Raw genomic sequence first — 112,974 nt, 5'->3', positions numbered from 1 at the left:
CGCGGCCGACAGCGCGCTCTCGGCCTCGAGGCGACGTGCGGCGAACCGCGGACGATTGGCCTGCACCTGTACCGACACGTTGCCCACCCGCCACCCCGCCTCGCCGAGGATCGCGGCGGTCCTGGTGAGGAAGGCGTCGGCATGCGCACCGGCGTACTCGGGGTGATCCGTTCCGAAGTGGGTGCCGATGTCGCCGAGTCCGGCCGCAGCCAGCAGCGCGTCGACGATCGCGTGCGCGACGGCGTCGCCGTCGGAATGGCCCGAGAGAGGCACCTCGCCCGGCCACTCCAGGCCAGCGAGCCAGAGCGTCCCGTCGCCGCCGAACGCGTGCACGTCGGTGCCGACGCCCACCCGCGGCGCGACCGCAGCAGGCGCGAGATACGATGCGTCGGGCGATTGCGGCGCCGCGACGAGGTGGCGGGCGCGTTCCAGGTCCGCGGGCGTGGTGATCTTGAAGGCGAGCGGATGCCCCGGCACGGCCACGACGGGATGACCGGCCGCCGCGACGAGGGCGGCGTCGTCGGTGAACTCCACGGCGGCGCCGGCATATGCCGCGTCCAGCACCTCCCGCCGGAAGCCCTGCGGCGTCTGGGCCGCCGCGAGTTCTGCACGGTCCACGGCTGCCACGATCTCGTCGCCGGACACGCGCTTGATGGTGTCGATGACCGGGAGCACCGGGATCGCACCGTCGGCTCCGGCGACGACGGCGCCGACGACGCGGGCGAACACCTCGGCGGGGGTCAGCGCGCGGGCCGCGTCGTGGACGAGCACGACCTCGACGTCCTCCCGCAGTGCCCGCAGGCCGGCAGCGACGGACCCCTGGCGGGTGCCGGCGCCCGTGACGACGGAGACGAGGTCGCGTTGACCGGCCGCGGCGACCAGGGCCTCGTCGAGCGCATCCTCCTCGCGGCCCTCCGGCGCCACGATGACGACCTGTGCGGGCGCCGCGGCGAGCACGCCGAGCAGGGCGTGCCGGAGGATGCTCCGGCCGTCGATCCGGGCGAACGCCTTCGGCGTCGATGCACCCAGGCGGGTTCCGGAGCCGGCGGCCACGACGATGACGCCGACGTGCGGCACGGGGGTGATGCTCACCCGTTCACGCTATCGCGACCGGGGATCGCATTCTCCCGGGGCAGACAGCGGAACGGCGCCCCGTGGGGCGCCGTTCCGGTGTCTGTCTCAGCTTGCGAGGACCTCGTCGAGGAGGACGCTGGCCTGCTCCTCGTCGGTCTTCTCGGCGAGAGCGAGCTCGGAGATGAGGATCTGCTTCGCCTTGGCGAGCATGCGCTTCTCACCCGCGGACAGGCCGCGGTCCTGATCGCGGCGCCACAGGTCGCGGACGACCTCGCTGACCTTGATCACATCGCCGGAGGCGAGCTTCTCGAGGTTCGCCTTGTAGCGGCGGGACCAGTTCGTGGGCTCTTCCGTGAACGGCGCGCGCAGCACCTCGAAGACCTTGTCGAGGCCCTCCTTGCCGATGACATCGCGGACGCCGACCAGGTCGACGTTCTCTGCGGGTACTTCGATGATGAGATCACCCTGCGTGACGTTGAGCTTCAGGTACTTCTTCGTCTCGCCCTTGATGATCCGGTCTTTGACCTCGATGATCGTTGCCGCCCCGTGGTGGGGGTAGACGACCGTCTCGCCAACCTCAAAAAGCATGGAGTTATGTCCTTTCGGCAACCTCCAGGATACCACAGGAGAAATACGCTAAGGTTCTCCGCCCCACCCCTCCCCGGCCGCGCCTCGCACGTGCGGCGTGGACCGTTCCGGCGGTGCCGAACCCCCTAGAATGCTGGAGAACCGTCATCCGTCTTGGGAGGATCCGTGATCTCGATACACCGCCGCAACGGTTTTGCGAACGGCCGATTCGCGGCGGCACCGGGTTCGAGGGGTCGACGGCTCGTCGCGTCGCTCGCCATGGGCGGCGCCCTCGCCCTGACCGCGACCGGCTGCGCGATGATCTCGCCGCAGGCGACCACGATCTCGTACTCGGCTGCGGAGGGCACCAACGTCGTCGGCGCCGGCCCCGTGCAGGTGCGCAACGCCCAGATCGTCGCGAACGAGGACGGCTCCGAGGGCAACTTCGTGGCGGCGCTGGTGAACGACACCGACGAGACCCAGACCCTCAACATCGACTTCGGGGGCGAGGATTCCGACATCTCGCTGACGGTCCGGGTTCCCGCTGACACCGTGCTCAGCCTGGGCGCCGAGGACGGCGAGGAGCCGATCCTCATCGAGGACCTCGACACCATGCCGGGCGCGTACATCGACGCGTACTTCCAGTCCGGCGACGCCGAGGGCGAGCTCGTCTCGGTCCCCGTGCTCGACGGCACCCTGGACTATCTCACGGCGCTCGCGCCGTGACCTGACCGACTCCGCGAACGCGAAGAGGGCGCCCCGGTGGGGCGCCCTCTTCGCGTATGCCGTGGGTGCTCAGCCTTCGAAGCGGTAGCCGAGGCCCCGCACCGTGACCAGCATCTCGGGGGCACCGGGGTTCTTCTCGATGCGCGAGCGGATGCGCTTGATGTGCACGTCGAGCGTCTTGGTGTCGCCGAAGTAGTCGCTCCCCCACACGCGGTCGATGAGCTGACCGCGGGTGAGCACCCGGCCGGCGTTGCGCATCAGAACCTCCAGCAGCTCGAATTCCTTCAACGGCATGTTGATCTCGCCGCCGTCGACGGCCACGGTGTGCCGATCGATGTCGAGCACCACCCGGCCGCCCTCCAGGACGCGGTCCTCGAGGTCCGCGTCGAGCTGCGAGAAGCGTCGCAGCACCGCCCGCATGCGGGCGAGGAGCTCGCGCGCCGAGTAGGGCTTGGTGACGTAGTCGTCGGCGCCCAGTTCGAGTCCCACCACGATGTCGACCTCCGAGTCCTTCGCGGTGAGCATGATGATCGGCACCGACGATGTCGTGCGGATCTGCCGGCACACCTCGGTTCCGGGCATCCCGGGCAGCATCAGGTCGAGCAGCACGATGTCGGCGCCGCGCTCGCGGAACGCCGTCAGCGCGGCCGGGCCGTCCTCGGCGATCTCGACGTCGTACCCTTCGCGACGGAGGAGGTAGGCGAGCGGGTCGGCGAGGTCGGGCTCGTCCTCGACGATCAGGACGCGGGTCATGCGGGATCTCCATTTCCGGCGGAAGCATGTTCGGCACGAGAGGCGGACGGGGCTTTGCGGGGACGCCTGGGCTTCGCAGGGACGTCGCGCGCCGCTGCGGGCGCAGCCACGGGCGCCGCAGGCGCCGGGGCGGGAGCGGGCGCAGCGGGGGCGGCGGAACCGGCGGGCGCGGGAGCGGCGGAGCCGGCGGGGGCCTTCTGCACAGCGCTCGCGTCGGCCGAGGACGCCCGCCGCTTCTTGCGTCCCCGCTTCGGCGCGGGGTCGACCTCAGGGGCGTCCGCCTGCGGCAGGCGGATGGTGAAGGTGGAGCCACGGCCGGGCCGCGACCACAGCCGCACCTCGCCGCCGTGACGCTGGACGGCGTGCTTCACGATCGAGAGGCCGAGGCCGCTCCCGCCCGTGCGGCGGGCCCGTGCCGGGTCGGCGCGATAGAAGCGCTCGAACACGCGGTCCTGCTCACCTTCGGCGATGCCGATGCCGCGGTCGGTCACCGCGATCTCGACGACGCGGTCGGCGGCCTTGATGCCGATGCCCACGCTCGATCCCCGCGGCGAATACGCGATCGCGTTCGCGATCAGGTTGCCGACGGCCTCGCTCAGCACCTGCGCGTCCCCGAGCACGTACAGGCCGCGCGCGCCGCCGCGCACCACCTCGACGCCGGCGGAGTCCGCCTGGATCGCGTGGGCGTCCAGGGCGCCGGCGACGACCTCGTCGATCGAGACGATCCGGGCCGGCAGCTCATCGGCCGCCTGCAGCCGCGAGAGGTTCATGATGCGCGAGGTCAGCAGGGCGAGCCGTGCGGCCTCGGCCTGCAGGCGCGTCGCGAAGATGCGCACCTGGGGCGGGTCGTCGGCGGCGGACTCGATGGCCTCGGCGAGCAGGCTCACCGCGCCCACGGGCGTCTTCAGCTCATGGCTCGTGTTGGCGACGAAGTCGCGGCGCATCTCCTCGACGCGCTCGCGCTCGGTGATGTCGCGCAGCACGAGGAGGGTGAGCCGCGGCGAGATGCGCGACGCGCGCACCGAGACCAGCCGGGGTTCGGCCGGCGGCGCCCCGCGACGCAGCCGCATCGTCTGGGTCGCCGTCGTCTCGGTCGCGATCGCGTCGCTGGTGCGCACGCGACGGGCGAGGGCCCGCAGCTCGTCGGTCGGAAGCGAGCCGCCCTCCGCGAGCTCGAACGCGGCGGCCGCCGACGAGGCGGCCAGGACGGTGAACGAGGCGTCCACGACGATCGCGGCGTCGTCCATGCCGTGGAGCACGCCGCGAACTCCGTCAGGGACCTCCACCGAGCTCTCGATGAGAGCGCGATCGCGCGCCCGCATCGCCGCGACGACGAGGGCGGAGACCGAGCCTCCGACGACGATGCCCGCGAGGAGGGCGAGCAGCGCGAGCTGCGTCGTGTCCATGCCACCAGCGTACGGGCACGCCCACGGCGCCGTCGGACGGCGGCGGTGACGACGGCGCACGCGCCCGCCAGTGTTCACCGATGCGGCACCATCCGTTAACCTTCCCTGACGAGAATCGCCGGGGCGCTGGCTTGTGCCTTCCCCGGAACCACGAAAGGTGCATCGGAATGCGCGAAGTCTTCCACCAGTCTCTCGAGGACGTGCAGGGGCGTCTCGTCGAGATCGCCGAGCTCGTCACGATCGCCATCGACAAGGCGACGCGTGCGTTCGGCACGAGCGACGTGTCGCTCGCGGAGGAGGTCATCGAGGCCGACGCCGTCATCGACGAGAAGGCGATCGCGCTCGACGAGCTCGCGATCGAGATCCTGGCCCGTCAGCAGCCGGTGGCGCGGGATCTGCGCATCGTGGTGAGCGCGCTGCGCATGAGCGCGTCGCTCGAGCGCATGGGCGACATCGCCGAGCACATCGCTCAGCTCACCCGCATGCGCTTCCCCGAGCGGGCCATCCCCAAGGGCCTGAAGTCGACCTTCCTGCGGATGGGCGAGCTCGACGTCGAGGCGGCGCGCCAGCTGACCGAGCTGCTGCGCACCCAGGACGGCGACCTCATCGACGAGATCCGCAACGCTGACGACAAGCTCGACGAGCTGCACGTCTCGGTGTTCGAGAAGGTGCTGAGCGACAGCTGGCAGGGCGATCCGTCGGCGACCGTCGACGCGACCCTCGCCAGCCGTTACCACGAGCGCTTCGGCGACCATGCCGTCTCGGTGGCGAAGAAGGTCGCCTACCTGTCGACGGGCGACTGGACCAGCAGCACCGACACCATCGACGTCATCCACGGCTGAGCCCACGGACGGAAGAAGGGACCGGATGCCTCAGCCGAGGCATCCGGTCCCTTCTGCTCGCCGGTGCTACTTCTTGCCCTGGTTGGCGACCGCGGCGGCGCCCGCGGCGGCGGCCTCGGGGTCGAGGTACTCGCCCGGGCTGAGCGGCTCGAGGTTCTCGTCGAGGCGGTAGACCAGCGGGATGCCGGTCGGGATGTTCAGCTCGGCGATGTCGGCGTCGCTGATGCCGTCGAGGTGCTTCACCAGGCCGCGCAGCGAGTTGCCGTGCGCCGTCACGAGAACGGTCTTGCCCGCCTTCAGGTCGGGCACGATGTCGCTGTGCCAGTACGGCAGCATGCGGTCGATGACGATCTTGAGCGACTCGGTGTCGGGCACCTCGCCGTCGATGTCGGCGTAGCGCGGGTCGCCGACCTGGCTGTACTGGTCGTCGGCCGGCAGCGGCGGCGGCGGCACGTCGAACGAGCGGCGCCACAGCATGAACTGGTCCTGGCCGAACTCCTCGAGCGTCTGGGCCTTGTCCTTGCCCTGCAGCGCGCCGTAGTGACGCTCGTTCAGGCGCCACGAGCGCTTGACCGGGATCCACAGGCGGTCGGCGGCGTCCAGCGCGATGTCGGCGGTCTGGATGGCGCGGCTGAGCACGGAGGTGTGGAGGACGTCGGGAAGGATGCCGGACTCGGCGAGCAGCTCGCCGCCGCGCTGGGCCTCGGCCTTGCCCTGCTCTGTGAGTCGGACGTCGACCCAGCCGGTGAACTGGTTGGTCTTGTTCCACTCGCTCTGGCCGTGTCGAAGGAGGATCAGCGTGTAGGGCGCGGTCATGCGCCCCATGATATCGGCGCGGGGCGGCCCTCCCCCGTCCTGTGTCCCCGGCATGGCACTCCCCGCTGGCATCATGGGGGGATGGCGCGGGGACCGGTCGGGCAGATCACGCGCGGCACCACCGGGACGAACCGGCTGCGGCGGGTGGACCGCTGGATCGCCCGGCACCCCGCCCTGCGCCGCTCGACCGATCCGCTCGTGATCGACCTCGGGTACGGCGCAAGCGGTGTCACCGCACTCGAGCTGTACGCCCGCCTCGTCCGCGCGCGCCCCGACGTCGAAGTCCTGGGCCTCGAGATCGATCCCGGCCGCGTCGCCCGCGCCCGAACCCAGCTCGCGGCGGTGCGCGCGGGCGAGACGACGTTCCCGGCCGATGCGCGGGTGTCGTTCGCCCGCGGCGGGTTCGAGGTGCCGGTGCCGGACGGGCGGCGTCCGGCGGTGATCCGGGCCTTCAACGTGCTGCGGCAGTACGACGAGCCGGAGGTGGCGGGCGCGTGGACGGCGATGGCGTCGCGCCTCGCGCCGGGCGGACTGCTCGTGGAGGGCACCTGCGACGAGATCGGCCGCATCGCGACGTGGGTCGCCCTGGGGACCGACGCCGCGCCGCGCACCCTCACCGTGTCGCTGCGGCTGGCCGGGCTGCAGCATCCGTCCGTCGCCGCGGAGCGGCTTCCGAAGGCGCTCATCCACCGCAACGTGCCGGGGCAGCGCGTGCACGCGTTCCTGTCGGCGCTCGACGCGGAATGGGACCGCGCCGCCGCAGTCGCCCCGTTCGGTCCCGTGCACCGGTGGCGCACGGCGCTGGCGGCGCTCGTCGACGGCGGGTGGCCGGTTCTCGAGCGCTCCCGCTGGCGGCTCGGCGAGGCGACGGTGCCGTGGGAGGCCGTGGCCCCGGGGTGACGCGAGGCTAGACGCGCGGCAGCACGGCGCGCGCGTCGGCCGAGGTCATGCCCGTCGCGGTCAGCAGGTCGACGGCGAGCGGGCGGAGCGCCGTGATGAGGTTCAGCTCGGTCTGCGTGCCGTCCGGGAGGATCCGCGCGGGATCCAGCCGCGCCGCCACGGCGGCGACGGCCTCCCGCGCCGGCGGCTGCAGCGAGATGTCATCGAGGCTCTCCCCCACCAGCTCCGCCGCGCGCATGAGCTCGGCCAGCACGTCGGCCGGCACAGGGCGGCGCTGCCCGTCCTCGCACAGGTAGACCGCGCGCCGCGCGACGACCCGCAGGTTGCGCGTCGCGAAGTCCATCGCCTGCAGCACGCCGTGGTGCCGCCGCAGCTCGGCACGCTGGGGGCGGAGCCACGGTGAGAAGCCGGCGACCGCCAGACTCGAGTCCAGCGACGCCCGCCAGTCGTCGACGCGCGGCGCGATCGCGCGCGCCTTCTCCAGGCCCCTGGCCGCCCGGATCGGGTCGCCTCGACGCAGCGCCTGCACGATGGTGCGCGCCGCCGAGTCCGCCGCGGCGAACACCGCATGGCCGTCTCGCGCCTCTTCGCGGCGGGGGTTGCGCGGGATGAGCGCGGTCACGAGCAGCGCCGCGACCCCGCCGACGACGCCGTCGACGACGCGCGCGAACGGCTGGCTCGCCGGCAGCGACATCACGATCGACGCCTGGATGCCGGCCATGATCGCGAAGGGCGGGAAGGGCGAGAGGAAGCGGGCGACCACCAGCGTCACCCCGAGGGCCAGCGCCAGCTGCCACCACCCCGGCCCCACCACCACGACGAAGGCCTCCGCGACGAGGATCCCGACGATCATGCCCACCACGGTCTCGAGCACCCGCTTCGGGCGGGCATCGCGGACGAGCCCGAGGCTGGAGATGGTGACGGTCGCGGCCAGCAGCGGCGCGGGATGGCCGACCACGTAGTGCGCGAAGGCCCATGCCGCGGTCGCCGCCACCGTGATCTGCACGATGGCCAGCGCCGAGCCGCGGACGCGGATGAGCGGCGGCCGGAGGTCGAAGCGGGCGCGCCATCCGGTCGGAACGGCCTGCGTGATCGCGGCGGTGTCGCCGTCTCCGCTCACCGTCGGACCCTCGCCTACTGCGCCGCGCTGCGGCGCGAGAGCCGGGTGATCCTGGGCACGTTCGCCGTGGCGCCGGCGTCGGGCGGCACGATGACCTCCTGCGCCGCGGCGACGGGACCATCTTCGGTGTCGACGGTGAGGGCGGCGTCGACGGGGGTCGTGCGCCGCACCACGGCCAGGGCGATCGGCCCCTCCTCGTGGTGCAGGGCGGCGGAGGTCACGATGCCCACCTCGGCGTCGCCGAGCCGCACCGCGGCGCCGTGCGCGGGCAGCACGCTGCCGGAGCCGTCCAGCTGCAGCGCGACCATCCGCCGCGGCGGGTGGCCGAGGTTGTGCACCTTGGCGACGGTCTCCTGACCGCGGTAGCAGCCCTTCTCGAGATGCACGGCCGTGCGCAGCCAGTCCAGCTCGTGCGGCAGCGCCCGCTCGTCGACGTCGGTCGTCCACCGCGGGCGCCATGCCGCGACGCGCAGCGCGTCGACCGCGGCGAGGCCGGCGAGCTCGAGCTCGCCGCGGGCTGCGGCATCCGCGATCCGTCGCTCCTCGTCGCGCGTGACGATCGCCTCGGCCCAGTCGCGGTCGGCGCCGGGGTGGGGGTCGACCGGCGCGTAGGCATGGCCGCCGGGCATGACATCGGGCCACGGATCGTGCCAGACCAGCGGCACTCCGGACGGCGCGGCCGGCGTGATGCGCGCGAGCGCCGACGCCGTGCCCCCGACCACCGCGAACTCGTCGGCAATCTGCGGGTCCACGCGGAGCCGGAAGCGCATCCTGCGCAGCCAGCCGTGCAGGCCTTCGACATCGCCGCGGTCGGCGATGAGCCAGGTCGTCTCGCCGTCGTCGACGACGGATGCCGCGTGCTCGACGTGCCCCTGGGGGTCGAGGATCAGCAGCTCGGTGCCGACGCCGGGCTGCAGCCGGGCGAGGGCCTGCGACGAGAGCGAGTCGAGCCAGGTGAGCCGGTCCTCGCCGGGGACGGCGATGACGGCACGGTCCCCGAGCGGCGCCACGGCCGCCCCCGCGGCGAGGCGCCGCTGCTCGACGAGCGGATTGCCCACGTGCTGGAGACCCGCGTCGTCGACGACGGCCCCGGGGAGGGCGGCGAACAGGTCGGTCATCGGTGCTCCCCGCTCAGTCGGCCCGGGCGAGCCGCGCGGACGCGTGCGCGGCGAGCTCGTAGCCGAGCGCGGCGATGTCCCACGCCCACAGCAGGTGCCCGTCGACGAGTCCGTACATGCGGGTGGCCGCCGCGTAGTTCTTCGCGCCCGCCGGCCGCACGACGGCATCGGTGGCGATGTCGATCCGCGGGCCCTTGATCTGGCCGAGGTACAGCTCGCTCACGCCGTCGGCATGCACGATCGCCGCCTCGATGTCGAAGCCGCCGTCGGCGTTGCGCAGCCGTTCGATGTCTTCGGCGCCGCGCGCGACCGGTGCGGCCGTCGGCGGAAGGAGACCGGGGCCGGCATCGGCGTCCGTGGCCGGACGGGACAGGCGCCAGTAGCCGAGCTCGGCGACCAGGCGCGTGCGCGACCCCGGGTCGTCGGCGTCGTGCAGCCACGCCTCGGCCGAGTAGTTGAGGTAGTCGCCGCCGTCATGGCTGAAGCTGACCCGGTGGGTGAACTCACCGGTCAGCGAGTGCTCCCCGTAATCGATGACGCCGGTGCCCTCCCAGACCCCGATGAGCCAGGACAGCGGGACGAGTTCGGCGGGGAGGTCGGTCGGGATGTCGATCACGACGGACCCGTCAGCGCTGGCCGCGGTACAGGTTCTTGAGGACGACCGCGGAGACGAAGGCGATCGCGAGCGAAGCCAGACCGAGCAGGCCCACGTAGAAGAGTTCGAGCGCGACGAGATCCATGGCAAGGAGTCTAGCCGGGAACGAGGGCGGCGAGTCCGAAGCCCAGGCTGATGACGCCCATCACGAGGGCGGCGCCGAGCATGCTGGCCGCGACCCGCTCGGTGAAGCCCTGCGAGCGGCCCGGCCAGAGCTGGATCGCGAACGCCGCGATGAGGCATCCGCCCAGTCCCACCGCCAGCCATGCCCCGCGCCAATCGGGGGTGGCCAGGACGCCGATCACGATCGCGATCACGGCCGCGAGCACCCACACGGCGATGATCCCGCCGAGCGTGCGCCGGGGTGCGAGGTCGGGGATGGCCACGGCTCCATCATCCCGCATGACGGCGCGTGGCGCACGCTTCGGCGGCGGCGGCGGGCTCCCGCGATCGGAGCGCACGGCCGCCACGCCCTACACTGGGGTTCGCGGCGCGCCCCCACGCGCCGGGAAGGCGATCCATTGGCACAGCTCCTGGTTCTCAGTTCCACGCACGGAGGCGGTCCCGTCCTGCCCTCGCTCGAACTGCTGAGTCACCGCGTGCGCCAGATCCCGGCCGAGCCGGCGCAGCTCGTCAACGCGCCGAGCGCCGACGTCATCTTCGTCGACGCGCGCGTGGACCTCGTCGGCGCCAAGTCGCTGTGCAAGATCCTCAACACGACGGGCCTGGACGCCCCGCTCCTGCTGATCGTCACCGAGGGCGGGCTCACCGCGGTGTCGCCCGACTGGGGCGTCGACGACGTCATCCTCTTCACCGCCGGACCCGCCGAGGTCGACGCCCGGATCCGCCTGGCCGTCGGCCGCCAGTCGGCCGAGCAGGTCTCGACGCGCATCCAGACCTCGGGCATCACGATCGACGAGTCCTCGTACTCGGCCAAGGTGCACGGCCGCGCGCTGGACCTCACGTACAAGGAGTTCCAGCTCCTCCACTTCTTCGCCACGCACCCCTCCCGGGTGTTCACGCGCGAGCAGCTGTTGAGCGAGGTGTGGGGGTACGACTACTTCGGCGGCACCCGCACCGTCGACGTGCACGTCCGGCGTCTGCGCGCCAAGCTCGGCGACATGGAGCAGCTCATCGGCACCGTGCGCAACGTGGGCTACCGCTTCAACGTCTACGAGGACGAGCCGGAGCCTGCTCCGGTGCCGCGCGAGCGCAGCGACGCCTGAGACGGATGCCGCGGCCCGCCGCGGCATCCGCTCATCCGCTGCTGCGGGCGTCGCCGGCGGCCCCGACTCGTTCACACTCTCGACACGCGACCCTGCAATGATGAGGGGATGATCGAACCCGAGGTGCTCGACGCCGGCCTGGGCGACGCGGACGACGACGACTTCGACCTCGAGGAGGTCTTCGACTCCCAGCTGCCCGATCACCGGTACCTGGATCGCGAGGTCAGCTGGCTCTCGTTCAACCAGCGGGTGCTCGAGCTCGCGGAGGATCACCGTCTGCCGGTGCTCGAGCGGGCGAACTTCCTCGCGATCTTCGCGAGCAACCTGGACGAGTTCTTCATGGTGCGCGTGGCGGGCCTCAAGCGCCGCATCGTCACCGGCCTCGCCGTTCCCACGAACGTCGGCCGCTCCCCCGCGGACGTCCTCGCCGACATCTCGGCCGACGCCCACCGCCTGCAGCTGCGCCACGCCGAGACGTGGAAGAGCCACGTCAAGCCCGCCATGGCCGAGGCGGGCATCGAGGTCGTCTCGTACGAGACGCTCCAGGCGGACGAGCGCGCCCAGCTCTACGAGTACTTCCAGGCGCAGGTCTTCCCGGTCCTCATGCCGCTCGCGGTCGACCCCGCCCACCCGTTCCCCTACATCTCGGGCCTGTCGCTCAACCTCGCGATCCGCATCCGCAGCGCGCGCACCGGGCGCCAGGAGTTCGCCCGCCTCAAGGTGCCGCCCATGCTCCCCCGGTTCGTCGAGCTTCCCCCGGCCGACGGCGCGGTGCGCTACCTGCCGCTGGAGGACCTGATCTCCAACCACCTCGACGACCTCTTCCCGGGGATGGAGGTGCTCGACCACCACGCCTTCCGTCTCACCCGCAACGAAGACGTCGTGATCGAGGAGGACGAGACGGAGAACCTCATCCAGGCGCTCGAGGCGGAGCTGCTGCGGCGGCGCTTCGGCCCGCCGATCCGCCTGGAGATCACCGATGACATGGACGACGTGACGCTCGATCTCCTCATCAAGGAGCTCGACATCACCGAGCAGGAGGTCTACCGCCTCCCCGGCCCGCTCGATCTGCGCGGGCTGTTCGACCTGTCTCGCATCAACCGGCCCGACCTGCACTACAAGCCGCACGTGCCCACGACCGCCCTCGCGTTCCAGCCCGGCGACAACAACGAGCGCCCCGACATCTTCTCGTCGATCCGCAAGGGCGACGTGCTCGTGCAGCACCCGTACGAGTCGTTCGCGACCAGCGTGCAGGCGTTCCTGGAGCAGGCGGCCAAGGACCCGCACGTCCTGGCCATCAAGCAGACGCTGTACCGCACCTCCGGTGACAGCCCGATCGTGGAGGCGCTGATCGACGCCGCCGAGGCCGGGAAGCAGGTGCTCGCCCTCGTCGAGATCAAGGCCCGCTTCGACGAGGCGAACAACATCGTGTGGGCGCGCAAGCTCGAGAAGGCCGGCGTGCACGTCGTCTACGGGCTCGTGGGCCTGAAGACCCACTGCAAGCTCGCCCTGGTGATCCGCGAGGAGAACGGCGTGCTGCGCAGCTACAGCCACGTCGGCACCGGCAACTACAACCCCAAGACGAGCCGCATCTACGAGGACTACGGCCTGTTCACGGCCGACGACCAGGTCGGTCGCGACCTGACGCGCCTGTTCAACGAGCTCAGCGGCTACGCCATCGAGAAGAAGTTCAAGCGCCTCCTGGTGGCGCCGCTGCACCTGCGCAAGGGGCTGCTCCGCCTGATCGACAAGGAGCGGCGCAATGCGCAGGCCGGCAAGCCCGCGAGCGTGCGCATCAAGGTGAACTCGATCGTCGACGAGCAGATCATCGACGCGCTGTACCGCGCCAGCCAGGCGGGAGTGAAGGTGGAGGTGTGGGTGCGCGGCATCTGCGCGCTCAAGCCCGGCGTCGAAGGGGTCAGCGACAACATCACGGTGCGCTCCATCCTCGGCCGGTACCTCGAGCATTCGCGGATCTTCGCGTTCCACAACGACGGCGACCCGATCGTGTACATCGGCAGCGCCGACATGATGCACCGCAACCTCGACCGCCGGGTCGAGGCCCTGGTGCGGGTGTCGTCCCCCGCCCACGTGAAAGAGATGAACGACCTCTTCACGCTCGCGATGAGCGACACGACCAGTTCGTGGCACCTCGGCCCGGACGGCGAGTGGGTCAGGCACCACACCGACGCCGACGGCAAGCCGCTGCTGGACATCCAGGACCGCCGGATGACCAACGTCCAGCGCCGCCGGCGCGCGCGGGCGGTGCGATGACCGAGACCGCGATCTACGCGGCCGGCGGGGTGGTCTGGCGCATCGTCGACGAGAAGGTGCTCATCCTCCTCATCCACCGCACCAAGTACCGCGACGTCACGCTGCCCAAGGGCAAGGTCGACCCGGGCGAGATGCTCGCCGAGACGGCGGTCCGCGAGATCCACGAGGAGACCGGCATCCGCGTCGCCCTCGGGGTGGCAGTCGGCGTCTCGCGCTACCGGCTCCCCAGCAAGCGCACCAAGATCGTGCACTACTGGGCCGCCGAGGCGACCGACGCCGCGATCCGCGCGTCGGCGTTCGTGCCGAACAAGGAGATCGCCGCGCTCGAGTGGGTCTCGCCCAAGAAGGCCCTCAAGCGGCTCAGCTATCCCGTCGACCGCGAGATCGTCGAGCACTTCCTCCGGCTCATGGACGAAGGCGTCCTGCGCACTTTCCCCATCATCGCGCTGCGCCACGCCAAGGCCCTCGCGCGCGAGGAGTGGAAGGGGAAGGATGCCGCGCGCCCGCTGTCGCCCCGCGGCCGCAAGCAGGCGAGCGCCATCGTCGGTCCGCTCCAGGCGTTCGGCGTGAGACGCATCATCTCGAGCCCGGCGACGCGCTGCGCCGACACCGTGAAGCCGCTGGCCGCCGCGCTCGGTCGGCGGATCGAGCTCACCAAGCTCATCAGCCAGGACGCGTGGGAGGACGGCAAGTCCGACGCCCGCACGATCATCGGCGAGCGCGTGCGTGCGCGCAAGCCCGCCGTCCTGTGCAGCCACGGACCGGTGCTCCCCGACATCCTGAGCGAGCTCGCCCTGGCCACCGGCACGCTGCGCGGCTCGTACCTCGGCAGCGCGTCCGCCCTGGAGACGGGAGCGTTCTCTGTGGCCCACCTCTCGGTCGACAATCCCGGTTCCGGCATCGTCGCGATCGAGACCCACGAGCCGAAGGTCTGACCGGGGGCGCCCCCCGCGCACCCCTGCCCGTTCACCTCCCGTTCACCTGCGCAGCGCACTCTCTTAAGAGTCCGAGCCTACGTTTCAGAGCGAACCCCGCACCGGGTTCCCACCCGAAGGTCCTGCACGGACCTGATTCCCTGACACGTGAAGGATTCACACAGTGAAGATCTCCCGCATCGCCCAGGTGGGCGCTGTCGCCGCTGTCGCGGCCCTCGCCCTTGCCGGCTGCGCCGCCAACGAGACCGCTCCCGGCGACACCACCGGCGGCACCACCTCCGAGCTCTCCGGCGAGATCGCCGGCGGCGGATCGTCGGCGCAGGAGGTGGCGGTGCAGGCCTGGACCGCCGGTTTCCAGACCGCGAACCCCGACGTCACCATCACCTACGACCCGTCCGGCTCCGGCGCGGGCCGCGAGTCGTTCCAGGCCGGCGCCTTCCCGTTCGCGGGCTCGGACCGCGCCTTCACCATCGAGGAGATCGAGGCCGGCCCGTTCGACGCGTGCGTGGACGGCTCGGGCATCATCGAGCTCCCGACCTACATCTCGCCGATCGCGGTCATCTTCAACATCGAGGGCGTGGACGCGCTGAACCTCGACGCCGCCGCGATCGCGGGCCTCATGGCCGGCACGATCACCAACTGGAACGACCCGGCGATCGCCGCGCTCAACGAGGGCGTGACGCTTCCCGATCTGGCCGTGACGCCGGTGCACCGCGCCGACGACTCGGGCACCACCGAGAACTTCACCGACTACCTGTTCCAGGCCGCCGGTGACGTCTGGACGAGCGAGCCCGACGGTGTCTGGCCGCTCTCGTCCGGCGAGGCTGCGCAGGGCACCTCGGGTGTCGTCTCGGCCGTCGCAGGCGGTAACGGCACCATCGGCTACGCCGACGCCTCCCGCGCTGCCGAGGAGGGCCTCTCGACCGCCGCCGTCAAGGTCGGCGACGAGTTCGTCGAGTACTCGCCCGAGGCCGCTGCGGCGATCGTCGACGCGTCGCCGCTCGAGGAGGGCCGCGGTGAGGGCGACCTCGCCATCGAGCTCCAGCGCACCTCGGACGAGGCAGGCGTCTACCCCATCGTCCTCGTCAGCTACATGATCGCGTGCCAGGAGTACGCCGACGCGGCGGTCGCACCGATCGTCAAGGGCTACCTGCAGCACGTCGCCAGCGCCGAGGGCCAGGACGCCGCGGCCGAGGCCGCCGGCAGCGCCCCGATCTCGGACACCCTGCGCGAGCAGGTCAACGCGGCGATCGACCTGATCGTCACGGACTGAGAACATCGATGCCCGGCCCGGTCGTCCACGACCGGGCCGGGCATCACCCCTGAGAAGACCCGAACCCGAAGGACACCATGACGACGACCACCGCCCCCGCGGCCAAGGTCAAGCAGAGACCAGGAGACCGCTGGTTCTCGGGGACCGCACTCTCGGCCGGCCTGATGATCCTCGTCACGCTGGCCGCCGTCGCGCTGTTCCTCATCATCCAGTCCATCCCGGGCCTCACCGCCACGAGCGAGACCGCGAGCATCCTCACCGGGAACTTCTGGGAGTATGTGTGGCCCCTCGTGTTCGGCACGGTGTGGGCGTCGTTCCTGGCGCTGCTCATGGCTGTCCCGCTCGCGGTCGCCGTCGCGCTCTTCATCTCGCACTACGCACCGCGTCGCCTGGCGCAGGGTCTCGGCTACGTCGTCGACCTGCTGGCCGCGGTGCCCTCCGTCGTCTTCGGCCTCTGGGGCATCCTCGTGCTCGCCCCCGCCGTCCAGCCGGTCTATGCCTGGCTCAACGCCAACATGGGGTGGTTCCCCCTCTTCGGCGGCACGGTGTCCAGCACCGGCCGGACGATCTTCACCGCTGCGATCGTGCTGGCCGTCATGGTCGTCCCCATCATCACCGCCATCTGCCGCGAGATCTTCCTGCAGACTCCCGTCCTCCACGAGGAGGCCGCGCTCGCGCTGGGCGCCACCCGCTGGGAGATGATCCGCATGGCCGTGTTCCCCTTCGGGCGCAGCGGCATCGTCTCGGCCTCGATGCTCGGCCTGGGCCGCGCCCTGGGCGAGACGATGGCCGTCGCCATGGTGCTCTCGGCGACCGGCGTCGTGACCTTCCAGCTCTTCACGTCGGAGAACCCCAGCACGATCCCCGCGAACATCGCGCTCACCTTCCCCGAGGCGTACGGCACCAACATCAACGTGCTGATCGCCACGGGCCTCATCCTCTTCATCGTCACCTTCGCGGTCAACGCCATCGCCCGATGGATCGTCAGCCGTCGCAAGGAATTCTCGGGGGCGAACTGACATGACCGTGACGACCGCTCCTCCCGAGGCGCCGCAGCAGGCGCCGGTCCGCGAGACACCGCGCCTGACCAGCGGGCACCTGCCCGCATGGGGGCCGTGGGCCATCCTCGCCGGCAGCCTCGCCATCAGCGCGATCCTGTTCGGCGTCCTCTCGATCGGCTCCGGCGAGGGCTTCAACCTCGCCGGGTGGGGCGTCGTGGCCGCCCTGCTCTACCTCGCGCTCATCACGACCACCTCCTCACTCGTCGAGGGACGGCGCAAGGGCGTCGACCGGCTCGTGACGGGCGTCGTCACGATCGCCTTCCTCGTGGCCATGGTGCCGCTCGTCTCGCTCGCGATCACCGTGCTGGTCAACGGCGTCGCGGGCCTGTCCGCCGAATTCTTCACCTCGTCGATGCGCAACGTCGTGGGCGAGGGCGGCGGCGCGCTGCACGCGATCGTCGGCACCCTGCTCATCACGCTGGCGGCGGCGGTCATCTCGATCCCGATCGGCATCTTCGCCGCGATCTACCTCGTGGAGTACGGCGCGGGGAACCGGGTCGCACGCGGCATCACCTTCCTCGTCGACGTGATGACCGGCATCCCGTCGATCGTGGCCGGCCTCTTCGCGTACGCCGTCTTCGCGCTGTTCTTCGGTCCCGGCATCCGCATGGGCATCATGGGCTCGATCGCGCTGGCGGTGCTGATGATCCCCGTCGTCGTGCGATCCACCGAGGAGATGCTCCGCCTCGTGCCCAACGAGCTGCGCGAGGCGTCGTACGCGCTCGGCGTGCCGAAGTGGCGCACCATCGCCAAGGTCGTCCTCCCGACGTCGGTCGCCGGAATCACCACCGGCGTCATGCTGTCGATCTCGCGCGTCATCGGCGAGACGGCGCCGCTGCTGCTCACTGCCGGCGTCGCCACCTCGATGAACTACAACCTCTTCGACGGGCGCATGATGACGCTCCCGGTGTTCGTCTACACGCAGTACATGAACGCGGGCATCCCCGTCGAGGCGTACCACAACCGCGCCTGGGCCGCCGCGCTCGTCCTCATCGTCATCGTGATGCTCCTCAACCTCATCGCGCGCATCGTCGCGAGGGTCTTCTCGCCGAAGCTCGGCCGCTGAGCATCCCCAACCCGAAAGCACCGACGGAAATCATGTCCAAGAGCATCGAAGTCAACGACCTCAACGTCTACTACGGCGACTTCCTGGCCGTCGAGGGCGTCTCCCTCGACATCGAACCGCGCAGCGTCACCGCCTTCATCGGCCCCTCCGGCTGCGGCAAGTCGACCTTCCTGCGCACCCTGAACCGCATGCACGAGGTGATCCCCGGCGCCCGCGTCGAGGGCGAGGTGCTGCTCGACGGCGACAACCTGTACGCGCCCAACGTCGACCCGGTGCTCGTGCGCCGCCAGGTCGGCATGGTGTTCCAGCGCCCCAACCCGTTCCCGACGATGTCGATCAAGGAGAACGTGCTGGCGGGCGTGAAGCTCAACAACAAGAAGATGTCGAAGTCGGACGCCGACGCCCTCGTCGAGAAGTCGCTGCGCGGCGCGAACCTCTGGAACGAGGTCAAGGACCGCCTCGACAAGCCCGGCTCGGGCCTTTCGGGCGGTCAGCAGCAGCGTCTGTGCATCGCGCGCGCCATCGCGGTCTCGCCCGAGGTGATCCTGATGGACGAGCCCTGCTCGGCGCTCGACCCGATCTCCACGTACGCCATCGAGGAGCTGATCGGCGAGCTCAAGAACGACTACACCGTCGTCATCGTGACCCACAACATGCAGCAGGCGTCGCGCGTGAGCGACAAGACCGCGTTCTTCAACATCGCGGGCACCGGCAAGCCCGGCAAGCTCATCGAGTACGACGAGACCAGGACCATCTTCACCACGCCGTCCGTGCAGGCGACCGAGGACTACGTCTCGGGTCGATTCGGCTGATCGGCGGTCAGTCGCGCGGGGTGAGCAGGTAGCGGTTGAAGGACGCCGTCAGTTCACCGTCGACGGGCACGTCCCTGCCGTCGATCGCGCGGATGGGCGCGGCCAGGCGGACGCTCGACACCAGCCACGCGGCATCCGCCCGGGCCAGCGCCGAGACGGGGATCGTCTCGTACGCGGTCTCGGCGCCCTGCTCCTCCAGGTGCGCGAACAGACTGAGCTGCGTCGTGCCGTGCAGGATCCCGCCGTTGGGCGCGGGCGTGAGGAACCGGCCGTCGACGCGGAGGATGAGCGAGGCCGTTGGCGCCTCCAGGACGAAGCCGTCGGAGGTGACGAAGATCGCGTCGTCGGCGCCCCTGCGCTTCGCTTCGCGGATCGCCGCCATGTTGACGGCGTACGACAGCGTCTTCGCCCCGAGGAGCAGCCACGGCGCCCTCCGCGGCGTGTCGATCCCGTAGCCGCGGTCCAGCGTGACGACGCGGATGCCGCGTTCGCGCACCGCGGCGTTGTCGGGGGCCTCCGCGGCCGTCACCCACGCCGTCGGCGTCGGCCCGTGCTCCACGCCACGGCTCAGGATGAGCTTGATGACCGCCTCGGCGTCGGGCGGGCAGTGCTGGGCGGCCACGGCGATCGCCTGCCGCCACTGCTCCCGGTGCGGAGCGGGAAGGTCGCACAGGGCCGCCGAATGCGCGAGGCGATCGAGGTGGGGACCGACCTCCTGCGCGTGGCCGTCGACCACCCCGATGGATTCGAAGATCCCGTCGCCGCGCTGCGTGCTCATCTCCCCGACGCTCAGCGCCGGTGCGGTCACATCGATCGGTGTGAATGTGCCGGAGAAGTCCGAGCGCGGGTCGTCGGATGCCACGGGGTCGATCACGAGGGCGAAGCGCCAAGCCATGTCAAGAGCTTAGGCCGGGGAATACGGTCCCCTGGGCCTCGGTTAGACTGTATCGGCCGGGCCGCAGTAACCCCGGGCTCCATCTTCTGCCGCTGCGAGCGGCCTCGCGCCGAGAGGCGTTCTGCGGCCCGGCACTCACATTCCCGGTCACGGCCGCCCGCCGGATGGCTCAGCTCAGCGCGTCGCGCCGCCACAGGGCGGCGCAGGCCGACAGATCGGCGGCGAAGTCCGAGAGCCGCAGCGCCCGCGTGGTGAACGCGGAGGCGCGGTCGGGCTCGGTGACCTCGTAGTCGTCGGCGAGATGCGTGGCGCCCGACGCCTGCACGCGGCAGAACGCCGCCGCCCTGTCCAGCGCCACGGCGAAGTCGCCCTCGAACAGGCCGCGGAGGATGGTGTCCACCAGCGCGACCAGCTCGTCGGGTCCGGCGGGCGACGGCGCTCCGGCCACCACGTCGTCCGCGGAGGAGAGCTCGGCACGGCCGCGCTCGTAGAGCAGCGCAGAGGTGCGGGGGTCGTCGTGGATCATCAGCTGCACGAGGTACAGCCGCCACAGCGCACCCGGGAGGGTCTTCGCCGGCGACCGCGACCACAGCTCGGCGATGTCGTCGATGCCGTGCTCGTCGGTGAACGCCACGAGGCGGTCGACGATCGCGCCGTCCGGGTCGGCACGGACGCGTGCCAGCAGCGCGTGCGCGGTGGAGTGGGCGACGCGGGACACCTCGGCCGGATCCTCGGCCGAGAACCGCCGGTCGAAGAGTTCGGCCGGCCGCCGGACGGGCTTGTGGAAATCCCGGGACGCGTCGCTCATTCCGTCCAGGCTACTCGCCGCCACGAGCACCGGCTCGCGCAGCTCCTGGTCCCGCTTCAGCGCGGCGGCCCACGGCAGGCACACGGGGCAGCACCGCCTCAGACCTGGTTGATGCGGATGTGGTTGCCCGCGGGATCGCGGAACGCGGCATCCCGCGGTCCCCATCCCTGCTCCTTCGGCTCCTGCAGGACCTCGGCGCCGAACGCCCGCAGCTTCTCGAACGTCCCGTCCAGGTCGGTCGTCGTGAAGACGTACGGGCCGGGGCCGGATCCCTTCGCGATGAGCCGCTCGAGCGCTTCGCCGTCGTCGGGCGAGCGTCCGGCCGTCGGGTCGGACACGACGAGCGAGAGGCCGGGCTGCCCCGGGAATCCGAAGCTCACCCAGCGGTGGCCGTCGTACGACACGTCGTTGACGACCTCGAGGCCGAGTCCGTCGCGGTAGAAGGGGATGGCGGCGTCGACGTCGTCGACCGTGATGGGGCTGTACGCGAGTGCGATGTTCGTCATGACAGCCACGCTAGGGGGCGACGGGAAAGCGCGCTTCTCCGATCCTGCTCGGTCTGGCCCGCGGCGCGGGCCCTCGCGCTACGCGTATCGCGTCGGCCGCGTGAGGATCTTCGCCACGCACAGCGGCATGGCCTCCGCGGCGTCGTGCGGCCGGGCGCGGTACGAGCTGGGGGTCTCCCCGACGATCTCCGTGAACGTCGAGCTGAACGAGCCCAGCGACGTCGCACCCACGGCGGTGCAGGCATCCGTCACCGACATCCCCTCGCGCAGCAGCGCCATCGCGCGCTCGATGCGGCGGGTCATCAGGTACGCGTACGGCGTCTCGCCGTACGCGGCCTTGAACTCGCGCGAGAAGTGCGCGGGCGACATGAGCGCCTGCGCCGCCATCGTGGGCACGTCGAGGGGCTGGGCGTAGTCGCGGTCCATCAGGTCGCGGGCGCGGCGCAGGTGCGCGAGCGTCTGGATCGTCTGCCGGGCGGATGCCACGCCCTCACGCTACCCGCATCCCCCGTCGGCGGCTCACGCCGTGGGGATCTGCACGATCGGCTGGGACGACGGCTCGCCGGTCGGCGAGCCGCCCTGCGGCTCGACGGTGATCGCGATCACATCACCCGACTCGACGGCGCCGTCCAGCAGCGCGGTCGTGGTCAGGCCCTCGGGGTCGAAGGTGCCGGCCGACTCGGCCGCCCCGTCGCGGACGAACCACATCTCGTAGGTCTCGTCGTCGGCGATCTGCGGCAGCCCCTGCGAGACCAGCACCGCCTTGCCGACCGACTCGGACCAGTGGGCCGTCGCGGAGCCGCCCTCGACGACGTCGACGGTGGCCGACTGGGCGTCGGGCGCCCCTTCGATCTCCTGCAGCGCGACCACCGCGGGCGGCCGGTTGAGATAGTCGTTGACCATCGCGGCGCCGAGCCCGAGCGCCACGAGCAGCACCATCGAGGCGGCGAGCGCGACGATGCCCCGCGTCCAGTTGCGGCGGGAGACCGCCTGGATCGTCGCAGTGGTGGGCGGAGGCTCCGTCGCCCGGCCGGAGGCGGGGGCATCCGCGGGCTGCGCAGGCGCGCGGGCGCCGGCGGGTGCGTCGTCGTCGGGGCCGGGCGCCTCGGCCGACGCAGGTTCTTCCGCGCCGGCCCGGGGCCACGCGCCCACCGGCGCGGCGGCCGCGGCGACCGACGCGTCGATCGACGGAAGCTGCGGGGTCGTCGCGATGCGCGCGAGCAGCGTGGAACGCAGCGTGAGCGGAGGAAGGGCGTCCGGTACGTCGTCGGCGAGCGAGGCGACGGTGGCGGCATCCGCCCGGACCCAGTGCTCCCACTCCGGGTGCTCGCGACGCGCCACGTCGAATGCCGCGCGATCGGCCGGCGACAGCGCGTTCAGCGCAGCTCCTGCTGCCAGCTCGGCGAACTCCTGCTCGTCCATCACGCGGTCACCCCCATCTCGACCCTCAGGCGGGACAGTCCGTCCCGCATCCTCGTCTTCACCGTCCCCAGCGGCGCGCCCACCAGGGCCGCGATCTCGCTCTGACTGTAACCCCCGTAATACGCGAGGGTCAGCGCCTCCCGCTGCGCCTCGGGGAGGGCGGAGAGCGCGCTGGCGACCCTCTCCCCCTCGATGCGCAGCTCGACCTGCTCGGAGACCCCGTCATGGGCCACATCCAGGTCCCGGAAGCCCGCACGCACATCACGGTCCGTGCTCGCCTGCGATGAACGCACGCGATCGACGGCCCGGCGATGCGCGATCGTGAGCACCCACGACCTCCCTTGCCCTCTGTTCGGAGCGAACCGGGAGGCGGATTGCCAGACCTCGAGGAAGACCTCCTGCAGGACCTCCTCGCTCTGGGAGCGATCCACGAGGACGCGGAGGATGAGGCCGAAGACCCGCGGCGACAGCAGGTCGTACACGCGCGCGAACGCCGTCTGGTCGCCGGCTGCCACCTGCTGGAGAAGGGCGCCGATGCGGTCGACGGGCTCGGTGCCGTCCTCCGGCACGTCGATTCCGTCGATCACCACGTCCACCAGCATGCCAAACTCCTCCCCCTTTGTCGGTGCGCGCGACGGCCCGATCGTGAATGAGTACACTTCCGCCCCCGCTGACACGGCGGTGGCGGCATCCGATTCCGTCCAATCCGATCCGGGAAGCCTTCCGAACAGTCCGTGCAGCCGCTTCTGCGGCCCGCCCCCACCGGGGTCCACCAGATCGCGGCCCGACGGCCGCACGCAGGAGGAAGACATGTCTCGCATCACCAGGAAGCGCCTCTCAGCAGGGCTCACCCTCGCGGTCGCCGCGACGTTCGCACTGTCGGCGTGCTCGATGGGCGCTGCGACGGAGGCCGAGCCCTCCGCCGAGCCCTCGGCGCCCGCTATGGAGGAGACCGAGGAGCCGATGACGGCCGACCCCGCCGGGAATCTGGTCGGGCCCGGCTGCGCCGACTACGCCGAGGCTGTTCCCGACGGCGCCGGCTCGATCGAGGGCATGTCGGCCGACCCCGTCGCGGTCGCGGCATCCAACAACCCGCTGCTGACGACGCTCGTCTCGGCGGTCAGCGGTCAGCTCAACCCCGAGGTCGACCTCGTCGACACGCTCAACGGCGACGAGTTCACGGTGTTCGCGCCCGTCGACGACGCGTTCGCCGCGATCGACCCCGCCACGATCGAGTCGCTCAAGACGGACACCGCGACGCTGACGTCGATCCTCACCTACCACGTGGTGCCCGGACAGATCGAGCCGGCCGACATCGCCGGGACCCACACGACCGTGCAGGGCGCGGACCTCGAGGTGACCGGCGACGGCGAGATGTGGATGGTCAACGACGCCAACGTCATCTGCGGCGGCGTCCAGACCGCCAACGCCGTGGTCTACCTCATCGACTCGGTCCTGATGCCGCCGGCTCAGTGACCGACCGCCGGCCTCGGCCGGCATGCAGGGGGGTGCGAGGCCGCCGACGTTCTGTCGGCGGCCTCGTGGCGCGCTGCTTGCATGCCCGCGCCCATCCGTCAAGTCCTTATCGGCTTCTCCGCGGTGCGCCTACCGTGAGAGCAGTCCGAAGTCGCGCCGGAGGGGTCCGGACGCCGGACGGGAGGGGCATGTGACAGACCTGCGCGAGTCGGGCGAAGTCTCGACAGGCGAACTGCTGGACAATCGCTACGTCCTGCAGGAGCGGATCGGCGAGGGCGGAATGGCGCGCGTGTACCGCGCCGACGACACGCACCTCCAGCGTTCCGTCGCGGTCAAGGTCTTCCGCGAGCCCACCGACGGCATCGACTCCGTCCAGCGGGCGCTGTCGGAGACGACGCTCCTCGCCTCCCTCAGCCATCACTCGCTCGTCACGGTCTTCGATGCGCGCATCGGCACGGACGACGCCAGCTATCTGGTCATGGAGCACGTCGACGGCATCACACTGCGCGACCTGATCGCCCGTGGACCCGTCGACCCGAGGATCGTCGCGTCGGTCGCGATCGACGTCGCGGAGGGCCTGCACGTCGCGCACGAGCACGGGGTCGTCCACCGCGACATCAAGCCCTCGAACGTCCTGCTCTGGGAGTCGCCGAGGCCCGGGTGGGAGTGGCGAGCCAAGCTGGCCGATTTCGGCATCGCGTACCTCACGGACTCCGCCCGCGTGACGACGCCCGGCGTCATCGTCGGCACCATGGCCTACGTCGCCCCCGAGCAGGCGCAGGGCGCGGTCCCCGCCGCGCCGGCCGACATCTACGCGTTCGGCCTCCTGCTGATCGAGGCGCTGACCGGCGAGCGGCCGTTCGGCGATGCGGAGGGCATCGGCACCGTCGTCGCCCGGCTGTCTGCGGCTCCCAGCATCCCGGAGACCCTGCACCCGGCATGGCAGGGGCTGCTGCGCGGCATGACCGCCATCCGCCCGGACGATCGGCCCACGGCGCTCGAGGTCGTATCGGCCGCATCCCGACTGGCCGCGATGGAGAACACCATCGCCCGCGAGAAGGCGGACCCGTCCACCGCGCCGGTCGCGACGCCTGTCGCCGCGACTCCTGTTGCCGCCTCCGTCGGGACGTCCGCCGCAGCGCCCGTCGCCGCGAATCCCACCACCGGCCCCACGCAGGCCTTCGTCCAACCCACGCCCGCGGCGGCAGCGGCCACGCCCGCCGAACGAGGAGCTCTCCGCCGCGATGCCCGCATCGCCGCCGTCGCCGCAGCGGCGGCGGCGTCACCGCAGACGGATGCCGCGGCATCCGTCCTGCCAACCGTCCCGTACGAGGATCGCCGGCCCTCTCGCCGTGCCGTGGTGATCGGAGCGATCGTCGCGGCCCTGCTCGTGCTCGGGCTCGTCCTCGGGGTGCTCTGGCTGTCCTCCGCATGGTCGGCCCTGCCGGAGCCTGCGCCGACGGCACCCGCCGAGGAGCAGCCCGCGCCGGCGCCGACGGAGGATACGCCCGCCGAGGAAGCACCGGCCGAAGAGGAGCCGGCCGCTCCCGTTGAGCAGGCGCCGGTGGAGCAGGCGCCCGCCGAGGACGTGCAGCCGGTCGAGACCGGCGGAGGCGGGACGGACAACAGCGGACCCGGCAACAACAACGGCAACGGCAACGGCCCGGGCAGCAACAGCGGCAACGGCAAGGGCAACCGCTGACGGCGGTTACCCGTTTTTCGCTCGACGCATCGCCTCAGAACGCCAGTTGGCCCCGCCGCGCTCCAGGGTCACGATCGCGTGACAGTTGCGGCACCGCACATCGCACTTGGCGATCTCCTCCTCGATCTTGGCGATGCTGAAGCCCTCGCGCACCATCGCCATCACATCCTTCCGCTTCGCCGTGCCGGGTCGGTGATCGAAGTCGAGGACCCGGAGATCGGTGTTGCCGCAATCGACGCAGGCATGCTCCGCGAGGTAGTCGGCGAGGAAGACCTTGGATTCCATGCGACGCCTCGCCGTGCGCGCGACGATGACCTGTACGTGCCGCTCACGGTTGCGCGCATAGTATGCGCGGGAGGATTCGCGATTGCAGTCTCGGCAAACCTCCTGGAGGCCGTCGGGACGAGCGGACTTACGGTTGAAATCGGCCAGCGGCTTGACCTGATGGCAGGTTCCGCAGCGCTTGAGCACCTCGCCACCCTCCTCGCCTGCCTCCGTCCGGAGCACACCGCCGATGGTAGAGCGGGCCACCGACGTGCCCGGTACCAAGAGGCATTGCTAGGGTGGGAACGCCCCTATAGCTCAGTTGGTTAGAGCAACGGACTTCAACAACAAATGGAGCGCCGGCGCAGAAATGCGTCGGATGACCGCCGCTATATGCTGGAACACCCTGATAGCCCGAGGTACTCGCCACGTGTCTGAACGACACCTGGCAGTGAAAATCCGAGGGATTGGGCAATCAGCAGGTAACCGCAAGGGAACCTCAGAGACTACACGCGGCGCACCTGACCGGCCCGGCCGAAGGTGAAGATATAGTCCAGACTGCAAGCCGGAGACGGTGGCTGGGGAAACTCAGTGCAGCAGGTTAATCCGTGGGTCCAGGGTTCGAGCCCCTGTGGGGGCACCACGCCGTCTCGGCTCCTTGCGCCACGCGCCTCATGCCACGCGCCTGGCCCGCCCTCTCTGGCGCGTTCGGCAGGCCATTCGCTATGGTCCGTGGCATGACGCCCCAGATCGGTGTGGACGGGCCGGCTTCCGATGCGCTGCTGGCGGCAGGGCGCTTCTTCACCAGATGGGACCAGACCGCCGATCATCGCGCGGCGTTCCTGGAGGGCGGGCGCGAGGGCGACGCGTTCTACCGCGACCGATGGAGTCACGACAAGGTCGTCCGCTCGACGCACGGCGTGAACTGCACGGGCTCGTGTTCGTGGAAGGTGTACGTCAAGGACGGCATCATCACGTGGGAGGCCCAGGAGACCGACTACCCGAGCGTCGGGCCCGACCGTCCCGAGTACGAGCCCCGCGGCTGCCCCCGCGGGGCTGCGTTCTCGTGGTACACCTACTCGCCGACCCGCGTCCGCTACCCATACGTCCGCGGCGTGCTGCTCGAGGAGTACCGGGCCGCCAAGGCGCGCGGCAACGACCCCGTCGAAGCGTTCGGCGAGATCACGAAGGACCCCGAGAGGCGCCGCCGCTATCAGCGGGCCCGCGGCAAGGGCGGGCTCGTGCGCGCGTCGTGGCACGAGGCGGTCGAGCTCGTCGCGGCCGGCTACGTCCACACCATCAAGGAGTACGGACCCGACCGCGTCGCCGGCTTCTCACCCATCCCGGCGATGTCGATGGTCTCGCACTGCATCGGCACGCGCTTCACCCAGCTAGTCGGCGGGGTGATGACGTCGTTCTACGACTGGTATGCCGACCTGCCGGTGGCAAGCCCCCAGGTGTTCGGCGACCAGACCGACGTGCCCGAGTCGGGCGACTGGTGGGACGCCACGTACCTCATGATGTGGGGCTCGAACGTGCCCGTCACCCGCACGCCCGACGCGCACTGGATGGCGGAGGTGCGCTACCGCGGCACGAAGGTCGTGACGGTGAGCCCCGACTACGCCGACAACACGAAGTTCGCCGACGAGTGGCTGCCCTGCCAGGCGGGCACCGACGCGGCGCTGGCGATGGCGATGGGGCACGTCGTGCTGAAGGAGAACTACGTCGACCGCCGTGTGCCGTTCTTCGCCGACTTCGCCCGGCAGTACACCGACCTCCCCCACCTCGTCCGTCTCGTCGAGCGAGACGGCGCCTTCGTACCGGGGAGGTTCCTCACCTCGAAGGACCTCGGCGGCGACACCCCCGAGGACGCGTGGAAGACGGTGGTGCTGGATGCCGCGACCGGCGGACCGCGCGTCCCCAACGGATCGATGGGCTTCCGGTACGCCGCGTCGGGCGAGGGCCGCTGGAACCTCGATCTCGAGGGCGTCGAGCCGGCGCTGTCGATCGCCGACCTCGGCACGCCGGGCGAGCCGGTCGAGGTGCTGCTCCCCCGCTTCGACTCGGCGGACGGGTCGGGCGGGGTGCTGCGCCGCGGGGTTCCCGCGACCCGCGTCGACGGCATCCTCGTCACGACCGTGCTCGACCTCATGCTCGCCCAGTACGGCGTTGCGCGCGACGGGCTGCCCGGCGAATGGCCGTCGGGGTTCGACGACGCCGAGACGCCGTACACGCCCGCCTGGCAGGAGGAGATCACCGGCGTGCCGGCGCAGGCGTGCACGCGCATCGCGCGGGAGTTCGCAGCCAACGCCGTCGAGTCCGGCGGCCGCTCGATGATCATCATGGGCGCCGGGATCTGCCAGTGGTTCCACGGGGATGCCACGTACCGGGCGATCCTCGCGCTGCTGATCCTGACGGGGTCGATGGGCCGCAACGGCGGCGGCTGGGCGCACTACGTCGGGCAGGAGAAGTGCCGCCCGATCACGGGCTGGCTCTCGCTCGCGAACGCTCTGGACTGGTCCAGGCCGCCCCGCACGATGATCGGCACGGCCTACTGGTACATGCACACCGACCAGTGGCGCTTCGACGGGTACTCCGCCGACGCCCTCGCCTCACCCCTGGCCGAGGGCAACCTCGCCGGCATGCACACCGCCGACACGATCGCCCAGTCCGCGCGCCTGGGCTGGATGCCGTTCTACCCGCAGTTCGACGTGAACCCGCTCGACCTCGCCGATCGGGCCGATGCGGCGGTGGCGAACGGGGAGGCGGCGGATGCGGCATCCTTCGTCGCCTCGCAGCTCCAGTCCGGCGACCTGCAGCCGGCGATCTCCGACGTCGACGCCCCGCAGAACTGGCCGCGTCTGCTCACGCTGTGGCGGTCCAACCTCATGGGCTCCAGCGCGAAGGGCAACGAGTACTTCCTGAAGTACCTGCTCGGCACGCACAGCAACGTCATGGCCACCGACGAGGCGAGTGTGCGGCCGAACGACGTCGCCTGGCGCGACGAGATCCCCGAGGGCAAGCTCGACCTGCTGGTGTCGGCCGACTTCCGCATGACCTCGACGACCCTGCTGTCGGACGTCGTCTTCCCCGCGGCCACCTGGTACGAGAAGCACGACCTGTCGTCGACCGACATGCACCCGTTCGTGCACGCGTTCACCCCGGCGATCGACCCGCCCTGGGAGGCGAAGAGCGACTTCGACCTGTTCCACGCGATCGCCGAGGAGTTCTCGGCGCAGGCGCGCACCCACCTCGGCACCCGCCGCGACCTGGTGTCGGTGCCGATGCAGCACGACACGCCCGGTGAGACGTCGCAGCCGGGCGGGGAGGTGCGCGACTGGGCGCGCGGGGACGGCGCCGGCGTCCCGGGCAGGACCATGCCGCAGTTCACGGTGGTCGAACGGGACTACACCGCGATCGCCGACAAGCTCGCCGCCGTCGGGCCGCTGGCCGACACGCTCGGGTTCACGATCAAGAACGTGACCTACGACGTCGCGCACGAGGCCGTGCGACTGGCGCAGAAGAACGGGGTGATGCTCGGCGGCGCGGCCGACGGCCGCCCCGCGATGGACACCGACGTCAAGATGGCCGAGGCGATCCTCGCCTTCTCGGGCACGACCAACGGCGAGCTGGCCGCCCAGGGGTTCCGCACGCTGGAGAAGCGCGTCGGCAAACCCCTCGCCGACCTCGCCGAGGGCTCCGAGGAGAAGCGGATCACGTTCGCGATGACGCAGGCGGCGCCCGTGCCGGTGATCACGTCACCGGAGTGGTCGGGCTCCGAGACCGGCGGGCGGCGGTATGCGCCGTTCACGGTGAACATCGAGCGCCTGAAGCCGTTCCACACCCTCACCGGCCGCATGCACTTCTACCTCGACCACGCGTGGATGCGCGATCTCGGCGAGGCGCTGCCGATCTACCGCCCGCCCCTGGACATGCACCGGCTGTTCGGCGAGCCCAGGCTCGGTCCGGACGGTGCGCAGCAGGTGGTGGTGCGCTACCTCACTCCGCACTCCAAGTGGTCGATCCACTCGGAGTACCAGGACAACCTCTTCATGCTGTCGCTGTCGCGCGGCGGCCCGACGGTGTGGATGAGCCCCGCGGATGCTGCGGCCATCGGCGCCGCCGACAACGACTGGGTCGAGTGCGTCAACTCGAACGGCGTGCTCGTGGCGCGGGCGGTCGTGTCGCACCGCATGCCCACGGGCGTGGTCTACGTGCACCACGCGCAGGAGCGCACGATCGACGTGCCCAAGTCCGAGGCGACCGGCCGGCGCGGCGGCATCCACAATTCCGTCACGAGGCTGCTGGTCAAGCCCACGCACCTCATCGGCGGGTACGCGCAGCTGTCGTACGCGTTCAACTATCTGGGACCCACGGGGAACCAGCGCGACATGGTGGCGACGGTGCGCCGCCGCTCGCAGGAGGTGGTGTTCTGATGCGCGTGATGGCCCAGATGGGCATGGTGATGAACCTGGACAAGTGCATCGGATGCCACACCTGCTCGGTCACGTGCAAGCAGGCGTGGACGAACCGGGCAGGCACCGAGTACGTGTGGTTCAACAACGTCGAGACGCGCCCCGGCCAGGGCTATCCCCGCCGCTACGAGGACCAGGAGCAGTGGCGCGGCGGCTGGACGCTCAACAAGCGCGGCCGGCTGTCGCTGCGCACCGGCAGCCGCCTGAAGCGCCTGCTCACGATCTTCTCCTCGCCCGTGCAGCCGAAGCTCGAGGACTACTACGAGCCCTGGACCTACGACTACGAGACGCTCATCGACGCGCCCCTGGGCGACGACTTCCCGGTCGCCCGGCCGAAGTCCCTCATCACCGGCGAGGACACGAAGATCACGTGGTCGGCGAACTGGGACGACGACCTCGGCGGCGCCTCGGAGATGGGACACCTCGATCCCATCGTCCAGCGCGTGCGGCGCGAGTCGGAAGACAAGATCAAGCTGCAGTTCGAGAAGACGTTCATGTTCTACCTGCCCCGGATCTGCGAGCACTGTCTCAATCCGTCGTGCATGGCTTCGTGCCCGTCGGGCGCGATCTACAAGCGCGCCGAGGACGGCATCGTGCTCGTCGATCAGGACCGCTGCCGCGGCTGGCGCCAGTGCATCACCGGCTGCCCGTACAAGAAGATCTACTTCAACCACAAGACCGGCAAGGCCGAGAAGTGCACGCTGTGCTACCCGCGCCTCGAGGTCGGCATCCCGACGGTCTGCTCCGAGACGTGCGTCGGACGACTGCGCTACCTCGGCCTGTTCCTCTACGACGCCGACCGCGTCACCGAGGCTGCCTCCACGCCCGATCCGAAGGATCTCTACGAGGCGCAGCTCGACCTCATGCTGGACCCGAACGACCCCGAGGTGATCGCGGCGGCCCGCGCGCAGGGCGACATCCCCGAGGACTGGATGGATGCCGCCCGCCGCTCCCCCGTCTACGCCCTGGCGAAGACCTACAAGGTGGCGCTGCCGCTGCACCCCGAGTACCGCACGATGCCGATGGTCTGGTACATCCCGCCGCTGTCGCCGATCGTCGACCTGCTGCGCGACCAGGGCCACGACTCGGAGGCCGCCGGCACGCTGTTCGGAGCCATCGAGGCGCTGCGCATCCCGGTCGAGTACCTCGCCGAGCTCTTCACCGCCGGCGACACCGACGTCATCACCGGCGTCCTGTGGCGCCTGGCGGCCATGCGCTCGTACCTGCGCGACATCACGCTCGACCGCGAGCGCGACGAGTCCATCCCCGCGGCGGTCGGCATGACCGGCGAGTCGATCTACGCGATGTACCGGCTCCTCGCGATCGCGAAGTACGAGGACCGCTACGTGATCCCGACCGCCCACTACGAGCGGGCGCACGAGCTCGAGGAGCTCGGGTGCTCGCTCGACTTCGACGGCGGGCCGTACGGCAACGAGCCGGGCATGTTCGGCGAGGCCAGCGGCCGGCCGGTGCCGGTGGCGGTCGAGACCTTCCATGCCCTCAAGGAGCGACAGACCTCCGACGCCGCGGCGAGCGACGAGTCGCTGCGAGGCCGTGTCAATCTCCTGAACTGGGACGGCAACGGCGCGCCGCCCGGCCTGTTCCCCCCTCGGGACCAGGGGACGGATGCCGCTGCCGGAGGCGCTCCGTGAACGTCCGGGTGGTCTACCAGGCGGCGTCGCTGTGCCTGAGCTACCCCGACGACGGCGTGCTGGGGTCGTCGGCGCTGATCGGCCGGGCCTTGAGCGAAGCGGCGCCGCAGGCCGCGGCATCCTTCGCCCCTGTGCTCGAATGGTGGGCGAACACCCCGGCCGCCGACGTGCAGGCCGCGTACGTCGACACGTTCGACATGTCGCGTCGCCACGCGCTGTATCTCAGCTACTGGACCGACGGCGACACCCGCCGGCGCGGTGCCGTGCTGGCCGATCTGAAGCGCCGCTACCGCGAAGCGGGGCTGGCGATCGACGGCACGGGCGAGCTGCCCGACTTCCTGCCGCTCGTGCTCGAGTTCGCCCGGCATGCGCCCGGCGAGGGGGCCGCCCTGCTGCAGGAGTATCGCCCGAGCCTGGAGCTCATCCGGCTGGCGCTCGGCGAGCGCGGATCGCCGCACGCCGGCGTGGTGGCCGCGGTGTGCGACACCCTCCCCGGCCGCTCCCCCGCGGACCGCCAGCAGGCGATGGCGATGGCCGCCGCCGGACCGCCGCGCGAGTCGGTCGGGCTCGACGCGCATGACCCGCGGCTCCTGCCGCTCGAGCCGGTCGGGAGGCGCTGATGGAGCTCTTCCTGTGGGGCATCCTGCCGTACCTCATGGTCGCGGTGCTCATCGGCGGCACGGTCTGGCGCTACCGCTACGACCAGTTCGGCTGGACGACGCGCTCCTCGCAGCTGTACGAGTCGCGGCTGCTGCGCATCGGCTCGCCGCTGTTCCACTTCGGGATCCTCGTCGTGATCATCGGGCACGTCGTGGGGCTCGTCGTCCCGAAGGCGTGGACCGACGCGCTCGGGGTCTCGGAGGACATGTACCACCTCGCCGCGCTCGGCCTGGGGACGGTGGCCGGCTTCGCCACGCTCGTCGGGGTCGGCATCCTGATCTACCGCCGCCGCACCACCGGACCGGTGTTCATGGCGACGACGAAGAACGACAAGACCATGTACGTCGTGCTGGTCGCGGCGATCGTCGCGGGGCTGACCACGACGGTGCTGAGCGTCATCGGCCCGCCGCACGAGACGACGTACCGCGAGACGGTGGCCCCGTGGTTCCGGTCGCTGTTCGTGTTCCAGCCGGACATCGCGGCGATGAGCCATGCGACGCTCGACTTCCAGATCCACACCGTCATCGGCATGGTGCTCTTCATGATCTGGCCGTTCACGCGGCTCGTGCACGCATTCACGGCGCCGGTGCACTACCTGTTCCGCCCGTACATCGTCTACCGCTCGCGGGACGGGCGACCGACGACGGCGCGCGGCATCCGCCGCGGCTGGGCGCCCGTGGGCACCACCGACCGCACTCCCGACCGCAAGGCCTCGACCACGGGCAAGACCGGAGGACGACGATGACCACGGATGCTGCCGCCACCGCCGCGACGGGCACTCGGGAGCTTCCGGGCCGCACGAAGAACCTCCTCCTCGCCCTGCTGGCGTTCACCATCACGTTCTGGGCGTGGAACATGGTCGCGCCGCTCGCGGTGCAGTACACCGCCGAGATGGGACTGACGTCGACGGAGGCCTCGCTCCTCATCGCGACACCGGTGCTGGTCGGTTCGCTCGGCCGCATCCTCACCGGCGCGTTCACCGATCGGTTCGGCGGCCGACTCATGTTCACGATCCTGACCGCGGCGTCGGCCGTGCCCGTCGTGCTCGTGGCACTGGCGGGCGTGTGGGGGTCCTACGCGCTCATGATCGCCTTCGGCTTTCTGCTCGGTATCGCCGGCACGACCTTCGCGATCGGCATCCCCTTCGTCAACGCCTGGTACGAGCCCGCCAAACGCGGCTTCGCCACGGGCCTCTTCGGCGCCGGTATGGGCGGCACCGCGCTGTCGTCGTTCTTCACCCCGCGCATGGTCGCGTGGTTCGGCTACGTCGCGACGCACATCATCATCGCTGTCGCCCTGCTGGTGGTCGCGGTCATCGTGTGGCTGTTCATGCGTGACTCGCCGCTGTGGAAGCCGAACACCGCGCCGGTCATGCCGAAGCTCAAGGCCGCGTCGAAGCTCGCCGTCACGTGGCATATGGCGTTCCTCTACGCGGTGACGTTCGGCGGCTTCGTGGCCTTCTCGACCTACCTGCCGACCTACCTCAAAGAGGTCTACGGGTACGACCTCGCCGACGCCGGCGCGCGCACCGCGGGCTTCGCGATCGCGGCGGTGATCGCCCGGCCCGTCGGCGGCTGGCTGTCGGACCGCATCGGACCGGCGACCGTGCTCAGCATCTCGCTCGGCGGCGCCGCGGTGATGGCCGTCGTGATCGCCCTCCAGCCGCCTCCCGAGCTGGCGGCGGGAGCATCGTTCGTGCTGATGGCCCTTTTCCTCGGCCTCGGCACCGGCGCGGTGTTCACGTGGGTCGCGCAGCGCGCCCCCTCCGAACGGGTCGGCACGGTCACCGGCATCGTCGGCGCCGCCGGCGGACTCGGCGGCTACTTCCCGCCGCTCGTCATGGGCGCGACGTACAACGCGGAGGCCCACAGCTACACGATCGGGCTCAGCCTGCTGTGCCTCACCGCCCTCGTGGCGCTGGGCTTCGTGATCTTCCTGGCACGGCGGGATCGCCGGGCCGCAGCCTAGCCGGGGCACAGCATCGGAGGTCGCGGGCGCCACGCCGGGTCGGCGGCCGGGCGCTCGGCGTGTCGGCGGAAACCTCCGACGCTGTGCACGCCGCCCGCCCGACGCCGGGTCACCTACCGCCCGGTGAGGCCGGATTCCGCCAGCTCGGCTCCCGCGTGCGCCAACTCGGCCAGGGCCGCGTCGCTGGATTCGGCGGCGACGCCGGCGACGAGGTCGGTGAGGATGCGCACGTGCCGTCCGTGCTCGATGGCGTCGAGAGCCGACGCGCGCACGCAGTAGTCGGTCGCGATGCCGGCGATGTCGACGTCCACCACGCCGTTCTCCTCGAGCAGGTGCGCGACCGTCTCGCCGTCGTCGGTCGTGCCTTCGAACAGCGAGTACGCCGGCACGCCCTGCCCCTTCTTGACGTGGTGCGTCACCGCCGACGTGTCGAACCCCGGGTCGTACTCCGCCCCCTCGGTGCCGCCCACGCAGTGCACCGGCCACGTGTCGACGAAGTCGGGCTCCGGGTGGAAGTGCCCGCCGTTGTCGCCCTCGGCGTGGTGCCAATCACGCGAAGCGACGATCACGGCGTAGTCCTCGGCGTGGGTGACGAGGAACTCGGTGATGCGCTGCGCGACGGCGTCACCGCCGTGAACTCCGAGCGCACCCCCCTCGGTGAAGTCGTTCTGGACGTCGACGATGAACAGCGCCTTGCTCATGGTTCGAGCGTACGCCGGTCCTCCGGACCGCGCCGCCAGAGCTTCGAGGGCCACCAGATCGCCCTGCCGATGTCGTACGAGAGCGCCGGCACCAGCAGCGAGCGCACGATGAAGGTGTCCAGCAGCACGCCGAAGGCGACGATGAAGGCGATCTGCGCGAGGAACAGGATCGGGATGACGCCGAGCGCCGCGAACGTCGCCGTGAGCACCAGTCCCGCCGACGTGATGACGCCGCCTGTCGCCACGAGGCCACGCAGGATGCCCGGCCGCGTGCCGTGGACCAGCGACTCCTCGCGTACGCGCGACATCAGGAAGATGTTGTAGTCCACGCCGAGCGCCACCAGGAACACGAAGCCGAAGAGCGGCACCGCCGGGTCGGCTCCGGGGAATCCGAAGACGTTGTTGAAGACGAGGGCGCTCACCCCCAGCGCCGTCGCGAACGACAGGATGACGGTGGCGATGAGCAGCACGGGGGCCAGCACCGAGCGCAGCAGCAGCATCAGGATCAGGAGGATCACGACGAGCACGACCGGGATGATGACGCTGCGATCGCGGGTGGACGTGTCGTTGGTGTCGATGTCGGTGGCGGTCTCGCCTCCGACGATCGCCGTCCCGGCGCCGAGCGTCTCGTCGAGGTCGGCGCGGAGTCCGCGAACCTGGTCCTCGGCGGCGACGGAGTCCGCGGCATCCGTCAGCGTCCCGATCACGAGCACGTCGCCGTCCGCGACGGTCGCCTCCGGCGCCGGCGTTCCGGGCGGACCGACCGCGGTGAGCACCGCCTCGCCGTCCTCGACGGTCACCGCGGCCTGACCGGTGGGCGATTCCTCCGAGGCGACGGCGACCGAGTCTATGCCGTCGGCATCCTCCAGCACCTCCGCGGTGTCGGCCAGTTCGCCCTCGGGAACGATGACGTACACCGGCGATCCCGACCCCGCCGGGAAGTGCTCGGCGAGCACCTCCTGCCCGTCGCGGGCCTCCGAGGCTCCCAGCACGAGCTCGCTCGTGGAGACGCCGTCGGCCTTGAGCTGCGCGATGCCGAAGGCGCCGGCCAGCAGCACGATCGTGCAGGCGATCCACACCGTCCGCGCGTTGCGGGCGACGAAGCGCGCCTGCCGCGGCCACAGACCCTTCACCGGCTGGGTGAGGTCCTCGGGAATGGTCGCGAGCGGTTCCTTGGGGATGAACGGCCAGAACGCCGCGCGTCCGCACAGCGCCAGCAGTGCGGGCAGGAACGTCAGCGCCGACAGCACCGAGAAGGCGATGCCGATCGATGCGATCGGGCCCAGCGCCCGGTTGGTGGCGAGGTCCGACAGCAGGAGGCACAGCAGACCCGCGATCACGGTGCCGCCCGAGGCGAGGATGGGCTCGAACGATCCACGCCACGCCGCCAGCGTGGCATCCCACTTCCCCATCCCGGCGGCGATCGCCTCGCGGAACCGGGCGACGTACAGCAATGCGTAGTCGGTCGCCGCGCCGATCACGAGGATGAAGAGGATGCCCTGCACCTGCCCGTTGAGCACGACGATGCCCGCGTAGGCGAGCCACCACACCGTCAGCAGGGCCGCACAGAGCGCGAAGACGGAGGTCGACAGCACGAGGACGGGCAGCAGCGGCGAGCGGTACACCACCACCAGGATCAGGAAGACGGCGATGAGCGCGACGGCCAGCAGCAGCCCGTCGATGCCGAGGAAGCCCTCCGCGAGGTCGGCGGTGAAGCCCGCGGGACCGGTGACCCAGCCCTCGAGGCCCTCGGGCAGGTTCTCGGAGAGCAGCGTGCGCATCTCGTCGACGGTCTCCCCGACCTCGGCCGAGGAGTCGATGGGCACGAAGATCTGCACGGCCTCGCCGTCGTCCGAGGGGACGGGCGGTGAGACGTCACCGGCGACGGCGTCGAGGGCGGCGATGTCGTCGACGACGGACTGCACCTGCGCGATCTCGTCCTCGGTCAGCTCGCCTTCTCCGGTGACGACGATCACCGCAGGGATGCTCTCCTCGCCCAGGAAGTCGGCGAGCCGCTCGTTGACCTTGGTGGCGTCGGCGCTCTCGGGCAGGAACGTCGAACGGTCATTGGAGGACACCTCGTCGACCTTGCCGAAGTAGGGCCCGCCGATCGAACCGGCCGCCAGCCAGATGAGGGTGAGGAGCACCGGGATGCCGATGCGCAGCCAGCGGGATGGACCGCGGCGAGCTTCCTTCTGCACGTGCATATCGCTAGCCTAGCTAGCGAAATAAGTTTGCTGCGACCCGTACGAGTCCACGCTTCTAAGCTGATTCACGATGCTGCCCGCCGCCGTCGCCCTCCTCGGCGCGCTGACCTACGGCGCGATGCGGCGGCCAATGCGCTCATCCTGCTCGCGCTGAGAACGGGCGACCTCGCCGTCGTGTCGGCGCTCACCGCCCTGTATCCGGCCGGCACCATCATCCTGGCCTCCGTCGTGCTGCGCGAGCGCGTCGCCGCGGTTCAGTGGGTGGGGCTGGGACTCGCATTGACCGCCGGCGGTCTGCTCGCGATCGCGTGACGCCCGCAGGTCGGGCGCACCCGGGCTCAGCCGCGGACGAACAGCATGATCAGCGACGTGGCCAGCGCGACCACGCCGAGGCCGAGCAGGCCCATCGCCAGCCGCGCCACCGCCCGCACGGCAGGCGAACCCTGGGTCAGCCGCATCCGGTCGAGGGACCCCCGTCGCACGAACACGTCCGCCGTGTCGGCGTCGCCGATCTCGTGCTCCTGCTCGTGGGTGAGGTGGGCCTCGCCCACTCCGCCTTCGTCGTCGAACCAGCGGGCGACGCGTCCGTGCGGCGACTCCTCGACGACGGCGCGCGCCGGGACCCACGTGCCGTCGAAGAGGTACATGATGAGCGCCACGCCCGCGAGCAGGGCGCCCAGGCCGAAGCCGATCCACGAGAAGATCTCGGCGAGGGCGTCGATCGCCTGGGGCACCGCACCACCGTCCTTCGGATACGGAAAACGGCCGCCGCGGCGGCCGCTTCCGGTTCTGAGCCACCTAAGGGAATCGAACCCTTGACCTATTCATTACGAGTGAATCGCTCTGCCGACTGAGCTAAGGTGGCGCGCCCCGCTTGCGCGATGCACAAGCAACGATCTTACAGCCTCCGGCGGGTGCTCGCGAACCACGGCCCTCGTCTCACTCGCACCGCAGACCGTCCTCGGGAGGCGTGCCCTCGAGGAGATAGGTCTCGACCGCGGCGTCGACGCAGCTGTTGCCCTTGTTGTAGCCGGTGTGCCCCTCGCCCACGCGCGTCACGAGCACACCCGACGAGAGCTGATCGGCAAGCGATACCGACCACTCGTACGGTGTCGCCGGATCGTTGGTGGTGCCGACCACGACGATGGGCGCGGCGCCCTCGGCGGCGATGGGCTCGCGGACGCCGGTGGCCGGGTACGGCCAGACCTCGCACGGATCGGGGCCCTCCCAGTACGGCGCGATCGTCGGCGCCTCGGCGGCGAGCAGGGCCTCCGCCGCGGCCTCGGCCTCCGGTGTCGCGTCCACCGGGTAGTCCATGCAGTTGTACGCCCGGAAGGCCTCGGTCTGATTGTTGAGGTATGCGCCGTCCTCGCGGTCGTAGTAGATGTCGGCGAGCTGGAAGGCCGCGGCGGGATCGCCGGCAAGCGTCTCAGCCAGCGCGAACGTCAGGAAGCTCCAGCTGTCGGGCGAGTACAGCGCTGCGACGATCGCGGTCATGAGCGTGTCGGCGCCCAGCAGGCGGCCGTCGGCGCCCGGCAGCGGATCGCGGTCGACCGCGGCCAGGAGCGTGCCGAGGTCGGCCATCGCCTCGTCCACCGTCCCTCGGAAGGGACACTCGTCGTCCAGGAGGCAGTCGGCCATGTACGCCCGCAGCGCCGACTCGAAGCCGAGACCCTGGGTGAGGCCCACGTCGATCCCGGGGATCGACGGATCGATGGCGCCGTCGAGCACGAGGCGCCCCACCTTGTCGGGGAACAGCTTGGCGTAGGTCGCTCCCAGGAAGGTGCCATAGGAGTAGCCGAGGTAATTCAGCTCGGTGTCGCCGAGCACCGCGCGGATCAGATCCATGTCGCGGGCGGCGTTCTCGGTGGTGATGTACGGCAGGATGCCGTCGCTGTTCGCCTCGCACGCCTCGGCGAAGTCCGTGTGGGCGGCAAGAAGCTCATCCGTCCAGGCCTCGGAGCCGCGCTCGCCTTCCGGGATGTCGAACAGGTAGGCGTCCATGTCGGTGTCGTCGTAGCAGGTCACCGCCGTCGACTCCCCGACCCCGCGGGGGTCGAACCCGATCGTGTGGAACTCCTGGCGCACGGGGTCGCTCACCGCGAAGGCCACCGAGTCCCGCACCAGCGAGACGCCGCTCGCCCCGGGTCCGCCCGGGTTCGTCAGCAGCGAGCCGATCGGCTCACCCGCGCCCTCGGCGCGGCTGCGGATGAGGGCCAGCTCGATCTCGCCCTTCGTGGGGTCCGCCCAGTCCAGCGGCGCCGTCACCGTGGTGCAGTCGAAGTCGTCGCACGCGGTCCAGTCGAGCGTCTGCGAGTAGAAGGGAAGCAGCTCGGGCGCCACCCCGGCGACATCGGGCGACTCGCTGGTCGCCGGCCGCGGCGTCGCATCGGGGATGGTCGCGTAGAGGCAGCCGCTCAGCGCGAGGGCGGCCGCGACGAGGCCGGCGAGGACCGTGGCGCCCTTCGACAGGCTCCGGGACCGAGGGCGGGGGCGGGTGCGGGTCACGGGGTCCTTCCGCTGGCGACGGTGATGAGCATGCTCTCGAGGGCGAGCACGGGGGCGGCGTTGAGTTCGAGGTTCTCCCGCGTCGCCGCGATCCGGTCGACGACGGCGAGCGTGCGCTCCGGCGTCCATGCGGCCGCCAGCGCGCGGAGCTCGGATTCGAGCTCGCGGTTGATGAGGTCGCCCTCGCGGCCGAACTGCAGCATGAGGGTGTCGCGGAACATCGATTCGAGGTCGGTGAGGACGCGGTCGATCCCGTCGCGCAGACTGCGTGTCGCGCGGCGCTTCTGCTCGTCCTCGAGGGCCGACAGCTGCGACCGCACCGCAGGCGGCACGGCCGCGCCCTCGGCGATGCCGAGCGTGCGCAGGAGCGTCGCGCGCTCGGCCTCGTCGCGCTCGGCGGTGAGCGCTTTGGCGTCGTCGGCCGCCGCGGCGACAATGGCGCCCGCCACCTCGACGGCGTCGCCCACACCCCGTACGCCCAGCACACCGCGCAGGGTCGCGTCGCGGCGGGCGCGGGCCGCGGCATCCGTCGCCAGACGCTGCGCCATGCCGATGTGCCGCTGCGCATGCCGGGCGGACTGCTCGGCGATCGCGGGATCGGCGCCACTGCGCCGGACGATGAGCTCTGCGACGTCGTCGACGTCGGGTTCGCGCAGGCGCAGCGTGCGCACGCGCGAGCGGATCGTGGGCAGGAGGTCGGCGTCGCTCGGCGCGCACAGCACCCACACCGTGCGCTCGGGCGGCTCTTCGAGGGCCTTCAGCAGCACGTTGGAGGTGCGCTCCGCCATGCGATCGGCGTCTTCCATGACGATGACGCGATAGCGGCCGAGCGAGGGGGCGAAGTACGACCGCTCCACGAGCGCGCGCGCGTCCTTGATCGAGATGATGACGCCCTCGGTGCGCAGTGCGGTGAGGTCGGGGTGCGTGCCCGCGAGGACCTGCTGCATCGCGCGCTCGTCGCCGGGCTCGGCGATGAGGGCGGCGGCGAACGCGTGCGCGAGGATCGAGCGGCCCGAGCCGGGCGGGCCGGTGATGAGCCACGCGTGGGTCATCGATGCGGGGTCGGATGCCGCCTCCCGCAGCGTCGCCACCGCGGCGTCCTGCCCCCACACCTCGCGCCACGGCACGCCCAGGTCCGCGGCGTCGCGCGCATCGGGAGCGCCCGGGGCGGCGGGCTGGGTCGCGGCATCCATCCCGCCCAGCCTAACCGCCGCCTCCGACGCGAAGCCCCGGTCGCCGCGTCCGACGCGGACCTCCGGCACCGAGCCGATGGTCAGTGGAGCAGCGTCTCGACGCGGGCGCGCACGGCGGCGGCCAGGTCGGCCGCGGGCAGCGCGGCGTCGAGCACCAGGAAGCGCGTCGGCTCGGCTGCCGCGAGGGCCAGGAACTCCTCGCGCACGCGGGCGTGGAAGTGCTCCTCCTCGGCCTCCAGGCGGTCGAAGGGCTTGTCGTCGGCGTCCAGGCGCGACCGCGCGGCGGACGGGTCGAGGTCGAGGAGGACCGTCACGTCGGGGAGGAGCCCTTCGGTGGCCCACAGCGACAGCCGGCGGACCTCATCGCGCCCGAGCACACGGCCGGCGCCCTGATACGCCACGGACGAGTCGAGGTAGCGGTCCTGGATGACGACCTCGCCGCGCGCCAGCGCCGGACGGACCAGCGTCTGGACGTGATGGGCGCGGTCCGCCGCGTACAGCAGGGCCTCCGCGCGGGCGGACACCTCGCCGCGATGGTGCAGCACGATGTCGCGGATGAGCACGCCCACCTCGGTGCCCCCCGGCTCGCGGGTGCGCACGACGGTGCGGCCCGCCTGGGTCAGCCACTCCTCCAGGAGCGCCGCCTGCGTGGTCTTGCCGACGCCGTCCCCGCCTTCGAAGGTGACGAACAGCCCCTTCTCCGGTCGGCGACCGGCGACGGGCGCAGGCGGCGTGTCCGCGTGCTCCGCCGTCACTTCTTGGCCGCGGTCTTGCGCGTGGTCGTGCGTCGCGCGGGACGCTTCGCGGGGCCCTTCGCCCGCTTGTCGGCGAGAAGCTGCACCGCGCGCTCGAACGTGACCTCCATCGCGTCCTCGCCGCGCGGGATCGTCGCGTTCGTCTCACCGTCGGTGACGTACGGCCCGAAGCGGCCGTCCTTCAGCTTGATCGGCTTGCCGCTGGTCGGGTCGTTCTCGAACTCCTTGAGGGCCGAGCTCGCACCGCGGGCGCCGTACTTCGGCTGCGCGTAGACGGCGAGCGCCTCCTCGAGCGTGATGTCGAAGATCTGCTGCTCGCTCTGCAGCGTCCGCGAGTCCGTGCCCTTCTTCAGGTAGGGGCCGTAGCGCCCGTTCTGCGCGGTGATCTCGGCGCCGCTCTCGGGGTCGACTCCCACGACGCGGGGCAGGTCGAGCAGCTGGAGGGCCGCGTCGAGGTCGATGGTGTCGACCGACATCGACTTGAACAGCGATGCCGTGCGGGGCTTCGGCGCCGCCTCCTTCTTCGCGCCGCGCTTCTTGGGCGCGGGCTCCGGCTCGACGGCGACCACCTCTCCGGTCTCCTCGTCGACCTCTTCGTTCGTGGGCGGATCGGTCTCCTGGACGTAGGGGCCGAAGCGCCCGTCCTTCACCACCACGAGCTTGCCGTTGGCCGGGTTCTCCCCCAGCACGCGGTCGCCGGCGACGGGGGCGTCGATGAGCTCCTGCGCCTTGGCGGGGGTCAGCTCGTCGGGTGCGAGGTCTTCGGGGATGTTGACACGGCGGGGCTCGGCATCCGGATTCTCCTTGTCGGGCACCTCCAGGTACGGGCCGTACTTGCCGAACCGCAGCGTGGCGACCTCGCCGATGGGCGTGGAGTTGAGCGCGCGGGCGTCGATCTCGCCGAGGTTGTCGACGATGTTGCGCAGACCCACGTGGTCGGTGGAGCCGAAGTAGAACTCCTTGAGCCAGTCCTCGCGCTTCTGCTCTCCGCGGGCGATCGCGTCGAGGTCGTCCTCGAGGGCCGCGGTGAAGTCGTAGTCGACGAGGTCGGCGAAGTGCTGCTCCAGCAGCCGGACGACGCTGAACGCCAGCCAGCTCGGGATGAGCGCCTGCCCGCGCTTGGTGACGTACCCGCGATTGAGGATCACGTCGATGATGCTCGCGAACGTCGAGGGCCGCCCGATGCCCTTCTCCTCGAGCGCCTTGACGAGGCTCGCCTCGGTGTAGCGCGGCTTGGGGCTGGTCGCGTGGCCCTTGGGCTCCACGTCGCGCAGCCGCAGCACGTCGCCCACAGACATCGCCGGAAGCGACTGGTCGTCGGACTTGTCGGCGTCGCCGCGCTTCTCGTCGCGGCCCTCCTCGTACGCCTCGAGGAAGCCCTTGAAGGTGTACACGGTTCCAGATGCCGTGAACTCCGCGCGCCGGGCGCCCGCGGCGACGTCGAGGGTCACCGTCGTCGTCTCGTACTTCGCGTCCGACATCTGGCTGGCCATCGTGCGCTTCCAGATGAGGTCGTACAGCCGCAGCTCGTCGCGGTCGAGCTGACCGGACACCTCGGAGGGCGTGCGGAACGTCTCGCCCGACGGACGGATCGCCTCGTGCGCCTCCTGGGCGTTCTTGCTGTTGTTGCGGTACGTGCGGGGGTTGAGCGGCACGGACGCGGCACCGTACATCGCGACCGCCTGCTCACGCGCGGCCTGGATGGCCTGCGTCGACAGCGCGGTGGAGTCGGTGCGCATATAGGTGATGTACCCCTTCTCGTAGAGCCGCTGCGCGACGCCCATGGCGTGCTTGGCGCTCATCGAGAGCTTGCGGCCGGCCTCCTGCTGGAGCGTGGACGTCGTGAAGGGGGGCTTGGGGCTGCGGGTTCCCGGCTTGGACTCGAGGGCGGTGACGGATGCCTCGCCCGCCGCTTCGATCGCGGCGGCGAGCTCGCGCACCTGCGTCTCGTCGAGGACGACGACGGCCTTCTTCAGCTGGCCCTTGTCGTCGAAGTCGGTGCCGCGGGCGAGCACCGCTCCGTCCACGCGCGTCAGGCGGGTCGAGAAGGCCTCATCGATGCCCTGGGGGCGGTTGGGCGCGGCGAGCGCCTCGATGTCCCAGTACGACGCCGACACGAACGCCATGCGCTCGCGTTCGCGGTCGACGACCAGGCGCGTGGCCGCGGACTGGACGCGTCCGGCCGAGGTGCCCTGCTGCACCTTGAACCAGAGCACCGGGCTGACGTCCCAGCCGTAGAGACGGTCGAGGATGCGGCGGGTCTCCTGCGCGTCGACGAGCGCGAGGTCGAGTTCCCGGGTGTTGCCGACGGCGGCCTGGATCGCGTCCTTGGTGATCTCGTGGAACACCATCCGCTTGACCGGCACCTTGGGCTTGAGGGTCTGCAGGAGGTGCCACGCGATGGCCTCGCCTTCGCGATCCTCATCGGTGGCGAGCAGGAGCTCGTCCGCCCCCTTCAGCGCTCGCTTGAGCTCGGCGACGGTCTTCTTGCCGCGCTCGCTCTCGACGTAATAGGGGTCGAAGCCGTTGTCGATGTCGATCGAGTACTTCCCGTACGCCTGCTTCTTCTCAGCGGGGATGTCTCTCTTGTCCGCGAGATCGCGGATGTGGCCGACCGAGCTGAGCACCTCGTAGCCATCGCCGAGGTAGCCCTGGATCGACCTCATCTTCGTCGGTGACTCGACGATGACGAGCTTCTTGCCTTCTGCCAACGGGGGCGTCCTTTCTTCGACGCAAACCATACACGCCGCTTCTCGGTGCGAGCGCTGTGAGTCCGGATCACGGCGGCGGCCCGGCCCGGGCGATCGCGTGCGCGGTGAGGGGGCCGATGCGCAGCGAGACCGCCACCGTCGCGACGAGTTCGTCCAGGTCGCAGGTCTCGACGACCGCGCCGAACGTGGCGACGACCTCTGCCGCCCGATCGCACGGCGCACCCGGCACGGCGCCGGAGGCCGAGTCCGCCGCGGCGAGCGCGCCCGCGTCCGCCGCGGCGGCGATCCGCTGGCCGGCCACCGCTGCCGCGCCGACCGCCGCCAGGCCGCCGGTGAGCACGACCGCGCCGGCGACCACGGCGGCCGCCGCGAGCGCGCCGGGCATCAGCCGCCTCCGTGGGACGCTGGTCCCCGCGCCGCGGCGAGCGCGCCGGTCACAGCCCACCCGCCAGCGCGCATCCCTCGGCGCTCACGCGCAGTCCCAGCAGGGCGGGCGCGGATGCCGCCACGCACACCAGGTCGCCGCGCGGTGAGATGTCGACGGACGCACCCGCGACGACGGCCGCCACGGCGTCCTGCGCGCGCGAGGCCGGCTCGCCGCGCGCGCTCAGGCGCGCGGCATCCGCCACCGCATCCTGCAGCCGCACCTGCCTCGAGGCCGCCGCCAGCGTGCCGACGCCCACGAGGAGCACGACCAGCACAGCGGGGAGTGCGACCGCGAACTCGGCGACGACCGACCCGCGGTCGTCGCCCGACCGCGATCTCATCAGGCCACCGTGAGGGCTCGGCGCACGAGGTCCGTCAGAATGCCGCGCACTTCGTCGGAGCGCATGATGACGACGAGCAGGCCGGCGAACGCCACCGCTGCCATCGTCGCGATGGCGTACTCGGCCGTGGCCGCGCCGGTGTCGTCCACCTCCCGAGGCAGGAACAGTCGCTCGGCTCGACGCCGCGTGAGGCGCGGCACGGTCGGCGTGGTGCGGAAGAGGGACATGGGGTCTCCGTTCGTTGTCGGTTGTGCGGGCACGGTCGGGGTGTCGAGGCCGTCCGGGCTGGGGCGGCAGCGGTCTCACAGCGTCAGCGACATCGTCGACATGACGCTCAGGAGCATCGGCGCGACGCCGAGAAGGAGGAACGCCGGCAGGATGCACACGCCCAGCGGGATCAGCAGCCTCGACGACAGCCGCGCGGCCCGAAGGCGCCCGTCGACGCGTGCCCGATGGCGGGCGTGGGCGGCCGAGGCCCGCAGCAGCTCGACGGCGGGCACGCCCGCCGACCGCGCGAGCGCCAGCACGCGGGCCACGTCCGCCGTCATTCCCGCAGCGGCGCGGTCGCCGGGGTCCTCGGCCCCGGCCGCTTCGACGCGGCTCTCGGACACGGCCGCGCCGACGGGGCGTGACCGGCCGACGGCCCGCGCATCCCGCACGACGGCGTGGGCGCGATCGATCGACACCCCGCCGCTCAGGGCGATGGCCACGAGCTCGGCGTCGAGTCCCGGAATGCCGCCTTCGGCGCGAGCGCGTGCGATCAGGCGGCCCGTCCACCGGCGCGCGAGCCCGAGGAGGAGGCCGCCCCCGACGAGGCTCGCGATGCCGAGCGGGTTCGTGATGAGCGTTCCGAGCATGTCGAACCCGAGCAGAGCGCCGAGTCCGAGGGCCACGAGCGGCAGCCAGCCCATGAGCCGTGCCGTCCCGGCGGGTTCGGCGAGCGCGACGCGGACGTCGTCGGCCGCCTCGTGGGCGTCGCGCAGCGCGACGGCGAGCCCCCGCAGCGAGTCCGCGAGCGGGGCACCGACGACCGAGGCGACCTTGTAGGCCGCTGCGATCTCGCGCCACACCGGCGTGCCGATCCCCGCGATGGCCTCCGGCAACGGCGAACCGTCGCGGTGCGCCGCCACGACGTGTGAGGCTGCGGCGTCGCCCGCCTGAGCGAGGTGCGTCCACGCGCGGGCGGGAGCCAGGCCCGCCTGCAGCAGCACCGCCAGCTGGAGCACCGACTCGGCGGCCGCGTCCGCCTCGGTGCCGGGTGGTCCGTCGCTGCGGCGGCGCCTCCCGCCCGCTGCCGCTGTCCGCTCGCGGCGGTGCGGCAGGGCGAGGCGGGGTGCCGCCGTCACTCCGCGTCCCATGGCCGCTCCTCGATGGCCAGCCGCCCCGACGGATCCACGATCGGGCGCCCGGTGCCGGCGACGCGGCGCACGCCGTCGGGTCCGCGCTCGACGTGGATGATGAGCCCGATCGCACTGGCGGTCTGCCTCGCCAGTGCGAGGTCGTCGAGCCCGGCCAGGGCGCCCAGCGCCTCCAGTCGCGCCGGGACGTCATGCAGGCTGTTGGCGTGCACGGTGCCGGCGCCGCCGTCGTGACCGGTGTTCAGCGCCGACAGCAGCTCGCGCACCTCCTCGCCGCGGCACTCCCCCACGACCAGGCGGTCGGGCCGCATGCGCAGCGCCTCGCGCACGAGTCTCGCGAGGCCGATGGCGCCGCTTCCCTCGATGTTGGGCTGCCGGGCCTCGAGCCGGACGTGGTGGGGGTGCGCGATGCGCAGCTCGGCGACGTCCTCGATCGTGACGATGCGCTCGTGGTCGGGCGTCTCGCCCAGAAGCGCCGCGAGGAGCGTCGTCTTCCCGGCGCCGGCCGCGCCGGTGACCAGCAGGTTGGTCCTGGCGGCGATCGCGCCCGCGAGGTGCCGCCGCACCTCGTCGCCGAACATCCCGGTGCGTTCCAGGGCATCGAGCGTCGGCAGGCCGACCCGCGGCACCCGTATCGAGATCATCGTCCCGTCAGGGGCGACGGGCGCCAGCACGGCATGCACGCGGATGCCGCCGTCCAGGCGGACGTCGACACACGGTGCAGCGTCGTCGAGGTGACGGCCACCGGCGCCGATGAGGTCGACGGCGAGATCGCGCACCTCTTCTTCTGTGGCGTGCCAGCCGGGCACCGCGACGACGCCGGCGCCGCGGTCGACGAAGAGGCCCGCGGTGCCGTTGACGAAGACGTCGGTGACTTCGGGATCGGCGAGGTGGGTCGCGAACGGCAGGAGGGCCGGGTCCCACGCCTCCCTCGGCGGCATGCTCGCCGGACGCCCGCGCTCCGGCGGTGTCGTCACGGGCCCCGGGCGCTCGGCGGCGTCGCGAGAGTCTCGCCGCTGGGGCACCCACGGCCCGCCCGACGAGCCGGGGGCAGCATCGGCGTCCTGCGCGGTCTCGCCGACGCGGAACGAGGCCACGGCGGGCACCCGCCCGGCGGGGGCGGCCGGCGCGGAGCGGGTCGCGGCATCCGTCATCCGCCCCGATGGCTCCCGCGAGGCGGAGCGGGGGCGGACGACGAAAGGAGCCGGCATGCCGTCGACGGTAGGGAACGCGGCGGCGCGCGCACCCGGCGATCACCGCATCGGTGGACGGCGATGCTGCGTGAACGGATGTGGAGGAGACTCCGGCCCGGCGGGGGAGGCGCCTTCCGACCAGAAAATGAAGGCGGCATCCCATGGGGGGAATGGGATGCCGCCGTGCGCGGGCCCGAATTCGGGGGGTGACGTCGGGCGCCGCAATGCCAGAATCGAATGTTCGGCCACCGGTCAGCATAGGCGAGGCGAGGGGGGCCACCAAACGAAAAGGAGAGGATTCTCACCGATATATCGGTGCGAGTCCGATATCCGCAGCCACCTACTATCGGGGGTAGCCGCCCCCGAGCGGCCTGGGTACATTTCCTGGCAGACTCACCGGCACCCCGCCGGCCTCCCTCAAGCCCGCAAAGGAGCGCGCTCCCATGAGCGAACAGATTCCGGTCACGCACCCCGCCAGCAGCCAGATCGACCACCTGCTGAACGAGGATCGGCGCTTCGCCCCCAGCGCGGAGTTCGCCGGCAACGCCGTCGCGACGGCCGCCCTCTACGAGCGGGCGAAAGCGGACCGGCTGGGCTTCTGGGCCGAGCAAGCCCGCGACCTGCACTGGCACAAGCCGTTCACCCAGGTGCTCGACTGGTCGAACCCCCCGTTCGCCAAGTGGTTCGACGACGGCGAGCTGAACGTGGCCTACAACTGCCTCGACCGTCACGTCGAGGCGGGCAACGGCGACCGTGTCGCGCTGCTGTGGGAGGGCGAGCCCGGCGACGCGCGCCGGGTGACCTACGCCGAGCTGACCGGCGAGGTCAAGCGGCTCGCCAACGTGCTGGAGGGCCTCGGCGTCGGCGCCGGCGACCGTGTCGCCATCTACATGCCCATGATCCCCGAGGCGATCGCCTCGATGCTCGCGGTCGCGCGCATCGGCGCCATCCACTCCGTCGTCTTCGGCGGGTTCTCCGCCGACAGCCTGCGCGCCCGCATCGACGACGCCGGCGCGAAGCTCGTCATCACCGCCGACGGAGGCTACCGCAAGGGCAAGGTCTCGCCGCTGAAGCCCGCCGTCGACCTCGCGCTCGGCGACCGCGGCGCGGGTGCGCAGGAGACGGTCGAGCACGTGCTCGTCGTCAAGCGCGGCCAGAACGAGGTGGACTGGACCGAGGGCCGCGACCTGTGGTGGCACGACGTCGTGCCGCAGGCGTCGGGCGACCACGAGGCCCAGGCGTTCCCGTCCGAGAATCCGCTGTTCATCCTCTACACCTCGGGGACGACAGGAAAGCCGAAGGGCATCCTCCACACCTCGGGCGGGTACCTGACGCAGTCCGCGTTCACCAACAAGGTCGTGCACGACATCCACCCCGAGTCCGACGTCTTCTGGTGCACCGCCGACATCGGCTGGGTCACCGGGCACAGCTACGTCACGTACGGCCCGCTGGCCAACGGCGCGACGCAGGTGCTGTACGAGGGCACGCCCGACACGCCGCACCCGGGGCGCTGGTGGGAGATCGTGCAGAAGTACGGCGTCACCGTCCTCTACACGGCGCCGACCGCGATCCGCTCCTTCATGAAGCTGGGCCGCGCCATCCCCAAGCAGTACGACCTTTCGTCGCTGCGCCTGCTCGGATCCGTGGGCGAGCCCATCAACCCCGAGGCGTGGATGTGGTACCGCAAGATCATCGGCGGCAAGACGGCGCCGATCGTCGACACGTGGTGGCAGACCGAGACGGGCTCGATCATGATCTCCGCCCTCCCCGGCGTGACCGAGACGAAGCCGGGCTCCGCGCAGGTGCCGCTGCCCGGCATCTCGATCGACGTGGTCGACGAGGACGGCTCGCACGTCGGCAACGGCAACGGCGGGCTGCTGGTCGTCACCGAGCCGTGGCCGTCGATGCTGCGCGGCATCTGGGGTGACCCCGAGCGCTTCGTCGAGACGTACTGGGAGAAGTTCCGCACGCAGGGCTACTACTTCGCCGGCGACGGCGCCCGGCTCGACGACGACGGCGACGTGTGGCTGCTGGGTCGCGTCGACGACGTCATGAACGTGTCGGGCCACCGCCTGTCGACGACCGAGATCGAGTCGGCCCTCGTCGGCAACGAAGCCGTGGCCGAGGCGGCCGTCGTGGGCGCCTCCGACGAGACGACCGGGCAGGCCGTCGTCGCCTTCGTGATCATCAAGCAGTCGTACCTCGCGGAGCACGCGCCGGACGGCCTCGCCCAGAACCTGCGCGTCTGGGTCGGCGAGCAGATCGGCCCGATCGCCCGGCCGCGAGACGTCTACATCGTCGGAGAGCTGCCCAAGACACGCTCCGGCAAGATCATGCGGCGCCTCCTCCGCGACGTCGCGGAGGGCCGCGAGGTCGGCGACACCACGACGCTCGCCGACACGATGGTCATGTCGGTCATCTCGGCGCAGGTCCGGTAGGGGAACGAGAAGAGCGGATGCCGCAGCCCTGGGCTGCGGCATCCGCTCCGTCGTCTCAGGCGTACGAGAAGACGACCTCGACCTCGACAGGGGCATCCAGCGGCAGCACCGGAACGCCGACCGCGGAGCGGGCGTGCTTGCCTGCCTCGCCGAAGATGTCGCCGAGCACCTCGCTGGCGCCGTTGATGACGCCGGGCTGGCCGGTGAACTCGGGGACGGATGCCACGAACCCGGTGACCTTCACCACGCCGGTGAGCCGGTCGACGCCGCCGACCGCCGCGGCGGCCGCGGCGATCGCGTTCAGGGCGCTCTGCCGTGCATAGTCCTTGGCGTCGATCGCCGGCACGAGGCCGTGGCCTTCACCGACCTTCCCGGTCGCCGGCAGCGCGCCCGAGATCATCGGCAGCTGGCCGGCGGTGTAGACGAGGTCGCCGTATGCCTTCGCCGGCACGTAGGCCGCGACGGGCGGCACGACGTCGGGAAGGTCGATGCCCAGCTCGGCGAGGCGGTCGCTCACGCTCATGCTCACGACCCCTCGAACTGCCGGGCGGCCTGGGCCGCGGCATCCAGTCCGGCATTCTGCTGGCCGCCGCCCGAGGGCCGCTTGAAGTAAGCGACGAGGCCTCCCTCGGGGCCGGGCACGACCTGGACGAGCTCCCAGCCCTGCTTGCCCCAGTTGTTGAGGATCGCGGCGGTGTTGTGGATCAGAAGGGGCGTGGTGAGGTATTCCCACGTCGTCATCGCGACTCCTCGGTCAGGGAAAGTGACGGCTGGTGAAGGCTGGGAAACATCTTCGCGGGCGCACGTCCGTCAGGGAATCGCCCAGGTATGTCCCCTACGATCAAGCCTATGCCTGATACCAAACGCACGGCCACCGGTGTGCTCGGCGGACTCGCCGGACTCGTCGGTCTCAGTGCCGCAGCCGGTGTCCTCATCGCCGCCACGGTCACCCCCGCGGTCGCCATCACGAGCACCGCGGCCGAGCGCGCGATCACGATGTTCGACAATCTCCCGAGCGTCCTCGAGCTCGACAAGCTCATGCTCCCGAGCAACTTCTACTACACCGACCCCAACACGGGCGAGCCGGTGCTGATGACGCAGTTCCTCGAGCAGGACCGCACCCCCGTCGCGTTCGATCAGATCTCCCCGGTGATGTACGACGCGCTCCTCTCCAGTGAGGACCCCCGCTACTACCAGCACGGCGGCATCGACCTCATCGGCACGACGCGCGCCCTGCTCTCCAACGCGCAGGGCGGCGGCGAGACCCAGGGCGGGTCGTCGATCAGCCAGCAGTACGTCAAGAACGTGCTCATCCAGAAGTGCGAGCAGAACGCCGAGACGGAGTACGAGACCGACGAGGCCGGCGAGATCATCGTCGACGAGAACGGCGCGCCGAAGGTCAAGACGAGCCGTGACGACGCGCTGCGCAACTGCTGGGTCGAGGCCACGACCGCCGAAGGCACCGAGGGGTACACCCGCAAGCTGCAGGAGATGCGCTACGCCATCGCGCTGGAGCAGAAGTACTCGAAGAACGACATCCTGCTCGGCTACATGAACATCGCCAACTTCGGCGGCATCACGTACGGCATCGAGGCCGCCGCCCGCTACTACTTCAGCACGAACGCCGCGAGCCTGACGGTCGCACAGGCGGCGACCCTCGCCGGCATGGTGCAGAACCCCAACAACTACCGCATCGACCGTCCCGGCGGCTCCATCTTCGGCTCGGACGGCGCGACCTTCAACAAGGCGCCCGACGGCGTCATCGACGAGGGCGCTAACCTCTCCGCGCTCGACGGTCTGGTCGCCTCGGGCGACATCACCGAGGAGCAGAAGCTGGCGGCCGCTGACGGCTACACCTCCACCAAGGTGCGCCAGCTGTACGTGCTCGACCGCATGCTCGAGGACGGCAAGATCACCCGCGAGCAGTTCGTCGAGGCTGCGGTGTGGCCGATCACCCCGACCATCAACCCGCCGAAGACCGGCTGCGCCGCCGCCGGCCGCGCCGCCTACTTCTGCCAGTACGTCAAGTACGTGATCCTCAACGACCCCGCCTTCGGCGAGACGACCGAGGATCGTCAGGAGACCCTGCAGCGCGGTGGGCTGAACGTCTACACGACGCTCGACCCGCGCATCCAGACGCCGGCCGAGGATGCCATCGCGACGTACGCTCCGACCTCCATCGAAATGCCGATCTCGCCCGACATCGGGGTCCCGGGCCGGTTCGGCTCGACCACGGTGAGCGTGGAGGCCACGACCGGGCGCATCCTCGCCATGGCGCAGAACACGTCCTTCAGCGAGGACGCGGCCGTCTCGGCCGACCCGAACTTCTCGTCGCTGGTCTTCGCCGGCGACAAGCAGTTCGGCAACTCGACCGGGTTCAACGCCGGATCGACGTTCAAGCTGTTCACGCTTCTCGACTGGCTCGAGAAGGGCAAGTCTGTCAACGAGCGCCTCAACGGCACGCTGCACGTCTTCAAGAAGATGACGAACTCGTGCGACGGCGACTGGTACAACGAGGGCAACACGCTGGTGAACAACTTCGGCAAGAACCGGGGGTACTACGGGACCCCGATGCGGTTCACCGCGGATTCGCTCAACACCGGCTACTTCGCCATGGCCGAGAAGCTCGACCTCTGCGACATCGAGAAGGTCGCCACCAAGATGGGCGTCACCCAGGCGAACGGCACGGAGGTGCAGATGACCAACCTGTCGTCTGTCATCGGCACGGCCGCGGTCTCGCCGCTGGCGATGGCCGAGGCGTACGCCACGGTCGCCAACAACGGCGTCTACTGCCAGCCCCAGGTGATCGACCGCGTGACGGACTCGGACGGCAACGAGCTGCCCAAGCCCGAGCGCGCGTGCAGCCAGGTGCTCGATCCCCGGGTCGCCGCGACCGCCGCGTACGCGCTGCAGGGCGTCATGAACGGTGGTACGGGTGCGCAGGGCAACCCGCGCGACGGCGTGCCGCTCATCGGCAAGACCGGTACCCACGAGTCCATCCAGTCGTGGCTCATCACCTCCAGCACCAAGGTCGCGACCGCCACGTGGGCGGGCAACATCGAGGGCGGCGGCGACATCTTCAAGACCTGGTACAACGACCGGCGGCTGTCCGACATCCGCTACTCGATCGCCCGCTGGGTGCAGGGCGCCGCCAACGCCGCGTACGGCGGTGACCGGTTCGCGAGCCCCGATGCCGAGCTCACGAAGCAGGTGCTGACGGACCTGCCCGACGTGGTCGGCAGGTCGATCGACGAGGCGACCGCGATCCTGGAGAACGCCGGCTTCGGTGTGGTCGTCGGCGATCCGGTGGATTCCGACCAGCCCGAAGGCGTCGTGGCCGGGCAGAACCCCGGTGCCGGCCGAGTGGCGGCAGGCACGGTGGTCACGATCAGCCCGAGCAACGGGCAGGGCATCGCGGTGCCCGATGTGTCGGGTCGCACGCTGGAGGACGCCAAGCGCGCGCTGCGCAGCGCCGGATTCGGCAACGTCAGCGACGGCACCTGCACGCAGGACGCCTCCCTGGGCAATCAGTCGCGCACCGGCGGGACCAACCCCGCCGCGGGCACCGTCGTCAACCGCAATGCCGGCATCACGGTCGATTACAGCGCGGCCGACTGCGGCGGCGGCGGCGGAGGCCGCGGCAACAACGGCAACGGCGACGACTAGTGCCGTCGGCTCCGGCTCGCACCGCCCTCACCGTGCTCGGCACGGCGGGGGCGGTCGCCGCGGGTGCCGCGGTGTGGGGCATCGGCATCGAACGCCACCTGTTCACCGTGCGGTTCCATGAGCTCGCCGTGCTTCCGGCCGGCGCCCGCCCGATGCGGGTGCTCCACGTCTCGGACGCGCACATGGCTCCGTGGCAGCGACGCAAGCAGCGGTGGATGGCTGCGCTCGCCGAGCTGCAGCCGGACCTCGTCGTCAACACCGGCGACAACATGGGCCACCCCGACGGGCTGCGGGGGCTGCGCACCGCGTTCGACCCCCTGCGCGGCATCCCGGGCGTCTTCGTCCACGGATCCAACGACCACGCGGCGCCCTCTCCACGCAACCCGCTCCGGTACTTCACCGGGCCCTCGAAGGTCACCCACACGGCCGAGCCGCTCGACACCGACGCGCTGGACGGCTACCTCGCCGACGAGCTGGGCTGGCTGAATCTCAACAACGCCGGCGGGACGCTGAATGCCGGAGACCTGCGCATCGCCGCGTTCGGCGTCAGCGACGCCCACCGCGGGTGGGACGATCTCGAGGTGCTCCCCGGCCTGGTCTCGCAGCTGCGCGCGGACGGCTCCGCGGATCTCACCATCGGCGTGACGCATGCACCCTATCGGCGCGTGCTCGACGACTTCGTCGACCTCGGAGCGGACGCGATCTTCGCAGGGCACACCCACGGCGGACAGGTCCGGGTGCCGGGCTTCGGGGCGCTCGTGGCCAACTGCGACATCCCGCTCCGGCAGGCCCGCGGCCTGAGCGAGTGGACCCATGCCGGCCGGACGGCGCCGCTGAACGTCAGCGCCGGCATCGGACACTCGATCTACGCCCCCGTGCGCTTCGCGTGCCGCCCGGAGGCGTCCCTGCTGACCCTCCTCCCCCGCCCCTGACGGCGGCCGGCCGGCGCTCGACGGCGCTCGCCGTCCCGCGGCACGCGCCTCCTCCCCAGGCCGCACCTGACGCCCCGCTGTCCACCGGTGCTGCCGTTCGCGATCCCGCGCGGCCGCGCGGGCGCCAGGCTCGGGATGTGCTGACGAGAACCGCCCCACGCCGCCCACCGCTTTACGATCCGCGTCCGCCCCGGCCGCCCTTGATCGTGAGGCTGCTGCGTGCGCGCCGTCGCGGCCTTCCGCCCGCCGTCTCGGCGCTCGCCCTGACCATCGCGATCGTGGTCCATCTGCTGGTGGCCCTGCTGGCCCCCCAGCCTGCGCACGCCGCATCGCAGGGCAGCGGCTTCGGCAGCTGGGCGCCGATCTCGCGTTACGGCTGGCACGGCTCGATGCTCGTCGACGGTGTGCACACCTACTGCATCACGCCCGGCGCTCCGGCCCCGACCGGGTCCACCACGGACCTCGGGCTCAGCACGACAGCCGCCGGACTCACGCCCCAGCAGCTCGCCGGCATCAACTTCCTCGTCACCACGTACGGTCAGACCGACGACCCCGTCACCGCGGCCGCCGTCGGCTGGGCGGTCAAGGCGATCGCCGACTGGGACGAGACGCTCCACGCCTTCGGCTATCCCGGCGATTCGCTGGCCGGTGCGATCCATTGGACGCTCTCGGCGCTCGCTCCGCAGCACAGCGCGGCGGTGCAGGCGCTCGCCGTGGCCTACTACGACGAGGCCCGCGCCGTGGCCGCGCCGACGACCGCGACCGGGACGATGATCTTCACCACCGATCCGGGCGATGCCCTGGCCGGCAGCGTGCGCGTCGACGCGACGGTCGCGTCCGCCACCGGCTCGCTGTCGCTCGTGAACGCGGTGTTCGCAGACACCGGCGCCGCGACCCGCGACGGGGCCGTCCCCGGCGTCGACTACGCGATCGCGGCCGCCCCTCCCGCGGAGGGTCGCCCCTTCAGCGTCAGCGGCACGGGCCGGTTCACCGCGGGGCTCGTCGCCGCCGTGCGGCATTTCACGACGCCGGGCGGCCAGGACACCGCGGGGCCGGCAGGCGACGTGTCTTTCGAGGTGAGCGGTGCGGATGCCGCACCGCGCGCTCTCCCCTTCGCGCCCACCATCACGACCCAGGTGGTCAGCCGCTACGTACCGGGCGGGCGGTTCGTAGACGACGTGACGTTCCGCGCCGAGGAGGGAACATGGCCCCGCGGCGAGGACGGCTCGTACCTGCCCGTGACCGCCGAGGCCGCGGTGTACCGCACCGACACGGAGCCGGTGACGGGGGACGCCCCGCCGGATGCGGAGCCGGTGGCCACGCTCGCGCTGACCAGCGACCCCGCGACAGGACCCACCGCGGCGTACCGGGTGACCTCGGACGAAGAGATGACGGAGGCAGGCTTCTACACCGCTGTCTGGAGCATCTCCGGCGCGCAGCAGACGGAGGAGGTCGCCGAGCGCACCGGCGTGGGCTACCGCTGGAGCGAGGAATTCGGCGAGCGCAGCCAGGTCACCATGGTCCCGGCGATCACGACCACCGCGCTGCCGCTCGCTGCGCCGGGCGATCGTCTCAGCGACACCGTGCACGTCGGGCATCCTCTACCTGCCGACGGGCTGCGCATCACGTCCGCGGTCTACCGCGCGGTCGAGGGCACTCCGGCCGCGGAGACGTGCACCGAGGAGAACCTGGTCTGGCGCAGCGACGAGATCCTGGTGACGGCGACGGGCGACCACACGGTGACCTCGCCGCCCGTGGATGAGGCCGGAACGTACTACTGGCAGGAGCAGGCGCTCGACGCGGCCGGGCAGATCGTCCACCTCGGGGTGTGCGGCGTCGAGAACGAGACGACGCGCGTCGTCGCGCCATCGCCGACGCCGACGCGGACGGCGACGCCCGCGGCGAACGCCCCGCAGCTTCCGGCGACGGGTGCCGACCCCGACACGCTCCGCGTGCCGACCGCGATCGCGGTGATGCTCCTGTCGGCGGGCGCCGCCGTCGTGGCATCCCGCCGCCCCCGCCGCCCCTGGTTCGGAGCACGGCTCGATATCGGTTAGACTCGGAGGGTTGCAAAACGGGGTGTGGCGCAGCTTGGTAGCGCGCTTCGTTCGGGACGAAGAGGCCGCAGGTTCAAATCCTGTCACCCCGACCACTGAGAGGCTCCGCCGGAAGGCGGGGCCTCTCGCGCGAAAGGACGGACTCGTGACAGACAGCGCCTCGCCCCGCCTCGTCGCCTTCGATCTGGACGACACCCTCGCACCGAGCAAGAGCCGCATCGACCCGCGCATCGGCGACCTGCTCGTGGCGCTCGCCGAGCGCGTCGACGTCGCGATCATCTCCGGCGGTCAGCTCGCGCAGTTCACCAGCCAGGTGGTCGACAGGCTCCCCGACGCGACCGCCGACGCGCGGGGCCGCATGCACCTGCTGCCGACGTGCGGTACCCAGTACTACCGGCTGTCCGACGACGGCGTCGTGACCGTGTACAAGCGCTCGCTGACGGACGACCAGAAGGCTCGCGCCCTCGCCGCCGTGGAGAGCGAGGCCCGCCGCCTGGGCCTCTGGGAGTCCGACACCTGGGGCGACATCCTCGAGGACCGCGGTTCGCAGATCACCTTCTCCGCCCTCGGACAGCAGGCTCCTGTCGCCGAGAAGATGGCGTGGGACCCGACCGGTGAGAAGAAGAACGCGCTGCGCGCGGCCGTCGCGGCGCTCCTCCCCGACCTCGAGGTGCGCTCCGGCGGCTCCACCTCGGTCGACATCACGGAGCGGGGCATCGACAAGGCCTACGGCATGCGCCGACTGTCGGAGCAGACCGGCATCGCGCTCGACGACATGCTCTTCGTCGGCGACCGCCTCGATCCCGACGGCAACGACTACCCGGTGCTGGCGATGGGGGTCCGGTGCCATGCCGTGGACGGCTGGGAGGACACGGCCGACTACCTCGAAGAGCTCATCCCCACGCTTCCGGTGCGCGTCTGAGGCGCCACCGCACACGACGAGAAGGGGTGCCCGCCGTTCCCGGCGGGCACCCCTTCGTCTCGTGACGTCAGGCCTTGGGGCGTGACGCCGAGGCCTTCGCGGGACGGGATGCCGCGGCATCCGCCTTGCCGTTGACCGTGCTCTTCGGAGCGCGTGCGGACGCGCCCGACGCGACGCGCACGCGAGGCGCCCCGCCGCCCACGGCCTCGGCCGGGGCGCCGGCGAGGGGCATGAGGCGCGTGAGCTGGGTCACGTGCCGCGGCTCGAGCTCCGCGAGCGTCGACACGCCCAGCAGCTTCATGGTGCGCTCGATCTCGCTGCGCAGGATCGCGATGGTCCGGTCCACGCCCTCGCGTCCGCCGGCCATCAGCCCGTAGAGGTACGCGCGGCCGATGAGGGTGAACTTGGCGCCGAGCGCGACCGACGCGACGATGTCGGCGCCGTTCATGATGCCGGTGTCGATCATGACCGTGGCGTCCTTGCCCACTTCGCGCACCACCTCGGGCAGCAGGCGGAAGGGGATCGGCGCGCGGTCGAGCTGGCGGCCGCCGTGGTTGGACAGGATGATGCCGTCCACCCCGGCGTCGATGAGGCGCTTGGAGTCGTCCACGTTCTGGACACCCTTGACCACGATCTTGCCGGGCCAGATGTCGCGGATGACAGCGAGATCGTCGTAGCTGATCGTCGGGTCCATCGCCGAGTTGAGCAGCTCGCCGACAGTCCCTCCGGTGGTCGACAGCGACGCGAACTCGAGCTTCGGCGTGGTGAGGAAGTCGTACCACCACCACGGCCGCGGGATCGCGTTGATGATCGTGCCCAGCGTGAGCTGGGGCGGGATCGAGAAGCCGTTGCGCTTGTCGCGCAGGCGGGCGCCGGCGACGGGCGTGTCGACCGTGAACTGCAGCGTGTCGAAGCCCGCCGCGGCCGCGCGGCGCGCGAGCCCGTACGAGATCTCCCGATCGCGCATGACGTAGAGCTGGAACCAGTTGCGTCCGTTCGGGTTCGCCTTCTTGACGTCCTCGATCGAGGTCGTGCCGAGCGTCGAGAGCGTGAACGGGATGCCGGCGGCGCCGGCCGCACTCGCTCCCGCGGTCTCGCCCTCGGTCTGCATGAGGCGCGTGAAGCCCGTAGGCGCGATGCCGAAGGGAAGGGCGGACGGGCCGCCGAGGATCTCCGTCGACATGTCGACGTTCTCGGCGGGGCGGAGGATGTCGGGGTGGAACTCGACGTCCTGGAACGCCTGCCGCGCGCGGGTGAGGGAGAGCTCGCCCTCCGCCGCACCGTCGGTGTAGTCGAACGCGGCCTTGGGCGTGCGACGCTTGGCGATCGTGCGCAGGTCGTCGATCGTGAGCGCGGCGTCCAGCCGGCGCTTCTTGGCGTTGAGCTCGGGCTTCTTGAACTGCATGAGCTCGAGCAGCTCGGCGGGGCGCGGAAGCTGACGGGTGACCATGGGGGTCCCTTTCGGTTTCTCTGTGGGGCTCAGTCGTTGGCGCGGGCGAGGCCCGCCTGTGCGTAGTAGCCGGTGATGTGGTCGTGGACGAGGGCGCGGGCGCGGGCACCGTCGCCCGCATCGACGGCCTCGAGGATCGCCCGATGCTCGGCGCGCAGACGGGCGACGGCGGCATCCCAGTCGGGGATCCTCGCCGCCCCGGCCTGCACGTAGGACTCGATCGCCGTGCGCAGACCCGCCATCATCGCGACGATGACGACGTTGCCCGACGCCTCGGCCAGCGCCAGGTGCAGCTGCGCGTCGAGGGCGAGGAACTCGGGGGGCGTGAGGTCGGCGGCCTCCATCGCATCGACGATCGTGCGGCCCTGGGCCGTTGAACGCTCCGGGTCGGCCGCGAGCGTCTCGACGACCGCCGACTCCAGGGCGAGGCGGGTGGCGACGACGTCGTCCAGCGGAAAGCCCTGAGCGGCGACCTGCAGGCGCAGCAGCGCCGACATCCCGCCCTGCGGTGTCGCGATGATGATGGCACCGGATGTCGGGCCGGAGCCGGTGCCGGTGCGGATGAGGCCCATGACCTCCAGCACCCGCAGCGCCTCGCGCACGCTCGATCGGCCGACGCCGAGGGTCGTGGCGAGCTCCCGCTCTGGAGGGAGGCGATCCCCCGGCCGCAGGGCGCCGTCGAGCAGGTCCGCCTCGATCTTCTCGAGCACCACGCGCCAGGCGCGCGCGGGGGCGATCGCAGCCTGCGGTGTGGGAGTGCCTGCCACGGGTCTCCTCGTCGATGTCGGCCCTCCCCGTTGAAGGGCGCGGTGTGGTCAGACCACGATAACTTGTGGTCGGACCACAGACAACCCGTGTGCCGGCGGATGTCGCGCCCGGAGGCGCCGTGGGCGCTACCCTGACGACATGGATCCCCTCGTCCTGGTCCTCATCGTCGCGGGCATCGCCGCCGCGTTCTGCTGGATCACCTCGCTCATCACCCACGAGACGTCGTGGATCGACCGACTGTGGTCCATCGTCCCGGTCGTCTACGTGTGGATCTTCGCCGGCGCCGCGCTGACGTCCGGCGTCGACGCCACACGCCTCATCGTCATGGCCGTGCTCGTGACGGCCTGGGGCGTGCGTCTCACCTTCAACTTCGCCCGCAAGGGCGGCTACACCGGCATGGAGGACTATCGCTGGGCCGTCCTGCGCAGCCGCATGACATCCTGGCAGTTCCAGCTGTTCAACCTCCTCTTCATCGTGCTCGCGCAGAGCGCCCTGCTGGTGCTCATCACGCTTCCCGCGTACGTCGCGTGGCAGCATCCCGTCCCCCTCACGGGATGGGACGCGGCGTTCGCGGTCCTGTTCGCCGGCTTCCTCGCGGGCGAGACGGTGGCCGACCAGCAGCAGTGGGAGTTCCACCGCGCGAAGAGGCAGGCGGGCGGCACACTCGAGCCTGGCTTCCTGTCGACCGGACTCTTCGCCTACAGCCGCCATCCGAACTTCTTCTTCGAGCAGGCGCAGTGGTGGGTGTTCTACGCGCTCGGAGCTACCGCCCTCGTGGCCGACGGCGGCAGCTGGCTGAACGGCACGATCGCCGGCGTCGTGGGCCTCACCATCCTGTTCATCGGCTCCACGATCTTCACCGAGTCGATCTCCGCCTCGAAGTATCCGGCGTACCGCGACTACCAGCGCAGCACGTCGATGCTCGTCCCGCTCCCCCGCCGGCGGCGCCGCGCGGCCGAGCCCGCGTGAGCGGCCCTTCGCCTACTGCAGGCGGCCGCCCGACGCGCGCAGGTAGTCCTCGGCGCACAGCGACTCGTACGTGACGCGCTCGGCGGTGAGCTCGTCGATCGCGACCTGGTCGCCGTCGAAGACGAATCGTCCGCCGACGAGCCGGGCGTTGAAGAGCGCCTTGCGGCCGCATCGGCAGATCGTCTTGAGCTCTTCGAGACTGTGGGCGAGCTCCAGCAGGCGGGCCGAGCCGGGGAACGCCTGCGTCTGGAAGTCGGTGCGGATCCCGTAGGCGAGCACGGGCACGCCGTCCATCACCACGATCCGCAGCAGATCGTCCACCTGCGTCCTGGTGAGGAACTGCGCCTCATCGATGAGGAGGCACGCGACGTCGACCTCGTGCTCGTCCGACTCCGGCACGAGGGCGGATGCGGCATCCCGCTTCACCCGCGCGCGGTGCTCGGCGAACAGCGTGCGCAGATCGGCGTCGGGGGCGATCAGGAAGTCCACCGTGCGCTTGACGCCGAGCCGGCTGTCGATCTGGTCGGCGCCCTTCGTGTCGATCGCCGGCTTCGCCAGCAGCACGTGCTGTCCCCGCTCCTCGTAGTTGTACGCGGCCTGCAGAAGGGACGTCGACTTGCCGGAGTTCATCGCCCCGTAGCGGAAGTACAGCTTTGCCACGGATCGAGCGTAGTCGGTGTCGTCACCGCGCTCCGGGCTCAGCGGCCGCCGAAGCCTCCGCCGCCGCCCCCGCCGCCGGAGAAGCCGCCGCCCGACGAGCCGCCGGATGACGACCAGCTCGAGCCCGACGAGGAGCTCGAGGAGGACCCCGGTCGTGAGACCGGGGTCGCAGCCAGGCGGCCGATCGACGAGGACGCGTCAGCGAGCGAGCGGGAGGTCACCGCGTCGAAGAGCGCCAGGTCCGTCGCCGTCTCGGTCCCCGCCGCCGCGCGGATCACCCGCACCCACTCCCGCTCCATGCCGAACAGCACCGCGTAGGGCAGCAGCCGCTCGTACAGGTTGACCACGTCGGCCCCGCGCCCACCGGGCGCTTCCCCGTACGGGCGGCGCCCGGACGATACGAGGTCCGCCGTCCGCGGCGACTGCGCGGCGCGCAGGCGGTCCTCCTCGGCGAGGGCGAGGTACTCGCGGATGCCGTCGAGGTAGGTCCGGTGCATCCCGCCGGCGACGGTCAGGGTCGACGTCGGCAGCGACACGAAGGGGAGGCCGATGAACGCGAAGAAGGCGCTCCCGAGGGCCGCGAAGTAGAGCACGTCACCGAGCGTCCCGAGGGGGCCGAGCACCACGAAGGCGCCGTCCGCGAAGAAGATCAGAAGGAGCGCGAGAGGCATCCCCGTCGTCTGGATGAAGCCGCGCGTCCGTCCGATCCAGGCCGGCAGCCTGCTGCGGTAGCCCCGTTGGACGGTGAACTCGTCGATCCGCCGCACGTACGTGACCGCGCGCGGCGGCGGCTTGGCGGCGAACGCTCCGAGGTCGACGTCGGCGCCGGATTCGGCCTTGCGCCCGAACAGGGTGTCGACGATCCTCCGCTCGTCCGCGTCCAGGCCGGCGGTCTCGCGCAGCACCACCTCGAAGTCGTCGGCGTCCTGCCGGTCGCCGCTCGCGCGCAGCTCGACGGCATCCTTGACGGCGAGGTCGACCACGTGCGCGGCCAGCGCACGCTCGGGCACATCCAGCACGCCCGCCGACAGCGTGAGCGACTCGTCGGCAGGCGGCGCATACTGCACGATCACCGGCGACCGGTCGGGGTTGCGGCGCGCCGCCGCCTTGACCACGAGCAGGAAGACGAGGCCGCCGACACCCGAGAGCAGGGCGAGCAGCGGGAGGATCCACAGCCACCACGGGTACGGCGGAGGTGGCGGAGGGCTGGGCGCGGCGAACGTGCCGCGCTCGAAGCCGATCGCCACGGTGACGTTCTCGTCGGGTCCGAGCCCCTCGTCGGCGGCGCGGAACGCGACGGCGCTGGTAGCCGACGAGCCCGACGCCATGGCCCACCACGAGACCTCCTCCGGCAGCGCCTCCGGGGCGTCCGCCCGCTCGATGTCGCACTGCTCGCTGGAGCCCGCCGGCCCGGTGTAGCAGAACACGCGCCCGTCGATGACGGCGGTCGCGGCATCCGTCGCCACATGCACGTCGGCGTGGACGACATCGAACGGCTGGGCGTGGTCGGTGCCCACGGTGTCCCAATAGAACTCGTCGGCCGCGGTGTCCTCGTACCGCAGCACGACGTCGCTCATCTCGTAGGTGATGACGTACGTCTGCGCGCCGTGCACGTACGAGTCGTCGCCGGTGAGGACGTAGATCCAATCGCCGTCCCGCTCGGTCCACCACGGGATCGCGACGCCGTCCTCGCCCGTGACGCCGAGCACGACGGTGCCCAGCGGAATGCCGCTGTCGACGACCGGCAGCGCGCGCACCATGCCCTTGTTCTGGTCGAACTCGGGGAACCGGGCGACGATCGTCTCGGTCGTGAGCAGCCGGCTGCGATCTCCGGTGCCCCGGACGAGCCAGTAGTCCGCGTCGAACGAGTCGAACGAGAAGTCGTCGACGGATGCCGCCGCCAGCGCGCCGATCACCGGCGGTCGCTCGGGGCCGCGCGCGGAGAAGGCGGCGGGCGCGCGCTCACCCGTCGCGAGCGCCACAGCCCCCGCCACGAGCACCGCGACGATGGACGCCGCGGCGATCCCCCAGCCGCGCCGTGCGCGTCCTGACACCGGCATGCCCCCACCCTAGGGGTCGAGCACCCCGCGCTCACAGGATCGCAGGGACCACCGCCTCATCGGCGGATCACGCGGTGAGGGCCAGCGTCTCCGCCGTCTCGCCGAGGAGCTCACGCGCGGTCTCAGGGCGCGCGTTGAGGGTCTCGCCATAGCTCGGGATGAGCTCGCGCAGACGCGGCTCCCACGCCTGGATGCGGTCGGGGAAGCACGTCTTCATCAGGCCCAGCATGATCGACACCGCGGTCGAGGCTCCCGGCGAGGCGCCGAGCAGGCCCGCGATGGTGCCGTCGGCGCCGGTGACGACCTCGGTGCCGAACTGCAGGATGCCGCCCTTCTCGGGGTCCTTCTTCATGACCTGCGCGCGCTGCCCGGCCTGCAGCAGCTCCCAGTCCTCATCCTTCGCCGTCGGCATGAAGACACGCAGGCTGTCGACCTTCTTCTTGTGGTTCTTCAGCAGCTCGCCGACGAGATACGAGATGAGGCTGGGGTTGTCCCACGCGACTTTGAGCATCGGTCCCAGGTTGCCCGGACGCACTTGGCCGACGATGTCGAACCAGGAGCCGTTCTTGAGGAACTTGGGGCTGAACGTCGCGAACGGCCCGAACAGCAGGGATGCCTCACCGTCGACGACCCGCGTGTCGAGGTGCGGCACCGACATGGGCGGCGCGCCGACCGACGCCTGCGAGTACACCTTCGCCTTGTGCTGCGACACGATGGCGGGGTTGGTGGTCTTCAGCCACTGACCGCCGATGGGGAACACGCCGTACCCCGAGATCTCGGGGATGCCGGAGCGCTGCAGCAGCTTGAGGGCCCAGCCGCCGGCGCCGACGAAGACGAACTTCGCGCGGATCTCACCGGGCGTGCGTCCGATCGTGCGCCGGTACTTCACGCGCCAGGTGCCGTCGGGAAGACGCTTGAGGCTGCGCACCTCGGTGTTGGTGCGGACGTCGGCGCCGTTCTCGGCGAGGCGGTCGACGAGCTGGCGGGTGAGGGCGCCGAAGTCGACGTCGGTGCCGGCGGGCACGCGGGTCGCGGCGAAGGGCTCGCCCTTCCGGCGCTTCTGCATGAGCAGCGGCGCCCACGTGTTGATGACGCGGGAGTCCTCGCTGTACTCGATGCCGGCGAAGAGCGGCTCATCCTTCAGCGCCTCGTAGCGCTTCTTTAGGTACGCGACATCCTTCTCGCCGCGCACGAACGTCATGTGCGGCGTGGAGTTGATGAACGTCGACGGCGCATCGAGCACGCCCTCGTCGACGAGCGAAGACCAGAGCTGGCGGCTCTGCTGGAACTGCTCGTTGATCGAGATGGCCTTCGCCGGGTCGACCGAGCCGTCCTTGCCCTCGGGCATGTAGTTGAGCTCGCAGAGTGCGGCGTGACCCGTGCCGGCGTTGTTCCACGCGTTCGAGCTCTCCATGGCGACGTCGCTGAGCCGCTCGAACAGGGCGATCTTGAGGTCGGGCTGGACCTCCTGCAGCAGGGTGCCGAGCGTCGCGCTCATGATCCCGCCGCCGATCAACAGGACATCGACCGTGCCGGTGGGGAGGTCGCTGTCGTCGGGGCTGGGCAGGGCGTCGGAGGGCGTTTCGGTCACCAGACGATTCTAGTTCGCCCCGAAAGCGGCCCTGACCGGGGACGGCGGCGCGACCGGAAAATCCGCGCGTTCTTGCCCCGGCGGCAAGCGCGGAGGGTGCCGGCGCTCGGCGTCAGACGCTCGCGCCGAGGTTCGCGGCGACGAGCTCGGCGATCTGCACCGCGTTGAGTGCCGCGCCCTTGCGCAGGTTGTCGTTGGAGATGAAGAGGACGAGCCCCTTGCCCTCCGGCGCGGACTGGTCGGCGCGGATGCGGCCGACGTAGCTGGGGTCGGTACCGGCGGCCTGCAGCGGCGTGGGGACCTCCTCGAGCTTCACGCCGGGTGCGCTCGCGAGCAGCTCGCGCGCACGCTCGGGGGTGATCTCGCGGGCGAACTCGACGTTGATGCTGAGCGAGTGGCCGGTGAAGACCGGGACGCGCACGCACGTTCCGGCGACCCGCAGGTCGGGCAGCTCGAGGATCTTGCGACTCTCGTTGCGCAGCTTCTTCTCTTCGTCGGTCTCGTTGAGGCCGTCCTCGACGAGGCTGCCGGCGAACGGGATGACGTCGAAGGCGATCGGGGCGATGTACTTCTCCGGCTGGGGGAAGTCCAGCGCGGACCCGTCGCGCGCCAGCCGCTCGACGCCGCCCTGCGCCAGCACGCCCTCGACCTGGCCGAGCAGCTCCTGCACGCCCGCGACGCCGGAGCCGCTCACGGCCTGGTAGGTGCTGACGATCAGCCGCTCGAGTCCCGCCTCGGCGTCGAGCACCTTCAGCACCGGCATCGCGGCCATGGTGGTGCAGTTGGGGTTGGCGATGATGCCCTTGCGCGCCTCGGCGATCGCGTGCGGGTTGACCTCGCTCACGACGAGCGGCACGTCGGGGTCCATGCGCCAGGCGCTGGAGTTGTCGATGACGACGGCGCCCGCCTCGGCGAAGCGGGGCGCGTGCGCGCGGCTGCCGGTCGCTCCGGCCGAGAAGAGGGCGATGTCGATGCCGCTGAGCTCGGCCGTGGCGACATCCTCGACGGTCACGGCCTGGCCGCGGAACACCACGTCCGATCCGGCCGAGCGGGCCGTCGCGAACGCCCGGAGCTCGCGCACCGCGAACCCTCGCTCCTCGAGAATGTCGATCATCGCGCCGCCGACCTGGCCGGTGGCGCCGACGACGGCGACGGAGAGTCCTGAATCGGAGATGCGGGTCATGGGTGGTTCCTCAGCGTGGGCACAAGCGTGGAGCGGACGCGCGGACACCGTCGGACGCGCGGGATTCGCCCGATTATACCTTTCGCAGCCCTGAGCCCGGGCCGCGGTTACGCGCGGCGGTACTCGTTCATCACGACGCCGGACGCGAAGCTGCGCGAGCGCTCCAGCACGAACGACGACGGCGCATACCCGCCGGCGAACAGCGGAAGGCCGTCGCCGAAGACGATGGGGTTCACTTTGAGGACGAGACGGTCGATGTGCTCCCGCAGCTCCGTGGCGAGCACTCCCCCGCCGCACAGCCAGATGTCAGCGGCCTCCTGCGCCTTCAGCTCGGCGACGACGGCACGCGGGTCCTCGGCGGTGATCCGCACTCCGGCGCCGACGTCCGCCGAGGTGCGTGTTCGCGAGAACACGATCTGCTCGAGGTGGGGGTACGGGCTGTCGGTGAACTCCAGCCCTGCGGCGAACGTGTTCCAGCCCATCAGCACGGTCGAGAATCGCCCGCGCGGGGCGCTCATGCCCCGCGCGTCGTACATCGCACCGGGGACGGTGTCAGCCCACTCTGCGTTGATGACGTCGATGTGGTCGCCCTCGACGGGAAAGGCGTCGAAAGCCCCGCGCGGCGACGCGATCCGTCCATCGAGGCTGACGGCGGCGTAGTAGACGAGATCGCGCATGTGGATCCTTTCACGACATGTGTAGTGAATGCCAGACTACGACATCTGTCGTGGATTCGCTACGCTGATCCCGTGGCACGTAACGAGGAGCGACGGCGCCTGCTGGCGGATGCCGGAATCTCCGTGCTGGCGGCGGAAGGCATGCGAGGGCTCACCCATCGGGCGGTCGACGCCCGGGCCGGCGTGCCGACGGGAACGGCGTCGAACTACTTCCGCAGCCGGAACCTGCTGATCTCAGCGCTCGTGGAGCGGATCGGCGAGCGGTTGGCGCCCGACCCGGCCGTACACGCCAGATGGCAGGACCGACCCGCCGACCGCGCGCTGTTCGCCGACTACACACGCGACATCGTGCGCCGGCTGACGTCGGAGCGGGAGGTGACGCTCGCACTCTTCACCCTCCGCCTGGAGGCTGCGCGTTCGCAGGAGATCGCCGACGCGCTGGGGGCGTGGATGCGCGCCGGCTTCGCCGCCGACGTCGCGTTCAACGAGTCCGCAGGGCTGCCCGGCGGCGCGTTCGAGATCGCCCTCTTCCACTACGCGATCGAGGGACTGATCCTCGATCGGCTCACCGTGTCCATCGACGCGGACACTCCGACCGACGACATCGTCGAAGCGCTCGTCGAGGGTCTGCTCACCGACGGTCGCGACGTCTCGGCGGGCTGACGCCGGAGCGGGGGATGCCGCGGATCGCGGCATCCGTCATCCTCTGCCGCTCGCGTCAGCGACCGGTGCCGGCGTAGACCGTCGCCTCGACGTCGCCGTCCAGGTCGTACGCGGTGTGCACGACCCGCGCCGCTTCGGCGAGGTCGTCGCCTCGGACCACGACCGAGATGCGGATCTCGGAGGTCGAGATCATCTCGATGTTGATGCCGGCGACGCTCAGGGCCTCGAAGAGGGTCGCCGAGACGCCGGAGTGCGTGCGCATGCCGGCGCCGACGACCGACAGCTTGCCGATCTGGTCGTCGTGCACGAGGTTCTCGAAGCCGATCTCGGCCTGGTCGCCGGCGAGCGCCTTGAGCGCGATGGCGGCGTCGGTCTTGGGGAGCGTGAACGAGATGTCGGTGCGCCCGGTGGCGGCCGCCGACACGTTCTGCACGATCATGTCGACGTTGGCGCCGGACTTCGCGACGACCTTGAAGATCTCGGCCGCCTTGCCGGGAACGTCGGGGACGCCGATGATCGTGATCTTGGCCTGGCCGAGGTCGGTGGCGACTCCGGCGACGATGGGCTCTTCCATCTCTTCTCCCTCTCCGGCGTCGGGGATGCTCATCCCCGGGCCGAGCACGTAGGTCCCCACGCCCGAGCTGAACGTGGAGCGGGCGTGGATCAGCACGCCGTGGCGGCGGGCGTACTCGACAGCGCGGATGTACAGCACCTTCGCGCCGTTCGCGGCGAGCTCGAGCATCTCCTCGGCGGAGACCGCGCCGAGCTTGCGGGCCTTCGGCACGACGCGGGGGTCTGCGGTGAAGATGCCGTCCACATCGCTGTAGATCTCGCACACGTCGGCCTCGAGCGCCGCGGCGAGCGCGACGGCGGTGGTGTCGGAGCCGCCGCGACCGAGGGTCGTGATGTCGCGGGTGTCGCGGTTGAAGCCCTGGAATCCCGCGACGATGACGATGGCGCCCTCTTCGAGCGCCTCGCGCAGGCGGATCGGGGTGACGTCGACGATCCGCGCGGATCCGTGGTCGGCCGTCGTGATCATGCCGGCCTGGCTGCCGGTGAACGAGCGGGCCTCGAAGCCCATCGAGTGGATGGCCATCGCCAGCAGCGCCATCGAGATGCGCTCGCCGCTGGACAGCAGCATGTCCAACTCGCGGGGCGCCGGGATCGGCGCGACCTGGCCGGCGAGGTCGAGGAGCTCGTCGGTCGTGTCGCCCATGGCGCTGACGGCGACGACGACGTCATGACCGGCGCGGCGGGTGTCGACGATGCGCTTCGCGACGCGCTTGATGCTCTCGGCGTCGGCGACCGACGATCCGCCGTACTTCTGGACGATGAGCGCCACGATGAGTCTCCACGCGTGTCTCGAGGGGCGGGCGGGAACGGATGCCGCACCCGACGTTCCATCTTACGGACGCGCCCATGCGCGCCCGGTCATGTGACGGGCCCGCGGCGTCCGCCAGCTCACCGCAGTACAGGATCGGAGATCTGCGGCAACACGCGGCGCGGGGCGCGCGCGGATCGGCGTGTCGCTGAAAGGTTCCGATTCTTTGCGCCGCGTGGCGGCGCCGCCGCGCGCTAGCATCCGTGCCATGGAGCAGATCGAGGCCTGGTCGGAGTTCAACGTCGCCATGGTGGGCGCGACGGCCGCCCTCGCGGGCCTGGTGATCGTGGCGGCGAGCGTGAACATCGCCGAGATCATCAAGGAGGCCTCGCTCACCGCCCGCCTCGCCGCCGGGATCGCGGGGCTCGTCCTGGCGCTGGCCGGCTCGGCCATCGGGCTCATCCCGGGCATCGGCCCGCAGGGCTACGGCGTCGCGATGTGCCTGCTGGCGGTCGGCGCGGCCGCGTTCGCCGTGCAGGCTGCGCGACGGATCTTCGAGAACCGGCATCCGCGGAACCGGCTCCGGGCGGGCAAGGCAGCGGTGGGCTTCATCGCACCGCTGGCGTATCTCGTGGGCGGCGCGCTGCTCGCGGCCGGCCAGGGTCACGGGCTGCTGTGGTTCGCCGTCGGCTCGATCGTCGGCGTCATGGCCGCGCTGATGGTGTCGTGGATCGTGCTTGTGGAAGTCCTGCGCTGAGCCCGAATGACCCGATCGCCCGTCACGGCGACGGGATGGGCGGGAACTCCGCCTCGGCCCGCGGCGCTCGCAGCCGCCCTCCCGTGGCGGCGAGCCAGCAGCCCACGATGACGAGGGGGAAGCCGACGAGCAGCCCGGCGGTGAGCGGCTCGCTCAGGACGATGGTGCCGAGCACGATCGCGACGACCGGGTTCACGTACGTGAACAGCGGCGCCCGCACCGGGCCGACGCGCGCGATCAGCGCGAAGAAGGCGATGAAGGCCACGGCTGTGCAGAGCACCGCGAGCAGGACGAGCGACACCGTGCTCTCGACCGTCGGGACCTGATGCTGCGTGAGGAACGCGATGGGGGTGTAGAAGATGCCCACCGCGAGCAGCGCGAGCGTGATCGTGCCGAGCGCAGGCACATCGCGGAGCTTCGTGGCGATGACGAACGGCGCGATGGCGTAGAGCAGAGCCACGAGCAGCACCTCGCCGACGGCGAGGAGTCCGCCTCCGCCCTCGACGGCCAGGCCGGGCCCCGCGACGATGACGAACACGCCGACGAACCCGACGACGAGACCGATCGCCCGGGCGGGGCTCAGCACCGAGCGGTCGCCGCCGCCGAAGGCGATGAGCGCGGCGAACAGCGGCACGGTGGCGACGAGGAGGCCGGTGAGCCCGGAGGGAAGGGTCTGCTCGGCGTGGCCGAGGAGCAGGAACGGGCCCGCCATCTCGATGGCGCCGAACACGAGCACCCAGCCGATCTTCGAGAACGCCGGGCGCAGCGCCTTCTGCTTCAGCGCGAACGGCAGCAGCAGCAGCGCACCGAGCAGCGTGCGGCCCGCCACGACCGCCGCCGGCGAGTACGACTCGACCGCGATGCTGATGAACAGGTACGGGATGCCCCACAGCACCGCCATCGCGGCGAAGAGCAGCCACGCACGCATGTCGAAGCGCTGCGAGGAGTACATGGGGTCCTTCCGTCTCAGATGCCGGCACCCGCGCGGCATCGGACCGTCGTCGACCAAGACTGGACCGACACCGCCGCGCCCGCGAGGCGGACGACCGCCAATATACGGCGGACTTCCGACATCGCGGCTAGACCGAGCGGCGCCCTTCGAACGCCCGCCCGAGGGTGACCTCGTCGGCGTACTCGAGGTCGCCGCCGACGGGGAGCCCGGAGGCGAGACGGGTGACGGCGATCTCGAGGGTGTGCAGCAGACGGCTCAGGTATGTGGCGGTCGCCTCGCCCTCGAGGTTGGGGTTGGTGGCGAGGATGACCTCCTGCACGGTGCCGTCGGCGAGGCGCTGCATGAGCTGCGTGATGCGCAGATCGTCCGGGCCGATGCCGGCGATCGGGCTGATGGCCCCGCCGAGCACGTGGTACAGGCCGCGGAACTCCCTCGTGCGCTCGATGGCGGCGACGTCCTTCGCGTCCTCCACGACGCAGATCAGGGTGTGATTGCGCCGTGGGTCGCGACAGATCGAGCAGCGCTCCTGCTCCGTGACGTTGCCGCACACCTCGCAGAAGCGCACCTTCTCGCGGACTTCGCTGAGCAGCTCGGCGAGGTGGGAGACGTCGAAGTTCGGGGTCTGCAGGATGTGGAAGGCGATGCGCTGCGCGGACTTCGGGCCGATGCCGGGAAGGCGGCCGAACTCGTCGATCAGATCCTGGACGATGCCGTCGTACATGGCCTAGCTGAACCTCGTGGGCGGCTCGTAGGGCTCTTCGCGCACGAATCGGGCGCCGAGCACCTGACGGACGACGGCCTCGCCGTACCGCTGCACGCCGCCGTTGCGCGTCCTCACAGAGGGCACCAGCGGCGGCGCCACCGTGGGGGGCACGGGGACGTCGGCGATCGCAGCGCTCTCATCATCGACATCGTCATCGTCGTCGTCGCGCTCGATCGACGGTGCGACCTCGGAGGGCGGCAGGACCTCGCCCTCGCGCGCGGGCGCGAGCGTCGCGACGCGGACGGGCGCCGCGCCGGCGTCCTCCGGCTCGTCGTCGACGGCGAACTGGCTGGGCATGGCGGCGGGACCGGGGTCGGGCGGGGGCGCGTCGTCGTCGGACGGGATCGGCGCGACGGCCCACTCGGTGACCGGGGCGGCAGCCGCAGGGGCGCCATAGGAGCCGGTGCCCGTCGCCGAGCGCGGCGCGGCGGGCGCGGACGCCCTGGGTGCGGGGCCTGCGGCGTCGCGGGAAGGTCCGCTCGCCTGGGACCGCGGAGCGGGAGCCGCCGACGCGGAAGGTGCCGGGCCGTGGTGGCGGGCCGCCGCGGGTGCCGTCTGCGGCGATGCGCCGGTCGGCCGTGCCGGTCGGTCGGGCGCGGGCGCTCGACCCTCGCCTGACGCTCCTGCCGGGTCCGGTGCGGCCGGGCCGCCGGGACCACCGGGGGCCGCCGGCCCGCCGGAGCCACCGCCGGAGTCGTGCCGCGCGATGTACTTCACCCGGATGCCGAGCTCGGCGAGGATCGCCTGGCGGAGGTCCTCGCTCGGGCCCTTGCCGGCGGCGAGGTGCTTGAACTTCACGACGTCGGTCTGGCTCCCGAAGCCGAGCGTGAGGACGTCATCGTCCAGCCCGAGGAGCCGTGCGCCGGAGGCGAGCATCCACGAGGACCTGCTGACGTCCTCCAGGCGACCGAGCACCTGCGGCCAGGCGTCCTTCATGCGCTCCAGGGTCACCGGTCCGGCCGGGACCGGCGCCGGCGCGGCGGCGGGGACCGGCGCCGGCGCGGCGGCGGGGACCGGCGCCGGCGCGGCGGCGGGCGTCGGCGCGGCCGCGGGCGTCGTCGGCGCGTCCGCCGGCGCCGTCGGGTGCTGCTCGGCCGGGGCGGCCGAGGGAGCCGCCGGGGCAGCGGGAGCGGGAGCGACGGCCGGGACGGGAGCGGCGCGGGCCGGGAGCTCGGCGGGCGCGGCATCCGCCCCTCTGGCGAGCACGCGGGCGACCATGAGCTCGAGCTGCAGGCGCGGCGAGGTGGCGCCGGTCATGTCGTCGAGCGTGCCCACGACGAGGTCGGCGATGCGCGACAGCCGCGACGAGCCGAAGGCGTCGGCCTGTCGTCGCATGCGGGTGAGGTCGTCGGCCGAGACGCCCCGCAGGACGGCGGCGGCGTCCTGGCCGGTCGCGGCGACGACGATCAGGTCGCGCAGGCGTTCCAGCAGGTCGTCGACGAAGCGGCGGGGGTCCTGACCCGTCTGCACGACCCGGTCGACGGCGGCGAACGCCGCCGAGGCGTCGGATGCGGCGAAGGCGTCGACGACCTCGTCGAGCAGCTCGGCGTGAGTGTACCCGAGCAGGGCGACGGCCCGTGCGTACCGCACGGTCATCGCCTCGGACCCGGTGCCGGGGTCGGAACCGGCGATGAGCTGATCCAGGAGCGACAGCGTGTCTCGCGGGGAGCCGCCGCCCGCGCGGACCACGAGCGGCAGAACGCCCTGCTCGACCTCGACGCCCTCCTGCGCGCACAGCTGCTCGACGTACTCGAGCATCGCCGCGGGAGGCACGAGCCGGAACGGGTAGTGGTGCGTGCGCGAGCGGATCGTGCCGATGACCTTCTCGGGCTCGGTCGTGGCGAAGATGAACTTGACGTGATCGGGCGGCTCTTCGACGAGCTTGAGCAGGGCGTTGAAGCCCTGCGGCGTCACCATGTGCGCCTCGTCGAGGATGAAGATCTTGAACCGGTCGCGGGCGGGCGCGAACACGGCACGCTCGCGCAGATCGCGCGCGTCGTCCACGCCGTTGTGACTCGCCGCGTCGATCTCGACCACGTCGAGCGATCCGCCGCCGCCGCGCCCCAGCTCGACGCAGCTGTCGCACGTGCCGCACGGGGTGTCGGTCGGCCCCTGAGCGCAGTTGAGGCAGCGGGCGAGGATGCGGGCCGACGTCGTCTTGCCGCAGCCGCGCGGGCCCGAGAACAGGTACGCGTGGCCGACCCTGTCGCTGCGCAGGGCGGTCATGAGGGGTTCGGTGACCTGCGACTGCCCGATCATCTCGCCGAACGACTCGGGCCGGTAGCGGCGGTAGAGGGCGGTGGTCACTCCCCCAGCCTACGGCGTGCGTCCGACATCCCGGCGGCCGGATCGGGGGCGGTCCCGCCGGCACGCGGGATCTCGCCGCGCCGGCACGACGCGTCTTGGCGCGGGCTCAGACGTCGACCCCCTGCTCGAGGTCCGCCGCCCCCACCACGATCGGGATGGACGAGGTCACGGTGGGCACCGACGCCGACAGCAGCGAGCCGTCCTCGCGACGCGCGTCGCCCAGCTCGCGCAGCGTCGGGCGTCCCGAGATCACCGGGCCCTGCCCCTCCAGCGCCACCACGACCTGCTCTCCGGCGCCGACCACGTAGCCGACGCCTCGCACGCTGAAGCCCACCGGGTCGCCGGCCCCCGCGCGCACCCGCAGCTCGTCGCGCGTGACCGTCACGGTCAGCGGCGTGCCGTGCCAGTGCACCACGAATTCCAGCGACGGCCACGCCGCGGGCAGACGCGGGTCGAACGACAACTCGCCGAAGTGGTCGCGCATGCCGCCGAAGCCCGAGACGAGCGCCGTCCACACGCCGCCCGCCGACGCCACGTGCACACCGTCGGCGGCGTTGTGGTGCAGGTCGCCGAGGTCGACGAAGATCGACTCGCGGAAGTACTCCAGCGCGAGGTCCTGGTAGCCGACCTCCGCAGCGAGGATCGCCTGCACGACCGCCGACAGCGTCGAGTCGCCCGTGGTCAGCGGGTCGTAGTACTCGAAGTCGGCGAGCTTGTCCTCCGCCGAGAAGTGGTTCCCCTGCAGGAACAGCGCGAGCACGACGTCGGCCTGCTTGAGCACCTGGTACCGGTAGATGACGAGCGGGTGGAAGTGCAGCAGCAGCGGCCGCTTGTCGGGAGGGGTGTTCTCGAGGTCCCAGATCTCGCGCTCGAGGAACACATGGTCCTGCGGGTGGATGCCGAGAGTCGGGCTGAACGGGATGTGCATCGCCTCTGCGGCCCGCTCCCAGGCGTCGGGCTCGCCGGGCTCCAGCGACAGGCGGTCGACCATCTGGCGGTACACCTCGCCGTCGATCTCTGCCATCTCGCGCACGGTGCGGGCCGCGAATCGGAGATTGAACCGCGCCATGACGTTCGTGAAGAGGTTGTCGTTGACGACCGTCGTGTACTCGTCGGGGCCGGTGACGCCGTGGATGTGGAACGAGTCGCCCTCGCCGTCGATGACGCCGTCGTTCGAGCGCCAGAACCCGAGCGTCGCCCACAGCCTCGCCGTCTCGACGGCGATGTCGACGCCCTCGCGGAAGAGGAACTCCTCGTCTCCCGTGGCGCGCACGTACTTCGCCAGCGCATAGCTGACGTCGGCGTTGATGTGGTACTGCGCCGTGCCGGCGGCGTAGTAGGCGGATGCCTCTTCCCCGTTGATCGTCCGCCACGGGAAGAGCGCCCCCGCCTCGTTCAGCTGGAAGGCGCGCCGACGCGCGGCGGGGAGCATGAGGTAGCGCATGCGCAGCGCGTTGCGCGCCCACAGCGGGGTCGTGTACGCGAGGAAGGGGAGCACGTAGATCTCGGTGTCCCAGAAGTAGTGGCCCGAGTACCCCGACCCCGTCATGCCCTTCGCCGGCACGCCCTGACCGTCGGCGCGGGCCGACGCCTGCGCGAGCTGGAACAGGCACCAGCGGGTCGCCTGCTGCAGGTCGTCGTGTCCGCCGATGCGCACGTCCGACCGCTCCCAGAACGCGTCGAGCCACGACCGCTGCTGCGCGCGGATCGCGTCCACGCCCTCGGCCAGCGCACGGTCGAGGGTGCGACGGCAGCGGTCGACGAGCTCGCGCGACGGCACGCCGCGCGACGTGTGATAGCTGACGAGCTTGGTGACGCGGATCGGCACGCCCGCCTTCGCCTGCACACGGAAGACGTTCTTGGCGATGTCGGGCTCGATGAGGGTGCGCGAGGTGTGCTCGTTGGCGGTCTCGACCAGGTGATCGGCGACGATCGCGATCGTCATGCCAGACTCCGTCGCGCGGTACGACAGCGCGGAGCGCAGCCGATCCTGCCAGTACTCCTGCGGCTGCAGCACGCGCTCGTGGAACCGCTCCGTCTTGCGCGGATCGAACCCGGCGCGCTTGGGCGCCGAGGGCGTGCCGCCGTAGACGTCCTCGCCGTCCTGACGGTTGATCATCTGGCAGCTCACGGTCACCGGGGCGTCGGCGTTGAGGACGGTGACGTCGATCGTCATGACAGCGAGGTGCTTCTCCTCGAAGGGCACCATCCGCTCGAACTCGATCTGCACCTCCTTGCCGGACGGGGTCACCCAGATGAGATGGCGACGCAGCACGCCGTCGCGCATGTCGAGGACGCGCTCGTACTCGCGCAGGTCGGCCACGTCGAGCGACAGCGGCTCGTCGTCGACGTAGACGCGCATGATCTTCGCGTCGGGCGCGTTGATGATCGTCTGCCCCACCTCGGCGAAGCCGTACGCCTGCTCGGCGTGGCGGATCGGGAACGTCTCGTGGAAGCCGTTGATGAACGTGCCGTGCTCGTGGGCGAAGCGACCCTCGGGGTGGTTGCCGCGCATGCCGAGGTAGCCGTTGCCGACGGCGAAGAGCGTCTCGGTGACGCCCGCGTCGTCGATGTCGAACGACTTCTCGACGAACCGCCAGGGGTCGACGGGGAACCGATCGCGGTTGATCATCGCGCGAACTCCTCCAGGTCCTGCACCACCACATGGGCGCCGGCGTCCAGGAGGTCGTCCTCCCCGACACCGCGATCGACGCCGACGACGAGCCCGAATCCGCCGGATGCGGCCGAGCGCACGCCGCTGATGGCGTCCTCGACCGCGGCGCTTCGGGCGGGCTCGACGCCCAGCATCTTGGCGGCCTCGACGAAGACGTCGGGCGCGGGCTTGGACGCCAGGTGGTCGCGCTCGGCGATGACGCCGTCCATCACGACGGTGAATCGGTCGCGGATGCCGGCGGCGGCGAGCACCTCCTCGGCGTTCTTCGAGCTCGAGACGACCGCGACCGGAGTCCCGGCATCCGCCAGCAGGTCCAGCACCCGCAGCGACCCGGGGTACGGGGCGATCCCCTCGGCGCGCAGCACGCGTTCGAAGACCGCGTTCTTGCGGTTGCCGATGCCGCACACCGTGTCGGCGGAGGGATCGTCGGACGGATCGCCCCACGGCACCTCGACGTCGCGGGAGCGCAGCAGGCTCGCCACCCCGTCGTACCGCTTCTTCCCGTCCAGGTAGTCGAAGTAGTCGCGCTCCGTGTACGCCGGCGTGATGTCCCAGGCCGCGAACAGCTCCTCGAACATCGTCTGCCACGCGTGCATGTGCACTTCGGCGGTGGGCGTCAGCACGCCGTCCAGATCGAACAGCACGGCGTCGAAGGCGGTCAGATCGGGCAGGGCGTCGGGAGCCACAGGACCTCCGGGGAGCGAGGGGAGCGGGTGGATGCGTCGGCACTCCGTCGCGCCGCTCAGCAAAGCGTAATGCGGGCGGGAGCCCAGCCGACACCCCGTGACGTTCAGGGACGGGCGACGGCCAGCGTCTGCCGGGCGATCTCGAGCTCTTCGTCGGTCGGCACGACGAGGACGGTCACGGCCGAGGCATCCGTCGAGATGATCCGGATGCCGCGCTCCTGCGCCTCATTGCGGACCGGATCGATCTCGACTCCGGCGAAGCCGAGGGTCTCCAGCGCGCCCGTGCGCACGTGCGGCGCGTTCTCGCCGACGCCCGCCGTGAACGAGATGACGTCGGCGCCGCCGAGCTGCGCCAGGTAGGCGCCGGCATAGGCGCGCAGCCTGTGCACGTACACCTCGAAGGCGAGGATCGCCCGCTCGTCGCCGCGTGCGACGGCGGCGCGGATGTCGCGCAGGTCGTTGGAGCCGGCGAGCCCGAGCAGCCCGCTGCGCTTGTTCAGCAGGTCGTCCAGCTCGTCGATCGACAGGCCGGCGCGACGGGCGAGCTGGAACAGCACGGCGGGGTCGATGTCGCCCGACCGAGTGCCCATGACCAGCCCCTCGAGAGGCGTGAAGCCCATCGAGGTGTCGATGGAGCGTCCGCCGTCGATCGCGGTGACCGACGCCCCGTTGCCCAGGTGGAACACGATCTGCTTGAGCTCGCCCAGCGGGCGCCCGAGGAAGGCCGCCGCCGCCTCGCTGACGAACTTGTGCGAGGTGCCGTGGAAGCCGTAGCGCCGGATGCGGTGGGATGCCGCGACCTCGGTGTCGATCGCGTACGTGTAGGCGGCGGGAGCCAGCGTCTGGTGGAACGCGGTGTCGAACACCGCCACGTGCGGGACGTCGGGGAACGCGTCGCGCGCTGCCACGATGCCCGCGAGGTTCGCGGGGTTGTGCAGCGGGGCGAGCACGGCGAGCTCGTCGATGTTGATCTCGACGAGCGGCGTGATGAGGGTGGGCTCGAAGAACCGCGCCCCGCCGTGGACGACCCGGTGGCCGACCGCGACGGGCGGCGTGTCGGTCAGCGAGGGACCGTCGGAGGCGAACGCGTCGAGCATGACGGCGAAGCCCGCGGTGTGATCGGGGATCGGCAGCTCGCGCGTGCGGGTGGCGTCGAGGAAGGTCGGCGAGGCGCCGTCCGTCGGCGCGGCGTACACCGTGTGCCGCGCGACGCCGACAGACTCGCCGATCCGCTCGACGAGGCCGGACGCCAGCGTCCGCTCGGTGTCCATGTCCAGCAGCTGGTACTTGAACGACGACGACCCGCTGTTGATGACGAGCACCGGTGTCATGCGTTCACTCCCCCTGCGCCTGGATCGCCGTGATGGCGATCGTGTTGACGATGTCGTCGACGAGCGCCCCGCGCGACAGGTCGTTGATCGGCTTGTTCAGCCCCTGCAGCACCGGTCCGATCGCGACCGCGCCGGCCGATCGCTGCACGGCCTTGTAGGTGTTGTTGCCGGTGTTGAGGTCGGGGAAGACGAAGACCGTCGCGCGGCCGGCGACCTCCGAGTCCGGCATCTTCGCCGCGGCCACGGCGGCGTCGGCGGCGGCGTCGTACTGGATGGGGCCTTCCACGAGCAGCTCGGGGGCGCGGGAGCGGACCAGGGCCGTGGCATCCCGCACCTTCTCGACGTCCGCACCGGACCCGGACTCCCCCGTCGAGTACGACAGCATCGCGACGCGGGGCTCGATCCCGAACTGCGCCGCCGTCGCGGCGGACGAGATCGCGATGTCGGCGAGCTGCTCGCTGGTGGGGTCGGGGATGACCGCGCAGTCGCCGTAGACGAGCACGCGGTCGGCGAGGGCCATGAGGAAGACGCTCGACACGACCGAGACACCCGGCTTCGTCTTGATCACCTCGAACGCCGGCCGGATCGTGTGGGCGGTGGTGTGCGCCGCCCCCGAGACCATGCCGTCGGCGAGCCCGAGGTGCACCATCATCGTGCCGAAGTACGAGACATCGGTGACGGTGTCGGCCGCCTGGCTCACGGTGACGCCCTTGTGGGCCCGCAGCCGGGCGTACTCCTCGGCGAACTTGTGCACGTGGACGGCGTCCAGCGGCGAGAGCACCTCGGCGGCCTTGATGTCGATGCCGAGCTCGATCGCGCGGGCGCGCACCTCGAACGGCTCGCCGAGGATCACGAGGTCCGCGATGCCGCGCTTGAGGACCGTGGCTGCGGCGCGCAGCACGCGGTCGTCGTCGCCCTCGGGCAGGACGATCCTCTTGCGCTGCGCGCGCGCCCGCTCGATGAGCTGGAACTCGAACATGAGGGGCGTGACCACGGTCGCGCGGGCGACGCCGAACGCCGTGAGCAGCTCGTCGGTGTCGACGCTCTGCTCGAACAGCGCGAGGGCGGTGTCGTAGCGGCGCTGCGAGTCGGCGGCCAGGCGGCCGCGCGTGCCCATGATCCGCACCGACGTCTCGTACGTGCCGAGCTCGGTGGTGATGATGGGGACGCTGGAGCCCAGGCCCTCCAGGAGCCGCGTCACCGGCTCGGGGATCTCGAAGCCGCCGTTGAGGACGATGCCGGAGATGGACGGGAACGTGCCCGACGCGTTGGCCAGCAGCGTGGCGAGCAGGACCTCGGAGCGGTCGGCGGGGATGACGACCACCGCACCCTCCAGCAGGCGCGGCAGCACGTTGACCATGGACATGCCCGCGACCACGACGGCCAGCGCCTCGCGCGTGAGCCGGTCGGGGTCGCCGCCGATCAGCTCGCCGTCGACCGAGCGCATGATGCCGCGGATCGACGGGGCGACGAGATAGCGGTCCTCGGGGAGGGCCCACACCGGCACCGTCTCGCCCGAGGCGCCGGCGGAGGTCTCGTGGGAGTGCGCCTGGATCGAACGGCGCAGCGCGGCGACGGTCTCATCGAGCCGCTCGGGATCGGCACGGTTCGCGACGACGGCGAAGAGCTTGGCGCGGCCGTGCTGGAGCTCGGCGAGCGCCAGATCGGCGATCTGCCCCACCTCCTCCGGCGTGCGCGGCAGCGACGAGCCCAGCTGCTCCGGCTGGGTCTGGTTCTGAGCCGACCGACCACCCAGCACGAGCAGCACGGGGGCGCCGAGGTTCGCCGCGATGCGCGCGTTGTACGCCAGCTCGGCGGGGCTGCCGACGTCGGTGTAGTCGCTGCCGAGGATCACCACCGCGTCGCACTGGGCCTCGACGGCCTTGTAGCGCTCGACGATCGTCGCGAGAGCGGCATCCGGATCATGGCGGACGTCGTCATAGGTGACGCCGAAGCAGTCGTCGTACGCGAGATCCACCCCGTCGTGGTCCAGGAGCATCTCGAGCACGTAGTCGCGCTCGATCGTCGAGCGCGCGATGGCCCGGAACACCCCCACACGCGGTGTCGCGTGGCTCAGCGCGTCGAGCACGCCGAGCGCGACCGTGGACTTCCCGGAGTGGCCTTCGGCCGACGTGATGTAGATGCTCTGCGCCACCGGTCCAGCCTACGGGCGGGCCGGAGTGCTCGGCCAGGCAGGCGGCCGCATCGGGCGCCGGGGCGGGGGCGCCGGTGCGCTCGGCTACCCTCGGGACATGGATGCGCCCCGGCCCGGTATCGACGTCCCCGACCACCGCGGCAGGACAGGGCTCGACCGCACGGGGCGCGACCTCGACCGCAACCCGGACGTGCGGGTGACCGAGGTGGAGGTCCTGGCGTCCGCGTGGCACGTGCTGCGGCGCACGACCCTGGACTACCGCACCCCGTCGGGCCGCTGGGAGACGCAGCAGCGCGAGACGTACGATCGCGGCAACGGCGCGACCGTGCTGCTCTACGACCCCGCCCGCCGCACCGTGCTGCTGACGCGGCAGTTCCGCTACCCCGTGTACGTCAACGACCACCCGGACGGGATGCTGATCGAGACGGCCGCCGGCCTCCTCGACGAGGACGACGCCGTGACGGCCATCCGGCGCGAGACCGCCGAGGAGACCGGTGTCGACATCGGCGAGCTCGAGCACGTGTGGGACGTGTACATGAGCCCCGGGTCGGTCACCGAGCGCCTGCATTTCTTCGCCGCGCCGTACGACGCCTCGACGCGGACGGGCGACCGCGGCGGCGTCGAGGAGGACGGCGAGCACATCGAGCTGCTCGAGCCGCACATCGACGAGGCGCTCGCGATGGTGCGCGACGGGCGGATCCAGGACGCGAAGACCATCATGCTGCTGCAGTGGGCGGTGCTCGACGGCCCCTTCGCCGCCGCAGGCGCCCGGAAAAATTAAGACTCTCCGCGAACCCGGCAGAGCCTGGTTACCCTTGCTACGTTTCCGTCCTGGGGGAGTTGGCCTGGATGCCGCCTCGCGGAGAGCTGCCTACAGTCTAACCCGCTCGCAGCACGACGCGAGCCACGCGCACGGTCGCTCAGTCGGCGAGCGGCACCACCCGCACGCCGCCGGCGGACTCGGCCAGGACGAGCACCCGCGGCGCGGAGACCTGCTCCAGCGCGGCGAGCACCGGCGCGGGGTCCGCTCCCAGGGTCGCCTCCCCGTCCGCCGCCGGCCACACCGACACCGCGGCCCCCGTCGCCGAGCGGACCGCGGCGCCCAGCGACGACACGTCGCCGCCCGAGACGAGGATCACCCGCCCGATCCGGCGCCGCGCCGACCGGGGCGCCGCGGCACGGTCGCGTCGCCAGATGGCGAAGTGGTACGCGAAGACGACGGCGGTCGCACTCAGCACGCCGAGGGGCGCCCGGATGTACTCCAGCAGGCCGCCGGGCTCCCCCTCCCCCAGCGCGAACTCGAAGAGGCGGTAGCCGATGAGCAGGAGCGTCACCACGGCCGCGATGGCGCTGGCACCGAAGATCACCACGAGATAGACGCGCCGGCCGGCGTCGGCGGCATCCGCAGCCCCGCCGCGGTCGGGCCGCCATGCCGCCCACCACGCCGCTCCGCCCACGAGGAGGGCGCTGATGCCCCCGAGCAGAAGGTTCAGGCTCTCGTCGTCGACGAGCGACGAGGCGACGCTCGCCAGCAGCGCGTTGACGATCACGCCGAAACCGCTCGCGGCCTGGATGAGCGCGATCGCCGAGACCACGAGACGCCCGGCCTGACGTGCGCCGTCGGGGCGCGAGCCGAGGACGCCCGCGTGGTACACCCATAGGACGGCTCCGACCGCGGCAGCCGCGACGGCCATGTCCAGCGGGGCGAGCACGTCCGCGGTGGCGCCGGAGACGAGCATCCTCAACACGGTGTGGAGGGTGTTCGCCAGCGCGATGAGCGTGGTGGCCGCCGCGGCGCCCACCACGATCACCAGGAGCACGGCGGCGAACAGCCCGGGCGCACCCCGCGCGCCCTCGCGGTGCCAGTGCCACCACCAGATCCCCGCGCCGAGTGCGAGCCAGACGAGCGACTGCAGGACGGTCTGCCACCAGAGTCCGCCGCTCGCGAGCAGGCCGGCTCCGCCGGTGAGCGCCCGAGCGATCAGGGCCGCGATCGCGGCGACGGCCCCCAGGGCGCCGATCACGAGTCCCCAGACCGCGCTGAGCTGCACGGGGAGGTCGGCGAGCCGTGTCGGCGCCGTGCGGGCGTGCCGGCGCATCCGCCGGTGCCACACCCACACGCCGGCCCACACCAGCGCCGCAGCGGCGTCGTCGGGCCGCCATTCGCCGTCGATCCCCCCGTTCGCCGTCAGCGCGAGCGACACGGTCGCGGTCACGAGCGCCGTCAGCGTCATCGCCGTCAGGTACAGCGTCCACACCAGCGACGCCCGCTCCGCCGGCTCCGCGAGGCGCCGACGCTGCCACCACCACAGCGCTGCGGCGAGGGGGGTGCCGATGACGGCGAAGGCGAGCGAACGGGCGAGGGATGCCTCCCCCTCCGCGATCACCTGCTCGAAGCCGATCGCCCGCGCCAGCAGACCCGAGATCCCGATCGCCGCCACCGTGATGAGGGCGAACAGGAGCGACAGGAGGATGATCCGCCGCACGACGGCCCCGGCGCCGCCGCCGGCGCGCGCGGGCGCGGGTGCAGGTGCCGGTGCGGGTGCGCCGGTCACAGTCCGAGCTCCCCGCACAGCGACAGCTGCCACGGCGCGCGCTCGATGAGCCACTCGCCGTCCTCCTGCACCAGCAGGAAGCTGCCCTCGGACTCCGACTCCCCCGGGCCGAGCAGGCCCGACCCGTATACGGCGGTGATGAGCACGTCGACCGTCGTGCCCGACTCGCGCTCGGTCGTGCGGACGAGCGCCACCCGGTAATCCTCGGCAGCGAACCAGTCCCGCTCGCAGTCGTCGGCGATCTCGGGTACGACATACTCGAGCGCACCCTCGAAGTCCCCGTCGATCAGGGCCTGCGAGTAGCGCTGGACGACGCCTTCCGGCGTATCGGCCGGGTACTCCTGCGGGCCGCCGCGAGCGACGATGACCACGACGGCGATCACGACCACCAGGCCGATGCCGATCAGGAGTGCCGGGAGCGCCCAGCGGCGGCGAGGGGCGTCTTCGCTCATGCTCACATCATGCTCCCCCCGGCGGTCGTGCCGCACCTGCGCGGGATCCGGCGCGCGGGACGGTATCGCCGGGCGCGCGGCGTGGCTCCTCGAGCCCACGGCATCCTCCCAGTGCCGCCCCGCCTGCGCGCGGATAGGATCGAGCCGTGGGCGAGGGAGCCCGCTCTCACCCGCCGAACCGCTCGGACGAGCGGACCAGGAGGCCGCGATGGTCGATACCGCCATGACGGATGCCGGACCCGGCGCGCACGGGGCCGGGCTGACGGCGGACGGGTTCGCGCGCATCACGGACGCGATCCTCGACGCGGTCGGCAGCGTCATCGACGGAAAGCCCGAGGCGGTGCGCAGCGCGCTGGTCTGCCTCCTCGCAGAAGGCCACCTGCTCATCGAGGACGTGCCGGGCGTCGGCAAGACGATGCTCGCCCGGGCGCTCGCGACGTCGGTGGATGCGACCGTGCGGCGGATCCAGTTCACCCCCGACCTCCTGCCGGGTGACGTCACGGGGGTGAGCGTCTACAACCCGGTCGACCGGGAGTTCGAGTTCAAGCCGGGTGCGATCTTCGCCAACATCGTGATCGCGGACGAGATCAACCGTTCCTCCCCCAAGACGCAGTCGGCCCTGCTCGAGGCGATGGAGGAGCGGCAGGTCACCGTCGACGGGCGCACGCACTTCGTCCCCGAGCCGTTCCTGGTGGTCGCGACGCAGAACCCGCTGGAGATGGAGGGGACGTACGCCCTTCCCGAGGCCCAGCGCGACCGCTTCATGATGCGCATCTCCATGGGATACCCCGACCCCCGCTCGGAGGCGCTCATGCTCCGCCAGCGCGACACCGTGAACCCGCTCGACCAGCTCGCCGCCGTGGTCTCGGCCGACGAGGTCTCGGGCCTCATCGGATGGGCGCGCGCGGTGCACGTGGCGCCCGCCATCGAGGACTACGCCGTCGGACTCGCTCAGGCGACCCGCAGTCACAGCGACCTGCGTCTGGGCGCCAGCCCGCGCGCGACGCTGCAGCTCGTCCGGGCCGCCAAGGTGTGGGCCGCCCTCGACGGGCGGGCGTTCGTCATCCCGGACGACATCACGGCGCTCCTCGCGCCCGTGTTCGCGCACCGCCTCATCCCCACCCGTGCCGCCGGCGGCGCGCGCGGCGGCAATGCGGCCGACGCGATCGCCACGATCCTGGAGCGCATCGCGGCGAGCGTGCGAGTGCCGATCGCCTCACGTCAGTGATTCCGCCGATGAGACGAGTGTGGCCGCTGACAGTCCGGGGCACCGGCGCGCTCGTCCTGGCGATCGTCTGCCTCGTCGTCGCGCAGGAGGCGAGCCTGGCCGAGCTGATGTACTTCGGCATCCTGCTGCTTGCCGTCGTCGCGGCGAGCGTCGCGTCACTCTATGCCGGCCGCCGCACCGAGTCGGTGACCCGCTCGCTCTCGCCCGACGTCGTCTCGGTGGGGTCGGAGGCCCGTGTGGCCGTGCGCGTCGGCGTGCGCACGGCGCTGCCCACCGCGCCGGGGACGTGGCGTGACGCGCTTCCGAAGGGACTTCGCGGCAAGGCCGCCGGCGCCTTCCCCGCGCTCGGGTCGGGGTTCCTCGGCGGCGAGCGCGGCGGCGCCAGGAGCATCGACCTCGTCTACACCGTCACCGGCGCCAGGCGCGGGGTGCACTCGCTGGGTCCGCTCACGGTGCAGTCGTCCGACCCGTTCGGGCTCGCGCGGCGCACGGTGGTGTTCAGCCAGCGCACCCCGGTGACCGTCGCCCCGGCGGTCGTCGACCTCGCCCCGCTGATCGACTACGCCGGCGCGACGGGCGGCCTGCTCCATACGACGACGGACCAGCTGGGTCAGGGCGCCGACAACCTCGTCGCCCGCCCCTACGCCTCGGGCGACTCCATGCGCCGCATCCACTGGCGCGCCACCGCTCACCGTGACGAGCTCATGGTGCGGCAGGAGGAGCAGGAGTCCACGCCCGAGGCGGCGGTCGTCATCGACCGGGCGGCACGTCGGTGGTCGCCCGATGCGCTGCAGGCGCCCGGCGCCGACCCCGGCTTCGAGGCCGCCGTCTCCGCGTGCGTGTCCGCCGTCGCCCGCCTCGTCCACGACGGCTACGCGGTGGAGGTCCTCGACACCGAGGGCACGGTGCTCATCGATCGCATCGACGGCGGCGACATGATGTCCGTCGACGGACTGCTCGTGCAGTTCGCGACGATGACGGCCCGACGCGACGATGATCTCCCCCGGCTGCCCCGGCTGTTCGCGGGCATCTCGACCGGACCGATCGTCCTCATCGTCGGCCGCTTCGATCCCTCCGACGCGGCGGCGGTCGGACCTGTCGCCCATCACAGCACGCTGCCGGTCCTCCTCGCCGCCGCCCCGGCCGCCGGCGCATTGGACCTCGCCGCCGACCACGGCTGGCACGTGGCGGCCATCGACGCCGAACGCGACCTGGCGCCCGCGTGGGCGAACGCGATCGGGCGGGGGGCGCACCATGTCGTCGGCTGACGCGGGCCGCGCGACGCGCGCACGCGGCGGAGAGAAGCTGCTGACCTTCTCGATCTTCGCGGCGCTGCTCGCGGCCCTGCTCCCGGTCGTGCGCGTCATCGACTCCGGCTGGTGGCTGCTGGCGGCGCTGCTGCTGGCCGCGCTCATCCTCGGCGCCGGCTACACCGCGCGCCTCTACCGCCTCCCGGCGGTCGCCGTGACCCTCATCGAGGCCACCCTTTGGGCCGTGTTCCTGACGCTGGTGTTCCTCAGGGACACCGCGCTGCTGTGGGTCATCCCCACCCTCGACACGATCCGCAGCGTGCCGCTGCTCGTGGAAGCGGCGATGGAGGAGATCAGGCTCGGCGCGGCGCCCCTCGAGGGCTCTCTTCCGCTGGCCTTCGTGGTGGTCGGAGCGATGGGACTGCTGACGATCATCGTCGACCACGTCGTGGTGACGGCACGGATGCCGCTGCTGGCGTCGGTCGGCATCGTCACGGTGTCGCTGATCCCGGCGATCGCGGCGCCCGCTGCCGTCGACGTGATCGGGTTCGTCTTCCTCGCCGTGACGATCCTGTTCCTGATCCGCTCCGAGACCCGTTCGCGCGAGAAGCCGATGGAGCGCGAGGAGGAGCGCACCGCCGGCGTGCCGGCCACGGCGCTCGGCATCGGCGCGATCGCCATCGTGGTCGCCGTCGTGGTCGCGCCGGCGCTGCCGCAGCCGGGGGCGCGCGCGGGCACGGGACTCGGACCAGGGCCGGGGATCGATGCCACCCTGCAGCTCGGCGACGACCTGCGCCGGCCGCAGGAGGTGGAGGTCATCCGCGTCCGTACCGACTCGCCGTCGGTGCCCTACCTGCGCGCGACGACGCTGAGCCGGTTCGAGGGCGGCATCTGGGAGCCCGACCGGGCGCAGACCGTCTCGCTTGAGAGCGACCGGGCGTTCGGCGAGATCGACAACACGGACGAGATCCGGATCTCGGAGTACACCACCAAGGTCGACGTGGTGAACCTGGACTCGCCCTGGGCGCCGGTGCCGTATCCGGCGGTGGGGGTCGCCGGGCTCAGGGGACTATGGGGGGCGGTGCCCTACAACCACACGGTGGCGACGACGAGCGACTCGACGATGGGCCAGTCGTACGAGGTGCAGTGGACCCTCCCCCGCCCATCACTGGAACAGGTGCGGGCGGCGACGGCCGTCGGCTCGCAGGTCCGCGACGAGACGACCGAGATCCCCGCCGACATCCCCCCGCAGATCGCCGAGCTCGCCGTGGAGGTCACCGCCGCCGCGACCAACGACTACGACCGCCTCACGGCTCTGCAGCGGTGGTTCCGGGGCGGCGACTTCGCGTACTCCCTCGACGCACCGGTCGAGGAGGGCTTCGACGGCAGCGGCGCCGAAGCGGTGGCACGGTTCCTGGAAGTGCGCCAGGGCTACTGCGTGCACTTCGCCTCCGCCTTCGCACTCATGGCGCGCACCCTCAACATGCCGTCGCGCATCGTCGTGGGCTACCTCCCGGGCACGCCGACGACGGACAGCGTCGACGGGCAGCCGGTGTTCACGGTGTCGAGCTCGCAGCTGCACGCCTGGCCAGAGGTGTACTTCGAGGGCATCGGCTGGATCCCGTTCGAGCCGACCACGGGTCTGGGCACGCCGACGATGTTCTCGTCCGCGGCGACCGCGCCGGGCGAGACGACCGACCCCGGGAGCGTGGGCTCGCAGCCGACGGCGACGCCCACCTCCCCTGGGGACCGCGCCGAGATCGATGCGGAGGAGCTGCAGTCGGCGAATGGGATCGGTGCGGCGCGCGACACCGTCGATCCGCTCCCCCTGCTCGGCATCGTGACCGCTGTCATCGTGCTCCTCTCCCTTCCGCTCCTGGCGAGGGAGGTCCGCCGGCGCCGGCTGGATGCCGCGGCCCGCGCCGGTGACGCCGCCGCGGCCTGGCAGTCGGTGCAGGAGGCAGCCATCGACGTGGCCATCCCCGTGCCGGCCAGCGAGACGCCGCGCGCCTTCGCCCGGCGCCTGGTCGAAGAGCACGGGGTGGCGGCATCCGACATCGATACCGTCCTCACCGCGATCGAGCGCGTCAGCTACTCCCGTGCGGGGACCCGCTCGTACTGGATGGGGGATGCCGCGGCCGACGCGGCCGCCGCGGTGCGCGCATCGCTGCTGACGTCGGTGCCGGCGTCGCGGCGGATCCTGGCGCTCGCGGCCCCCCGATCCCTCATCATCCGTCCCGGCAGCGTCTATGCCGGAGCGCTCCGGTTCGGGTGCGGTAGCCGAGCAGGGTAGGATGGTCGGCGGCCCTTCGGGGCCTCCTGGAGGATTCGCCTAGTGGCCTATGGCGCACGCTTGGAAAGCGTGTTGGGTGCAAGCCCTCGGGGGTTCGAATCCCCCATCCTCCGCACCTGTCCTGAGTCGCGACATCGTTTACGAACGAGCCGCGGCTCAGGACTTTTCCGTCAGTCGTGGATCAGCTCCGAGAGGAGGTGCTCCACGCGGTCGCGGATGTCGTCCCGGATGCTCCGCACACCATCGATGTCGAGACCCGCAGGGTCATCGAGCTGCCAGTCCAGGTACCGCTTGCCGGGATACAGCGGGCAGGCGTCGCCGCAGCCCATGGTGACGACCGCGTCCGCTGCCCGCACGACGTCATCGGTCAGGGGCTTGGGGAACTCCTCGGTCACATCGAGGTCGATTTCGGCGAGGACGAGAGCGACTTCCGGGAGGATGCGCTCGCCCGGCTGCGATCCCGCCGACCGAACGTGGACGCCTTCTCCGGCGATATGGCGGGTCAGCGCGGCGGCGATCTGCGAGCGGCCGGAGTTCTGCACGCAGACGAAAAGGACTTCGGGGACGGGTTTGGCCATCAGGCCCTTCGACTGCGCGAGGGCGGTCAGCCGGTCCCGTGCGAACTTCTCCGCAAGGCTGGGCAGGTGGGTCTGGACGGCAGCGGTGCGGGCGAGTGATGTGTACGACTCGAAGACGACGCGCTCGACGGTCTCTTCGTTCACCATCCCCGCGAACTGCTGGGCGAGGCGCTCAGCGGCCCGGTGAAGCACCGAGTCCGGCGACAGCAGCGCGCCTTGGCCTGTCGGGTTGATCATGCCGCCCCGCGCGCCGGGAGGATCTCGGAGATCAGCGACTCCACGCGAGCCCGGATCTCGTCTCTGATCGGACGCACCGCGTCGATGCCCTGGCCGGCGGGGTCGTCCAGCTCCCAGTCCTCGTAGCGCTTGCCGGGGAAGATCGGGCACGCGTCACCGCAGCCCATGGTGATGACCACGTCGGATTCGCGGACCGCATCGACCGTCAGCACCTTCGGCGTGTTCCCGGCGATGTCGATACCCTCCTCCGCCATCGCTGCGACGGCGACCGGGTTGATGGTGTCCTTCGGCGCCGAACCCGCCGAGAGCACCTCGACGTCGTCCCCGCCGAGCGCACGGAGGTAGCCGGCGGCCATCTGGGAGCGACCCGCGTTGTGCACGCAGACGAACAGGACGGTGGGCTTGTCAGCCATGTGCGGCCTCGCTTTCTCTTCACAGAAAGCATAGACCGTGATCTATCTAACCGGGAATCTCACCAGATGAATTGTCGGCCAACAGTTCTCCGAGAAGTCGGCGGACGTGGGCTTCGATGTCATCGCGGATCGCGCGGATCTCCTCGGGCGACTTTCCGACGGGATCCGCCAGATCCCAGTCGAGGTAGCGGCGGCCGGGATAGATCGGACAGGCGTCGCCGCAGCCCATCGTGACGACGACATCGGCCGCTCGCACCACGTCGTCGGTGAGCGGCTTCGGGAACTCACCCCCGATCGAGACCCCGATCTCATCCAGAGTCGCGAGGATGCTGTGGCGCACATCGCTCGCCGGCTCGGAGCCCGCCGTCCGCACGCTCACCTTCCCGCCCGCCAGTTGCCGCAGGATCCCCGCGGCCATCTGCGAGCGCCCAGCGTTCTGGACGCAGACGAAGAGCACATTCGGGACACCGGACAGAGCGGCATCGGCGCGCTGCAGCGCCTCCAGGCGCGCCGCGGCGAATGTCGCCGTGCGACTGGCGAGCATCGGCGAGCGGGAGCGGCTCGCGAGGAGGAGGTGGCTCTCCTCGACATAGGCGCGCACGCTCTCGGGACTGAACACGCCGGCGAATCGGACGGCGAGATCCCTCGTGATGCGCTCGAGGTCCGGCTCCGGGGAGGGCAAGTCTGTCCCGCCCAGCAGAGCATCGACTCGCGCAGCATGGTCGGGTGCGATGGAGTACCAGACCCGGCGCCCCTCGGGCTGGCGAAGGACGATCCCCTCGTCATGCAGGGCCTTCATGTGATGGCTGACCGTGGGCTGCCGCAGGTCGAGGGTCGCGGCCAGGCGCCCGACCAGCTCGCGCCCGTTCTCCGCCCCGCGGATCAGCCGGAGGATCCGCGCGCGCGTGGGATCTCCCAGCGCGGTCAGATCCCCCGCCTGATTCATAGATCAGAGTCTATCTCTCGATGGCGAGTGACGGCCTGTGCCGGTTCGGCTGATCTCACGCACTGTCAGCCGGGTTCCACGGTGGCACTGCGGCGCTCGATGAGGACGGTGTCGCGCCAGGCACCGGCGTGCGGGCCGACGGTCGATCGCGCGATGCGCTCGCGCCGTCCGACGACCCGGAACCCGGCCGCCTCATGCAGCCGAAGGCTCGCGGCATTCTCGGGGAAGATGCTCGACTGGATCGTCCAGATCCCGGACCGCTCTGCAGCCTGGATGAAAGCGTCCAGCAGTACGCGCCCGATCCCCTGCCCGCGGGCGCCACGGTCGATGTAGACGGAGTGCTCGACCACGCCACGGTAGGCCGGTCTCAAGGACACGGCAGATCCAGCGACCCAGCCCACAACGACATCGGCCGAGTCGACGGCCACGAAGCGCATGCCGGGCAGCCTCCCCGCGTCGAAGGCCGACCAGTCCGGCGTCGCGGCCTCGAAGGTCGCCTCGCCGTCCTCGATGCCCTGTGCGTAGATCCGCTCGACCGCCGGCCAGTCGTCGGGCGTCATCTCGCGTACAGCCGTCATGAGCAGCATCCGCCGCCCTTCCCGGCGTCGGTCGAGCACACGCCCGTGGCGGGAAGGACGAGCTCGACGTGCGAGGCGGATGCCGTGTCACCGGCGAGCCACGCCGTCACCGAGCGCACCTGCTCGTAGCCGGTCGCGAGGAGGAAGGTCGGCGCGCGCCCGTAGGACTTCATGCCGACGATGAAGAACCCCTGCTCGGGGTGGGTGAGCTCGCGGAAGCCGTGAGGCTCGACCGTGCCGCACGAGTGGACGTTCGGGTCGATGAGCGGGGCGAGGCGCTTGGGCGCCTCCACGATCTCGTCCAGTTCGAGACGGATCTCGCGCAGCATCTGCAGATCAGGGCGGAACCCGGTGGCGTTCACGACGATGTCGGTCTCGTGGGTCACCACCTCACCCCCGCGGTGGCCGACCAGCTCCACGGCTTCGCCCGCGCGGCGCGCCCGGATGATCTCGAAGCCGTCGACGACGGCGACGTCGCCGCGTTCGACGGCTCGGTCGACGCGACTACCCAGGTTCGCACGATCGGTCAGCTCGTCATCGGGCGAGGACGAGACCCGCACCGCCTTGGCGTTGCGGATCAGCCACGTCACCGTGGTGCCGGCCTCCTCCCGGGCGAGCTGCACGAGGGCGAGAAGCGTGTTGGCGGCGGAGTGCCCCGCACCGACGACGGTCACGCGCCGGCCCGCGAACCGGGCTCGATCCCTGCCGAGGACATCGGGAAGCGCGGCCGTCACCCGGTCGGCGATGTCGGACATCCCCAGCAGCTCGAGCCCGCTGGAGGAGAGTGAGTTCGGCGAGCGGTATGTTCCCGACGCGTCGATGACAGCGCGCGCGGGGACGTCCTCGATTCCGCCTCCGGCCGTGCGGATGCGCACGGCGAACGGGGTGGCGCTGCGACGTGCCGTGCGGGTGCGATCCATCCCCTCGCGCGTCACGCCGATCACCTCGACACCGGTCCGGATGCGCGGAACGAGTTCCTCGAGGGCGGCGAGCGGCGCCACATATCGCTCGACGAGCTCGGCCCCGGTCGGCGCCCGCTCAGGGTCGGGCAGCGCCCATCCCGACTCCTCGAGGAGACGACGGGAGGCGGGGTCCACCAGGTGCTTCCACGGGGAGAAGAGGCGGGTGTGCCCCCACGAGCGCACGCTCGCCGCAATCTCATCGCCCGCTTCGAAGACGACGAAGTCGATACCGCGCTCCAGCAGATTGGCAGCGGCGGCAAGCCCGATAGGGCCGGCACCGATGATCGCAACCGGCAGCGTCGAGAGCCGGCCGGCTTCAGCAACGCGGGGTGTCAGGTCGAGCAGGGTCACAGCATCCTCCACAAGATATCGACGAACTTCGATGCCCTGATTCTGAACCCATCTATCGACATCTGTCAATATCGAATACTCTCGATGCATGACCACGATGCTCGACGTCACCGACATCACCGCCGGCGTGTGCTGCGCCCCCCTCGTCCGCGAGCCGCTGACCGCCGAAGAGGCCGATCAGCTCGCCGCCACCATGAAGGCCCTTGCCGACCCGACTCGCCTGCGCCTGCTGTCGATCGTCGCCGCATCCGAGGACGCCGAGGCCTGCGTCTGCGATCTGATCGAGCCGGTCGGCCTCAGCCAGCCCACGGTGTCGCACCACCTGAAGATCCTCACCACCGCCGGATTCCTCACGCGCAGCAAGCGCGGCACGTGGGCGTACTTCAAGCTCGTGCCTGGCGCGCTCGACCGCGTCTCGCAGCTCCTCGTCGCCTCGTGACGCACACCGTTCGCGCCGCTGCCGGTGAGTTCCTCGGCAGCGCGGGGCTCGCCGCTGTCGTCATCGGCTCGGGGATCGCCGCCCAGCGCCTCTCCCCCGCCGACGTCGGCCTCCAGCTCTTCGAGAACGCCTTCGCCACCGCTCTGGGGCTCGCCGTCCTCATCCTCGTCTTCGCGACAGTGTCCGGATCGCACTTCAACCCCGTGGTCACGCTCGTCGACATCGCGCTGCACCGACGGAGCTGGACCATCGCCGCGGTCTACCTGCCCGTGCAGGTGCTCGGATGCATCGCCGGCGCGGTGCTCGCCAACCTCATGTTCGCAGCCCCGGCGATCGCCTGGAGCACGACCGACCGCTCGGCATCACCCCTGCTGCTGTCCGAGGTGGTGGCGACCGCCGGACTCGTGCTCCTGATCTTCGCGCTCGTGCGAACCGGCCGCTCGCATCTCGCGGCCCCGGCGGTCGGTGCCTACATCGGTGCGGCCTACTTCTTCACGTCGTCGACGAGCTTCGCCAACCCGGCGATCACGATCGGGCGCATGTTCACCGACACCTTCGCAGGAATCGCCCCGGCGTCGGCGCTGCCGTTCATCGCCGCACAGCTCGTCGGCGCGACGCTGGGATTCGGGGCGGTGCGGGTGCTCTTTCCCGTAGCGGCGCCTGAGCCCGCTGTCTCGCGAGGCTGATGGAAGGACCTCCGCGCGGCGGCGCCCGGCTGACGGCGCTCGCTTTCGCACAGATCGTCGCATGGGGCGTGCTCTACTACGCCGTCCTGGTGGCCGCACCCGCGATCGCCGCCGATACCGGCTGGAACGAAGAGGCCGTCTTCGTCGCCATCACGCTGGGACTGCTGACATCCGCCGTGTGCGCGATCCCGGTCGGCCACTGGCTGGATCGTCATCCGAGACGAACCATGGTGATCGGCGCACTCATGGGAGCCGTGGCACTGATCGCAGCAGCGGCGGCACCCACGATCCAGGTCTTCGCCGCGGCGTGGATCGTCTGCGGCGCTGCTCAATCCGCCGTGCTCTACCAAGCCGCCTTCACGGTGATCACCCATCGCTACCGATCCGCTCGACGCGGGCCCCTCACCCTGGTGACGCTCGCCGGAGGGCTCGCATCCACGATCTTCGCTCCACTCACCGGCTGGCTCGTCGTGGAGTCCGACTGGCGGGCGACGTTCGTCATCCTCGCCGGGATCCTGATCCTCGTGCCGCTTCCCACGTACGCGCTCACCGTGGAGCGCGGCTGGCACCACCTCGATGCGCGAGCTGCCGGCAACGGCGGCGCGGCACGAGTGCTGCGCACTCCGCGGTTCTGGATCGTCGCGGGCTCGTTCGCGCTCATGTCGTTCTCACTCCATGCGGTGACCCTGTCGGCGGTCCCCGCCTCGGTCGAGAAGGGCCTGGATCTTCAGACCGCCGCCTGGGTGCTGGGAGTCATGGGCGCCGGCCAAGTGCTCGGCCGACTCGTGTACCTGGCGATCCCCCGCACCGCCGCGCCGTGGATCGCGCCCGCATCGGTCGGTGCTCTTGGGGCGGCCGCCCTGACCGCATACGGGATCGCTTCGGGCCCGGGGCTCATCATCGCCACCGGGGTCGTCGCCGGCGCCATCCGCGGCGCGCTCACACTCATTCAGGCGTCCGCCGTCGCGGATCGGTGGGGACCGGAGTCCTACGGCACACTCAACGGCGCGCTCGCGGCACCGGTCACGGCGGTCGCTGCGCTGGCCCCTGGAGCGGCGGCGCTGCTGGCCGAGTCCCTCGGTTCGTACAGGTGGATGGCGCTCGCGATGGCGGTGGTGTGCCTGCTGGGCGGCGTGCTGGCGATTCGCCGCTAGCGGATCGCATCCCCTGCACATGGCCTCAGATGAAGAGCGTCGTGCCCGACTTCTCGGCCTCACCGATGCGGGCGCAAGGTACCGCGGGACGCGCCCCGACTTTGTGAGGGGGGACGAAGGTCCTCGTGCGTTCCGTCGCCGGCGCTTATGTTCGGCTCACGGCCTGGAACAGGAAGGTACGGAGCGGGCATGGAGGAGCTGAGCCGGCGCGGCGTCCTGATTCCGTCAGGGGGAGTGATTATTCACCCGAGATGAGAAGCGACATGAGATTCCTCGAGCACCTTCCCCGATTCCTCTTCTTCACCGGAAAGGGCGGCGTAGGCAAGACCTCGGTCGCATGCGCGAGCGCGGTCCATCTCGCAGACGCCGGCAAGAACGTGCTGCTCGTCAGCACCGACCCCGCATCGAACATCGGCCAGGTCTTCGGTCTGGCGGTAGGTAACACCATCACGCCGATCCCGGCGGCGCCAGGCCTGTCAGCGCTGGAAATCGATCCGGAATCCGCCGCGGACGCCTACCGTGAGCGGATCATCGGGCCCTTGCGCGGCTCCCTTGCGGACGCTGAACTGGACGGTGTCCGCGAGAGCCTGTCGGGATCGTGCACGACTGAGATCGCCTCTTTCGACGAGTTCGCCGAGCTGCTGACCGATGACACGCGGTACGCGGCCTACGATCACGTCATCTTCGACACCGCGCCGACCGGTCACACCATCCGCCTGCTGCAACTGCCGGGCTCCTGGAGCGAGTTCCTCACCCGCGGCGGTGACGCATCCTGCCTAGGTCCGCTCTCCGGGCTGGCGCGGCACAAGTCGACGTATTCGAAGGCGGTGAGCGCCCTCACCGACCCGACCCTCACCAGGCTCGTGCTCGTGACTCGCGCCGAGCGTTCGGCCCTGGCGGAACTCGAGCGCACCTTCGATGAGCTTCACGCCATCGGCATCCCGGACGGACACGTGGTCGTCAACGGGATCCTGCCCGACCACGCCGATGACGAGCCGCTCTCACGCGCCGTGCGGCGCCGGGAGGCGGCAGCCCTCGCTGCGATGCCGGCCGGTGTGGCAGCGCTGCCGCGAGACTTCATCGAGCTGAGGCCGGACAACGTGGTCGGGATCGAGGCCGTCCGGGCGCTCCTGAACGACGCGACCAGCGCCCCATCCACTGACGTCGGCGAGAGCGATCCCGTGGCCCAGGACGCACCGCTCTCGGCGCTCATCGACGCGATCGAGGCAGACGGTCACGGCCTCGTGCTGTGCATGGGCAAGGGGGGCGTCGGCAAAACCACGATTGCGGCCGCCATCGCGAACGGCCTTGCCCGGCGCGGCCACGACGTACTGCTCACCACCACTGACCCCGCCGCCCACCTCACGCACACATTGGACGGCGCCGCGGTCGACCGCCTGACGGTATCGCGCATCGATCCGGACGCGGCGATCCAGGCCTACCGCGCCCGGGTCATGGCTTCGAAGGGCAAGAACCTCGACGAGCAGGCGCGGGCCGCTCTCGCCGAGGATCTGATGTCACCGTGCAACGACGAAGTCGCCGTCTTCCATGAGTTCTCGCGCGCGATCTCGGAATCGCGTCGCACCTTCGTGATCATCGACACGGCCCCGACCGGCCACACCCTGCTCCTCCTGGACGCCACCGGCTCCTACCACCGGGAGATCACCCGGCAGATGGGCGGCGGACTCGATATCGTCACGCCTCTCATGCGATTGCAGGACCCCGGCCTCACAAAGGTTGTGCTCGTCACGCTCGCCGAGACCACTCCCGTCCTCGAGGCCGAGGAACTCGCCGGCGACCTCCGCCGAGCAGGCATCGAGCCATGGGCGTGGGTCGTCAACAGCTCGATCGCGGCCGCGAACCCGACGTCGCCCTTCCTGCGGCGGCGCGCACGGAATGAACTCGAACACATCCACCGCGTGAAGGAGCTCTCCTCCCGGGTGGCCATCATCCCGATGCAGAGCGAGGAGCCGATCGGACCTTCGCGGCTGACGGCGCTCAGCGAGCCGGCCGGCGAGCAGATACACGCCTCGCGGTCCTGAAGACCGGCGTCTCCGGCGACGTCCACCGGAGGGCGCAGACTTCCGGCGCCTCCGTCATCGCACGTGGATGGTCTCGGGTTCCCAATACCGCCGATGGCGGATGGCCCGCCTCCGGATGGCGAGGCCGCCGATCGCCCCCACCACCGCGACGGCGAGGAGCACTCCGACCGCGCCGGGCAGGCTGACCGCGCCGACCCAACCGGCCAGTGGATAGGTGATCAGGAAGCACGCGTGCGAGAAGGCGAACTGTGCGGTGTAGACGAGGTTCCGGTTCCCGGGCGTCGACGCGTCGGCGAGCAGCCGTGACGACGGCGTGTTGATCAGCGAGATGCCCGCCCCGAGCACGATCCACGTGAGCAGCAGCATCCACCATCCCGCTCCGCCCGCGACGGCGGCGACCGTCACCCCGACCGCGACAGCGAGTCCGACGACCACCGTGCCGAGGCCTGCGACCATGACGCTCGTCACCCCGAACCGGTCCACGAGCCAGGGGATGTTCAGCGCGACGAGCAGCGAGCCGACACCGTACGCACCCAGTGTCACCGCCAGCGCGGAGTCTCCGAGCCCGAACACGCTCTTGGCGTACACGACCGAGTTCACCAGCACCAGCGCCGTGCCCGCGGCCACGACCACATTCGCGAACAGCACGAACCGAAGACTCGGTGTCGCGACGAACACCTTCGCGCCCATCGGCAGCCGCTGCCAGAACGTCGACGTCGACTCCTCGGCCGGATGCGGCGGGATCGCCGAGATCAGCACGAGCAGCGCGGAGCCGGCGAACCCGGCCGCCGTCCCCACGAACAGGTCGTTGTAGCCGATGACCGTCAGCAGGGCCGCCGCGATCACCGGGCTCAGCAGCGCTTCGAGGTCGTACGCGAGCCGGGACAATGCGAGTGCGCGGGTGTAGTCCTTCGGGTCGGGCAGCACGTTCGGGATCAGCGACTGGAACGCCGGGGTGAACGTCGCCGAGGCCGACTGCAGCACGAACACCAGCGCGTAGATCTGCCAGACCTCTGAGACGAACGGCAGCATCAGCGCGATCACCAGCCGGATCGCATCCGCGCCGATCAGCACCGCCTTCTTCGGCAGCCGGTCGACCAGCGCCGCCACCAGCGGTGCGACACCGACGTAGGCGACCATCTTGATGGTGAGCGCGGTGCCCAGCACGGAGCCCGCCGCCGCGCCGGCGAGGTCGAACGCGAGAAGGCCGAGCGAGACCGTGAGCAGACCCGTCCCCAGCAGCGCGACGACCTGCGCCCCGAACAGCGTCCGATACGTCGTGTTGCGCAGCACGCCGATCATGCGTGATGCCGCGGCGCCTCGTCGACGGCGTGCTCGGCCTGCATGATCTCCTCTCGAGGGCCCGCGCCGTCCGTCGGCGCCGCCTGCCCACCCCCGCAATACGCCTCTTCGGGCGAAATTTCCAGGGGGTCCCCTGACGAGAAGCGGCTTCCTAACGTGGAAACCGGAGCGATCACCCGGATCGCCTCCGCATCACCCCTCGCATGAGACGAAGGAGCGATCATGTCCTCAGCTTGGGACGCATGGGAGTACCGAGAATCCGTCAACCGCGACGCCGGTTCGCGCAGCCTCGTGGGATATCACGTGCACGCCACCGACGGCGACATCGGGAAGATCGACGAGGCGAGCGACGACGTCGGCAGCAGCCGCCTCGTCGTGGACACCGGCCCGTGGATCTTCGGACGGAAGGTGATCCTCCCCGCAGGCACGGTCCAGCGTGTCGACGACGCCGACGAGAAGGTCTACGTCGACCTCACCAAGGACCAGATCAAGAACTCTCCGGAATGGGACCAGAGCACCGCCGGCACGGATGACGACTACCGCGGTCGCCTCGACACCTACTACGGCGGCTTCTACCGCTGATGATCATGAGGGCGCCCGGCCGACGGCCGGGCGCCCTTCGTCGGCCCGGTTCGCGGGAGGCTCGGCGAGACGCTAGCTTCGCGTGTCGTTCGGCGTGATGTCCGTTCCGGCGACGCGGATCCGGTCGACGTCCAGGCTCTCGACCCGCACCTCGCCGAGCGTCACATCGGCACCCTCACCGGGGCTGGTGGGGACCGGCCCCGTGTCGATGTTCTCCTCCACCAGGGTGATCCCGCCGGAGCTGTTCGCCGACGACGCGAGATCCTCGATCCACCTGCGACTCAGCTCGGGCTGCTCGGGGTCCTCGAAGACGAAGCGCAGCGGGATGGAGGGATGCAGCCAGATGGTGCTGCGTCCGCCCGGCTGGTCATCGGGATGCCTCCACGACAGCGTGAAGCTCTCGCCGCGACGCAGCTTGGTGGCGATCACGACCTTCAGGTGCGCCAGCGCGCGGTCCTCGATGTGGATCGGCGTCGCCGAGCCGCCGTAGAACATCGTCCCCATGGCTCGAAGCATAGACCTGCCGGATCCGCGGGCGTCTCGGTGCGCCTATCCTGGCCGAGCAGCCCCCTGACGCGATCGGAGGTCCTCATGAAGCTCGGCCCGCACCTGCACCGCATCGGCAACGACATCGTCGCCGCCTACCTCGTCGTCACGGATGACGGGGTAACCGTCGTGGACGCCGGCCTGCCCGGCCACTGGAAGGATCTGGTCGACGAGCTCACATCGCTCGGCCTCTCCCCCGCCGACGTGAAGGGCGTCGTGCTGACCCACGGCGACGCCGACCACATCGGGTTCGCCGAGCGCCTCCGCCGCGATCACGGTGTGCCGGTGTTCGTCCACGCGGCAGACGCAGAGCGGGCCCGCACCGGCGCCAAGCCGAAGGTCGCGGCAGGGCCGATGCGACTCGTGCCGACGCTGGGCTTCTTCGCCTACGCCCTGCGCAAGCGCGCCGTCCCGACGACCTACGTGTCGGAGGTCGTCGAGGTGCACGACGGCGACGTCCTCGAGCTGCCGGGTGCGCCGGTCGTCATCGGCCTGCCGGGCCACTCGCCGGGAAGCATCGCTGTCCATGTTCCATCGGCGGATGCCGTCTTCGTGGGCGACGCCCTCACGACGCGCCACGTCCTCACCGGCAGGGAAGGAATGCAGCCCGCGCCCTTCACCGACGACCCGGCCGCCGCCCTCGCGTCGCTCGATCGGCTCGCGGGCGTGCAGGCCTCCTGGGTGCTCCCCGGCCACGGCGCGCCCTGGCGGGGTTCTCCGGCCGACGTGGCCGCTGCGGTCCGGGCGGGCGCAGCCTGACGCCGCGCCGGCGACGGACCGGTCAGGCCTCGAAATCCTCCGGCTCGACGTCGTCGAGGAAGCGCTTGAACTCGTCGAGCCGTTCGGTCGCGTCCGTCTCGGTGAGGACGTCGGGCACACCGGCGTCCGCCATGACCTCGTCGGCCACCCACATCGGGGCCCCGGTGCGCGATGCCAGCGCGATCGCATCGGAGGGTCGCGCGTCGACCACCCGATCGCCGAGGGGCGTCGAAAGCGTGATCGCGGCGTAGAAGGTCCCGTCGTCGATGCGCGTCACCTCGACGCGCGAGGTCGATGCGTCCAGCGCCTCGAGCATCAGTCGCATGAGATCGTGCGCGAGGGGGCGGGGGACGTCGGCGTTCTCGACCGCGACCAGGATGGAGGTGGCCTCGAGCTGTCCGATCCAGATCGGCAGCACCAGCCCGTCGCCGGGAAGCTGGTCGACCGGCTTGAGAAGGAGAACGTGCTGGCCCGAGGCATCCAGAGCCACACCCGCCACGCGAACCTGGACCACGATCGTCACCCCTCTCCGCACCGTCTCCGCAGACGCCCTCACGAGGCATCCGATGCCATCGTAAGCACGGCGCGCACACCCAGGACAGGGGGTCGGCTCCTCGTCGCCTCACGGGTCGGCGGCTCGGACAGGATGGTCCGAGCCGCCGACGACGATGCCGAGGAGCGTCAGTGCCCTCAGTCGCCGCAGAGTCCCCGTGCGGTGTCGTTCTTGGCCTGGCCGCCGATCGCCTGGACGACCTCACCGACGGTCGAGAACCCGAGCGCGCCTTCGGTGTTGATGGTCTTGTGGATCTGGCCGAAGCAGGCAGCATCGGCGGGCGCGGCGTGCGCGGTGCCGGCGAAGCCGAAAACGGCGAGAGCGGCGATGGCTCCGGTGGCGAGAATGCGCTTCATTGGACTTTCCCCTCCTAGTGGCGGGCGCGTGTTCGCCCGATGTGAGGTACTTCTCCCTGGGGCGCCGGTTTGGATGCAGCTGTTCGCAGATTTCCCGCGACAGCGCGGTCCATTCACCGGAATGGATGCCGTGGGCGTACCGTTGCAGTCGACATGCAGCGCTTCGGAACCCTCTCCTTCGGACACTACGGGCCGCTCGGCGGCGGTCGGCAGCTGACGGCCGCGGACTCGATGCTCCAGGCCATCGACCTCGCACAGGGGATGGACGAGCTCGGCGTGAACGGCGCCTACTTCCGCGTGCACCACTTCGCTCGTCAGCAGGCATCCCCCATGCCTCTCCTCGCTGCGATCGCCGCACGCACCGAACGCATCGAGGTCGGCACCGGCGTGATCGACATGCGCTACGAGAACCCGCTCTACCTCGCCGAGGAGGCGGCGGCCGTCGATCTCATCTCGGGTGGCAGGCTCGCGCTGGGCGTCTCGCGCGGGTCACCCGAGACCGTGGTGCGCGGCTACGAGGCCTTCGGGTACACCGGGTCGGAGGATCCGCGCGGTGCCGACCTCGCACGCCGGCACTTCGATCTGTTCCTGCGCGCGATCGAGGGAGAGGGGCTGGCGGAGCGGGACCCCTCGTCGCCTTTCGGCACCGGCGCCACGGGCCGGCAGCGCATCGAGCCGCACTCCCCGGGCTTGCGCTCGCGCGTGTGGTGGGGCGCGGGCAACCGCGACAGCGCCGAATGGGCCGGGCGGATGGGCGTGAACCTCATGTCGTCGACGCTGCTCACGGAGGCCGACGGCACTGCCTTCGACCTCCTGCAGGCGCAGCAGATCGATGCCTTCCGCGCCGCCTGGCGCGACGCGGGGCACGCGGGCGAGCCCCGCGTGTCGGTGAGCCGCAGCATCTTCCCGATCACGACGGCGGAAGACCGCCTCTACTTCGGAGGGCGTCAGGACGGCGACCAGATCGGGGTCATCGACGGGATGCGCTCGACGTTCGGCAAGACCTACGCCGCCGAGCCCGACGTTCTCGTAGAGCAGCTGAAGGAGGATGCCGCGATCGCGGCGGCCGACACGCTCATGCTCACCATCCCGAGCCAGCTCGGCGTCGACTTCAACCTGCGCGTCATCGAGTCCTTCGCGAGTCACGTCGCTCCCGAGCTCGGGTGGAGATCCACCCGGGCGTGACGCGCGGTCGCATCGGCCACGCCGCCGCGCACCGGGACTCTTGACCGGGCGGTCAGTCAGGCTTACGGTCGAATCGACCCCCGATGGGGAGCCGTCAGGATTCGGAAGGAGGAGATTCGCATGAAGAAGTGGACCCGCTGGGAGGACTGGGTCGCTGTCGCCGTGGGACTCGTCGCCGCGGTGTCGGCCCTGTTCATGCCGGCGATGGGCGCTTCGATGGCATGGATGCTGATCCTCGGCGTCCTGCTGATCGCCAGCGGCATCGTGAACCTCGCGATGCCGGGCATGGCTGCGATGGAGTACGTCCAGCTCGCCCTCGGCGCGCTGCTCTTCGTCGCTCCCTGGCTCGGCGGCTATGCGGACATGCAGTCCGCGGCCGCGTGGGTCAGCTGGATCGGCGGAGCGGTGGCAGCCATCGTCGCGGCCCTCGCCATCAGGCCGGCCATGCAGACGCACGAACGCGCCCTGCCGCACTGACGTGCGGACCGAGACGGGGGCGCCGGCGCGCCCCGACGCCCCCGCCGACCCCCCGAGGACATGACATGACGCGCAGCCGGGACAGCCGGACGCTCATCCTCGACGCCGCCGAGCGCCTCTTCGCCGAGCGGGGGTTCGACGCCACCCCGACTGCGGCCGTCGCGGAGGCGGCAGGGGTGCCGAAGGGGCTCGTCTTCTACTACTTCCCCACCAAGAGCGATCTGCTGCGCACGCTGGTGGGTGAACGGCTCGACCTGGACTCCGTGGACACGTCGGCACTGGTCGAGAGCGGCGATCCGGCGCGCACGCTCCTGAACGTGACGCACCGCCTGCGCGAGCTTCAGGAGGAGTCGGCGGTGCGGCGCGTCATCGTGTGGCGCGAGCAGCGCACCCACCCGGAGGTGCGCGCGAGGCTGCGCGACTATCGTCGTCAGCTGCAGGCCGTCGTGGAGCGCGTCCTCCACGCCAGCGTCCTGCACCCGATCGCGGCCAGACGCGTGCGCGTCGCCGCCACCGCGTGGGTCGCGATCATCACCACGCCGGGGCTCCACGGTCCGGCCGGCGAGGACGTCGCTGCGCTCGACGAGGTCGAGGAACCGGCCGATCCGGCGGAGATCGCCGATCTTCCGGCGCTCGCGGACCTGATCACCGCGGGCCTCAGCGCGCCGGCGGGTTAGAGTGTCTCGATCGATCCGGCCGCCCGCTGCGGCCTTCGCAAGGGAGGGACGTTGGGGGAGCTTCTGACGCTGTCATCGCGCGACGTCGGAGTCGTGGAGGAGACGTGGCGTCAGTTCGTGCCATCCGCGGCGCTGCAGCGCGTCGACCCTCGTACGTTCGGGTTCTCGTGGTCTTCCTCGGCCATGCCCCACTTCTCGACGGTGAGGTATGAGCTGTCCGCATCGGTGCAGTCCGCCATCGATCCGGAGGGACAGCTCATGGCCTGCCGCGTCGCCTCGCGCGGCGGCTGGGTGGGAACACCGCGCGGCGAGCTGAACGCCGGGCTGCCGTGGGTGGCTCTGGACACTCCGACATCCGCCCGCTGGCAGCAGCGGGCGGACGTGCGGGCGTTCGTGTTCGACCGCGAGTGGGCGCAGCAGGAGGTGCGACGGCTCACCGGCGACGACCGCTTCTCGCTGCGCGCGCCTGGAGTCCGCCCCTCCCCCGTCAGCCGCGAGCTCGCCGCCCACTGGGAGCGCGTGTTCCTCCACGTTGCCGGCTCGCTGTTCACCTCCGGCGCCCGCGCCGACCTCGTCGAGGTGGAGTTGCGCAGGAACGCCCTTCACGCCACCCTTGCGGCGTTCTCGCCCGAGTTCGGGCTCGCGCTCCAGCGCTCGGTCCAGCGACGCGCCGCACCCCGCAGCGTGCAGCGCGCGATCTCGTACCTCGAGGAGCACGCTCACGAGGCGATCACCATCGATGATGTCGCCGAGGCGGCGGGGATCTCCACACGCGGGCTCCAGTACGCCTTCCGCCGAGCGCTCGACATGACGCCCACCGACTATCTGCGACGCCGCAGGCTCGAGGGGGCGCACGCCGAGATGGAGGCGGGGACGGCGGCGTCGGTCGGCGAGATCGCGCTCCGGTGGGGGTTCGCCAGTGCATCGCGTTTCGCCAAGCACTATCGCGACGCATACGGCCGCACGCCCCGACAGACGCTCCGCGGCCTCTGACGAGCGCCGTTCGTTTTCGGTGCATCGCTTTCGCGAGGCGGACAGCTCGAGGCCCGTCGCCCGGGCGCTGACGCAGAGTCTTCCTACGGGCCGGAGCCCGTGCAGGGAGACAGCGTGGGAAAGTTCATCTACGAAAGCAGCATCCGGGCGGATTTCGACGACCGAGTCCTCTCGCACCTCCAGGTCGCGATAGGGACGAAGCTGCGACGCAACGAGCCGTTCTTCTTCACCTGGCAGGGCGAACTGAGCACCGGCGGCGGCCGCACCACCGTCTGGGTGCACTCGGGGGCCAGCCTCGTGTTCAACTACTACGGCGGTCGCCCGGCGAGCATCAACCGCTCGTGGCTCGAGACGCTGATGCGCACGGCGAACTCGCCGAGCGGTCTCTTCGTCGTTTCCGAGCCGCCGGACGAGGGCGGAGCAGAGCCGATCGCGTGACCGGGTGCTGAGCGGGAGGTCCCTTCGGTAGACTCCGGCCAGCGCAGGCGATGGAGGCGAAGCACATGGACGGCACCGATCTGGCCGATGTGATCGAGGAGCTGGCGGCGAAGGCTCAGGGGGCCTCGAGCGGCCGGGCGGCGCGCACGATCCGCGGCGGCCACGAGAACGCGCTGCGTGAGACGGTCATCGCGCTGCGGGCCGGCCACGAGCTCGCCGAGCACGAAGCTCCCCATGAGGCGACCCTGCAGGTGCTCCGCGGACGGGTGCGCCTCGTCGCCGGCGCGGAGGCGTGGGAAGGCGGCACAGGAGACCACCTCACGGTGCCGGCAGCCCGGCACAGCCTCCAGGCTCTCGAGGACTCGGTGGTGCTGCTGACCGTGTCGAATCGCATCCCCTGACGCGGCGCGGCCCGCTACGCCGTGCAAGCAGCGCCCGCGAGGCCGACGAGCGCCTCGCCGGTGAGGCGCTGAGTGGTCCATTCGCTCATGGGCTCGGCGCCGATCGCGCGGTAGAAGCCGATGGCAGGCTCGTTCCAGTCGAGCACCGTCCACTCCAGGCGTGAGTAGCCGCGCTCGACGCAGACGCCCGCCAGTGATGCCAGCAGCGCTCTGCCGTAGCCGGAGGCACGGTGGGCCTCGTGCACGTAGAGGTCCTCGAGCCACACGCCGTGGCGACCGGTCCACGTGGAGTAGGTGATGAACCACAGGGCGATGGCGACGATGTCGCCGTCCTTCTCGACCACGTGCGCGAAGGCCTTGGGGTCCGCGCCGAACAGCGTCTTCTCGAGCGCCTCGACCGTGTTCTCGACGGCGTCCGGCTCGCGCTCGTACACGGCGAGCGCCTGGATGCACGCGAGGATGCCGGGCTCGTCGCCCGGCCGGGCCTCTCGCAGGACGGCTGCGGTGCCGAGGGTTCGCGGATTCACGTCATCGAGCGTACTCACCGACGTCGGCGTCTCAGTCACGCGAGTCCCGTCACGGAGACGCCGAGCCACTCGGCGAGGTCGTCGATCTCGGCGCGCACCATCTCGGTCTCCTCGGGGTCGAGCGGAAGGAGCTCGTGCACCGCGTCGACGCGGAGGACGCCGCGTGCCCGATCGACCTCGGCATCGAGCATGCCGACGAACCGGTCGCCGAGCAGGATGGGATGGGCGAAGTAGCCGTACCGGCGCTCCCCCTTGGGCTTGAACTGCTCGAGCACATAGGTGAACACGAAGACGTCCTCGAGCCGCTTCCGGTCGAACAGCAGGCTGTCGTACGGATTGAGGAAGGCGGCGCGTCCTCCGGCGTCCTCCTCGTCGAGCGCCGCGAGCGCCTCCGGGTCCACGCGGTACCCGGTCGTGCTCCCCTCGACGAGCGCAGGCTCCCCGGTGTCTTTCGTCACACCGCTCCAGTACCAGTGGGGCTTCGTCAAGCCCGCCGACTGCAGGCGCCGCTCGGCGAGCAGCCGCGCGGCCTCCTCCTCGCCGTACTCCGGAAGTCCGCGCGGATAGACGCGCTCGGCGAGATCCCAGCGACGATGCCGACCCTCGCGGCGGACCACCGCGACCTCGCCCTGACGCAGCAGGAAGTCGAGCATGTGCGGCACCTGATTGGACCCCGACCAGCCGTCGGGCGGGCGACTGACCTGCGCGGTGTCGGGGATGTCGCCGGCGAGCAGGGGCCCGTCGGCCCGCAGACGCGCGAGCACGTCGGCCCGGAAACCGGCGTTCGCCTCGAGCCATTGCCTGCTGCTCTCGCGCTGAGGCCACCGGCGCATCGCCGGGAGCATGAGCGGCAGCAGGCTCATCGGGCGGAAGGCGCCGTCGAACTCGAAGAGGAGGCGGTCGTCCTCGACGGCCTTGCGCAGCTGGCCGGGCTCGTACGACCACCCGATGCGGGACCACAGCACCGTGTGCTCGCACGGCGCGATCGTCCCGGTCGGGTCGATCTTGATGTAGCCGAGCTGCTCGGCCACTTCGACGACGTCGCCCGGCCGATCGGCGTCGAGGAGCTGGGCGCGCACGACGAGGCGCCGTGCCTGGTCGCGGGTCAGCCGGTGCGGGGTCACGACGACTCCGCACGCACGACCCGCCTGGGACGTCCCGAGTCGATGAGCCGATCGATGATGCGGGCGGATGCCGCAGCCCCGTCTTCGTCCGCGTACGCGTCGCGTACGCGCTCGGCCGCCGCGCGCATGCCAGGGTCCGCCAGCACGCGGCGCACGGCGTCGGCGAGCGCCGGCGTTCCCGCCTGCTTCGGGGCGAGCGCGAGGGCGTTGCCCTGATTCACGCACTGGTCGACGTTCCACACCTGCTCCGGCTGGAGGCCCATGCCCACGAAGGGGATGCCGGCGGCGCAGGCCGTCTGCACCGTCCCCTGTCCGCCGTGGAGCACCGCCGCGTCGACGAGGCCGCCCAGGCGATGCGCGGGCAGCAGATCCGTCACGTGCACGTTGCCCGGAAGGCTGTCGCCGTCGCGGAGGTAATGGCGCACGGGCGCGATGACGTTGACCGGAAGCGCGCCGAGCTGACGGGCCGCGGCGAGCGTCAGCTCGCGGCTGGCCGAGGAGCCGAGCCCGAGGTAGACGAGGGGCTCGTCGCGCGCGGCCAGCTCTTCGACGATCGGCGGCAACGGCGCGTCGAGGTGCGCGAAGATCGGACCGACGCGCTCATAGCCCGCCGGCAGCACGTAGCCGTCGAGCTCCCACGGCATCACGGTGAGAAGGTTGCGGTCGGCCTCCAGCAACGACACGACGGTCCGCAGCGGCCGCACGCCGTTGCGCTTCGCCACGTGCGCGAAGGCGCGCGGTGCCAGCGGAGCGTGGTTGTACGCCCACCTCAGCGCGCCGGTCGCCGCACGGTCGAGGAGAAGCGCGGACCGGGAGCCGCCTCGCACCAGGCCGAGACGTCGGGTCTGCTCGACGTGCGGCCGCGTGAGCGCGAAGGGGACGGGATACACGAGCGGCACCCCCTCGGCCCGCGCCGAGATCATCGACGTCGGATTGGTGCCGTTCACCACGACCGCGGCATCCGTCGTCCGGATGAGCGTGCGTTCGACGGCCACGCGCGCCGAGACCAGCGACCGGGTGTACGGGCTGCGGAGCGACCGGCCCTGGTCGTACCTCAGCGCCTGATCGCGCTCGGCGGGTGTGAACCCGGGCTCGCACGCACGGTGATCGAAGCCGGCCTCGGTGATCAGGTGGGCGAAGTCCGTCTCGTAGCCCATGAAGACGGCGTCGTGCCGGGAGTCGAGGGCGCGAGCGACCTCGATGGCGCGCGTGACCTCCGCGAGGTTGAAGGTGATGGGGCAGAAGAGGACCGTCGCCATACCGCCACCCTTGCGCATGGACGCGGTGGGGCGGAAGCGGTCGAGCCTGGTCGCCTCGCCGGCGTGGGGCCGGCGGGGCGACCAGTTCGACCGCGCCGCCCGCGTCAGACGGCGTGCGCGGCGGCGAACGTGCCGTTCGGGTCGAAGCGGCTCTTCAGCTCCTTCAGCCGGATGCCTGCGGTGCCGAAGCCCGGCGCGCGATCGACGCCGCCGCCGTCGACGAACGTGAGGGCGAGGGCGTCGGTGCGCCACGGCGCGAGGGCGGCGATGCCGGCGCGCACCGCGGCATCCGCTCCGGGCATCGCCTCGGGCACCGGCACCATCGCGACCGTGTGCATCAGGTAGGCGCCCGCGACCGATCCGACCGCTCCCGCGTGTTCGGGTCGGCGGGCGATCGCGCCGCCGAGGTGCCGCAGTTCGCCGAAGAAGAGCCCCGGCACGGACGCCGTCGCGAGGAACGCCTCCACGGCCTCCGCCGGCAGCTCGGCGAGCACCGAGTGCGCCGTGGCAGACGGGGTGGGCCCCGGCGGGTCCATGTGCACCGCGACAAGGCTCGCGGCCGGGATGCGGCCGAACGTGTCCATCTCCGGGGCGAGGGCGCGCAGCGGCTCGAGCAGCGCCGCGGCCGCGGCATCCGTCTCGAGGATCGCCCCGTCGATGACGACCACCGACCGGCCGGACAGGAACGGCGGCAGCTCGGGCAGCGGCGGGAAATTCATGATCCGCAGCGTCGTGGTGGCCGACTCGGGCGCGGAAGCCGTCCACTCCGCCCACGCGTGCGAGACCTCCGCGGCGCGTGAGGCGTCCCACAGGAGCATGCCGGCGAAGACGTCGGCGTAGGGCAGCAGGTCGAGCTCGAGCGAGACGACCACGCCGAACGCCCCCGATCCGCCGCGCACGGCCCAGAACAGTTCCGCGTTCTCGTCGGCGCTCGCGCGCACCAGACTGCCGTCGGCGGTCACCAGCTGCACCGCCCGCACGCTGTTCACGGCGAGGCCCTGGGTGCGCCCGTAGAACGACAGGCCGCCGCTCAGCGAGTACCCCGCCACCGAGACGTCCCCGGCGCTGCCGTGCAGCGCGGTCAGCCCGAGGGGCGCGGTCGCCGCGAGCACGTCATTCCACACCGACCCTCCCAGCACCCGGGCGGTGCGGGTCTCCGGGTCGACGGTGACGCCGCGCAGGCCCGCGAGCGAGACGAGCACCGTCTCGGACAGATCCGTGTCGGCGAGCGCGCCGGCCGCGTGACCGGTCGACTGCGGTGCGACGCGCAGACCGGATGCCACCGCCGCGCGCACCACGCCCACGACGTCCTCGGCGCTCTCGGGGCGCGCGACCGCGAAGGGCCGCTGATCGACGGCGACGTTCCACGGCAGGCGGGCCTCGTCGTAGCCGTCGTCGCCCGGAAGGATCACGCGCGCACCGAGCGCCTCGCGCAGCCGGTCGCCGCGGACGTCGGTGGTGATGTCGGAAAAGGTCATGAGTGCTCCAAAGGTCGCTTCGATGCCTCGGGTGAAGGCACCGCCAACTGTCCTCGCCCGGTCGGGCGGAGGCCATCCCAGCTGACGAGGGACTTCCGCTCCCCCAGATACCTGGGATGGTGCGATCGCGCCGGCAGGAGCACACTTCATGCATGGCATCGGCTCTGGCGGTCGGACGTGCGCGCAGTGACATCGACGTGATCTCGCGCGCCGGGCTGCCGCTGCACAGCTTCATGGACGAGGCCGTCGCCGCACTGGAGAACGTGGTGCCATTCGTGGCCGCCTGCGTGTCGACGCTGGACCCGGCGACCACGATGGTCTCGAGCGCCCGCAAGATGGGTGAGCTCGACGGCCGCAACGAGCAGGATGTCGCCTGGTCGCAGATCGAGTACGGCAGCGACGATCCGACCTCGATCACCGAACTGGTGAAATCGGGCCGGCTCGTCGTGGGCCTGCACCACGCGACGCGCGGCGTGCTCGACCGCTCGGTGCGCATGTCCGACCTCCTCCTGCCCTACTTCGGATTCCAGGACGAGGCGCGGGTCGTCTTCGTCGACCGCACGGGCGCGTGGGGGCACATCTCGCTGTTCCGCGGCGACGACGACACGGCGTTCGACGAGGACGAGCTCGGATTCCTGGCGGCGGTCGCGCCGGCCTTCACCCGCGGCATCCGCACCGGGCTGCTCGCTCAGCTGACGAGGACTGAGGCGGCGCCGCAGGCGGGGCCCGCCGTCATCGTGGTCGACGCCCACGACCGGATCGTCCAGTCCACGCCGGGCGCGCAGCTGCACCTGGCGCGCATGTCGGCGGTGCCCGGCATGGGCGACCCGCTGACGTCGGTGCAGGCGCTCGTGAGCGGCGCGCGGCGATTCGCGCGCGGCGAGGCGGAGCGGATGCCGCGCATCCGCGTTCGCACCAGCGACGGCGTGTGGCTGGTGCTGCATGCCGCGCCGCTCGGCGGAACCGCCGATCGGGCGGGCGACGTCGTCGTCACCATCGAGGAGGCCCGACCCCAGGAGGTTATCGACCTCGTCGCGGCGGCGTTCGAGTTGACCGCGCGGGAGCGGGAGGTCGTCGCGATCGTGCTTCGTGGCGCCGACACCCGGGAGATCGCAGCCGAGATGCACCTCTCGCCCTACACCGTGCAGGACCACCTGAAGTCGATCTTCGAGAAGGCCGGCGTCGCGAGCCGCCGGGAGCTCGTCGCCCGCGTCTACTTCGACCAGTACGCGCCGCGCATGGGCGGCGACATCGGCGCGAGCGGCTGGTACACGGCCTGAGACCGGCGGGCGAGCGCGGCGGTCGGTCTCGAACTACCCTCGGATCATGGCGACGCAGCCCGAACCCGGGTGGTACGACGACGGCACCGGCAAGCAGCGCTGGTGGGACGGCACCCGCTGGACCGAGCAGTACATCGATCTCCGCGAGCCCGACACGCAGCTGCGGACGGATGCCGGACCCGCCTCGGGGCCGGCGCAGGCCGGCTGGTACGACGACCAGCGCGGTCGCAACAGGTGGTGGGACGGGCGCCGCTGGACCGCATCCGTGCGCTACAGCGGCCAGGAGCAGGACTTCGGCGGGCTCGTGATCGACGGCCGCTGGGTGCACTTCGGCGAGCTGAGCGTTCCGGTGAGGGACGTGGTGGCCGCCGTGGAACCCGGTGACGTCCTGCTGAAGCGCCCCGCCTTCACGAAGGCCGCCGTCGAACGCCGCATGTTCGGCCACGCCGGGCTGATCACGCCGCGCACGATCAACCGCGCGATCCATCGTGCCGCCCTCTACCTCGTCGTGACCGGGCCGCAGGTGTGGGCTGTGCCGGTGGCGGCCGGGCGTGAAGACGACGCCCGCCGCTTCGCCTCATGGGTCAACACCAGCGCGGAGCACTACCGCTATCGCTGAGCCGGGGTCAGTCGCCGGGGAGGGTGAGGTCGAGTTCCCGCTCACGGTCCCACGGTTCCGCCCACCCCAGGCGGTCGAACAGTCCGTCCAGCAGCATCCCGGTGAATCCCCACACCAGGTGGGTGCCCGAGGGCTTGCTCACCAGGAAGCCCGGTCCCCGCCATTCCTGCCCGTCGCGCCGGATGACGGTGACGCCGCGGTTCGCGGGATCGAGCAGATCGGCGACCGGCGCACGGAAGACATCGGCGGACTCGGCCTCATCGACCACGCGGACGGGCGACGGATGCCGCCACCAGCCGAGCACCGGCGTGACGAGGTGCTGCGAGAAGGCGAGCGGGACGTCGGTGAGCTCGCCGAGGACGTCGACGCCGGCGGGGTCGAGTCCGGTCTCCTCGCGGGCCTCGCGGAGGGCTGCCGCGATCGGACCGTCGTCGCCCGGGTCGATGCGCCCGCCGGGGAAGGCGACCTGCCCCGGGTGCGCGCGCAGCGTGAGGGCACGCGCGAGGAGCAGCACGTCGAGGTCGCGCGACACCGCGCGCGCCTCGGCGTCGTGGCGGCTGGGGAAGGAATCGAGGACGCCGAACAGCATCAGCACGGCGGCGGGCCTGGCGTTGGGCTGCGGTGGCAGCTCGATCAGTGGGCTGCGGTCGCCCGTGGGGTCGGCGAGGGCCGCGAGCTGCGCCCGCGCGCTCAGCGTTGTCGGTTCGGCGCGCACTCGTTCAGCGTACGCCGCACCGCCGACGGTCCGGGCGGCCGCCCGGAGGCGTCAGTCCTCCGCGTGACGGCGGCGCCGGGCGGGGACCGTCGCGGCTCGTCCCAGCGTGAACGCGAGGGCGCCGGCCAGCAGCCAGGGCCCGAGGACGATGATCGGATCGAGCCACGCGTGCGTGAGGTCGGCCCTGCCGCGACCGAACCGGGAGGAGAACGGCCGGTGCCCCCGCTCGCCGAGGATGCCCGACTGCGTGAGGGGATCGTCGGGTCGGCGCGAGAACAGCGACCGCGCGTGCGCGGTGACCGAGTCGATGCGGTCTCCGGCGAGGAGCAGCAGCCAGTGCGCCGTCTGACCCTCGCTGTAGCGGTCGTACGCGAACCGGCGGACGCGGCCGGCGAGCCCGTGCAGCGGCTGCGCCGTTCCGAACACCGGCGTCAGGCGCTCGTGCTCGACGGACTTCTCCCTGGTTCCCCGCCGGGGCTGGTCCTCGGGCAGATCCCAGTGCGCCCCCGTCTCGATGCCGGGCTGCTCGCGGGGGAACGCCGGCCGGTCGGACGGGTCGAGGTCCGCACCCCATCCGGGGATGCGGGCGCGCAACTCCTCCGCGGCGGGAGTGCTGCCGGGCTTGTCGGATGTGTACGGCATGTGGTTCTCCTTCGCGCGTCGTCAAGCCGCCGGGACGATGACCGGCTTGATGATGTCGTCGAGCTTCGAC

106 protein-coding genes, 3 tRNA genes, 1 other RNA gene and 1 pseudogene (2 of these 111 cut by a window edge) are annotated in these 112,974 nt (G+C 71.2%); 46 read left to right on the top strand and 65 right to left on the bottom strand.

Features of this window, described 5'->3' with window-relative positions:
* Both ispD and ACZBH1_RS11930 read right to left on the bottom strand, forming a co-directional pair.
* Nucleotides 1–1,092, bottom strand: the 5' portion of a protein-coding gene (gene ispD / locus ACZBH1_RS11935; RefSeq protein ID WP_463646479.1) for a 2-C-methyl-D-erythritol 4-phosphate cytidylyltransferase. The gene continues 111 nt to the left of window position 1, outside the view; only the first 1,092 of its 1,203 coding nucleotides appear in the window; it begins with the start codon at nt 1,090–1,092; its stop codon lies beyond the left edge, outside the window.
* Between the two features lie 87 nt (nt 1,093–1,179).
* Entirely contained in the window at nt 1,180–1,662 is a 483-nt protein-coding gene (locus ACZBH1_RS11930) for a CarD family transcriptional regulator (RefSeq protein ID WP_106816803.1), read from the bottom strand.
* A 165-nt stretch (nt 1,663–1,827) separates the two neighbouring features.
* Between ACZBH1_RS11930 and ACZBH1_RS11925 the strand changes: the two genes are divergently transcribed.
* Nucleotides 1,828–2,367: a DNA modification methylase gene (locus tag ACZBH1_RS11925; protein ID WP_463646478.1), complete on the top strand. Its 540-nt coding sequence runs from the start codon at nt 1,828–1,830 to the stop codon at nt 2,365–2,367.
* Between the two features lie 69 nt (nt 2,368–2,436).
* On the opposite strand, the gene ACZBH1_RS11920 is transcribed toward ACZBH1_RS11925, so the two are convergent.
* Together ACZBH1_RS11920 and ACZBH1_RS11915 are read right to left on the bottom strand one after the other, a co-directional pair.
* Complete coding sequence (locus tag ACZBH1_RS11920; RefSeq protein WP_378881998.1) at nt 2,437–3,120, bottom strand: response regulator; 684 nt, start codon at nt 3,118–3,120, stop codon at nt 2,437–2,439.
* Nucleotides 3,117–4,526 carry a sensor histidine kinase gene (locus ACZBH1_RS11915; protein ID WP_463646477.1) on the bottom strand — a complete coding sequence of 470 codons (1,410 nt, stop codon included), beginning with the start codon at nt 4,524–4,526 and terminating at the stop codon, nt 3,117–3,119. Before ACZBH1_RS11915 ends, ACZBH1_RS11920 begins: the two co-directional genes overlap by 4 nt.
* A 167-nt stretch (nt 4,527–4,693) precedes the next feature.
* Between ACZBH1_RS11915 and phoU the strand changes: the two genes are divergently transcribed.
* The gene (phoU, locus tag ACZBH1_RS11910) at nt 4,694–5,368 is read left to right on the top strand and encodes a phosphate signaling complex protein PhoU (RefSeq protein WP_336396701.1); all 675 of its coding nucleotides are present in this window, start codon (nt 4,694–4,696) and stop codon (nt 5,366–5,368) included.
* A 66-nt stretch (nt 5,369–5,434) separates the two neighbouring features.
* Here the strand turns inward: phoU and ACZBH1_RS11905 are convergent, their stop codons facing one another.
* Entirely contained in the window at nt 5,435–6,184 is a 750-nt protein-coding gene (locus tag ACZBH1_RS11905) for a phosphoglyceromutase (protein ID WP_336396702.1), read from the bottom strand.
* 81 nt (nt 6,185–6,265) lie between these two features.
* Between ACZBH1_RS11905 and ACZBH1_RS11900 the strand changes: the two genes are divergently transcribed.
* Entirely contained in the window at nt 6,266–7,084 is an 819-nt protein-coding gene (locus tag ACZBH1_RS11900; RefSeq protein ID WP_452325112.1) for a class I SAM-dependent methyltransferase, read from the top strand.
* A gap of 7 nt (nt 7,085–7,091) precedes the next feature.
* On the opposite strand, the gene ACZBH1_RS11895 is transcribed toward ACZBH1_RS11900, so the two are convergent.
* From ACZBH1_RS11895 to ACZBH1_RS11880, 4 genes are all read right to left on the bottom strand, one after another.
* Entirely contained in the window at nt 7,092–8,204 is a 1,113-nt protein-coding gene (locus ACZBH1_RS11895; protein ID WP_463646476.1) for an FUSC family protein, read from the bottom strand.
* 14 nt (nt 8,205–8,218) lie between these two features.
* Nucleotides 8,219–9,322 (bottom strand): CAF17-like 4Fe-4S cluster assembly/insertion protein YgfZ, encoded by a 1,104-nt coding sequence (ygfZ, locus tag ACZBH1_RS11890; RefSeq protein WP_463646475.1) that lies wholly within the window; start codon nt 9,320–9,322, stop codon nt 8,219–8,221.
* A 13-nt stretch (nt 9,323–9,335) separates the two neighbouring features.
* Nucleotides 9,336–9,938, bottom strand: a complete 603-nt coding sequence (locus tag ACZBH1_RS11885) for a nitrobindin family protein (RefSeq protein ID WP_378882014.1) — start codon at nt 9,936–9,938, stop codon at nt 9,336–9,338.
* Between the two features lie 134 nt (nt 9,939–10,072).
* The gene (locus ACZBH1_RS11880) at nt 10,073–10,363 is read right to left on the bottom strand and encodes a hypothetical protein (protein ID WP_336396707.1); all 291 of its coding nucleotides are present in this window, start codon (nt 10,361–10,363) and stop codon (nt 10,073–10,075) included.
* A gap of 135 nt (nt 10,364–10,498) precedes the next feature.
* Here ACZBH1_RS11880 and ACZBH1_RS11875 point away from each other — a divergent pair, with 135 nt between their 5' ends.
* The 7 genes from ACZBH1_RS11875 (at nt 10,499) to pstB (ending at nt 18,624) form a co-directional block, all read left to right on the top strand.
* The gene (locus tag ACZBH1_RS11875) at nt 10,499–11,203 is read left to right on the top strand and encodes a response regulator transcription factor (RefSeq protein ID WP_336396708.1); all 705 of its coding nucleotides are present in this window, start codon (nt 10,499–10,501) and stop codon (nt 11,201–11,203) included.
* Between the two features lie 108 nt (nt 11,204–11,311).
* Nucleotides 11,312–13,477: an RNA degradosome polyphosphate kinase gene (locus ACZBH1_RS11870; protein ID WP_336396709.1), complete on the top strand. Its 2,166-nt coding sequence runs from the start codon at nt 11,312–11,314 to the stop codon at nt 13,475–13,477.
* Nucleotides 13,474–14,412: an NUDIX hydrolase gene (locus ACZBH1_RS11865; RefSeq protein WP_378882018.1), complete on the top strand. Its 939-nt coding sequence runs from the start codon at nt 13,474–13,476 to the stop codon at nt 14,410–14,412. The genes ACZBH1_RS11870 and ACZBH1_RS11865 overlap by 4 nt, the downstream gene beginning before the upstream one ends.
* A 163-nt stretch (nt 14,413–14,575) precedes the next feature.
* Nucleotides 14,576–15,685, top strand: coding sequence for a phosphate ABC transporter substrate-binding protein PstS (locus ACZBH1_RS11860; protein WP_336396711.1), 1,110 nt, complete (start codon nt 14,576–14,578; stop codon nt 15,683–15,685).
* A gap of 77 nt (nt 15,686–15,762) precedes the next feature.
* Complete coding sequence (pstC, locus tag ACZBH1_RS11855) at nt 15,763–16,704, top strand: phosphate ABC transporter permease subunit PstC (protein WP_378882024.1); 942 nt, start codon at nt 15,763–15,765, stop codon at nt 16,702–16,704.
* 1 nt (nt 16,705) lies between these two features.
* Complete coding sequence (pstA, locus tag ACZBH1_RS11850; RefSeq protein ID WP_336396713.1) at nt 16,706–17,812, top strand: phosphate ABC transporter permease PstA; 1,107 nt, start codon at nt 16,706–16,708, stop codon at nt 17,810–17,812.
* 32 nt (nt 17,813–17,844) lie between these two features.
* On the top strand, nt 17,845–18,624 hold the full coding sequence (gene pstB / locus ACZBH1_RS11845; protein WP_194396018.1) for a phosphate ABC transporter ATP-binding protein PstB: 780 nt from the start codon (nt 17,845–17,847) through the stop codon (nt 18,622–18,624).
* A gap of 7 nt (nt 18,625–18,631) precedes the next feature.
* Here pstB and ACZBH1_RS11840 read toward each other — a convergent pair whose 3' ends face one another.
* From ACZBH1_RS11840 to sigK, 6 genes are all read right to left on the bottom strand, one after another.
* Nucleotides 18,632–19,519, bottom strand: a complete 888-nt coding sequence (locus tag ACZBH1_RS11840; protein WP_463646474.1) for an aminodeoxychorismate lyase — start codon at nt 19,517–19,519, stop codon at nt 18,632–18,634.
* Nucleotides 19,520–19,688: 169 nt separating this feature from the next.
* Nucleotides 19,689–20,327 (bottom strand): DNA-directed RNA polymerase subunit beta, encoded by a 639-nt coding sequence (locus ACZBH1_RS11835; RefSeq protein ID WP_336396715.1) that lies wholly within the window; start codon nt 20,325–20,327, stop codon nt 19,689–19,691.
* Nucleotides 20,328–20,425: 98 nt separating this feature from the next.
* The gene (locus ACZBH1_RS11830) at nt 20,426–20,833 is read right to left on the bottom strand and encodes a VOC family protein (RefSeq protein ID WP_336396716.1); all 408 of its coding nucleotides are present in this window, start codon (nt 20,831–20,833) and stop codon (nt 20,426–20,428) included.
* Between the two features lie 78 nt (nt 20,834–20,911).
* Nucleotides 20,912–21,259: a helix-turn-helix transcriptional regulator gene (locus tag ACZBH1_RS11825; protein ID WP_336396772.1), complete on the bottom strand. Its 348-nt coding sequence runs from the start codon at nt 21,257–21,259 to the stop codon at nt 20,912–20,914.
* Between the two features lie 93 nt (nt 21,260–21,352).
* On the bottom strand, nt 21,353–22,255 hold the full coding sequence (locus ACZBH1_RS11820; protein WP_336396773.1) for an anti-sigma factor: 903 nt from the start codon (nt 22,253–22,255) through the stop codon (nt 21,353–21,355).
* A complete protein-coding gene (sigK, locus tag ACZBH1_RS11815; protein WP_378882030.1) occupies nt 22,255–22,857 on the bottom strand; it encodes an ECF RNA polymerase sigma factor SigK in 603 nt (200 codons plus the stop codon). The genes ACZBH1_RS11820 and sigK overlap by 1 nt, the downstream gene beginning before the upstream one ends.
* A gap of 208 nt (nt 22,858–23,065) precedes the next feature.
* Here sigK and ACZBH1_RS11810 point away from each other — a divergent pair, with 208 nt between their 5' ends.
* On the top strand, nt 23,066–23,731 hold the full coding sequence (locus ACZBH1_RS11810; RefSeq protein WP_336396718.1) for a fasciclin domain-containing protein: 666 nt from the start codon (nt 23,066–23,068) through the stop codon (nt 23,729–23,731).
* A gap of 190 nt (nt 23,732–23,921) precedes the next feature.
* On the top strand, nt 23,922–25,433 hold the full coding sequence (locus ACZBH1_RS11805; RefSeq protein ID WP_463646473.1) for a serine/threonine-protein kinase: 1,512 nt from the start codon (nt 23,922–23,924) through the stop codon (nt 25,431–25,433).
* 6 nt (nt 25,434–25,439) lie between these two features.
* On the opposite strand, the gene ACZBH1_RS11800 is transcribed toward ACZBH1_RS11805, so the two are convergent.
* Complete coding sequence (locus ACZBH1_RS11800; protein WP_463646472.1) at nt 25,440–25,940, bottom strand: hypothetical protein; 501 nt, start codon at nt 25,938–25,940, stop codon at nt 25,440–25,442.
* A gap of 494 nt (nt 25,941–26,434) precedes the next feature.
* On the opposite strand from ACZBH1_RS11800, the gene ACZBH1_RS11795 reads away from it, so the two are divergent.
* Genes ACZBH1_RS11795 through ACZBH1_RS11775 form a run of 5 tightly spaced genes read left to right on the top strand, consistent with a single transcriptional unit; the run spans nt 26,435 to nt 34,452 of the window.
* Nucleotides 26,435–30,133 carry a nitrate reductase subunit alpha gene (locus ACZBH1_RS11795; RefSeq protein ID WP_463646471.1) on the top strand — a complete coding sequence of 1,233 codons (3,699 nt, stop codon included), beginning with the start codon at nt 26,435–26,437 and terminating at the stop codon, nt 30,131–30,133.
* Nucleotides 30,133–31,824, top strand: a complete 1,692-nt coding sequence (gene narH, locus ACZBH1_RS11790; RefSeq protein WP_336396722.1) for a nitrate reductase subunit beta — start codon at nt 30,133–30,135, stop codon at nt 31,822–31,824. The genes ACZBH1_RS11795 and narH overlap by 1 nt, the downstream gene beginning before the upstream one ends.
* A complete protein-coding gene (narJ, locus tag ACZBH1_RS11785) occupies nt 31,821–32,444 on the top strand; it encodes a nitrate reductase molybdenum cofactor assembly chaperone (RefSeq protein ID WP_463646470.1) in 624 nt (207 codons plus the stop codon). Before narH ends, narJ begins: the two co-directional genes overlap by 4 nt.
* Nucleotides 32,444–33,229 (top strand): respiratory nitrate reductase subunit gamma, encoded by a 786-nt coding sequence (gene narI, locus ACZBH1_RS11780; RefSeq protein ID WP_463646469.1) that lies wholly within the window; start codon nt 32,444–32,446, stop codon nt 33,227–33,229. The genes narJ and narI overlap by 1 nt, the downstream gene beginning before the upstream one ends.
* Nucleotides 33,226–34,452, top strand: a complete 1,227-nt coding sequence (locus tag ACZBH1_RS11775) for a nitrate/nitrite transporter (RefSeq protein WP_463646468.1) — start codon at nt 33,226–33,228, stop codon at nt 34,450–34,452. The genes narI and ACZBH1_RS11775 overlap by 4 nt, the downstream gene beginning before the upstream one ends.
* 113 nt (nt 34,453–34,565) lie before the next feature.
* On the opposite strand, the gene ACZBH1_RS11770 is transcribed toward ACZBH1_RS11775, so the two are convergent.
* Nucleotides 34,566–35,153 (bottom strand): isochorismatase family protein, encoded by a 588-nt coding sequence (locus ACZBH1_RS11770; protein ID WP_452325120.1) that lies wholly within the window; start codon nt 35,151–35,153, stop codon nt 34,566–34,568.
* The gene (locus tag ACZBH1_RS11765; RefSeq protein ID WP_463646467.1) at nt 35,150–37,360 is read right to left on the bottom strand and encodes an MMPL family transporter; all 2,211 of its coding nucleotides are present in this window, start codon (nt 37,358–37,360) and stop codon (nt 35,150–35,152) included. Before ACZBH1_RS11765 ends, ACZBH1_RS11770 begins: the two co-directional genes overlap by 4 nt.
* Here ACZBH1_RS11765 and ACZBH1_RS11760 point away from each other — a divergent pair.
* Complete coding sequence (locus ACZBH1_RS11760) at nt 37,355–37,672, top strand: EamA family transporter (RefSeq protein ID WP_463646466.1); 318 nt, start codon at nt 37,355–37,357, stop codon at nt 37,670–37,672. The genes ACZBH1_RS11765 and ACZBH1_RS11760 overlap by 6 nt on opposite strands.
* 26 nt (nt 37,673–37,698) lie before the next feature.
* On the opposite strand, the gene ACZBH1_RS11755 is transcribed toward ACZBH1_RS11760, so the two are convergent.
* The 11 genes from ACZBH1_RS11755 to ACZBH1_RS11705 form a co-directional block, all read right to left on the bottom strand.
* Nucleotides 37,699–38,094 (bottom strand): hypothetical protein, encoded by a 396-nt coding sequence (locus ACZBH1_RS11755; protein WP_336396729.1) that lies wholly within the window; start codon nt 38,092–38,094, stop codon nt 37,699–37,701.
* Nucleotides 38,095–38,152: 58 nt separating this feature from the next.
* A tRNA-Thr gene (locus tag ACZBH1_RS11750) sits at nt 38,153–38,225 on the bottom strand.
* A 74-nt stretch (nt 38,226–38,299) separates the two neighbouring features.
* A complete protein-coding gene (locus ACZBH1_RS11745) occupies nt 38,300–39,868 on the bottom strand; it encodes an alpha/beta hydrolase (protein WP_463646465.1) in 1,569 nt (522 codons plus the stop codon).
* Nucleotides 39,865–41,061, bottom strand: a complete 1,197-nt coding sequence (locus tag ACZBH1_RS11740; RefSeq protein WP_463646464.1) for a DNA polymerase III subunit delta' — start codon at nt 41,059–41,061, stop codon at nt 39,865–39,867. The genes ACZBH1_RS11745 and ACZBH1_RS11740 overlap by 4 nt, the downstream gene beginning before the upstream one ends.
* 80 nt (nt 41,062–41,141) lie before the next feature.
* The gene (gene tmk, locus ACZBH1_RS11735; protein ID WP_463646463.1) at nt 41,142–41,816 is read right to left on the bottom strand and encodes a dTMP kinase; all 675 of its coding nucleotides are present in this window, start codon (nt 41,814–41,816) and stop codon (nt 41,142–41,144) included.
* On the bottom strand, nt 41,813–44,527 hold the full coding sequence (gene topA / locus ACZBH1_RS11730) for a type I DNA topoisomerase (RefSeq protein WP_463646462.1): 2,715 nt from the start codon (nt 44,525–44,527) through the stop codon (nt 41,813–41,815). Before topA ends, tmk begins: the two co-directional genes overlap by 4 nt.
* A 67-nt stretch (nt 44,528–44,594) precedes the next feature.
* A complete protein-coding gene (locus tag ACZBH1_RS11725) occupies nt 44,595–44,912 on the bottom strand; it encodes a helicase (RefSeq protein WP_463646461.1) in 318 nt (105 codons plus the stop codon).
* A 49-nt stretch (nt 44,913–44,961) separates the two neighbouring features.
* Nucleotides 44,962–45,294, bottom strand: a complete 333-nt coding sequence (locus tag ACZBH1_RS11720) for a TadE family type IV pilus minor pilin (RefSeq protein ID WP_463646460.1) — start codon at nt 45,292–45,294, stop codon at nt 44,962–44,964.
* The gene (locus ACZBH1_RS11715; RefSeq protein ID WP_378882068.1) at nt 45,294–45,521 is read right to left on the bottom strand and encodes a DUF4244 domain-containing protein; all 228 of its coding nucleotides are present in this window, start codon (nt 45,519–45,521) and stop codon (nt 45,294–45,296) included. Before ACZBH1_RS11715 ends, ACZBH1_RS11720 begins: the two co-directional genes overlap by 1 nt.
* Before the next feature lie 75 nt (nt 45,522–45,596).
* Nucleotides 45,597–46,652, bottom strand: coding sequence for a type II secretion system F family protein (locus ACZBH1_RS11710; protein ID WP_463646459.1), 1,056 nt, complete (start codon nt 46,650–46,652; stop codon nt 45,597–45,599).
* Nucleotides 46,637–47,863, bottom strand: a complete 1,227-nt coding sequence (locus ACZBH1_RS11705) for a TadA family conjugal transfer-associated ATPase (protein WP_463646458.1) — start codon at nt 47,861–47,863, stop codon at nt 46,637–46,639. Before ACZBH1_RS11705 ends, ACZBH1_RS11710 begins: the two co-directional genes overlap by 16 nt.
* Before the next feature lie 425 nt (nt 47,864–48,288).
* Here ACZBH1_RS11705 and acs point away from each other — a divergent pair, with 425 nt between their 5' ends.
* Nucleotides 48,289–50,283, top strand: coding sequence for an acetate--CoA ligase (gene acs / locus ACZBH1_RS11700; protein WP_463646457.1), 1,995 nt, complete (start codon nt 48,289–48,291; stop codon nt 50,281–50,283).
* Between the two features lie 55 nt (nt 50,284–50,338).
* On the opposite strand, the gene ACZBH1_RS11695 is transcribed toward acs, so the two are convergent.
* Together ACZBH1_RS11695 and sp36 are read right to left on the bottom strand one after the other, a co-directional pair.
* Nucleotides 50,339–50,806 (bottom strand): RidA family protein, encoded by a 468-nt coding sequence (locus tag ACZBH1_RS11695; RefSeq protein ID WP_463646456.1) that lies wholly within the window; start codon nt 50,804–50,806, stop codon nt 50,339–50,341.
* Nucleotides 50,807–50,808: 2 nt separating this feature from the next.
* Complete coding sequence (gene sp36 / locus ACZBH1_RS11690; protein ID WP_336396741.1) at nt 50,809–51,024, bottom strand: Sp36 family protein; 216 nt, start codon at nt 51,022–51,024, stop codon at nt 50,809–50,811.
* A 108-nt stretch (nt 51,025–51,132) separates the two neighbouring features.
* Between sp36 and ACZBH1_RS11685 the strand changes: the two genes are divergently transcribed.
* The 5 genes from ACZBH1_RS11685 to ACZBH1_RS11665 all read left to right on the top strand — a co-directional run bounded on the left by ACZBH1_RS11685 (nt 51,133) and on the right by ACZBH1_RS11665 (nt 57,860).
* Nucleotides 51,133–53,949 carry a transglycosylase domain-containing protein gene (locus tag ACZBH1_RS11685; RefSeq protein WP_463646455.1) on the top strand — a complete coding sequence of 939 codons (2,817 nt, stop codon included), beginning with the start codon at nt 51,133–51,135 and terminating at the stop codon, nt 53,947–53,949.
* Nucleotides 53,949–54,881, top strand: a complete 933-nt coding sequence (locus ACZBH1_RS11680) for a metallophosphoesterase (RefSeq protein WP_463646454.1) — start codon at nt 53,949–53,951, stop codon at nt 54,879–54,881. Before ACZBH1_RS11685 ends, ACZBH1_RS11680 begins: the two co-directional genes overlap by 1 nt.
* Before the next feature lie 206 nt (nt 54,882–55,087).
* Nucleotides 55,088–56,938: a hypothetical protein gene (locus ACZBH1_RS11675; protein WP_463646453.1), complete on the top strand. Its 1,851-nt coding sequence runs from the start codon at nt 55,088–55,090 to the stop codon at nt 56,936–56,938.
* Between the two features lie 18 nt (nt 56,939–56,956).
* A tRNA-Pro gene (locus ACZBH1_RS11670) sits at nt 56,957–57,033 on the top strand.
* Between the two features lie 50 nt (nt 57,034–57,083).
* Entirely contained in the window at nt 57,084–57,860 is a 777-nt protein-coding gene (locus tag ACZBH1_RS11665) for an HAD-IIB family hydrolase (protein WP_336396745.1), read from the top strand.
* 67 nt (nt 57,861–57,927) lie between these two features.
* On the opposite strand, the gene ACZBH1_RS11660 is transcribed toward ACZBH1_RS11665, so the two are convergent.
* Both ACZBH1_RS11660 and ACZBH1_RS11655 read right to left on the bottom strand, forming a co-directional pair.
* Nucleotides 57,928–59,310 carry an alpha-hydroxy acid oxidase gene (locus tag ACZBH1_RS11660; protein ID WP_463646452.1) on the bottom strand — a complete coding sequence of 461 codons (1,383 nt, stop codon included), beginning with the start codon at nt 59,308–59,310 and terminating at the stop codon, nt 57,928–57,930.
* 29 nt (nt 59,311–59,339) lie between these two features.
* Nucleotides 59,340–60,077 carry a FadR/GntR family transcriptional regulator gene (locus tag ACZBH1_RS11655; protein ID WP_378882091.1) on the bottom strand — a complete coding sequence of 246 codons (738 nt, stop codon included), beginning with the start codon at nt 60,075–60,077 and terminating at the stop codon, nt 59,340–59,342.
* A gap of 139 nt (nt 60,078–60,216) precedes the next feature.
* On the opposite strand from ACZBH1_RS11655, the gene ACZBH1_RS11650 reads away from it, so the two are divergent.
* Nucleotides 60,217–61,047, top strand: a complete 831-nt coding sequence (locus ACZBH1_RS11650) for a DUF1295 domain-containing protein (protein WP_463646451.1) — start codon at nt 60,217–60,219, stop codon at nt 61,045–61,047.
* A gap of 12 nt (nt 61,048–61,059) precedes the next feature.
* On the opposite strand, the gene ACZBH1_RS11645 is transcribed toward ACZBH1_RS11650, so the two are convergent.
* From ACZBH1_RS11645 to ACZBH1_RS11625, 5 genes are all read right to left on the bottom strand, one after another.
* Complete coding sequence (locus ACZBH1_RS11645; RefSeq protein WP_336396749.1) at nt 61,060–61,707, bottom strand: thymidine kinase; 648 nt, start codon at nt 61,705–61,707, stop codon at nt 61,060–61,062.
* A 38-nt stretch (nt 61,708–61,745) separates the two neighbouring features.
* Nucleotides 61,746–63,767, bottom strand: a complete 2,022-nt coding sequence (locus ACZBH1_RS11640) for a DUF2207 domain-containing protein (RefSeq protein WP_463646450.1) — start codon at nt 63,765–63,767, stop codon at nt 61,746–61,748.
* Between the two features lie 67 nt (nt 63,768–63,834).
* Nucleotides 63,835–65,334: a malate:quinone oxidoreductase gene (locus tag ACZBH1_RS11635; protein ID WP_336396774.1), complete on the bottom strand. Its 1,500-nt coding sequence runs from the start codon at nt 65,332–65,334 to the stop codon at nt 63,835–63,837.
* A 136-nt stretch (nt 65,335–65,470) separates the two neighbouring features.
* Entirely contained in the window at nt 65,471–66,541 is a 1,071-nt protein-coding gene (locus tag ACZBH1_RS11630) for an aspartate-semialdehyde dehydrogenase (RefSeq protein ID WP_336396751.1), read from the bottom strand.
* A gap of 107 nt (nt 66,542–66,648) precedes the next feature.
* Nucleotides 66,649–67,218 carry a dihydrofolate reductase family protein gene (locus tag ACZBH1_RS11625; protein ID WP_336396752.1) on the bottom strand — a complete coding sequence of 190 codons (570 nt, stop codon included), beginning with the start codon at nt 67,216–67,218 and terminating at the stop codon, nt 66,649–66,651.
* 72 nt (nt 67,219–67,290) lie between these two features.
* On the opposite strand from ACZBH1_RS11625, the gene ACZBH1_RS11620 reads away from it, so the two are divergent.
* Nucleotides 67,291–67,881 (top strand): TetR/AcrR family transcriptional regulator, encoded by a 591-nt coding sequence (locus ACZBH1_RS11620; protein ID WP_336396753.1) that lies wholly within the window; start codon nt 67,291–67,293, stop codon nt 67,879–67,881.
* A 55-nt stretch (nt 67,882–67,936) separates the two neighbouring features.
* On the opposite strand, the gene ACZBH1_RS11615 is transcribed toward ACZBH1_RS11620, so the two are convergent.
* Entirely contained in the window at nt 67,937–69,223 is a 1,287-nt protein-coding gene (locus ACZBH1_RS11615) for an aspartate kinase (RefSeq protein WP_336396754.1), read from the bottom strand.
* Between the two features lie 247 nt (nt 69,224–69,470).
* Between ACZBH1_RS11615 and ACZBH1_RS11610 the strand changes: the two genes are divergently transcribed.
* Complete coding sequence (locus ACZBH1_RS11610) at nt 69,471–69,959, top strand: hypothetical protein (RefSeq protein WP_463646449.1); 489 nt, start codon at nt 69,471–69,473, stop codon at nt 69,957–69,959.
* Between the two features lie 22 nt (nt 69,960–69,981).
* On the opposite strand, the gene ACZBH1_RS11605 is transcribed toward ACZBH1_RS11610, so the two are convergent.
* From ACZBH1_RS11605 to pta, 7 genes are all read right to left on the bottom strand, one after another.
* A complete protein-coding gene (locus ACZBH1_RS11605; protein ID WP_336396756.1) occupies nt 69,982–70,911 on the bottom strand; it encodes a DMT family transporter in 930 nt (309 codons plus the stop codon).
* 127 nt (nt 70,912–71,038) lie between these two features.
* Nucleotides 71,039–71,632: a recombination mediator RecR gene (gene recR, locus ACZBH1_RS11600; RefSeq protein WP_336396757.1), complete on the bottom strand. Its 594-nt coding sequence runs from the start codon at nt 71,630–71,632 to the stop codon at nt 71,039–71,041.
* 3 nt (nt 71,633–71,635) lie between these two features.
* Nucleotides 71,636–73,981, bottom strand: coding sequence for a DNA polymerase III subunit gamma and tau (locus tag ACZBH1_RS11595; RefSeq protein WP_463646448.1), 2,346 nt, complete (start codon nt 73,979–73,981; stop codon nt 71,636–71,638).
* 106 nt (nt 73,982–74,087) lie between these two features.
* Nucleotides 74,088–76,613 (bottom strand): glycoside hydrolase family 65 protein, encoded by a 2,526-nt coding sequence (locus tag ACZBH1_RS11590; protein ID WP_378884324.1) that lies wholly within the window; start codon nt 76,611–76,613, stop codon nt 74,088–74,090.
* The gene (locus ACZBH1_RS11585; protein WP_378884327.1) at nt 76,610–77,341 is read right to left on the bottom strand and encodes an HAD family hydrolase; all 732 of its coding nucleotides are present in this window, start codon (nt 77,339–77,341) and stop codon (nt 76,610–76,612) included. The genes ACZBH1_RS11590 and ACZBH1_RS11585 overlap by 4 nt, the downstream gene beginning before the upstream one ends.
* 104 nt (nt 77,342–77,445) lie before the next feature.
* Nucleotides 77,446–78,672, bottom strand: coding sequence for an acetate/propionate family kinase (locus ACZBH1_RS11580; RefSeq protein ID WP_463646447.1), 1,227 nt, complete (start codon nt 78,670–78,672; stop codon nt 77,446–77,448).
* A 4-nt stretch (nt 78,673–78,676) separates the two neighbouring features.
* Nucleotides 78,677–80,827, bottom strand: a complete 2,151-nt coding sequence (gene pta, locus ACZBH1_RS11575) for a phosphate acetyltransferase (RefSeq protein WP_463646446.1) — start codon at nt 80,825–80,827, stop codon at nt 78,677–78,679.
* Between the two features lie 97 nt (nt 80,828–80,924).
* Between pta and ACZBH1_RS11570 the strand changes: the two genes are divergently transcribed.
* Nucleotides 80,925–81,608 carry an NUDIX domain-containing protein gene (locus tag ACZBH1_RS11570; protein WP_336394998.1) on the top strand — a complete coding sequence of 228 codons (684 nt, stop codon included), beginning with the start codon at nt 80,925–80,927 and terminating at the stop codon, nt 81,606–81,608.
* On the opposite strand, the gene ffs is transcribed toward ACZBH1_RS11570, so the two are convergent.
* The 3 genes from ffs to ACZBH1_RS11555 all read right to left on the bottom strand — a co-directional run bounded on the left by ffs (nt 81,603) and on the right by ACZBH1_RS11555 (nt 83,834).
* Nucleotides 81,603–81,699: signal recognition particle sRNA small type (gene ffs / locus ACZBH1_RS11565), an RNA gene on the bottom strand. The genes ACZBH1_RS11570 and ffs overlap by 6 nt on opposite strands.
* Before the next feature lie 48 nt (nt 81,700–81,747).
* Nucleotides 81,748–83,382 carry a DUF5671 domain-containing protein gene (locus ACZBH1_RS11560; protein WP_463646445.1) on the bottom strand — a complete coding sequence of 545 codons (1,635 nt, stop codon included), beginning with the start codon at nt 83,380–83,382 and terminating at the stop codon, nt 81,748–81,750.
* Nucleotides 83,379–83,834 (bottom strand): LpqB family beta-propeller domain-containing protein, encoded by a 456-nt coding sequence (locus ACZBH1_RS11555; RefSeq protein ID WP_336394996.1) that lies wholly within the window; start codon nt 83,832–83,834, stop codon nt 83,379–83,381. Before ACZBH1_RS11555 ends, ACZBH1_RS11560 begins: the two co-directional genes overlap by 4 nt.
* 208 nt (nt 83,835–84,042) lie before the next feature.
* On the opposite strand from ACZBH1_RS11555, the gene ACZBH1_RS11550 reads away from it, so the two are divergent.
* From ACZBH1_RS11550 to ACZBH1_RS11535, 4 genes are all read left to right on the top strand, one after another.
* Nucleotides 84,043–85,062: an AAA family ATPase gene (locus ACZBH1_RS11550; RefSeq protein ID WP_336394995.1), complete on the top strand. Its 1,020-nt coding sequence runs from the start codon at nt 84,043–84,045 to the stop codon at nt 85,060–85,062.
* A gap of 8 nt (nt 85,063–85,070) precedes the next feature.
* Entirely contained in the window at nt 85,071–86,330 is a 1,260-nt protein-coding gene (locus ACZBH1_RS11545) for a DUF58 domain-containing protein (RefSeq protein WP_336394994.1), read from the top strand.
* Nucleotides 86,317–88,605 carry a transglutaminase TgpA family protein gene (locus ACZBH1_RS11540; RefSeq protein WP_463646444.1) on the top strand — a complete coding sequence of 763 codons (2,289 nt, stop codon included), beginning with the start codon at nt 86,317–86,319 and terminating at the stop codon, nt 88,603–88,605. Before ACZBH1_RS11545 ends, ACZBH1_RS11540 begins: the two co-directional genes overlap by 14 nt.
* A 28-nt stretch (nt 88,606–88,633) precedes the next feature.
* A tRNA-Ser gene (locus tag ACZBH1_RS11535) sits at nt 88,634–88,718 on the top strand.
* A 57-nt stretch (nt 88,719–88,775) separates the two neighbouring features.
* On the opposite strand, the gene ACZBH1_RS11530 is transcribed toward ACZBH1_RS11535, so the two are convergent.
* From ACZBH1_RS11530 to ACZBH1_RS11510, 5 genes are all read right to left on the bottom strand, one after another.
* On the bottom strand, nt 88,776–89,420 hold the full coding sequence (locus ACZBH1_RS11530) for an arsenate reductase ArsC (RefSeq protein ID WP_463646443.1): 645 nt from the start codon (nt 89,418–89,420) through the stop codon (nt 88,776–88,778).
* A complete protein-coding gene (locus ACZBH1_RS11525) occupies nt 89,417–89,833 on the bottom strand; it encodes an arsenate reductase ArsC (protein WP_336394970.1) in 417 nt (138 codons plus the stop codon). Before ACZBH1_RS11525 ends, ACZBH1_RS11530 begins: the two co-directional genes overlap by 4 nt.
* A gap of 46 nt (nt 89,834–89,879) precedes the next feature.
* Entirely contained in the window at nt 89,880–90,779 is a 900-nt protein-coding gene (locus tag ACZBH1_RS11520) for a metalloregulator ArsR/SmtB family transcription factor (protein WP_463646442.1), read from the bottom strand.
* 65 nt (nt 90,780–90,844) lie between these two features.
* On the bottom strand, nt 90,845–91,357 hold the full coding sequence (locus ACZBH1_RS11515) for a GNAT family N-acetyltransferase (RefSeq protein WP_463646441.1): 513 nt from the start codon (nt 91,355–91,357) through the stop codon (nt 90,845–90,847).
* A complete protein-coding gene (locus ACZBH1_RS11510; RefSeq protein ID WP_463646440.1) occupies nt 91,354–92,670 on the bottom strand; it encodes an FAD-dependent oxidoreductase in 1,317 nt (438 codons plus the stop codon). The genes ACZBH1_RS11515 and ACZBH1_RS11510 overlap by 4 nt, the downstream gene beginning before the upstream one ends.
* 88 nt (nt 92,671–92,758) lie before the next feature.
* On the opposite strand from ACZBH1_RS11510, the gene ACZBH1_RS11505 reads away from it, so the two are divergent.
* The 4 genes from ACZBH1_RS11505 (at nt 92,759) to arsA (ending at nt 96,991) form a co-directional block, all read left to right on the top strand.
* The gene (locus tag ACZBH1_RS11505) at nt 92,759–93,109 is read left to right on the top strand and encodes a metalloregulator ArsR/SmtB family transcription factor (RefSeq protein WP_336394966.1); all 351 of its coding nucleotides are present in this window, start codon (nt 92,759–92,761) and stop codon (nt 93,107–93,109) included.
* Nucleotides 93,106–93,795, top strand: coding sequence for an aquaporin (locus tag ACZBH1_RS11500; RefSeq protein WP_336394965.1), 690 nt, complete (start codon nt 93,106–93,108; stop codon nt 93,793–93,795). Before ACZBH1_RS11505 ends, ACZBH1_RS11500 begins: the two co-directional genes overlap by 4 nt.
* Nucleotides 93,795–94,949 carry an MFS transporter gene (locus ACZBH1_RS11495; protein ID WP_463646439.1) on the top strand — a complete coding sequence of 385 codons (1,155 nt, stop codon included), beginning with the start codon at nt 93,795–93,797 and terminating at the stop codon, nt 94,947–94,949. Before ACZBH1_RS11500 ends, ACZBH1_RS11495 begins: the two co-directional genes overlap by 1 nt.
* 125 nt (nt 94,950–95,074) lie before the next feature.
* Nucleotides 95,075–96,991: an arsenical pump-driving ATPase gene (gene arsA / locus ACZBH1_RS11490; protein WP_463646438.1), complete on the top strand. Its 1,917-nt coding sequence runs from the start codon at nt 95,075–95,077 to the stop codon at nt 96,989–96,991.
* Nucleotides 96,992–97,045: 54 nt separating this feature from the next.
* Here arsA and ACZBH1_RS11485 read toward each other — a convergent pair whose 3' ends face one another.
* On the bottom strand, nt 97,046–98,293 hold the full coding sequence (locus ACZBH1_RS11485; protein ID WP_463646437.1) for an MFS transporter: 1,248 nt from the start codon (nt 98,291–98,293) through the stop codon (nt 97,046–97,048).
* A 222-nt stretch (nt 98,294–98,515) separates the two neighbouring features.
* Here ACZBH1_RS11485 and ACZBH1_RS11480 point away from each other — a divergent pair, with 222 nt between their 5' ends.
* Entirely contained in the window at nt 98,516–98,875 is a 360-nt protein-coding gene (locus ACZBH1_RS11480) for a PRC-barrel domain-containing protein (protein WP_336394961.1), read from the top strand.
* Nucleotides 98,876–99,076: 201 nt separating this feature from the next.
* Here the strand turns inward: ACZBH1_RS11480 and ACZBH1_RS11475 are convergent.
* A pseudogene (locus tag ACZBH1_RS11475) lies at nt 99,077–99,379 on the bottom strand (DUF7882 family protein); the annotation flags it as partial.
* Between the two features lie 87 nt (nt 99,380–99,466).
* Between ACZBH1_RS11475 and ACZBH1_RS11470 the strand changes: the two are divergent.
* Nucleotides 99,467–100,180, top strand: coding sequence for an MBL fold metallo-hydrolase (locus ACZBH1_RS11470; RefSeq protein WP_336394960.1), 714 nt, complete (start codon nt 99,467–99,469; stop codon nt 100,178–100,180).
* A gap of 22 nt (nt 100,181–100,202) precedes the next feature.
* On the opposite strand, the gene ACZBH1_RS11465 is transcribed toward ACZBH1_RS11470, so the two are convergent.
* Complete coding sequence (locus ACZBH1_RS11465; RefSeq protein WP_336394959.1) at nt 100,203–100,703, bottom strand: bifunctional nuclease family protein; 501 nt, start codon at nt 100,701–100,703, stop codon at nt 100,203–100,205.
* Between the two features lie 167 nt (nt 100,704–100,870).
* The gene (locus ACZBH1_RS11460; protein WP_336394958.1) at nt 100,871–101,089 is read right to left on the bottom strand and encodes a hypothetical protein; all 219 of its coding nucleotides are present in this window, start codon (nt 101,087–101,089) and stop codon (nt 100,871–100,873) included.
* Nucleotides 101,090–101,242: 153 nt separating this feature from the next.
* On the opposite strand from ACZBH1_RS11460, the gene ACZBH1_RS11455 reads away from it, so the two are divergent.
* The 6 genes from ACZBH1_RS11455 (at nt 101,243) to ACZBH1_RS11430 (ending at nt 105,260) form a co-directional block, all read left to right on the top strand.
* On the top strand, nt 101,243–102,274 hold the full coding sequence (locus tag ACZBH1_RS11455) for an LLM class flavin-dependent oxidoreductase (protein WP_452324557.1): 1,032 nt from the start codon (nt 101,243–101,245) through the stop codon (nt 102,272–102,274).
* Nucleotides 102,275–102,394: 120 nt separating this feature from the next.
* A complete protein-coding gene (locus ACZBH1_RS11450; RefSeq protein WP_463646436.1) occupies nt 102,395–102,751 on the top strand; it encodes an SPW repeat domain-containing protein in 357 nt (118 codons plus the stop codon).
* A gap of 65 nt (nt 102,752–102,816) precedes the next feature.
* Nucleotides 102,817–103,428 (top strand): TetR/AcrR family transcriptional regulator, encoded by a 612-nt coding sequence (locus ACZBH1_RS11445; protein WP_378884436.1) that lies wholly within the window; start codon nt 102,817–102,819, stop codon nt 103,426–103,428.
* A 51-nt stretch (nt 103,429–103,479) separates the two neighbouring features.
* Entirely contained in the window at nt 103,480–104,421 is a 942-nt protein-coding gene (locus ACZBH1_RS11440) for a helix-turn-helix transcriptional regulator (RefSeq protein WP_378884439.1), read from the top strand.
* Between the two features lie 114 nt (nt 104,422–104,535).
* Nucleotides 104,536–104,859 carry a DUF7882 family protein gene (locus ACZBH1_RS11435; protein WP_336394953.1) on the top strand — a complete coding sequence of 108 codons (324 nt, stop codon included), beginning with the start codon at nt 104,536–104,538 and terminating at the stop codon, nt 104,857–104,859.
* A gap of 65 nt (nt 104,860–104,924) precedes the next feature.
* A complete protein-coding gene (locus ACZBH1_RS11430; RefSeq protein WP_463646435.1) occupies nt 104,925–105,260 on the top strand; it encodes a cupin domain-containing protein in 336 nt (111 codons plus the stop codon).
* A 14-nt stretch (nt 105,261–105,274) separates the two neighbouring features.
* On the opposite strand, the gene ACZBH1_RS11425 is transcribed toward ACZBH1_RS11430, so the two are convergent.
* From ACZBH1_RS11425 to ACZBH1_RS11410, 4 genes are all read right to left on the bottom strand, one after another.
* A complete protein-coding gene (locus ACZBH1_RS11425; RefSeq protein ID WP_463646434.1) occupies nt 105,275–105,787 on the bottom strand; it encodes a GNAT family N-acetyltransferase in 513 nt (170 codons plus the stop codon).
* Between the two features lie 35 nt (nt 105,788–105,822).
* Complete coding sequence (locus ACZBH1_RS11420) at nt 105,823–106,911, bottom strand: DNA glycosylase AlkZ-like family protein (protein ID WP_463646433.1); 1,089 nt, start codon at nt 106,909–106,911, stop codon at nt 105,823–105,825.
* The gene (locus tag ACZBH1_RS11415) at nt 106,908–108,170 is read right to left on the bottom strand and encodes a glycosyltransferase (protein WP_463646432.1); all 1,263 of its coding nucleotides are present in this window, start codon (nt 108,168–108,170) and stop codon (nt 106,908–106,910) included. Before ACZBH1_RS11415 ends, ACZBH1_RS11420 begins: the two co-directional genes overlap by 4 nt.
* 104 nt (nt 108,171–108,274) lie before the next feature.
* The gene (locus ACZBH1_RS11410) at nt 108,275–109,648 is read right to left on the bottom strand and encodes an FAD-binding oxidoreductase (protein WP_463646431.1); all 1,374 of its coding nucleotides are present in this window, start codon (nt 109,646–109,648) and stop codon (nt 108,275–108,277) included.
* A 152-nt stretch (nt 109,649–109,800) separates the two neighbouring features.
* Here ACZBH1_RS11410 and ACZBH1_RS11405 point away from each other — a divergent pair, with 152 nt between their 5' ends.
* Both ACZBH1_RS11405 and ACZBH1_RS11400 read left to right on the top strand, forming a co-directional pair.
* Complete coding sequence (locus ACZBH1_RS11405) at nt 109,801–110,928, top strand: response regulator transcription factor (RefSeq protein ID WP_463646430.1); 1,128 nt, start codon at nt 109,801–109,803, stop codon at nt 110,926–110,928.
* Nucleotides 110,929–110,974: 46 nt separating this feature from the next.
* Nucleotides 110,975–111,547 carry a DUF2510 domain-containing protein gene (locus ACZBH1_RS11400; protein WP_463646429.1) on the top strand — a complete coding sequence of 191 codons (573 nt, stop codon included), beginning with the start codon at nt 110,975–110,977 and terminating at the stop codon, nt 111,545–111,547.
* A gap of 7 nt (nt 111,548–111,554) precedes the next feature.
* On the opposite strand, the gene ACZBH1_RS11395 is transcribed toward ACZBH1_RS11400, so the two are convergent.
* The 3 genes in view from ACZBH1_RS11395 to ACZBH1_RS11385 are tightly spaced (at most 51 nt apart) and all read right to left on the bottom strand, a layout consistent with a single transcriptional unit that may run on beyond the window.
* Nucleotides 111,555–112,262 carry an NUDIX hydrolase gene (locus ACZBH1_RS11395; protein WP_452324565.1) on the bottom strand — a complete coding sequence of 236 codons (708 nt, stop codon included), beginning with the start codon at nt 112,260–112,262 and terminating at the stop codon, nt 111,555–111,557.
* 51 nt (nt 112,263–112,313) lie between these two features.
* Complete coding sequence (locus ACZBH1_RS11390; protein WP_336394944.1) at nt 112,314–112,904, bottom strand: hypothetical protein; 591 nt, start codon at nt 112,902–112,904, stop codon at nt 112,314–112,316.
* Nucleotides 112,905–112,925: 21 nt separating this feature from the next.
* Nucleotides 112,926–112,974, bottom strand: the 3' portion of a protein-coding gene (locus ACZBH1_RS11385; RefSeq protein ID WP_463646428.1) for a zinc-dependent alcohol dehydrogenase. 1,097 nt of this gene lie beyond the right edge of the window; the window shows 49 of its 1,146 coding nt (coding positions 1,098–1,146); its start codon lies beyond the right edge, outside the window; its stop codon occupies nt 112,926–112,928.

The sequence above is a fragment of the Microbacterium sp. ZXT2-5 genome, assembly GCF_055329545.1.
Note: the sequence above shows the minus strand (reverse complement) of the source record. Positions and strands in the feature narration are given on the sequence as shown.

What these genes read in the sequence shown, in the direction of transcription:
- ACZBH1_RS11770 (WP_452325120.1), bottom strand. Translation starts at nt 35,153, where the DNA reads ATGAGCAAGGCGCTGTTCATCGTCGACGTCCAGAACGACTTCACCGAG.
- ACZBH1_RS11570 (WP_336394998.1), top strand. Translation starts at nt 80,925, where the DNA reads ATGGATGCGCCCCGGCCCGGTATCGACGTCCCCGACCACCGCGGCAGG.
- ACZBH1_RS11430 (WP_463646435.1), top strand. Translation starts at nt 104,925, where the DNA reads ATGGACGGCACCGATCTGGCCGATGTGATCGAGGAGCTGGCGGCGAAG.
- ygfZ (WP_463646475.1), bottom strand. Translation starts at nt 9,322, where the DNA reads ATGACCGACCTGTTCGCCGCCCTCCCCGGGGCCGTCGTCGACGACGCG.
- ACZBH1_RS11900 (WP_452325112.1), top strand. Translation starts at nt 6,266, where the DNA reads ATGGCGCGGGGACCGGTCGGGCAGATCACGCGCGGCACCACCGGGACG.
- ACZBH1_RS11450 (WP_463646436.1), top strand. Translation starts at nt 102,395, where the DNA reads ATGAAGAAGTGGACCCGCTGGGAGGACTGGGTCGCTGTCGCCGTGGGA.
- ACZBH1_RS11795 (WP_463646471.1), top strand. Translation starts at nt 26,435, where the DNA reads ATGACGCCCCAGATCGGTGTGGACGGGCCGGCTTCCGATGCGCTGCTG.
- ACZBH1_RS11775 (WP_463646468.1), top strand. Translation starts at nt 33,226, where the DNA reads ATGACCACGGATGCTGCCGCCACCGCCGCGACGGGCACTCGGGAGCTT.
- ACZBH1_RS11415 (WP_463646432.1), bottom strand. Translation starts at nt 108,170, where the DNA reads ATGGCGACGGTCCTCTTCTGCCCCATCACCTTCAACCTCGCGGAGGTC.
- ACZBH1_RS11550 (WP_336394995.1), top strand. Translation starts at nt 84,043, where the DNA reads ATGGTCGATACCGCCATGACGGATGCCGGACCCGGCGCGCACGGGGCC.
- acs (WP_463646457.1), top strand. Translation starts at nt 48,289, where the DNA reads ATGAGCGAACAGATTCCGGTCACGCACCCCGCCAGCAGCCAGATCGAC.
- ACZBH1_RS11920 (WP_378881998.1), bottom strand. Translation starts at nt 3,120, where the DNA reads ATGACCCGCGTCCTGATCGTCGAGGACGAGCCCGACCTCGCCGACCCG.
- ACZBH1_RS11480 (WP_336394961.1), top strand. Translation starts at nt 98,516, where the DNA reads ATGTCCTCAGCTTGGGACGCATGGGAGTACCGAGAATCCGTCAACCGC.
- ACZBH1_RS11545 (WP_336394994.1), top strand. Translation starts at nt 85,071, where the DNA reads ATGAGACGAGTGTGGCCGCTGACAGTCCGGGGCACCGGCGCGCTCGTC.
- ACZBH1_RS11605 (WP_336396756.1), bottom strand. Translation starts at nt 70,911, where the DNA reads ATGTACTCCTCGCAGCGCTTCGACATGCGTGCGTGGCTGCTCTTCGCC.
- sp36 (WP_336396741.1), bottom strand. Translation starts at nt 51,024, where the DNA reads ATGACGACGTGGGAATACCTCACCACGCCCCTTCTGATCCACAACACC.
- ACZBH1_RS11695 (WP_463646456.1), bottom strand. Translation starts at nt 50,806, where the DNA reads ATGAGCGTGAGCGACCGCCTCGCCGAGCTGGGCATCGACCTTCCCGAC.
- ACZBH1_RS11930 (WP_106816803.1), bottom strand. Translation starts at nt 1,662, where the DNA reads ATGCTTTTTGAGGTTGGCGAGACGGTCGTCTACCCCCACCACGGGGCG.
- ACZBH1_RS11405 (WP_463646430.1), top strand. Translation starts at nt 109,801, where the DNA reads ATGGCATCGGCTCTGGCGGTCGGACGTGCGCGCAGTGACATCGACGTG.
- ACZBH1_RS11390 (WP_336394944.1), bottom strand. Translation starts at nt 112,904, where the DNA reads ATGCCGTACACATCCGACAAGCCCGGCAGCACTCCCGCCGCGGAGGAG.
- ACZBH1_RS11650 (WP_463646451.1), top strand. Translation starts at nt 60,217, where the DNA reads ATGGATCCCCTCGTCCTGGTCCTCATCGTCGCGGGCATCGCCGCCGCG.
- narH (WP_336396722.1), top strand. Translation starts at nt 30,133, where the DNA reads ATGCGCGTGATGGCCCAGATGGGCATGGTGATGAACCTGGACAAGTGC.
- ACZBH1_RS11520 (WP_463646442.1), bottom strand. Translation starts at nt 90,779, where the DNA reads ATGAATCAGGCGGGGGATCTGACCGCGCTGGGAGATCCCACGCGCGCG.
- ACZBH1_RS11460 (WP_336394958.1), bottom strand. Translation starts at nt 101,089, where the DNA reads ATGAAGCGCATTCTCGCCACCGGAGCCATCGCCGCTCTCGCCGTTTTC.
- ACZBH1_RS11410 (WP_463646431.1), bottom strand. Translation starts at nt 109,648, where the DNA reads ATGACCTTTTCCGACATCACCACCGACGTCCGCGGCGACCGGCTGCGC.
- ACZBH1_RS11580 (WP_463646447.1), bottom strand. Translation starts at nt 78,672, where the DNA reads ATGACACCGGTGCTCGTCATCAACAGCGGGTCGTCGTCGTTCAAGTAC.
- ACZBH1_RS11715 (WP_378882068.1), bottom strand. Translation starts at nt 45,521, where the DNA reads ATGTCCCTCTTCCGCACCACGCCGACCGTGCCGCGCCTCACGCGGCGT.
- ACZBH1_RS11485 (WP_463646437.1), bottom strand. Translation starts at nt 98,293, where the DNA reads ATGATCGGCGTGCTGCGCAACACGACGTATCGGACGCTGTTCGGGGCG.
- ACZBH1_RS11720 (WP_463646460.1), bottom strand. Translation starts at nt 45,294, where the DNA reads ATGAGATCGCGGTCGGGCGACGACCGCGGGTCGGTCGTCGCCGAGTTC.
- pstB (WP_194396018.1), top strand. Translation starts at nt 17,845, where the DNA reads ATGTCCAAGAGCATCGAAGTCAACGACCTCAACGTCTACTACGGCGAC.
- narI (WP_463646469.1), top strand. Translation starts at nt 32,444, where the DNA reads ATGGAGCTCTTCCTGTGGGGCATCCTGCCGTACCTCATGGTCGCGGTG.
- ACZBH1_RS11470 (WP_336394960.1), top strand. Translation starts at nt 99,467, where the DNA reads ATGAAGCTCGGCCCGCACCTGCACCGCATCGGCAACGACATCGTCGCC.
- ACZBH1_RS11740 (WP_463646464.1), bottom strand. Translation starts at nt 41,061, where the DNA reads ATGGATGCCGCGACCCAGCCCGCCGCCCCGGGCGCTCCCGATGCGCGC.
- ACZBH1_RS11495 (WP_463646439.1), top strand. Translation starts at nt 93,795, where the DNA reads ATGGAAGGACCTCCGCGCGGCGGCGCCCGGCTGACGGCGCTCGCTTTC.
- ACZBH1_RS11610 (WP_463646449.1), top strand. Translation starts at nt 69,471, where the DNA reads ATGGAGCAGATCGAGGCCTGGTCGGAGTTCAACGTCGCCATGGTGGGC.
- ACZBH1_RS11515 (WP_463646441.1), bottom strand. Translation starts at nt 91,357, where the DNA reads ATGACGGCTGTACGCGAGATGACGCCCGACGACTGGCCGGCGGTCGAG.
- ACZBH1_RS11820 (WP_336396773.1), bottom strand. Translation starts at nt 22,255, where the DNA reads ATGGACGAGCAGGAGTTCGCCGAGCTGGCAGCAGGAGCTGCGCTGAAC.
- ACZBH1_RS11630 (WP_336396751.1), bottom strand. Translation starts at nt 66,541, where the DNA reads ATGACCCGCATCTCCGATTCAGGACTCTCCGTCGCCGTCGTCGGCGCC.
- sigK (WP_378882030.1), bottom strand. Translation starts at nt 22,857, where the DNA reads ATGCTGGTGGACGTGGTGATCGACGGAATCGACGTGCCGGAGGACGGC.
- ACZBH1_RS11825 (WP_336396772.1), bottom strand. Translation starts at nt 21,259, where the DNA reads ATGGACCGCGACTACGCCCAGCCCCTCGACGTGCCCACGATGGCGGCG.
- ACZBH1_RS11830 (WP_336396716.1), bottom strand. Translation starts at nt 20,833, where the DNA reads ATGACGAACATCGCACTCGCGTACAGCCCCATCACGGTCGACGACGTC.
- ACZBH1_RS11400 (WP_463646429.1), top strand. Translation starts at nt 110,975, where the DNA reads ATGGCGACGCAGCCCGAACCCGGGTGGTACGACGACGGCACCGGCAAG.
- ACZBH1_RS11865 (WP_378882018.1), top strand. Translation starts at nt 13,474, where the DNA reads ATGACCGAGACCGCGATCTACGCGGCCGGCGGGGTGGTCTGGCGCATC.
- recR (WP_336396757.1), bottom strand. Translation starts at nt 71,632, where the DNA reads ATGTACGACGGCATCGTCCAGGATCTGATCGACGAGTTCGGCCGCCTT.
- ACZBH1_RS11725 (WP_463646461.1), bottom strand. Translation starts at nt 44,912, where the DNA reads ATGCCCGGCGCGCTCGCGGCGGCCGCCGTGGTCGCCGGCGCGGTCGTG.
- ACZBH1_RS11590 (WP_378884324.1), bottom strand. Translation starts at nt 76,613, where the DNA reads ATGATCAACCGCGATCGGTTCCCCGTCGACCCCTGGCGGTTCGTCGAG.
- ACZBH1_RS11840 (WP_463646474.1), bottom strand. Translation starts at nt 19,519, where the DNA reads ATGGCTTGGCGCTTCGCCCTCGTGATCGACCCCGTGGCATCCGACGAC.
- ACZBH1_RS11685 (WP_463646455.1), top strand. Translation starts at nt 51,133, where the DNA reads ATGCCTGATACCAAACGCACGGCCACCGGTGTGCTCGGCGGACTCGCC.
- ACZBH1_RS11625 (WP_336396752.1), bottom strand. Translation starts at nt 67,218, where the DNA reads ATGCGCGATCTCGTCTACTACGCCGCCGTCAGCCTCGATGGACGGATC.
- phoU (WP_336396701.1), top strand. Translation starts at nt 4,694, where the DNA reads ATGCGCGAAGTCTTCCACCAGTCTCTCGAGGACGTGCAGGGGCGTCTC.
- pstA (WP_336396713.1), top strand. Translation starts at nt 16,706, where the DNA reads ATGACCGTGACGACCGCTCCTCCCGAGGCGCCGCAGCAGGCGCCGGTC.
- ACZBH1_RS11530 (WP_463646443.1), bottom strand. Translation starts at nt 89,420, where the DNA reads ATGATCAACCCGACAGGCCAAGGCGCGCTGCTGTCGCCGGACTCGGTG.
- ACZBH1_RS11705 (WP_463646458.1), bottom strand. Translation starts at nt 47,863, where the DNA reads ATGCCGGCTCCTTTCGTCGTCCGCCCCCGCTCCGCCTCGCGGGAGCCA.
- ACZBH1_RS11710 (WP_463646459.1), bottom strand. Translation starts at nt 46,652, where the DNA reads ATGGGACGCGGAGTGACGGCGGCACCCCGCCTCGCCCTGCCGCACCGC.
- ACZBH1_RS11640 (WP_463646450.1), bottom strand. Translation starts at nt 63,767, where the DNA reads ATGCCGGTGTCAGGACGCGCACGGCGCGGCTGGGGGATCGCCGCGGCG.
- ACZBH1_RS11455 (WP_452324557.1), top strand. Translation starts at nt 101,243, where the DNA reads ATGCAGCGCTTCGGAACCCTCTCCTTCGGACACTACGGGCCGCTCGGC.
- ACZBH1_RS11765 (WP_463646467.1), bottom strand. Translation starts at nt 37,360, where the DNA reads ATGCACGTGCAGAAGGAAGCTCGCCGCGGTCCATCCCGCTGGCTGCGC.
- ACZBH1_RS11540 (WP_463646444.1), top strand. Translation starts at nt 86,317, where the DNA reads ATGTCGTCGGCTGACGCGGGCCGCGCGACGCGCGCACGCGGCGGAGAG.
- ACZBH1_RS11835 (WP_336396715.1), bottom strand. Translation starts at nt 20,327, where the DNA reads ATGAGCGACGCGTCCCGGGATTTCCACAAGCCCGTCCGGCGGCCGGCC.
- ACZBH1_RS11915 (WP_463646477.1), bottom strand. Translation starts at nt 4,526, where the DNA reads ATGGACACGACGCAGCTCGCGCTGCTCGCCCTCCTCGCGGGCATCGTC.
- pstC (WP_378882024.1), top strand. Translation starts at nt 15,763, where the DNA reads ATGACGACGACCACCGCCCCCGCGGCCAAGGTCAAGCAGAGACCAGGA.
- ACZBH1_RS11905 (WP_336396702.1), bottom strand. Translation starts at nt 6,184, where the DNA reads ATGACCGCGCCCTACACGCTGATCCTCCTTCGACACGGCCAGAGCGAG.
- ACZBH1_RS11445 (WP_378884436.1), top strand. Translation starts at nt 102,817, where the DNA reads ATGACGCGCAGCCGGGACAGCCGGACGCTCATCCTCGACGCCGCCGAG.
- ACZBH1_RS11555 (WP_336394996.1), bottom strand. Translation starts at nt 83,834, where the DNA reads ATGAGCGAAGACGCCCCTCGCCGCCGCTGGGCGCTCCCGGCACTCCTG.
- ACZBH1_RS11810 (WP_336396718.1), top strand. Translation starts at nt 23,066, where the DNA reads ATGTCTCGCATCACCAGGAAGCGCCTCTCAGCAGGGCTCACCCTCGCG.
- ACZBH1_RS11505 (WP_336394966.1), top strand. Translation starts at nt 92,759, where the DNA reads ATGACCACGATGCTCGACGTCACCGACATCACCGCCGGCGTGTGCTGC.
- ACZBH1_RS11525 (WP_336394970.1), bottom strand. Translation starts at nt 89,833, where the DNA reads ATGGCTGACAAGCCCACCGTCCTGTTCGTCTGCGTGCACAACGCGGGT.
- ACZBH1_RS11660 (WP_463646452.1), bottom strand. Translation starts at nt 59,310, where the DNA reads ATGGTCACCCGTCAGCTTCCGCGCCCCGCCGAGCTGCTCGAGCTCATG.
- ACZBH1_RS11870 (WP_336396709.1), top strand. Translation starts at nt 11,312, where the DNA reads ATGATCGAACCCGAGGTGCTCGACGCCGGCCTGGGCGACGCGGACGAC.